The organism is Novilysobacter erysipheiresistens (assembly GCF_036663935.1).
GTDB lineage: Bacteria > Pseudomonadota > Gammaproteobacteria > Xanthomonadales > Xanthomonadaceae > Novilysobacter > Novilysobacter erysipheiresistens.
In genome coordinates, this window is record NZ_JAXGFP010000006.1 from 173,015 (window position 1) to 276,680 (window position 103,666).

At 68.1% G+C, this 103,666-nt stretch carries 96 protein-coding genes, 5 tRNA genes and 1 pseudogene (1 of these 102 only partly in view); 42 read left to right on the forward strand and 60 right to left on the reverse strand.

Going from position 1 to position 103,666, the window contains the following annotated elements:
• From SNE34_RS12240 to SNE34_RS12250, 3 genes are all read right to left on the reverse strand, one after another.
• Positions 1-761: the 5' portion of a GlxA family transcriptional regulator gene (locus SNE34_RS12240; protein ID WP_332617620.1), read on the reverse strand. The gene continues 163 nt to the left of window position 1, outside the view; only the first 761 of its 924 coding nucleotides appear in the window; the start codon lies at positions 759-761; the stop codon falls past the left edge of the window.
• Positions 762-925: 164 nt separating this feature from the next.
• Positions 926-1,015, reverse strand: a tRNA-Ser gene (locus tag SNE34_RS12245).
• 70 nt (positions 1,016-1,085) lie between these two features.
• Positions 1,086-2,060 carry a LysR family transcriptional regulator gene (locus SNE34_RS12250; RefSeq protein WP_425604530.1) on the reverse strand — a complete coding sequence of 325 codons (975 nt, stop codon included), beginning with the start codon at positions 2,058-2,060 and terminating at the stop codon, positions 1,086-1,088.
• A 117-nt stretch (positions 2,061-2,177) separates the two neighbouring features.
• Between SNE34_RS12250 and SNE34_RS12255 the strand changes: the two genes are divergently transcribed.
• Positions 2,178-2,756 (forward strand): FMN-dependent NADH-azoreductase, encoded by a 579-nt coding sequence (locus tag SNE34_RS12255; protein ID WP_332617621.1) that lies wholly within the window; start codon positions 2,178-2,180, stop codon positions 2,754-2,756.
• A gap of 217 nt (positions 2,757-2,973) precedes the next feature.
• On the opposite strand, the gene serS is transcribed toward SNE34_RS12255, so the two are convergent.
• Positions 2,974-4,254, reverse strand: a complete 1,281-nt coding sequence (gene serS / locus SNE34_RS12260) for a serine--tRNA ligase (protein WP_332617623.1) — start codon at positions 4,252-4,254, stop codon at positions 2,974-2,976.
• A gap of 257 nt (positions 4,255-4,511) precedes the next feature.
• Here serS and SNE34_RS12265 point away from each other — a divergent pair, with 257 nt between their 5' ends.
• The gene (locus SNE34_RS12265; RefSeq protein WP_332617625.1) at positions 4,512-5,054 is read left to right on the forward strand and encodes an energy transducer TonB; all 543 of its coding nucleotides are present in this window, start codon (positions 4,512-4,514) and stop codon (positions 5,052-5,054) included.
• Positions 5,055-5,146: 92 nt separating this feature from the next.
• Here SNE34_RS12265 and aroA read toward each other — a convergent pair whose 3' ends face one another.
• The 5 genes and pseudogenes from aroA to SNE34_RS12290 form a co-directional block, all read right to left on the reverse strand.
• Entirely contained in the window at positions 5,147-6,469 is a 1,323-nt protein-coding gene (gene aroA / locus SNE34_RS12270) for a 3-phosphoshikimate 1-carboxyvinyltransferase (RefSeq protein ID WP_332617627.1), read from the reverse strand.
• The gene (hisC, locus tag SNE34_RS12275; protein ID WP_332617629.1) at positions 6,466-7,650 is read right to left on the reverse strand and encodes a histidinol-phosphate transaminase; all 1,185 of its coding nucleotides are present in this window, start codon (positions 7,648-7,650) and stop codon (positions 6,466-6,468) included. The genes aroA and hisC overlap by 4 nt, the downstream gene beginning before the upstream one ends.
• Positions 7,647-8,714: pseudogene (pheA, locus tag SNE34_RS12280) on the reverse strand (prephenate dehydratase); the annotation flags it as partial. The gene hisC and the pseudogene pheA, both read right to left, overlap by 4 nt.
• A gap of 58 nt (positions 8,715-8,772) precedes the next feature.
• Complete coding sequence (gene serC / locus SNE34_RS12285; RefSeq protein ID WP_332617633.1) at positions 8,773-9,858, reverse strand: 3-phosphoserine/phosphohydroxythreonine transaminase; 1,086 nt, start codon at positions 9,856-9,858, stop codon at positions 8,773-8,775.
• 118 nt (positions 9,859-9,976) lie between these two features.
• Positions 9,977-10,777, reverse strand: coding sequence for an FHA domain-containing protein (locus SNE34_RS12290; protein WP_332617635.1), 801 nt, complete (start codon positions 10,775-10,777; stop codon positions 9,977-9,979).
• A 95-nt stretch (positions 10,778-10,872) separates the two neighbouring features.
• Between SNE34_RS12290 and SNE34_RS12295 the strand changes: the two genes are divergently transcribed.
• The 4 genes from SNE34_RS12295 to SNE34_RS12310 all read left to right on the forward strand — a co-directional run bounded on the left by SNE34_RS12295 (position 10,873) and on the right by SNE34_RS12310 (position 12,668).
• A complete protein-coding gene (locus SNE34_RS12295) occupies positions 10,873-11,148 on the forward strand; it encodes a polyhydroxyalkanoic acid system family protein (protein WP_332617637.1) in 276 nt (91 codons plus the stop codon).
• A gap of 115 nt (positions 11,149-11,263) precedes the next feature.
• Entirely contained in the window at positions 11,264-12,199 is a 936-nt protein-coding gene (locus SNE34_RS12300) for a restriction endonuclease (protein WP_332617640.1), read from the forward strand.
• Positions 12,200-12,284: 85 nt separating this feature from the next.
• Positions 12,285-12,542 (forward strand): acyl-CoA-binding protein, encoded by a 258-nt coding sequence (locus SNE34_RS12305; RefSeq protein ID WP_332617642.1) that lies wholly within the window; start codon positions 12,285-12,287, stop codon positions 12,540-12,542.
• Between the two features lie 51 nt (positions 12,543-12,593).
• Positions 12,594-12,668, forward strand: a tRNA-Val gene (locus SNE34_RS12310).
• 102 nt (positions 12,669-12,770) lie between these two features.
• Here SNE34_RS12310 and SNE34_RS12315 read toward each other — a convergent pair.
• The gene (locus SNE34_RS12315; RefSeq protein ID WP_332617644.1) at positions 12,771-14,096 is read right to left on the reverse strand and encodes a choice-of-anchor Q domain-containing protein; all 1,326 of its coding nucleotides are present in this window, start codon (positions 14,094-14,096) and stop codon (positions 12,771-12,773) included.
• 216 nt (positions 14,097-14,312) lie between these two features.
• Here SNE34_RS12315 and arsC point away from each other — a divergent pair, with 216 nt between their 5' ends.
• Positions 14,313-14,666: an arsenate reductase (glutaredoxin) gene (gene arsC / locus SNE34_RS12320; protein ID WP_332617646.1), complete on the forward strand. Its 354-nt coding sequence runs from the start codon at positions 14,313-14,315 to the stop codon at positions 14,664-14,666.
• A 27-nt stretch (positions 14,667-14,693) separates the two neighbouring features.
• Here arsC and SNE34_RS12325 read toward each other — a convergent pair whose 3' ends face one another.
• The 23 genes from SNE34_RS12325 to SNE34_RS12435 all read right to left on the reverse strand — a co-directional run bounded on the left by SNE34_RS12325 (position 14,694) and on the right by SNE34_RS12435 (position 34,803).
• Positions 14,694-16,319, reverse strand: coding sequence for an FMN-binding glutamate synthase family protein (locus tag SNE34_RS12325; RefSeq protein ID WP_332617648.1), 1,626 nt, complete (start codon positions 16,317-16,319; stop codon positions 14,694-14,696).
• Between the two features lie 78 nt (positions 16,320-16,397).
• On the reverse strand, positions 16,398-17,624 hold the full coding sequence (locus SNE34_RS12330) for a lytic murein transglycosylase (protein ID WP_332617650.1): 1,227 nt from the start codon (positions 17,622-17,624) through the stop codon (positions 16,398-16,400).
• Positions 17,625-17,670: 46 nt separating this feature from the next.
• Positions 17,671-17,757 (reverse strand) — tRNA-Leu (locus tag SNE34_RS12335).
• Positions 17,758-17,796: 39 nt separating this feature from the next.
• A tRNA-Cys gene (locus tag SNE34_RS12340) sits at positions 17,797-17,870 on the reverse strand.
• Positions 17,871-17,996: 126 nt separating this feature from the next.
• A tRNA-Gly gene (locus SNE34_RS12345) sits at positions 17,997-18,072 on the reverse strand.
• A gap of 41 nt (positions 18,073-18,113) precedes the next feature.
• A complete protein-coding gene (pgsA, locus tag SNE34_RS12350; protein WP_332617652.1) occupies positions 18,114-18,680 on the reverse strand; it encodes a CDP-diacylglycerol--glycerol-3-phosphate 3-phosphatidyltransferase in 567 nt (188 codons plus the stop codon).
• Positions 18,677-20,629, reverse strand: a complete 1,953-nt coding sequence (uvrC, locus tag SNE34_RS12355; RefSeq protein ID WP_332617654.1) for an excinuclease ABC subunit UvrC — start codon at positions 20,627-20,629, stop codon at positions 18,677-18,679. The genes pgsA and uvrC overlap by 4 nt, the downstream gene beginning before the upstream one ends.
• Positions 20,630-20,686: 57 nt before the next feature.
• Positions 20,687-21,148 (reverse strand): low molecular weight protein-tyrosine-phosphatase, encoded by a 462-nt coding sequence (locus SNE34_RS12360; RefSeq protein ID WP_332617807.1) that lies wholly within the window; start codon positions 21,146-21,148, stop codon positions 20,687-20,689.
• Positions 21,149-21,152: 4 nt separating this feature from the next.
• Entirely contained in the window at positions 21,153-21,926 is a 774-nt protein-coding gene (gene kdsB / locus SNE34_RS12365; RefSeq protein WP_332617656.1) for a 3-deoxy-manno-octulosonate cytidylyltransferase, read from the reverse strand.
• Positions 21,927-22,052: 126 nt separating this feature from the next.
• On the reverse strand, positions 22,053-23,099 hold the full coding sequence (gene lpxK, locus SNE34_RS12370) for a tetraacyldisaccharide 4'-kinase (RefSeq protein ID WP_332617657.1): 1,047 nt from the start codon (positions 23,097-23,099) through the stop codon (positions 22,053-22,055).
• A complete protein-coding gene (msbA, locus tag SNE34_RS12375) occupies positions 23,096-24,844 on the reverse strand; it encodes a lipid A export permease/ATP-binding protein MsbA (protein WP_332617659.1) in 1,749 nt (582 codons plus the stop codon). Before msbA ends, lpxK begins: the two co-directional genes overlap by 4 nt.
• The gene (locus SNE34_RS12380) at positions 24,841-25,284 is read right to left on the reverse strand and encodes an ExbD/TolR family protein (protein WP_332617661.1); all 444 of its coding nucleotides are present in this window, start codon (positions 25,282-25,284) and stop codon (positions 24,841-24,843) included. The genes msbA and SNE34_RS12380 overlap by 4 nt, the downstream gene beginning before the upstream one ends.
• Before the next feature lie 4 nt (positions 25,285-25,288).
• Positions 25,289-25,951 carry a MotA/TolQ/ExbB proton channel family protein gene (locus SNE34_RS12385; protein ID WP_332617664.1) on the reverse strand — a complete coding sequence of 221 codons (663 nt, stop codon included), beginning with the start codon at positions 25,949-25,951 and terminating at the stop codon, positions 25,289-25,291.
• A gap of 40 nt (positions 25,952-25,991) precedes the next feature.
• Complete coding sequence (locus tag SNE34_RS12390) at positions 25,992-28,325, reverse strand: DNA internalization-related competence protein ComEC/Rec2 (RefSeq protein WP_332617809.1); 2,334 nt, start codon at positions 28,323-28,325, stop codon at positions 25,992-25,994.
• A 135-nt stretch (positions 28,326-28,460) separates the two neighbouring features.
• Positions 28,461-29,168, reverse strand: coding sequence for a lipoprotein-releasing ABC transporter ATP-binding protein LolD (gene lolD / locus SNE34_RS12395; RefSeq protein ID WP_332617666.1), 708 nt, complete (start codon positions 29,166-29,168; stop codon positions 28,461-28,463).
• A 4-nt stretch (positions 29,169-29,172) separates the two neighbouring features.
• The gene (locus tag SNE34_RS12400) at positions 29,173-30,417 is read right to left on the reverse strand and encodes a lipoprotein-releasing ABC transporter permease subunit (protein WP_332617669.1); all 1,245 of its coding nucleotides are present in this window, start codon (positions 30,415-30,417) and stop codon (positions 29,173-29,175) included.
• A gap of 6 nt (positions 30,418-30,423) precedes the next feature.
• Positions 30,424-30,876 (reverse strand): hypothetical protein, encoded by a 453-nt coding sequence (locus tag SNE34_RS12405; RefSeq protein WP_332617670.1) that lies wholly within the window; start codon positions 30,874-30,876, stop codon positions 30,424-30,426.
• Entirely contained in the window at positions 30,827-31,024 is a 198-nt protein-coding gene (locus SNE34_RS12410; RefSeq protein ID WP_332617811.1) for an FAD assembly factor SdhE, read from the reverse strand. The genes SNE34_RS12405 and SNE34_RS12410 overlap by 50 nt, the downstream gene beginning before the upstream one ends.
• A 53-nt stretch (positions 31,025-31,077) precedes the next feature.
• A complete protein-coding gene (locus SNE34_RS12415; protein WP_332617672.1) occupies positions 31,078-31,863 on the reverse strand; it encodes a succinate dehydrogenase iron-sulfur subunit in 786 nt (261 codons plus the stop codon).
• A gap of 19 nt (positions 31,864-31,882) precedes the next feature.
• Positions 31,883-33,691: a succinate dehydrogenase flavoprotein subunit gene (gene sdhA / locus SNE34_RS12420; protein ID WP_332617674.1), complete on the reverse strand. Its 1,809-nt coding sequence runs from the start codon at positions 33,689-33,691 to the stop codon at positions 31,883-31,885.
• A gap of 6 nt (positions 33,692-33,697) precedes the next feature.
• Entirely contained in the window at positions 33,698-34,090 is a 393-nt protein-coding gene (sdhD, locus tag SNE34_RS12425; protein WP_332617676.1) for a succinate dehydrogenase, hydrophobic membrane anchor protein, read from the reverse strand.
• On the reverse strand, positions 34,087-34,497 hold the full coding sequence (sdhC, locus tag SNE34_RS12430) for a succinate dehydrogenase, cytochrome b556 subunit (protein WP_332617679.1): 411 nt from the start codon (positions 34,495-34,497) through the stop codon (positions 34,087-34,089). The genes sdhD and sdhC overlap by 4 nt, the downstream gene beginning before the upstream one ends.
• An 81-nt stretch (positions 34,498-34,578) precedes the next feature.
• Positions 34,579-34,803, reverse strand: a complete 225-nt coding sequence (locus tag SNE34_RS12435; RefSeq protein ID WP_332617681.1) for a DUF1674 domain-containing protein — start codon at positions 34,801-34,803, stop codon at positions 34,579-34,581.
• Here SNE34_RS12435 and ygfZ point away from each other — a divergent pair.
• Complete coding sequence (gene ygfZ, locus SNE34_RS12440) at positions 34,798-35,688, forward strand: CAF17-like 4Fe-4S cluster assembly/insertion protein YgfZ (protein ID WP_332617683.1); 891 nt, start codon at positions 34,798-34,800, stop codon at positions 35,686-35,688. The two genes, SNE34_RS12435 and ygfZ, sit on opposite strands and share 6 nt — an antisense overlap.
• A 112-nt stretch (positions 35,689-35,800) precedes the next feature.
• Here ygfZ and SNE34_RS12445 read toward each other — a convergent pair whose 3' ends face one another.
• The 4 genes from SNE34_RS12445 to SNE34_RS12460 form a co-directional block, all read right to left on the reverse strand.
• The gene (locus SNE34_RS12445; RefSeq protein WP_425604531.1) at positions 35,801-38,038 is read right to left on the reverse strand and encodes a thiamine pyrophosphate-dependent enzyme; all 2,238 of its coding nucleotides are present in this window, start codon (positions 38,036-38,038) and stop codon (positions 35,801-35,803) included.
• 141 nt (positions 38,039-38,179) lie between these two features.
• The gene (locus tag SNE34_RS12450) at positions 38,180-38,734 is read right to left on the reverse strand and encodes a GNAT family N-acetyltransferase (RefSeq protein WP_332617687.1); all 555 of its coding nucleotides are present in this window, start codon (positions 38,732-38,734) and stop codon (positions 38,180-38,182) included.
• 24 nt (positions 38,735-38,758) lie between these two features.
• Positions 38,759-39,922, reverse strand: a complete 1,164-nt coding sequence (locus SNE34_RS12455; RefSeq protein WP_332617689.1) for an acyl-CoA dehydrogenase family protein — start codon at positions 39,920-39,922, stop codon at positions 38,759-38,761.
• 148 nt (positions 39,923-40,070) lie between these two features.
• The gene (locus SNE34_RS12460; RefSeq protein ID WP_332617691.1) at positions 40,071-40,874 is read right to left on the reverse strand and encodes a glycine zipper 2TM domain-containing protein; all 804 of its coding nucleotides are present in this window, start codon (positions 40,872-40,874) and stop codon (positions 40,071-40,073) included.
• A gap of 184 nt (positions 40,875-41,058) precedes the next feature.
• Between SNE34_RS12460 and SNE34_RS12465 the strand changes: the two genes are divergently transcribed.
• Together SNE34_RS12465 and SNE34_RS12470 are read left to right on the forward strand one after the other, a co-directional pair.
• Positions 41,059-41,295 carry a DUF6116 family protein gene (locus SNE34_RS12465; RefSeq protein WP_332617693.1) on the forward strand — a complete coding sequence of 79 codons (237 nt, stop codon included), beginning with the start codon at positions 41,059-41,061 and terminating at the stop codon, positions 41,293-41,295.
• A 4-nt stretch (positions 41,296-41,299) separates the two neighbouring features.
• Positions 41,300-42,082 (forward strand): TatD family hydrolase, encoded by a 783-nt coding sequence (locus SNE34_RS12470; RefSeq protein ID WP_332617695.1) that lies wholly within the window; start codon positions 41,300-41,302, stop codon positions 42,080-42,082.
• A gap of 120 nt (positions 42,083-42,202) precedes the next feature.
• Here the strand turns inward: SNE34_RS12470 and SNE34_RS12475 are convergent, their stop codons facing one another.
• Entirely contained in the window at positions 42,203-43,021 is an 819-nt protein-coding gene (locus SNE34_RS12475; protein WP_332617697.1) for a tRNA threonylcarbamoyladenosine dehydratase, read from the reverse strand.
• Between the two features lie 104 nt (positions 43,022-43,125).
• On the opposite strand from SNE34_RS12475, the gene SNE34_RS12480 reads away from it, so the two are divergent.
• From SNE34_RS12480 to SNE34_RS12520, 9 genes are all read left to right on the forward strand, one after another.
• Positions 43,126-43,581, forward strand: a complete 456-nt coding sequence (locus tag SNE34_RS12480; protein WP_332617699.1) for a hypothetical protein — start codon at positions 43,126-43,128, stop codon at positions 43,579-43,581.
• 77 nt (positions 43,582-43,658) lie between these two features.
• A complete protein-coding gene (locus SNE34_RS12485; RefSeq protein WP_332617701.1) occupies positions 43,659-44,171 on the forward strand; it encodes a glycine zipper 2TM domain-containing protein in 513 nt (170 codons plus the stop codon).
• Between the two features lie 99 nt (positions 44,172-44,270).
• Positions 44,271-44,756, forward strand: a complete 486-nt coding sequence (locus tag SNE34_RS12490) for a DUF456 domain-containing protein (RefSeq protein WP_332617703.1) — start codon at positions 44,271-44,273, stop codon at positions 44,754-44,756.
• A 93-nt stretch (positions 44,757-44,849) separates the two neighbouring features.
• Positions 44,850-46,115 (forward strand): phospholipase D-like domain-containing protein, encoded by a 1,266-nt coding sequence (locus SNE34_RS12495; protein WP_332617705.1) that lies wholly within the window; start codon positions 44,850-44,852, stop codon positions 46,113-46,115.
• Between the two features lie 172 nt (positions 46,116-46,287).
• Complete coding sequence (locus SNE34_RS12500) at positions 46,288-46,776, forward strand: RNA polymerase sigma factor (protein ID WP_425604538.1); 489 nt, start codon at positions 46,288-46,290, stop codon at positions 46,774-46,776.
• Positions 46,776-47,300, forward strand: coding sequence for a hypothetical protein (locus SNE34_RS12505; protein WP_332617707.1), 525 nt, complete (start codon positions 46,776-46,778; stop codon positions 47,298-47,300). The genes SNE34_RS12500 and SNE34_RS12505 overlap by 1 nt, the downstream gene beginning before the upstream one ends.
• Before the next feature lie 13 nt (positions 47,301-47,313).
• Complete coding sequence (locus tag SNE34_RS12510) at positions 47,314-48,231, forward strand: DUF4097 family beta strand repeat-containing protein (protein ID WP_332617709.1); 918 nt, start codon at positions 47,314-47,316, stop codon at positions 48,229-48,231.
• Positions 48,232-48,338: 107 nt separating this feature from the next.
• Positions 48,339-49,529, forward strand: a complete 1,191-nt coding sequence (locus SNE34_RS12515) for a phospholipase A (protein ID WP_425604532.1) — start codon at positions 48,339-48,341, stop codon at positions 49,527-49,529.
• A gap of 16 nt (positions 49,530-49,545) precedes the next feature.
• Positions 49,546-50,502 carry a patatin-like phospholipase family protein gene (locus tag SNE34_RS12520; protein ID WP_332617711.1) on the forward strand — a complete coding sequence of 319 codons (957 nt, stop codon included), beginning with the start codon at positions 49,546-49,548 and terminating at the stop codon, positions 50,500-50,502.
• A 100-nt stretch (positions 50,503-50,602) separates the two neighbouring features.
• On the opposite strand, the gene SNE34_RS12525 is transcribed toward SNE34_RS12520, so the two are convergent.
• Positions 50,603-52,162, reverse strand: a complete 1,560-nt coding sequence (locus tag SNE34_RS12525; protein WP_332617713.1) for a fumarate hydratase — start codon at positions 52,160-52,162, stop codon at positions 50,603-50,605.
• Positions 52,163-52,393: 231 nt separating this feature from the next.
• On the opposite strand from SNE34_RS12525, the gene SNE34_RS12530 reads away from it, so the two are divergent.
• A complete protein-coding gene (locus tag SNE34_RS12530; protein ID WP_332617715.1) occupies positions 52,394-53,011 on the forward strand; it encodes a cation efflux transmembrane domain-containing protein in 618 nt (205 codons plus the stop codon).
• On the opposite strand, the gene SNE34_RS12535 is transcribed toward SNE34_RS12530, so the two are convergent.
• Both SNE34_RS12535 and SNE34_RS12540 read right to left on the reverse strand, forming a co-directional pair.
• Complete coding sequence (locus SNE34_RS12535) at positions 52,993-53,796, reverse strand: alpha/beta hydrolase family protein (RefSeq protein WP_332617717.1); 804 nt, start codon at positions 53,794-53,796, stop codon at positions 52,993-52,995. The two genes, SNE34_RS12530 and SNE34_RS12535, sit on opposite strands and share 19 nt — an antisense overlap.
• Positions 53,793-54,896, reverse strand: a complete 1,104-nt coding sequence (locus tag SNE34_RS12540) for a DUF3182 family protein (RefSeq protein WP_332617718.1) — start codon at positions 54,894-54,896, stop codon at positions 53,793-53,795. The genes SNE34_RS12535 and SNE34_RS12540 overlap by 4 nt, the downstream gene beginning before the upstream one ends.
• A gap of 168 nt (positions 54,897-55,064) precedes the next feature.
• On the opposite strand from SNE34_RS12540, the gene SNE34_RS12545 reads away from it, so the two are divergent.
• Positions 55,065-55,808: a BON domain-containing protein gene (locus tag SNE34_RS12545; RefSeq protein ID WP_332617720.1), complete on the forward strand. Its 744-nt coding sequence runs from the start codon at positions 55,065-55,067 to the stop codon at positions 55,806-55,808.
• Between the two features lie 137 nt (positions 55,809-55,945).
• On the opposite strand, the gene SNE34_RS12550 is transcribed toward SNE34_RS12545, so the two are convergent.
• On the reverse strand, positions 55,946-56,500 hold the full coding sequence (locus SNE34_RS12550; RefSeq protein ID WP_332617722.1) for a DUF488 domain-containing protein: 555 nt from the start codon (positions 56,498-56,500) through the stop codon (positions 55,946-55,948).
• An 81-nt stretch (positions 56,501-56,581) separates the two neighbouring features.
• On the opposite strand from SNE34_RS12550, the gene SNE34_RS12555 reads away from it, so the two are divergent.
• The 3 genes from SNE34_RS12555 to SNE34_RS12565 are packed head-to-tail and all read left to right on the forward strand — an operon-like array spanning position 56,582 to position 60,469.
• Positions 56,582-58,354 carry an ABC1 kinase family protein gene (locus SNE34_RS12555; RefSeq protein WP_332617724.1) on the forward strand — a complete coding sequence of 591 codons (1,773 nt, stop codon included), beginning with the start codon at positions 56,582-56,584 and terminating at the stop codon, positions 58,352-58,354.
• A gap of 7 nt (positions 58,355-58,361) precedes the next feature.
• A complete protein-coding gene (locus SNE34_RS12560) occupies positions 58,362-59,615 on the forward strand; it encodes an App1 family protein phosphatidate phosphatase (protein ID WP_332617726.1) in 1,254 nt (417 codons plus the stop codon).
• Positions 59,616-59,659: 44 nt separating this feature from the next.
• Positions 59,660-60,469, forward strand: coding sequence for a ferredoxin--NADP reductase (locus SNE34_RS12565; protein ID WP_332617728.1), 810 nt, complete (start codon positions 59,660-59,662; stop codon positions 60,467-60,469).
• A gap of 27 nt (positions 60,470-60,496) precedes the next feature.
• Here SNE34_RS12565 and SNE34_RS12570 read toward each other — a convergent pair whose 3' ends face one another.
• Positions 60,497-62,527, reverse strand: a complete 2,031-nt coding sequence (locus SNE34_RS12570) for a GGDEF domain-containing protein (RefSeq protein WP_332617730.1) — start codon at positions 62,525-62,527, stop codon at positions 60,497-60,499.
• 218 nt (positions 62,528-62,745) lie between these two features.
• Between SNE34_RS12570 and SNE34_RS12575 the strand changes: the two genes are divergently transcribed.
• The 4 genes from SNE34_RS12575 to SNE34_RS12590 all read left to right on the forward strand — a co-directional run bounded on the left by SNE34_RS12575 (position 62,746) and on the right by SNE34_RS12590 (position 66,490).
• Positions 62,746-65,133: a Tex family protein gene (locus tag SNE34_RS12575; RefSeq protein WP_332617732.1), complete on the forward strand. Its 2,388-nt coding sequence runs from the start codon at positions 62,746-62,748 to the stop codon at positions 65,131-65,133.
• Between the two features lie 183 nt (positions 65,134-65,316).
• Positions 65,317-65,628 (forward strand): hypothetical protein, encoded by a 312-nt coding sequence (locus SNE34_RS12580; protein ID WP_332617734.1) that lies wholly within the window; start codon positions 65,317-65,319, stop codon positions 65,626-65,628.
• Positions 65,629-65,664: 36 nt separating this feature from the next.
• Complete coding sequence (locus SNE34_RS12585; protein ID WP_332617736.1) at positions 65,665-65,988, forward strand: hypothetical protein; 324 nt, start codon at positions 65,665-65,667, stop codon at positions 65,986-65,988.
• Between the two features lie 175 nt (positions 65,989-66,163).
• The gene (locus SNE34_RS12590) at positions 66,164-66,490 is read left to right on the forward strand and encodes a hypothetical protein (protein WP_332617738.1); all 327 of its coding nucleotides are present in this window, start codon (positions 66,164-66,166) and stop codon (positions 66,488-66,490) included.
• Positions 66,491-66,583: 93 nt separating this feature from the next.
• Here the strand turns inward: SNE34_RS12590 and SNE34_RS12595 are convergent, their stop codons facing one another.
• From SNE34_RS12595 to SNE34_RS12605, 3 genes are all read right to left on the reverse strand, one after another.
• Entirely contained in the window at positions 66,584-67,066 is a 483-nt protein-coding gene (locus tag SNE34_RS12595; protein ID WP_332617740.1) for a glutathione peroxidase, read from the reverse strand.
• A gap of 17 nt (positions 67,067-67,083) precedes the next feature.
• Entirely contained in the window at positions 67,084-69,153 is a 2,070-nt protein-coding gene (locus SNE34_RS12600) for an amidohydrolase family protein (RefSeq protein ID WP_332617741.1), read from the reverse strand.
• A gap of 106 nt (positions 69,154-69,259) precedes the next feature.
• The gene (locus SNE34_RS12605) at positions 69,260-69,688 is read right to left on the reverse strand and encodes a CBS domain-containing protein (protein WP_332617743.1); all 429 of its coding nucleotides are present in this window, start codon (positions 69,686-69,688) and stop codon (positions 69,260-69,262) included.
• Positions 69,689-69,865: 177 nt separating this feature from the next.
• On the opposite strand from SNE34_RS12605, the gene SNE34_RS12610 reads away from it, so the two are divergent.
• Positions 69,866-72,103 carry a M3 family metallopeptidase gene (locus SNE34_RS12610; protein WP_332617744.1) on the forward strand — a complete coding sequence of 746 codons (2,238 nt, stop codon included), beginning with the start codon at positions 69,866-69,868 and terminating at the stop codon, positions 72,101-72,103.
• A gap of 137 nt (positions 72,104-72,240) precedes the next feature.
• On the opposite strand, the gene SNE34_RS12615 is transcribed toward SNE34_RS12610, so the two are convergent.
• The 4 genes from SNE34_RS12615 to SNE34_RS12630 all read right to left on the reverse strand — a co-directional run bounded on the left by SNE34_RS12615 (position 72,241) and on the right by SNE34_RS12630 (position 75,035).
• A complete protein-coding gene (locus SNE34_RS12615) occupies positions 72,241-73,086 on the reverse strand; it encodes a DUF3298 and DUF4163 domain-containing protein (protein ID WP_332617745.1) in 846 nt (281 codons plus the stop codon).
• A gap of 70 nt (positions 73,087-73,156) precedes the next feature.
• On the reverse strand, positions 73,157-73,870 hold the full coding sequence (locus SNE34_RS12620) for a pseudouridine synthase (RefSeq protein WP_332617747.1): 714 nt from the start codon (positions 73,868-73,870) through the stop codon (positions 73,157-73,159).
• A gap of 97 nt (positions 73,871-73,967) precedes the next feature.
• The gene (locus SNE34_RS12625; protein ID WP_332617750.1) at positions 73,968-74,249 is read right to left on the reverse strand and encodes a GNAT family N-acetyltransferase; all 282 of its coding nucleotides are present in this window, start codon (positions 74,247-74,249) and stop codon (positions 73,968-73,970) included.
• A gap of 30 nt (positions 74,250-74,279) precedes the next feature.
• Positions 74,280-75,035, reverse strand: coding sequence for a histone H1-like repetitive region-containing protein (locus tag SNE34_RS12630; RefSeq protein WP_332617752.1), 756 nt, complete (start codon positions 75,033-75,035; stop codon positions 74,280-74,282).
• A 278-nt stretch (positions 75,036-75,313) separates the two neighbouring features.
• Between SNE34_RS12630 and SNE34_RS12635 the strand changes: the two genes are divergently transcribed.
• Entirely contained in the window at positions 75,314-75,484 is a 171-nt protein-coding gene (locus SNE34_RS12635) for a hypothetical protein (RefSeq protein ID WP_332617754.1), read from the forward strand.
• 24 nt (positions 75,485-75,508) lie between these two features.
• On the opposite strand, the gene SNE34_RS12640 is transcribed toward SNE34_RS12635, so the two are convergent.
• The 3 genes from SNE34_RS12640 to SNE34_RS12650 form a co-directional block, all read right to left on the reverse strand.
• Positions 75,509-76,114, reverse strand: coding sequence for a rhomboid family intramembrane serine protease (locus SNE34_RS12640; RefSeq protein ID WP_332617756.1), 606 nt, complete (start codon positions 76,112-76,114; stop codon positions 75,509-75,511).
• 3 nt (positions 76,115-76,117) lie between these two features.
• Positions 76,118-77,716, reverse strand: a complete 1,599-nt coding sequence (locus tag SNE34_RS12645; protein WP_332617758.1) for a POT-type proton-dependent oligopeptide transporter — start codon at positions 77,714-77,716, stop codon at positions 76,118-76,120.
• Positions 77,717-77,785: 69 nt separating this feature from the next.
• A complete protein-coding gene (locus tag SNE34_RS12650) occupies positions 77,786-78,418 on the reverse strand; it encodes a glutathione S-transferase family protein (protein WP_332617759.1) in 633 nt (210 codons plus the stop codon).
• Positions 78,419-78,587: 169 nt separating this feature from the next.
• Between SNE34_RS12650 and SNE34_RS12655 the strand changes: the two genes are divergently transcribed.
• The 4 genes from SNE34_RS12655 (at position 78,588) to SNE34_RS12670 (ending at position 83,055) form a co-directional block, all read left to right on the forward strand.
• Positions 78,588-80,372 carry a M14 family metallopeptidase gene (locus tag SNE34_RS12655; protein WP_425604533.1) on the forward strand — a complete coding sequence of 595 codons (1,785 nt, stop codon included), beginning with the start codon at positions 78,588-78,590 and terminating at the stop codon, positions 80,370-80,372.
• 11 nt (positions 80,373-80,383) lie between these two features.
• Positions 80,384-81,103: an MliC family protein gene (locus tag SNE34_RS12660; RefSeq protein WP_332617762.1), complete on the forward strand. Its 720-nt coding sequence runs from the start codon at positions 80,384-80,386 to the stop codon at positions 81,101-81,103.
• A gap of 129 nt (positions 81,104-81,232) precedes the next feature.
• Complete coding sequence (ada, locus tag SNE34_RS12665) at positions 81,233-82,330, forward strand: bifunctional DNA-binding transcriptional regulator/O6-methylguanine-DNA methyltransferase Ada (RefSeq protein WP_332617764.1); 1,098 nt, start codon at positions 81,233-81,235, stop codon at positions 82,328-82,330.
• Positions 82,327-83,055, forward strand: coding sequence for a 2OG-Fe(II) oxygenase (locus SNE34_RS12670; protein ID WP_332617766.1), 729 nt, complete (start codon positions 82,327-82,329; stop codon positions 83,053-83,055). The genes ada and SNE34_RS12670 overlap by 4 nt, the downstream gene beginning before the upstream one ends.
• 45 nt (positions 83,056-83,100) lie before the next feature.
• Here SNE34_RS12670 and SNE34_RS12675 read toward each other — a convergent pair whose 3' ends face one another.
• Complete coding sequence (locus tag SNE34_RS12675; protein WP_332617768.1) at positions 83,101-85,650, reverse strand: excinuclease ABC subunit UvrA; 2,550 nt, start codon at positions 85,648-85,650, stop codon at positions 83,101-83,103.
• Between the two features lie 206 nt (positions 85,651-85,856).
• Here SNE34_RS12675 and SNE34_RS12680 point away from each other — a divergent pair, with 206 nt between their 5' ends.
• The 5 genes from SNE34_RS12680 to SNE34_RS12700 are packed head-to-tail and all read left to right on the forward strand — an operon-like array spanning position 85,857 to position 92,940.
• On the forward strand, positions 85,857-87,080 hold the full coding sequence (locus SNE34_RS12680; protein WP_332617770.1) for an efflux RND transporter periplasmic adaptor subunit: 1,224 nt from the start codon (positions 85,857-85,859) through the stop codon (positions 87,078-87,080).
• A gap of 12 nt (positions 87,081-87,092) precedes the next feature.
• Positions 87,093-90,260, forward strand: coding sequence for an efflux RND transporter permease subunit (locus SNE34_RS12685; RefSeq protein ID WP_332617771.1), 3,168 nt, complete (start codon positions 87,093-87,095; stop codon positions 90,258-90,260).
• A complete protein-coding gene (locus SNE34_RS12690) occupies positions 90,253-91,665 on the forward strand; it encodes an efflux transporter outer membrane subunit (protein WP_332617773.1) in 1,413 nt (470 codons plus the stop codon). The genes SNE34_RS12685 and SNE34_RS12690 overlap by 8 nt, the downstream gene beginning before the upstream one ends.
• Positions 91,662-92,270 carry a TetR/AcrR family transcriptional regulator gene (locus tag SNE34_RS12695; RefSeq protein WP_332617775.1) on the forward strand — a complete coding sequence of 203 codons (609 nt, stop codon included), beginning with the start codon at positions 91,662-91,664 and terminating at the stop codon, positions 92,268-92,270. The genes SNE34_RS12690 and SNE34_RS12695 overlap by 4 nt, the downstream gene beginning before the upstream one ends.
• A gap of 16 nt (positions 92,271-92,286) precedes the next feature.
• Entirely contained in the window at positions 92,287-92,940 is a 654-nt protein-coding gene (locus SNE34_RS12700; protein ID WP_332617776.1) for a TetR/AcrR family transcriptional regulator, read from the forward strand.
• Positions 92,941-92,953: 13 nt separating this feature from the next.
• Here SNE34_RS12700 and thpR read toward each other — a convergent pair whose 3' ends face one another.
• The 5 genes from thpR to SNE34_RS12725 all read right to left on the reverse strand — a co-directional run bounded on the left by thpR (position 92,954) and on the right by SNE34_RS12725 (position 98,807).
• Positions 92,954-93,532, reverse strand: a complete 579-nt coding sequence (gene thpR, locus SNE34_RS12705; protein ID WP_332617778.1) for an RNA 2',3'-cyclic phosphodiesterase — start codon at positions 93,530-93,532, stop codon at positions 92,954-92,956.
• 19 nt (positions 93,533-93,551) lie between these two features.
• Entirely contained in the window at positions 93,552-95,432 is a 1,881-nt protein-coding gene (locus SNE34_RS12710; protein ID WP_332617780.1) for an ATP-binding cassette domain-containing protein, read from the reverse strand.
• A 303-nt stretch (positions 95,433-95,735) separates the two neighbouring features.
• The gene (locus tag SNE34_RS12715) at positions 95,736-96,380 is read right to left on the reverse strand and encodes a DUF5666 domain-containing protein (RefSeq protein WP_332617782.1); all 645 of its coding nucleotides are present in this window, start codon (positions 96,378-96,380) and stop codon (positions 95,736-95,738) included.
• A 186-nt stretch (positions 96,381-96,566) separates the two neighbouring features.
• Positions 96,567-98,123: a protein adenylyltransferase SelO gene (locus SNE34_RS12720; RefSeq protein WP_332617785.1), complete on the reverse strand. Its 1,557-nt coding sequence runs from the start codon at positions 98,121-98,123 to the stop codon at positions 96,567-96,569.
• 3 nt (positions 98,124-98,126) lie between these two features.
• A complete protein-coding gene (locus SNE34_RS12725) occupies positions 98,127-98,807 on the reverse strand; it encodes a glutathione S-transferase family protein (RefSeq protein WP_332617787.1) in 681 nt (226 codons plus the stop codon).
• Between the two features lie 125 nt (positions 98,808-98,932).
• Here SNE34_RS12725 and SNE34_RS12730 point away from each other — a divergent pair, with 125 nt between their 5' ends.
• Positions 98,933-99,124, forward strand: a complete 192-nt coding sequence (locus SNE34_RS12730; RefSeq protein WP_332617789.1) for a hypothetical protein — start codon at positions 98,933-98,935, stop codon at positions 99,122-99,124.
• 150 nt (positions 99,125-99,274) lie between these two features.
• Positions 99,275-101,326 carry a DEAD/DEAH box helicase gene (locus SNE34_RS12735; protein ID WP_332617792.1) on the forward strand — a complete coding sequence of 684 codons (2,052 nt, stop codon included), beginning with the start codon at positions 99,275-99,277 and terminating at the stop codon, positions 101,324-101,326.
• Positions 101,327-101,420: 94 nt separating this feature from the next.
• Here SNE34_RS12735 and SNE34_RS12740 read toward each other — a convergent pair whose 3' ends face one another.
• The gene (locus SNE34_RS12740; protein ID WP_332617794.1) at positions 101,421-102,311 is read right to left on the reverse strand and encodes a pseudouridine synthase; all 891 of its coding nucleotides are present in this window, start codon (positions 102,309-102,311) and stop codon (positions 101,421-101,423) included.
• 106 nt (positions 102,312-102,417) lie between these two features.
• On the opposite strand from SNE34_RS12740, the gene SNE34_RS12745 reads away from it, so the two are divergent.
• A complete protein-coding gene (locus SNE34_RS12745) occupies positions 102,418-103,443 on the forward strand; it encodes a YeiH family protein (RefSeq protein ID WP_332617796.1) in 1,026 nt (341 codons plus the stop codon).
• Positions 103,444-103,666: the final 223 nt, after the last annotated feature.

A 103,666-nucleotide genomic window follows, 5' to 3' on the forward strand; every position in this document is an offset into this window, starting at 1 on the left:
TCGCGGGCGCGCCCTACCCGCAACCGTTGGATGTATTCGGTGGTGGTCATGCCGGTGGCTTTCTGGAAACGACGCAGTAACGTGCGTTCTTCCAGTCCGGCCTGCGCGGCCAAGGTCGCCACTCCGACGTCGCTGGCCTGCGTCGCCTGCAACCAGTGCTGCACCCGCAATACCGCCGCATCTCCATGAGTAAGTCGCGGCGAGAAGACGCTGTAATAGCGCTGCTCGCGGCCCGGCGGATCGACCAGCAGCATGCGCGCGGTATCGATCATCACCGTCGGGCCCAGCAGGCGATCGACCAGCAACAGGCCCAGATCGGTCCAGGCCATCAGGCCGCCGGCGCTAATCACGTCGCCATCGTCGATCACGAGCCGGTCCGCATCCACGCGCACCTGCGGAAACTGGTCCTGCAGCCGCTCGGCATGCGCCCAGTGCGTCGTCATCGGACGTCCTGCCATCAGCCCGGTCTCCGCGAGCAGGAAGGCACCCGCGCACACCGACGCGAGGACAACGCCATTGGCGTGCTGCTCGCGTAACCAGGCGGCCAGCGCCGTGGTTGGCTCGACGGTGGCTGGTTCGTCCAGGGCCGGCGGCGGGATCAGTGCGGTCAGCACGGACGAAGGGCCGGCACCGTTATCGAAAACGCGTACAGGCGGTACGTCCGGTGTGTCCTGTCGCCAGTGGGTCACCCTCAGGGAGAGCCCGGGTTGCACGGGGCACGTGGCGGCGACGCGATTGGCGACGCCAAACAGATCGGTCAAGCCAAGGACCGACGCTTGCTGCGCGCCTGGATAAAGCACCAGACCGATTTCATGTGCCGGACTATGGGCCACGTGCCGCCAAGGCCTCCAATTGTGTCTTTGCTGCTCAGGTCACCCAAGACCGAAGTTTGTAGTGCCTCGACATGGTAGTCGCCGGCCTGACATGGCGGAGAGAGTGGGATTCGAACCCACGGAAGGTTTGACCCTTCGCCGGTTTTCAAGACCGGTGCCTTAAACCGCTCGGCCATCTCTCCGTAAGCGTTGTCGCGCCGTCGCATTGCACGCGGAGCGGGCGACATTCTCGCACGCTCCGCGCGGGTGCGCTCAGCGCTCGAAGGCCTTCAGCTCGGCTTCGGTGCAGGCCTTGCCCTTGATATCGGCGCAGCCCAGGCGGGCAGACTCGACCAGCCCGGGCAGCTTCTCGGCGAGGAAATCGATGAACACCCGCACCGCCGGCAGCATGCCGCGGCGTGAGGCGAATACCGCGTGGAAGATGCCCTGCGGCAGGCGCCATTCGGGCAGCACGACCTCCAGTTCGCCCGCGCGGACGGCCTCGGCGCAGATGGTCTCCGGCAGCATGGTGATGCCGACGCCCTGGGTCGCCAGCGACATCAGCATCGGGAAGTCGAAACCGGCGACGCGCGGCTTGAGGTCTATCCGGCGCACTTCGCCGTCGGGGCCGTGCAGCTCCCAGCGCTGGCGCACTTCGTCCTCGTTCATGCTCAGGGTGACGTGCTCGCCAAGGTCGTCGGGGCTGATCGGGCGGCCCATCTTGCGCAGGTAGGACGGGCTGGCGACCAGCAGTTCCTGGATCTGGCCGAAGTTGCGCATCACCAGGCTGCCGTCGTCATCGAGCTTGCTGCGCACGCGCAGGGCGACGTCGATGCCCTCGTTGATGACGTCGACGCGGCGGTTGCTGACCTGCAGTTGCACGCGCACCTGCGGGTAGCGAGCGAGGAACTCGGGCAACAGTTTCGGCAACTGTTGCTGGGCGGTCCCGACCGGCACGCTGACCCGGATCACGCCGCGCGGCTCGGCGCTGAGGCGGTCGACCACCTCATGCGCGGCCTGCGCCTCGGCGAGCATCGACTGGGCGTGGCGGTAGACGCTGGTGCCGACATCGGTCACCGCGAACCGACGCGTCGAACGCTGCAACAAGCGCACGCCAAGGTCGGTTTCGAGTTGGGTGATGCGGCGGCTCAGGCGCGATTTGGGGATGCCCAGGGCGCGCTCGGCGGCGGCGAAACCCTGATGGTCCACCACCATTGCGAAGTAGTAGAGGTCGTTGAGGTCGTGCATCGGGATAATTCCACTAGCAGAACGTAGCGTGATATTAGACTGGGTTTATCCCAAGATCGCAACAACCTACCGTGGTTCTCGACGCGGCGCTGCCGCCCATCGCAACGAGGACCACCCATGAAACTGCTGCATATCGATTCCAGCGCGCTCGGCACCAATTCCGTCACCCGCGAACTAACCGCCGCGGTCGTGACCCGCTGGCAGGACCGCGTGCCGGGCCTGCAGGTGCAATACCGCGACCTGGATGCCAACCCGGTGCCGCACCTGACCGGTCGCTCGCTAGCCAAGGCCGACCCGGCCGAGGTGGCGGACGCCGAGCAGGTGTTGAAACAGTTCCTGGAGACCGACGTGGTGGTGATCGGGGCGCCGATGTACAACTTCGCGATCCCGTCGACGTTGAAGGCCTGGATTGATCGGGTGACGGTGGCGGGAACTACGTTCCGCTATACCGAGAACGGGCCGGAGGGCTTGGCTGGCGGGAAAAAGCTGGTGATCGCCAGCGGGCGCGGTGGCTTGCACAGCGGGGCGCCGAGCGATTTCCAGGAGCCGTTCTTGCGGTTCCTGTTCGGGTTCCTCGGGATCGAGGACGTCGAGTTCGTGCGGGCCGAGGGCGTGGCGTTGTCGCCGCAGCATCGGGCCGAGGCGATCGCGGCGGCGCGCGGGTCGATCGTGGAGCCGATTTGCGAGGCGGCGTAGAAGGGACGGAGTCGCCGTCGCCGCGTGGATGCTTTTGTGAGTCGCGAACCGTCGAATCCTTGAGGGATGTACAGGTCGCGACTTACGTCGCTCCTACAGGTGGCGCGGTCGAACACCACGACCGCGAGCGTGCGCTGCGATCGGAGAGGCTTTGGGAACCGGATCTGGTTCGCGGCTGAAGCCGCTCCTACGAAAAGCGGGGGCGGCGCGACTGGAGTTACGCGATCTTGTCGAGGCCACCCATGTAGGGGCGCAGGGCTTCCGGGATGGTGATGCTGCCGTCGGGGTTCTGGTTGTTTTCCATCACCGCGATCAGGGCGCGACCAACGGCGACGCCGGAGCCGTTGAGGGTGTGGACGAGTTCCGGCTTGCCGGTCGCGGGGTTGCGCCAGCGGGCCTGCATTCGGCGGGCCTGGAAGGCTTCGCAATTGGAGACCGAGGAGATCTCGCGGTAGGTGTCCTGGCTCGGCAGCCAGACCTCGAGGTCGAAGGTCTTGGTCGCGGCGAAGCCCATGTCGCCGCTGCACAGCAGCATGCGGCGGTACGGCAGGCCGAGTTTCTCCAGCACCACTTCGGCGCAGCGGGTCATGCGTTCGTGCTCGGCGTAGGACTCGTCGGGGCGCGCGATGGTGACCAGTTCGACCTTCTCGAACTGGTGCTGGCGGATCATGCCGCGGGTGTCGCGGCCGTAGGCGCCGGCCTCGGCGCGGAAACACATCGAATGCGCGGTCAGGCGCAGCGGCATCGCCGCGTCGTCGAGTATCTCGTCGCGGACGATGTTGGTCAGCGGCACTTCCGAAGTCGGGATCAGATAGCGCTTCGATTCGCCCACCGCGGTCGCGAACAGGTCGTCCTCGAATTTCGGCAGCTGTCCGGTGCCCTGCATGCTGTCGGCGTTGACCAGCAGCGGCACGCTGGTTTCCTCATAGCCGTGTTCGTTGGTATGCAGGTCGAGCATGAACTGGGCGAGCGCGCGGTGCAGGCGCGCCAGTTGGCCGCGCAACACGGTAAAGCGCGCGCCGCTGAGCTTGGCCGCGGTGTCGCCGTCGAGCCAGCCGTTGCGGGCGCCGAGCTCGACGTGGTCGCGGACCTCGAAATCGAACGCGCGCGGGGTGCCCCAGCGGTGCTGCTCGACGTTGTCGCTCTCGTCCTTTCCGGCCGGGACCGACTCGTGCGGCAGGTTCGGCAGGCCCAGCGCGATGGCGTCAAGTTCGGACTTGATCACGTCCAGCCGCGCCTCGCTGGCCTTCAGTTCGTCGCCGAAACCGGCGACCTCGGCCAGCAGCGGCGCGACGTCCTCGCCCTTGGCCTTGGCCTGCCCGATTGCCTTGGACCGGGTGTTGCGCAGGTTCTGCAACTCCTGGGTACGGACCTGGATCTGCTTGCGCTCGGTTTCCAGCGCGGCCAGCGCGTCGGCGTCGAGGTCGTAGCCACGCGTCTCGCGCAGTTGCACGGCGAGGTCGGCGGGCTGCTGGCGCAGCAGGTTCGGGTCAAGCATATCGGCATCGCTTTGGGTGATCTGATTGGCGATTATCGCGTGGAATCGCAATCGATGGGTGCGCGGTTGCCGAACCGTTAACAGCAGCGGGCCCCGCGCCGGGGCACAATGCGGCAACCACCGCCGTTGGTCCGCCCATGCCAAAGCCTTCGCCAGCCTCCCCTCGCCCTTCATTCAACCTGACCGCATGGCGGCCGTCCCGGCGCGCGGTGTGGTGGGTACTCGCAGCGTTCGCGCTCGGGCTAGCGTTGTTCGCCTTGATCTGGCTGGGCGATCGCAACGAGGACGATTTCTACCGCGTCGGCGATACCCCGCCCACCGCGTCGGCATCCGGCTATGAGCCGCTGCCGGCGCCGTTGCCGGCCGATGCCGACGATCGCAGCGGGCTCGAGCCGACGCAGCCGTCCGCGCAAGCCGAACCCGCGCCGTCCGAGGGTGAGTTGCCGCATCTGGTTGAAACCGCGCCGCCACTGCCGCCTCCGGCGGTACCCACCGAAGCCCCGGAACCGCCCGTCGGTGCACTAGTACAGCCGCGCCCGATCGCCGGAAGCACGCCGGCGCCGCGCTATCCCCGGCGCGCGTTGCGACGCGGCGACAGCGGCACCGTGCTGGTGCGCGCGCAGATCGGCCCGGACGGGGTGCCGACCTCGGTCGATGTTGCCCAGGGCAGCGGGTCGCGTGATCTGGACCGCGCCGCGGTCGACGCGGTGGAGCGGTGGCGGTTCCATCCGGCGACCCAGGGCGGGCAGCCGACGGTGGGAACGGTGGTGGTCCCGATTTCGTTTGAGCCGAGTCGGTAACCACGGCTTCGGGTACCGGGTTTGCAGGAGCGACGTAAGTCGCGACCCGCCGAACGCCCGGGACGATGTACAGGTCGCGACTTACTTCGCTCCTACAACGGGGCTGCGCTCAGCGTCATGCCGGCGGTTGTCGCCAACTCCTTGAAGCCCGGGAACGACGTCGCCACATTGGCGATGTCGCCAATCCGCACCTCCCCCACAGCAACCTGCGCCGCGACCGCGAAGCTCATCGCGATGCGGTGGTCGCCGTGGCTGTCGACCACGCCGCCGCCAATCGCACCGCCGCCCTCGATCAGCGCGCCATCCGGCGTCTCCTCGATTCCCACGCCAAGTGCGCGCAAGCCGGCAGCCATGGTCGCGATGCGGTCGGACTCCTTGACCCGAAGCTCGGCGGCGCCGCGCACCACGGTGCGGCCACTCGCGCAGGCGGCGGCAATGAACAACGCCGGAAACTCGTCGATCATGTCCGGCACCAGCGTTTCCGGCACCTCGATGCCGTGCAGCGCGGCATGGCGGACCACCAGGTCGGCGACCGGCTCGCCGCCGCACTCGCGGGAGTTCTCCGCGCGAATGTCAGCCCCCATCAACCGCAGCGCCTGCAGCAGACCGGTGCGGCGCGGGTTGATCCCCACCGCCTCGATGCACAGTTCCGATCCCGGTACGACGCTGGCGGCGACCAGGAAGAACGCGGCCGAGGAGAAATCCGCCGGCACGTCGATGTCGGTCGCGCGCAGCCGATGCCCACCTTGCAGGCGCACGTGGCCGGGGCCGAACTCGATCGGCCAGCCGAATGCGGCCAGCATGCGTTCGGTGTAGTCGCGGGTCGGATGCGGTTCTTGAAGAACGGTATCGCCATCGGCATACAGGCCGGCAAGCAGCAGCGCCGACTTCACCTGGGCGCTGGCGACGGGCAATGCGTACTCGATGCCCCGCAGTTGCTGTCCGCCGTGGATATGCAACGGCGGCACGCCGCCGGTACCGGTATCGATGCGCGCGCCCATCGTCGCCAGCGGTTCGGTCACGCGGCGCATCGGCCGCTTCGACAACGAGGCGTCACCGGCCAGCACGCTGTCGAACGACTGGCCGGCAAGCGCGCCCGCGAGCAGCCGCATGCCGGTGCCGGCGTTGCCGCAATCGAGCACGCAGTCGCTTCCCTGCAAGCCATGCAAACCGGCTCCGTGGACGATGCATTCGCCATGAGCTGGACGCTCGATGCGCACGCCGAGTTGCTCGAACACCCGCGCGGTCGCACGCGTGTCCTCGCCCTCGAGGAAGCCACTGATCCGGGTGACACCGTCGGCCAGTGCGCCGAGCATGACCGCGCGATGCGAGATCGACTTGTCACCCGGCACCCGCAGGCGACCGCGTAACGGCGCGCCGGCCGCGGCGATCCAGTCGCGACGTTCTCCGCTCATGCCAGCACCGCGTCGAGCGCGGCCAGCAGACGACGGTTGTCCTCGGCAGTGCCGACGGTGATCCGCAGCCAGTCCGGCAGTCCGTAGCCGCCCATGGGCCGCAGCACCACGCCGCGCTCGATCAATGCGGCCTCGATAGCCGCCGTGCGCGGGCCGAACTCGACCAGCACGAAGTTGGTCTGCGATGGCAACACCACCAGCCCGCGCGCATGCAACGCGTGGGTCAGCGCCACGCGCTGCTCGGCATTGCGCGCGCACGCCCACTGCAGGTGCTCGGTATCGCCGAGCGCGGCCTCGCAAGCCGCCAGCGCCGGACCGTTGACGTTGAAGCTCTCGCGGATGCGCTCCATCACCGCGACCAGCCCCGGCGCGCCAATCAGGTAACCGACCCGCAATCCCGCAAGTCCGTAGGCCTTGCTGAAGGTGCGGGTCAGCAGCAGGTTCGGGTGCGCCGGCAGCAGCGGCAACGCGCTGGCGGCGTCGGCATCGGCGTCGGCCATCTCGGCGTAGGCCTCGTCCATGACCACGATGACGTCCAATGGGACCCGCGCCATGAAGGCGGCCAACGGGGCTCGACCGAACCAGGTGCCGGTCGGATTGTTGGGATTGGCCAGGTAGACCAGGCGCGTGGCCGGGGTAATGGCGGCGGCTATCGCGTCGAGATCGTGGCCGAGCGGCATCGTCGACGTTCGCGGCAGGGCCTCGGCGACGCGCAGGGTCGCGCCCGAGGCCATCGTTGCCAACGCGAACGCCGCGAAGCCGTAGCGCGAGAACACCACCTCGGTCCCCGGACCGGCAAACACCTGCGCCAGTTGCATCAGCAGTTCGTGCGAGCCGTTGCCCAGCAGGATCTGCGTCGTATCGACGCCATGGGTCGCCGCGAGGGCGCGCTTGAAGTCGGCGCCCAGTGGATCGGGATAGCGATGCAGCGCGTCCAGCTGCCCAGCGACCGCTTCACACGCGGCAGGCGACGGGCCGTAGGGATTCTCGTTGGAACCCAGCTCCAACAGTTGCGCGTCGAAGCGGCGGCGCAGCGCGACCAGGTCGTGGCCAGGATCATAGGCGCGCAAGCCCCGCAGCCCGGCGGTGGCGCGGGATTCGAACCACGCTTCGTCGTAGGCGGGGCGCTCCGCGAGGGTCTCACCCTGCTCCCGCGTCGATGCCGGCGACACGGCGGTCACGTGATCGCCACCGGATACGAACCGAGCACCTTGACCTCCTGCGCGAACGCGGCGAGTTCGTCGAGTGCAGCGCGCACCGCGTCCTCTTCCACGTGACCGCCAATGTCGACGAAAAATGCGTACTGCCAGCGCCCGGTGTGGCCGGGCCGCGACTCGATCCGGTTCATGCTCAGCCCGTGCCGCGCGAACGGCGCCAGCACGTGGTGCAGCGCGCCCGGCTGGTCCTTGATGAAGATCAGCAGCGAAGTGCGGTCATTGCCCGACGGCGGGAACAGTTCACGCCCCAGCACCAGGAACCGCGTGGTGTTGTCGGGCCGATCCTCGATCGGCCCGGCCACCGCCTTGAGCCCGTAGACATTGGCTGCGCTGATGCCGGCGATCGCGGCGGCATCATCGGCACTGCGGGCGCGGCGCGCGGCCTCGGCGTTGCTGGCCAGCGGGATCTTCTCCGCGTCCGGCAGGTATTGCCGCAGCCACGCCTTGCACTGCGCGAATGACTGCGGATGCGAATAGACCCGCTCGATATCCTCGATCCGGCCGCTGCGCGACAACAGGTGCTGGTGCACGCGCAACTCGACCTCGCCGCAGATCTTGACCTGCGAGCTGAGGAACATGTCGAGGGTCGACTGGATCGTGCCCTGGGTGGAGTTCTCCACCGGGACCACGCCGAAGTCGGCCGCGCCCGACTGGACCTCGCCGAATACCTCGTCGATGGTGCCCAGCGGCAGGCCGTGGATCGAGTGGCCGAAGTGTTTGTACACCGCCTGCTGCGAATGCGTACCTTCCGGGCCAAGGAAGCCGATCTTCAGCGGCTCCTGCTGGGCCAGGCAGGCCGACATGATCTCGCGGAACAGCCGCACCAGCACCTCGTCGCCGAGCGGACCATCGTTGCGGTCGACTACCCGTCGCAGCACCTGCGCCTCGCGCTCCGGCCGGTAGTAGTCGACCGCCGCGGCGAGTTTGCCCTTGGCGCGGCCGACCTGGCCGGCGAACTGCGCGCGCTCGGCGATCAACTCCTGGATGGTTCGGTCGATGCCGTCGATGCGCTCGCGCAGGCTGGCGAGGTCGTCGGGATTGATGTTGCCTGAAGTAGCCATCGGGGTATCCGGTAGTTGCGGGCGATCAGCCATGTCGTTGCTGGAATTCGCCCATGAACGCCGCCAACGCCTGCACGCCCGCTTCCGGCATCGCGTTGTAGATCGACGCGCGCATGCCGCCCAGTGCGCGGTGGCCCTTGAGCGAGATCAAGCCGGCTTCGCGGGCCTCGTCGAGGAACACCGCGTCCAGCGCTTCGTCGTGCAGGAAGAACGGCACGTTCATCCGAGAGCGCACGGCCGCCGCGACCTCGTTGCGATAGAAGCCGCCGGAGCCGTCGATCACCGCGTACAACGCCGCCGCCTTGCGTGCATTGCGCCGGGCGAATTCGGCGACGCCGCCTTCGGCCAGCATCCATTTGAACACCAGCCCGGCCAGGTACCAGTTGTAGGTCGGCGGGGTATTGAGCATCGACTCGCCCTGCAGGTGGGCGGCGTAGTCGAGGATCGGCGCGCGTGGCTGGCCGGCGCGCTGCAGCAGCTCGCGGCGGACGATCACCACGCTGACGCCGACCGGTCCGAGGTTCTTCTGCGCGCCGGCGTAGATCATCCCGAACTTCGAGATGTCCAATGGCTCGGAGGCGATGCTGGAACTGAAGTCGGCGATCAGCGGCACGTCGCCGACCTCGGGGACGTCGCGGAACTCGACGCCGTGGATGGTCTCGTTGGCGGTGTAGTGCACGTACGCGGCATCGGCAGACAGGCGCCAGTCGTCGCGCGGCGGGATGTCGCGGAAGCCGCCGGCCTCGCCATCGGCGGCGCGATGCGCGCTGACGTAGGGCTGCACCTGCTTCAGCGCGGTCTTGCCCCAGTGGCCGGTGACCACGTAGTCGGCGACCTGCCCCGGCGCGGCGAAGTTCAGCGCGATCAGCGCCTGCTGGGTCGTGGCACCCCCGGACAGGAACAGCACGGCGTAGTCGTCGGGAATCGACAACAGGGTGCGCAGGTCGGCTTCGGCCTCGGCCGCGACCTGCATGAACTCGGGACCGCGGTGGCTCAATTCGACGATCGAGGCGCCGGCGCCGGGGAACTCCAGCAACTCGTCGCGGGCCTGCCGCAACACGGTTTCGGGCAAGGTTGCGGGGCCGGCACTGAAGTTGAACGCGCGGGACATGGGTCGCTCCGGGACCAGGACAAGACGGCCTGAACCAAGCCGGGTCCCGCAGTATGCCGCAGTGCACCACGACGCGGCGCCATGGTTTCGCCGGCAACCGTTGTGCCGGCGCGAGGCCTCAGCGGACGCCGTATACCAGGAGCAGCGTCAACGCCGCCGCCAACAACAGTGCCGCCAGCAACAGCCACGGCAGGCGACGCAATGACGACGCCACCGGCGAACGTGGCGGCGCGTCCGACGATCCGGCCTCGATCTCGGCAGCCGGCACTGCCGGAATCTCCGGCGCGGGCCCCTGCAACGGCGACTCCAGCACGAACCGGTGCTGGCTTCCGAACACCAGTTGGTCGCCCGGCTTCAACAGCGCATCGCGCACCGGATGGCCATTGACCATGGTGCCGCTGTCGGCCGACAGATCGCGCAGCAGCACACCGTCGTGGTGCGGTTCCAGCCGCGCATGACGGTCGGCGAATGTCGGCTCGTTGATCCGGATGTCGCACTCGGGCGAGCGCCCGATCTCGCGAGAGCGGTCGAGCGTGAAGCAGCGACCGTGATGCACCCCGCCCAGCCCGCGCAGGACGATCCGGCTGTCACTCGCGTCCAGGTCGGGCACGGTCGACGGCATCGGCAGCGGATCGGCGCCGACCAGGGTCAGCTCGATGCCGTCGATGTGCACGCTGTCGCCGGCGCGCAGCATCGCCATCCGCCGTACCGGCCGGCCGTTGACGTGCAATCCGGGGGCGCGGTCGCGCAGTTGCAACCACGTGCCGCGGCGGTCGATGCAGAACTGCACGAGCGCGTCGTCCGGGTGGTCGACCAGGCAGGGACGGCCGTCGGCAGCATGGCCGAGCGCGTGCACGCCCTGGCCAAGGACCAGGTCGTCACGTTCGCGGTTCGGAAATCGCAGTCTGAGGGCATCCACGCCGCGGCAATCTAGCACGGCATCGCAGCCCCGCCCACGAATTTTGCGGCGGCCGCCGCGCACCGCACAATGGGGGCCGGAACCAGGAGAACCCCATGGCCAGCATCGACATCCAGCATCCCCATTCGATGAACCCGGCACACGCGCGCCAGGCCGTGCAGGACATCGCCGACAAGCTGGCCGAGCGCTTCGGCGTGGAGTACCGGTGGAACGGCGACATCCTCGACTTCACCCGCAGCGGCATCGAAGGCCGTATCGCCCTGCTGCCCGAGCAGTTGCACGTGAGCGCGCAACTGGGCTTCCTGTTCGGCGCGATGAAGGGGCCGATCGAAGCCGAGATCCGCCGGGTGCTCGAGGAGCGTTTCTCCTGACACCCGCCCGGCGCGGCGGTGTCACGGCAGACGTGCGCCGGCTCACTTAATTGTCGCGCCCGCCCGCGTATATTCCGGGCAAATTTTTCCACCCAGTCGTGTACAGGCAGGACGCATGCTGACAGCTTCATTCGTGACGATCGCCCTTGTAGTCGCCCTCGTGGTCGGGGGCGCGCTAACCGCGTGGCTTTGGACCGCGTACTGCAAGCGGCTGGTCGCCGCCGGTGGCCTGCGCGCGCTGGCCGCGATGCGCTGGCGCGAGTTCTCCCGCTTCGTCATCGAGGCGCTGCAGGCGCAGGGTTTCGAGGCCAGCCGGATCGAACCCGATGCCCAACGCGGGCAGCAGGCCGACCTGTTGCTCAATCGCGACGACCAGACCTGGTTGTTGAGCTGCAAGCAGGGCGTCAACTACCGGATCACCGCCGGCATGGTCGACGAGATCGCGCGCGCGGTCCGCGGCAGCAACGCCAAGGGCGGCATCCTCGCGACCCTGGGCCGGGTCGAGCCGGAGGCACGCAAGCACAATCAGGGGATCGAGCTGCTGGATGGCTCCACCCTCTGGCCGCTGATCGACCCGCTGTTGCCGCCGAGCCTGCACCGCGACCTGGTCGCGCAGGCACGAGCCCATACGTTGCGGATCACCGTGCTGGCCTGGATCGGCGCGCTGGTGCTGGGCGTGGCGGTGGCCATGCTGGTTCCCGCCACCGTGGGACAGACTCCCGATCCTGCCCCGACCGCGACCCCGGTCGTGACACCGGCGCCCATCGCCGCCACCGTCGCCGAACCGGCACCCGAAACCGCGCTGGACGAAGACGGGCAACGCCTCCGCATCGAGCGCGACACGTCGATCCTGCCCGGCATCGAGCACGCATCCTGGGCGACCCGCTCGACATTGCTGGTCCAGTTGCTGCCAGACGCGACCGAAGGCCAGATCGACGCCATCTGCACCGTCCTCGAACGCAGCGAGGCCCTGCGCGCCTCGCGCGTGCAACTGCAACCGGCGGCCGGCAGCGACAAGCCGGTGCGTTTCATGCAGTGCAGGACGTTCTGACGCCACGCCGGCTTACCCGTCGATGTTGACCGGCCCATGGCCAAGTGCTGTCATGATCGCCCGCAATGCCTCCCGGGAGCCCGTCATGCCGGACCTCAAGACCGCCTTCGAACAGGCCACGCGGGACGTGCAGGACCTGTCGGAGCGCCCCGACAACGAAACCCTGTTGCGCCTGTACGCGCTCTACAAGCAGGCCACCGAAGGAGACGTCAGCGGCGACCGCCCCGGCTTCTTCGATTTCGTCGGCACCGCCAAGTACGAGGCCTGGGAAAAGCTGGCCGGCACCGGCCGCGAGGAGGCGATGCGCCGCTACGTCGAACTGGTCGACCGGTTTCGCGCCTGAAAGGCTTGCCGGCGTGCCAGCCGCCCAGTAAACTGCGCGGCCAGCGTTATCGGGCGGTTAGCTCAGCGGTAGAGCATTGCCTTCACACGGCAAGGGTCGCAGGTTCGATCCCTGCACCGCCCACCATTACAAGCCTTGACACGTAAGGCGATCAGAAGAAAAGGCCACCTCAATCGGGTGGCCTTTTTTTGTTGTACGGACGCAGGTACGGAAACATGCGGACCGGTTTCACCGCTCGTGGGCGCCGATGTCGGCCCGCACGCCGTTCACCCGGTCGAACCCGGGTCCGCGCTGGTCGAACTCCAGTCCCGCATTGTTGTTGCCCATGTCCACCGCCGGGCTGCCGGCCCACAACGCGTGGGTGCGGGTGCGCCCGCCGTTGTCGGCCAGCGGCGAGATCCGCGGGTTGGCGGAGATCGTGTCGGGTGGTAGCGGGACGTTGGACTGCGTGATCAGGTTATCGCTGCCAATGACTTCCACTCCCGTCCTGAGAATGCCCCCACAGGGGTTGCGGGCGATGATCGTGCTCTCGATGTGGAGGACGCCCCCAACTGCAACTGCGCCGCCGCAGGGGTTGGATGTCCGGCCGGCGTTGTCCACGATCGTGCTGTTGATCAGGGATTTCTCGTCTCCGTACAGGCCCAGGCCGCTGTTGCTGCTGGACAGGTTGCCCGATACCGTGGTGTTCATCACCAGTACGGAGGGTCCGGAGAGGCTCGCGACGGAACCGACCCAGGACTCGTTATCGGCGATCAGCGAACTGGTGACCGCCACGTCGCCGCCGGTGGTGCTGATAGCGCCGCCAAAGTAGGCATAATTGCCGGAGAACTCGCTGTACAGGGCATCCAGTCCGGCTTCGGCGAGGACGCCGCCCCCTTCGCCGCCCCGCGCCGTGTTGTCACTGACTCGGCTGCGGACGAGCGTGACGTGGCCGTGCGCCCAGATCCCGCCGCCGTGCGGATAGTAGCCATCATCTCTGTCATCGTTGATGGTGTTGCCGAAGACCTCGCTGTCGTACAGCGCGATGTCGTTTCCTACAATGCCACCCCCTCCATTGGGCGACCAGCCGATGTTCAGCATGGCAAAGCAATCGTGCACCCGCACGTACTCGAGTTGCAGGTCGCCGTCGGACCGGATACAGCCACCGGAGGGTTCACGGCCCACGGAGTAGCCGTTGGCGATCGACATCGCCCGCAGGCGCAACGTGCCGGTACCGAAATGCCGGAGCACGCGACTGGCATCATTGCCGTCGATCGTGAATGCGCGGGTGGGACCCAGCACGGTGAGGTCGTCCTGCCAGATCCTGATCTGGCCGCTGGTCAGTGCGAGTTGCCTGCATTCGAGCGAGCGCAGGTCGATGGTATCGCCATCGGCAGCTGCGGCTATGGCGGCGCGCAGGCTTTCGGGACCGGAGTCGTTGCAGTTACCGACGGTGATTGTGGCGGTCGGCGATGGGGTCGTCTGCGCATGGGCTGCAATCGAGGTTGCAAGGGCGAAGGGAACGGCGAAGGGAAGCGACAGGGCCAAGGAACCTCTGGAACGGAAGCGGGGCATGATGTTCTCCACGAGCCGCCGGCGGCTTGTACGCCGGCAACATAGAACCCCTGCAGGCTGGTCAACGCGGGTTCGATCCGAACACGGCCAATGGCTGGAACGCCCTACTCTAGTCGAGTACTTCCCCGCCCCATACTTCCGTCCAGTGGTGCTGATCGCCTATTGTGAAGGCGACTTCCAAGCCCGTTTCGCACTTTCCGGATCCCGCACGCAGCCATGAACGACACCCGCCTGTACCACAACCCCCGCTGCTCGAAGTCGCGGGGCACCCTCGAATTGCTGCGCGAGCGCGGCATCGAGCCGGCGGTCATCAACTACCTCGCCATCCCGCCGACCGCCGACGAACTGCGCGCCCTGCTGGCGATGCTGGGAATCACCGCACGCGAACTGCTGCGAACCGGCGAGCCCGAGTACGCCGAACTGGGGCTGGCCGACGCCGGCCAATCCGAGCACCAGTTGGTCGAGACCATGGCGACCCACCCGCGCCTGATCGAGCGTCCGATCTTCGTCCATGCCGGTCGTGCAGTCCTCGGCCGCCCACCCGAACGCGTGCTTGACCTGCTGGACTGACGGGCTCCACCACGTCACCACCCTGCCCTAGAACGACTTGCTCTCCCGCATCCGCTGCGCCCGCGCCGGCGCAGTGAACGAGTCGCTGCGCGCACTCGCCCAGAACGACTTGAACACCGCGTGGTCGGGAATGCCGGTCAGCAACTCGCCCGGCTGCAGGAAGCGGTACAGCGCCGCCAGTGAGCGCACCTCGAACGGCGACACCCGGCGCAGGATGTGTTCCGGCCCGATCTCGCGCGGGTGGCTCAGGCCGGCGGCACATAGCAGGTCGCGCAGCGCACGCACGGTGTTGTCGTGGAAGTTGTGGACCCGGGCGCCCTTGTCCACCACGTCCAGGTGCTTCCAGCGTTTCGGATCCTGCGTCGCCACTCCAGTCGGGCAATGGCCGGTGTGACAGGTCTGGGCCTGGATGCACCCTACCGCGAACATGAAGCCGCGCCCGGCGTTGCACCAATCGGCGCCCATCGCCAGGGTCCGCGCCAAATCGAACGCACTGACCACCTTGCCCGCCGCGCCGAGGCGCAGGTCGTCGCGCAGGCCGAGCCCGACCAAGGTGTTGTGGACCAGCATCAGCGCCTCGTGCATCGGCAGGCCGACATGGTCGATGAACTCCGCCGGCGCCGCGCCGGTGCCACCTTCGGCGCCGTCGACCACGATGAAGTCTGGCAGCAGCCCTGTTTCCTTCATCGCCTTGGCGATCCCGAACCACTCCCAGGGATGGCCGATCGCCAGCTTGAAGCCGGTCGGCTTGCCGCCCGACAGGCGCCGCAGTTCGGCGACGAACTCGAGCAGATGGACCGGCGTGGAGAACGCGCTGTGCTGCGGCGGCGACACGCAATCGACCCACGGCAGCACGCCGCGGGTGGCGGCGACCTCCTCGGTCACCTTCGGTGCCGGCAGCACGCCGCCGTGGCCGGGTTTCGCCCCCTGCGACAACTTGATCTCGATCAGCTTGACCTGCGGGTCGTTGGCGTTGGCGACGAAGCGCTCGGGGCTGAAGTTGCCGTGTTCATCGCGACACCCGAAGTAGCCCGAGCCGATTTCCCAGCACAGGTCGCCACCGTGTTCGCGGTGGTAGGGCGAAATCGAGCCTTCGCCGGTGTCGTGGTAAAAGCCGCCGGCCTTGGCACCCTTGTTGAGCGCGCGGATCGCATTGGCCGACAGCGAGCCCCAACTCATCGCCGAGATGTTGAACACGCTGGCCGAGTACGGTTGCGCGCTCTTCTCGCCGATCACCACGCGGAAGTCGGGGTCGCCATGCGGCGCCGGCACCATCGAGTGATTGATCCACTCGTAGTCCACCGCGTAGACGTCCTGCAGGGTGCCGAAGGGGCGCGTGTCGATGACCGATTTGGCGCGCTGGTAGACCAGTGCCCGCTGCAGCCGCGAAAACGGCACCTCGGCGGTGTCGGCCTGGATGAAGTACTGCCGCATCTCCGGACCGATCGATTCCAGTCCGTAACGGAAGTGCGCGAGGATCGGGTAATTGCTGCGCAAGGTGCTGCGCCTCTGCAGCAGGTCCCAGGTTCCCAGCGCGACCAGCGCACCGGATACCACCAGCATCCACAGCCAGCCGCGGTCCAGCCACAAGGTCATCACCGCCGATACCAGTGCCACGGCGATGCAGAGGATGTAGAGAGCGTAACGCGACATGCAGGCTCCTGATCGGTCGTTCCTGCGCCCGAGGATACCCGCCGGACAACGCCGCGACCGCCGCGACTGCGTGAACCGCTACCGCGCGGCCGGCTCCTCCGCGGTGGCCGTGGTCGGCGACCGCAGCGCACGCAGCAAGCCCTGGCTCGCGCGTCCATTTTCGACCAGCCCCAGTCGCTGCTGTTCCAGCCGGATCGCCGCCCGGCTGTTGCTGCCGATGATGCCGTCGACTTCGCCGATGTCGTGCCCGCGCTGCAGCAACAACGTTTGCAGCTCGCGCCGCTGGCGTCGCGACAGGCCGGGATCGTCGGTCGGCCACGCCTGCACCAACCCGCCCTGCCCGCGCAGGCGGTCGGACAGGTGGGCGATCGCCAACGCATAGCTTTCGGCGGCGTTGTAGGCGTAGATCGCGTCGAAGTTCTTGAACACCAGGAACGCCGGCCCATTGCGCCCGGCCGGCAGCAGCAGCGCCGAGGGCTTCGATGCCGGGTCGATCGCACGACCATCGGCATGGGCGACGCCACGCTCGACCCAGTACGACAGCGGCCGCCGCTCGGTCCGGCCGCTGACCGCCAGGTCGAAGTCCGGTGGCAATCGCACTTCGATCCCCCACGGCTCGCCACTGCGCCAACCGGCGCGATCCAGGTAGTTGGCGGTCGAGGCCAGCGCATCGGCCACGCTGTCGACGAGATCACGCCGGCCGTCGCCGTCGAAATCCACCGCGATGCGCTGGAACGTCGACGGCATGAACTGGGTCTGCCCGAACGCGCCGGCCCATGAGCCGACCAGCTTGTCGGCGGCGACGTGCCCGGCCTGGATGATCTGCAAGGTGGCGATCAGTTCGCCACGAAAGAAGTCTTGTCGCCGCCCCATGCACGACAGCGTGGTCAGCGACTGCAGCAACGGACGACTGCCGGACACCCGGCCGAAATCGCTTTCCACGCCCCACACCGCCACCACAGTCGCCGGGTCGACTCCGTACTCGGCCTGCACCCGCGCCAGTGTCGCGACGTGCCGTTGCAGCATCGCCTGGCCATCGGCGACGCGCTCGTCGTCGACCAGTCCGGCGAGGTAGTCCCAGATCGGGGTTTTGAACTCGGGCTGGGCATCAAGCAAGCGCAACACCGAGGTGTCGGGGGTAACCGTGCGCACGTGGAGGTCGAACAAGGCGGAATTCACCCCTTCGCCGGAGGCCTGTCGACCCAACCGATCGAGACACCGGTTGAATGCCGGCACGTCGTAGTCGGGCATCGCCGGCGTTTGGGACGGCGCAAGCAGGGCCAGTGCGAGCAGGGTCGAAACCATGCCCGAACCCTACCGACGCCGTTGTAGGAGCGACGTGAGTCGCGTTTGGTGCCCGGACCGGGAATCGAACCCGGATGGCCTTGCGGCCGACGGATTTTAAGTCCGTTGCGTCTACCAGTTCCGCCATCCGGGCTGGGCAAAAAAAAGCCGCGCCGAAGCGCGGTTTGAAAGTTGGAGGCCGAGGTCGGAATTGAACCGGCGTACGCGGATTTGCAGTCCGCTGCATAACCACTCTGCCACCCGGCCGGATGACGCGCCCCGCAAGCATACCGCCTGCGACGCTGGTTGCGCGAAGCAACCCTTGTAAAAAAACAAAACCCCGCGAACGGGGTTTGTTTCGAAAACCGCCCCGGCGAACCGGAGCGCGAAATCTGGAGCGGGAAACGAGACTCGAACTCGCGACCCCGACCTTGGCAAGGTCGTGCTCTACCAACTGAGCTATTCCCGCTTGGGAGCCGCCATTTTAGGCATGAAAAAAAAAACTGTCAACTACTGTTTTGCATCTTCCTTCAGGCTCGGCCATGCCGCCATCAGGTAGGCCAGCCCCGACCACAGCGTCAGCAACGCCGCGGCGGCCAGCAGCCACTCGCCGATAACGAAGATCGGCAAGCCGATGAAGTTGTCCTGGTACAGCAGGCAGGTCAGCGCGACCATCTGCACGATGGTCTTGATCTTGCCGATGCTCGCAACCTTGACCTTGGCCCGCTGGCCCAGTTCGGCCATCCATTCGCGCAGCGCCGATACCGCGATCTCGCGGCCGATGATCACCGCCGCCCACAGCGCCATCCACACGGTCGGGTGGGCCTGCACCGTCAGCATCAGCGCGATGGCCACCATGAGCTTGTCGGCGACCGGGTCGAGGAACGCGCCGAACGCCGAATACTGGTTGTAGCGCCGGGCAATCCAGCCATCAAGCCAATCGGTGAGCGAGGCGATCGCGAAGATCACCGCGGCAATCTCGTTGGTCCATCTGAACGGCAGGTAGAACACCAGCACCAGCACCGGGATCAGCAGGATCCGCAGCAGGGTGAGCATGGTCGGTACTGTCAACTTCATTCGTCGCTCCGTGTCGCGCCCGCCCGGGAACCGCCCTCAACGGTCTCCAACCCGTGCAGGGTCGCATAGATGCGCTCGGCGAGGGCGTCATTGACCCCGTCGACGCGCGAAATCTCCTCGACGCCGGCGGCCTTGAGCCCGGCGAGGCCGCCGAAGTGCCGCAGCAGGTTGCCGCGCCGGCGCGGCCCGATCCCCGGGATGTCCTCCAGCCGGCTGGTATTGCGCGCCTTCTGGCGGCGACCCCGGTGGCCGGTGATGGCGAAACGGTGGGCCTCGTCGCGCACCTGCTGGACCAACTGCAACGCTGGCGAGTCGGTGCCGGGGCGGACATTGCGGCCCGGCTGTCCGTCGATTCCGGGCAACAGCAGTTCCTCGTCGCCGGGGCGTCGCGCCGGGCCCTTGGCAACCCCGACCAAGGCGACGCCCTCGACCCCGAGCTCGTCAAGCACCGCCCTCGCCTGCGCGACCTGGCCGGCGCCACCGTCGATCAGCAGGATGTCGGGCAGCACCGCGGCGGCTTCGGCATCGCGCTTGCCGCGTGCTGTCGCGGGCGGCTCACCCGCGCCGGCCGCCTCCGCGGCGGCGGCCACCGAGCGCCGGAAGCGCCGGCTGATCGCCTGGTGCATTGCCGCGTAGTCGTCGCCCGGCTCGATACCGGTGATGTTGTATCGGCGGTACTGGCCGCGTACCGGCCCCTCGGCATCGAACACCACGCAGGAGGCCACGGTGGCCTCGCCCATTGTGTGACTGATGTCGAAGCACTCGATCCGCGCCGGCAGTCCAGCCAGCCCGAGCAGGTCGCGCAGGCCCTCGGCCCGGGCCAACTGCGCGGCGTGGCTGGTGCGCTCGCTGGCGAGGGTGATCCCGGCGTTGCGGCGGGCCATGTCGAGGTAACCGGCGCGCTCGCCGCGCACGCTGGTGCGCAGCTGGACCTTGCGCTCGCCGGCGCTGGACAGGGCCTGTTCGATCATCTCGCGATCGGGGATGTCGCGGTCGAGCACGATCTCGCGCGGCGGGTTCTGCTCGCCGTAGTACTGCGAAACGAACGCCGCCAGCACTTCTTCGGGACTCTCGCTGCCGTTGGTCTTCGGGAAGAACGCGCGGGTGCCGAGGTTGCGGCCGTCGCGGAACGCCAGCAGCATCACGCAGGCCGCGGCGCCCTGCATCGCCACCGCGAGCACGTCGAGATCGGCGGCACGCCCGTCGACGTACTGGCGTGCCTGCAGGGTCCGGATCGAAGTGACGAGGTCGCGCACGCGCGCGGCTTCCTCGAAATCGAGCCGGGCCGCCGCCGCTTCCATCGCCCGGCCAAGCTCGTCGGTCAACTCGTCGCTGCGGCCGTCCAGCAACAGCGCGGCGCGGCGCACGCTTTCGTCGTACTCGCGCGCCGGCACCAGGCCGACGCAGGGCGCGCTGCAGCGGCCAATCTGGTGCTGCAGGCACGGCCGCGAGCGGTTGCGGAACACGCTGTCCTCGCAACTGCGCAACTTGAACAGCTTGTGCATCAGGTTGAGGGTGTCGCGCACCGCGCCAACGCTGGCGTACGGCCCGAAGTAGCGCCCCGGCACCGCGCGCGGGCCGCGGTGCATCGCGATCCGCGGCCAGGTCTCGTTGGTCATCAACACGTACGGGTAGCTCTTGTCGTCGCGCAGCAGCACGTTGTAGCGCGGCTTCAGCGACTTGATCAGCTGGTTCTCGAGGATCAGCGCCTCCGCCTCGGTGCGGGTGACCGTGGTCTCCATCCGCGCCGTCTGGTTGAGCATCGTCATGATGCGCGCCGATTTCGGGGTCGCATTGAAGTAGCTCGACACGCGGTTCTTCAGCGCGCTGGCCTTGCCGACGTACAGCACAGTGTCGTCGGCCGCGATCATCCGGTAGACGCCGGGCGCGGTGCTGAGGCCGCGAGCGAAGGCCTTGCCGTCGAACTGGGCTGGAGGTTTCGCGCTCATCGGGACCAATTATGCGTCAGCGCCATCGGGACGCCGAGTCGCGACGCCGCTCCAAAGCTAGCGTAGGCGCCGGACCACACCGTCGGCGGTGCGATCGAGCAGGCCCCAGACATGCTCGAACTCGCGTGGACCGCCGGTATAGGGGTCCGGGATTTCGCCGTCCGACTCGACCCCGGCCCAGTCCAGCAGCAACGCGACCTTGGCCCGAGCGGTCGCGTCCGGCGCGAGCGTCCGCACGTCGAGCAGGTTGGCGCGGTCGGCGCACAGCAGCCAGTCGAAATGCGCGAAATCCGACGATGCAAGCTGCCGGCCGCGCAGACGGGTGATGTCCACGCCATGGTCGGCGGCGGTGGCGATCGCGCGATGGTCCGGGCAGTTGCCGACGTGCCAGTCGCCGGTGCCGACCGAGTCCAGTTCGATTCGCCCCCCCAGCCCGGCCGCCTCGATCCGCGCGCGTAGCACGCCCTCGGCCATCGGCGAACGGCAGATGTTACCGAGGCAGACCAGCAGCAGGCGCACCGGTTCAGCCATGGCTCGCCATCCGCGCTTCGGCGCGGGCTAGGTCCGCCGGCGTGTCGACCCCCGGCGGGAACGGCTCCGGCGTCAGCGCGACCGCGATGCGATGGCCGGCTTCGAGTACACGCAGCTGTTCCAGCGACTCGACTTGCTCAAGCCGACCCGGTGGCATCGCCGCGAAGCGCTGCAGGAAGCCGGCGCGGTAGCCGTAGATGCCGATGTGGCGCACCCAGTTGTGGCCCTCGGGCAAGCGGTCGCGAGCACTGGCGAAGGCGTCGCGCGGCCACGGAATCGGCGCGCGGCTGAAGTACAGCGCATCGCCGTTGCCGGCGCGGACCAGCTTGACCGCGTTGGGGTCGAGCAAGGTCTCGACGTCGGTGATCGGCGCAGCCAGGGTCGCCATCTCGGCGCCACTGGCCTGCAGCAATTCTGCCACCGCGCGGATTCCGGCGGCGGGGGCAAAGGGTTCATCGCCCTGCAGGTTGACCACGGCGGTGTCGCCGCTCCAGCCGGCGATGCGCGCGCACTCGGCGAGTCGGTCGGTGCCGGAGGCGTGATCGGGCGAGGTCATCGCCACCTGTACATCACAGCCCGCGAGCGCGTCGGCGATGCGCGGATCGTCGGCGGCGACCCAGACCTCGCGCGCACCGGCGGCAAGCGCGCGGCGGGCAACGTGCAGCACCAGTGGTTCACCGGCTAACAGGCGCAGCGGCTTGCCCGGCAGGCGCGAGGCGGCATGGCGCGCGGGGATGGCGACGACGAAGTCAGGCGATGCGGTCATGGTCGCGATTCTGACATGGCGGGTGGAACACTTCGCCACGCTTGCGCAAACTCTGTAGGAGCGGCTTCAGCCGCGATCGGACAATCGGTCGTGCGCGCCGACTCCAGATCGCGGCTGAAGCCGCTCCTACAAGGGGCTGCCGTCGATGGCTTGCAGACGATCCAGCAGCGAAATCCAGAACGCCTCGGGCAACTCGGCACGCACCGGCACGCTGTAGAACGCATCCGTGGCGAACTCCGCGCACTTGACCGCGTCCTTCTCGGTCATCAGCACCGGCAAGGGGCTGCCAAACTCGAAGTCGTCGGCGCGATAACGGTGGTGATCGGCGAAGGCATGCGGGACCACGGCGATGCCGAGCCCGCGCAACATGGCGAAGAAGCGCTCCGGATTGCCGATGCCCGCCACGGCGTGGACGCGGTGGCCGGAGAAGGTTTCCAGCGCGCGCGGGCGACCACCGGCGATCGGCATCGCACGGTCGGCGTGCAGGCGCATCGGCCATTCACCGAAGCCCGTTTCTGCGGCACCGGCGCTGCCGTTCGCCGTCGGCATGCTGGCGATGTTGATGACACGGAAATCGCACAGTGCGCCGCGCTCCGGCAGTTCGCGCAGCGGGCCGGCCGGCAGCAACTGGCCGTTGCCGTAACGGCGGCGGCCGTCGACCACCTCGATCTCGATGTCGCGTTTCAGCCGGTAATGCTGCAGGCCGTCGTCGCAGACCACGATGTCGCAGCCGGCCCCGGCCAGCGCCTTGGCAGCCGCCGCGCGGTCGCGGTCGGCACGCAGCTTGACCCCGGTGCGGCGGGCGATCAGCACCGGCTCGTCGCCGCCAACCGCCGGCGCGGTATCCGCCTCGACCCAGACGGCGGCACCGATATCGGCACGGCCGTAACCGCGGCTGGCCACGCCGGGCGTCCAGCCTTCGCTGCGCAGGCGCTCGACCAGGGCAATCGTCATCGGGGTCTTGCCGGCGCCGCCGGCGGTGATGTTGCCGACCACGATCACCGGCACGCCCGGGTGGCTGCGACGGAACCAGCCGGACTGGTACAGCCTGCGGCGAATGCCGGTCACCGCGGCATAGATCGACGCCAGCAGGCGCGATGCCAACGGCACCGGGCCGTCGCCGTACCAGTAACCGGGCTGGTGTTCGCGTCGGACACCCGGACCTGCGTTCATTGCGCCTCGCGAAATTGCATGCGGTGGAGGTGGGCGTACAGGCCACCGTGCTCCAGCAGTTCGGAATGGGTGCCGCGCTCGACGATGCGGCCCTCATCAAGCACCAGCACCTGGTCGGCATGTTCGATTGTCGACAGGCGGTGGGCAATGACCAGCGTGGTCCGGTCCGGCATCAGCCGGTTGAGCGCGTCCTGCACCAGGCGCTCCGACTCGGTATCGAGCGCGGCGGTGGCTTCGTCGAGGATCAGGATCGGCGCGTCCTTGAGCATCGCCCGGGCGATCGCGAGGCGCTGGCGCTGGCCGCCGGACAGGCGCCCGCCCTTGGTGCCGATGCTGGTGTCGGCCCCTTCGGGCAGGCGCTCGACGAACTCCATCGCGTTGGCGCCGCGGATCGCCTGGTCGAGGCCTTCGGGCGCCGCCTGTTCGAGTTCGCCGTAGGCGACGTTGGCAGCGACGGTGCCGTCGAACAGCATCACCTGTTGTCCGACCAGTGCGATCTGCCGACGCAGGTCGGCCAGCCGGTATTCACGCAGCGGATGACCGTCGAGCAGGATCTCGCCCGACTCGATCTCGTAGAAGCGCGGAATCAGCTTGATCAGGGTCGACTTGCCGCTGCCGGAGCGACCGACGATCGCGGTCACGGTGCCGGGCTCGGCGCGGAAGCTGACATCATCGAGCGCCGGTCGCGGCTGTCCTGCGTACCGTGCGCTGACTTCGCGGAACTCAAGCACACCACGGGCGCGCTCGAGCCCTCGGTTGCCGTCGTCGGCCTCGTCGTCCGCGTCGATCACGTCGAACAGCCGGTCGGCGGAGGCCACGCCTCGCTGCAACATGCCCTGCACGTTGGTCAGTTGCTTCAGCGACGGGATCATCGCCATCATCGAGATCATCAGGGTGACGAAACCGCCGGCGCTGAGCCGCCCCGCCATTGCCTCGCGGCCGGCGAAGAACAGCAGCAGCGCCAGCCCGATCGCGCCCATCAGCTGGACCATCGCCGAGGAGATGCTGCGGGTCGACTCGACCTTCAGGCTGAGCGTGAGGTGGTGGTCGGCCTGCCCGGCGTAGCGCGTCAACTCCACGCCTTGCGCGCCGTAGACCTTGACCTCCTGCTGGTTGGCCAGGGCCTGGTCTGCCGACTGCATCAGCGCCGCCCCGCTCTCCTGGATCTTGTGGCTGATCCGGCGGTAGCGCTTGCCGACCTTGTCCATGATCCAAGCCAGAGGCGGCGCCATGATCAGGATCGCGATGGTGACCTGCCAGCTGGTCCACAGCATCACCCCGAGCATCGCGATCACCTGCAGCGACTGCTGCAGCATGACCTTCATCGCGTCGATCGCGGCCTGTGCGACCTGGTCGCTGTCGGAGCCGAGCCGGACCAGCATCGACGGCACCGGTTCGCTGTCGAAACGCATCCCCGGCAGCCGCAGGTACTTGCCCAGCACCTGCACCCGCAGGTCGCGGGCGATGCTGCGGCCGGACTTGGCCATGTTGATGTCGGTGATGTAGCCGGCGATGCCGCGGGCGACGAACAACCCGACGATCGCCAGCGGCAACCACACGCTGGAGGCGGCGTCCTTGCTGATGAAGGTCTCGTCGATCACCGGCTCCATCAGCGCGGTGAATCCCGCGGCAGCCGCGGCCTCGATCAGCATGCCGACGCCGGCGACGGCGAGCAGCAGCCGGTACGGGCGGGCAAAGCGCAGCAATCGCCGGTAGACCTGCCACGGCGACACGGCTTGGGTCACGGGGCGCCACCCGGACTGGCATCGGGCGCGGTTGGCGGCGCGGTCGCGCTCATGATGCGGTTGAAGCCGAGTTGGCCGAGCGCGTCGTACACGGTAACCACCGCCTGGTACGGGGTGCGGGCGTCGGCGCGCAGCATCACCGGGCGGTCGCGTTCGCTGCCGGCGACCTCCGCGATGGTCGCCTTGAGCGAGGCGATGTCGGTGCGCAGCACTTCGCGGTCGTCGACGAAATAGCGGCCCTCGGCGTTGACCAGCACCACCAGCGGCTGTTCGGCCTCGCTCTGCTCGCCGGTTGCGCGCGGCAGCTCGAGCTGGATTACCGAGCGCGCATCGAAAGTGGCGGTGACCACGAAGAAGATGATCAGCACCAGGATGACGTCGATCATCGGAACCAGGTTGATCTCCGGCTCGTCGTCGGCGCGATGGTCGCGGATGCGCATGCGGTCAGCTCGCGCTCACCGGCGGGGCGATCCCGTGGCCGCCGGAGGCCACCTCGGCCGAAGCCGGCGCGGTCTCGATGGTGTCGAGCAACTGGATCGCCTCGTGTTCCATGTCGACGATGTATTCGGCGATGCGGCCACGGAACCAGCGGTGCGCCATCAGCGCCGGGATCGCCACGATCATGCCGGCGGCGGTGCAGATCAGCGCCTTGCCGATGCCGCCGGCGAGCTGGTTCACGTCGCCGATGCCATGGTCGAGAATGCCGAGGAACATCTGGATCATGCCGACCACGGTGCCAAACAGGCCCAGTAGCGGGCCCGCCGCGGCGATCGTGCCGAGCGAGTTGAGGTAACGCTCCATCCGGTGGACCAGGTGGCGGCCGACGTCCTCGATGCGCTCCCGGATCTGGTCGCGCGGACGGTGGCGCACGTCGAGAGCTGCGGCGAGCAAAGCGCCAAGTGGCGAAGTCGCCCGCAGCGATTCGATATGGCTGGGATCGAGCTTGCCGCCGGCGGCCCAGGTGCGGACTTCCTTGCCGAGGTTCGGGGGCATCACCGCGACGCGGCGCAACGTCCAGGCCCGCTCGACGATGATCGCCAGCGCCAGCGCCGACAACAGCAACAACGGAATCATCGGCCAACCGCCGGCCTTGACCAGTTCCAGCACGCGCAATCCTCCGGCCCCGGGGCCGTTCTGTGAAAGGAGCTCAATCCGGCCGATAGGATAGCCCAGCCGGCGCAGCGGCCGGCGCCTGCCGGGTCCGTCGGGCCGCGTCCCACAGGCGCGGGTGTGCGCGCCGTCGCGTTTCCACCGCTGGTCCGCCCGGAACCAGCCGCACGGTGAGCGCCCCGCCCTCGCTGGTCACCCGGGTCTCGGCGCCGGCGTGATGCCAGCGCGCCATGACGTCGGCCTTGGGATGGCCGAAACGGTTGCCGTGGCCGTTGGACACCAGGGCGAAGCGTGCGCCGGTGGCCACGATGAATCCGGGATCGGATGCGCTGGCGCTGCCGTGGTGGGCGACCAGCACCACTTCGGCGCGGATCGACGTGGCCGGTTCGAGCTCGGCGCGACGCACCAGGTCGCGCTCGATGACCTCGCCAATGTCGCCGGTCAGCAACGCCGTGCCGTGCGCGGTCTGGATCCGCAGCACGCAACTGGCCTCGTTGCCGAGGTATGGAAAGTACGGCGGTGGATGCAGGAAGCGGAAATCGACGCCGTCCCATTGCCAGGCGCGGCCGGCCACGCACGGGCGGGTGCCGACCAGCGGCGCGCCTTCCGGTGCGTAGGCGGCGCCGACCGGCACTGCGCGCCGAACCGCATCGAAACCGCCAGCGTGGTCGTTGTCGCCATGACTGACCACTGCTAGATCGAGTTGTCCGACCCCGAGTGCGCGCAACGCCGGCAACACCACCCGTTCGCCGGCGTCGAAACCTGCCGGCATTGCCGGCCCCATGTCGTACAGCAGGCTGTGGTGGGCCGTGCGAACCAGCACCGACAGCCCCTGGCCGACATCGAGTACCCGCAGTTCGGCCTCACCCCGTGCCGGGAGGTGGCGTGCCGGCAGCAACAGCGGCAACCACAACAACAGCGCCAGCGGCCGACCCGGAAGGCCACGCGGCAGCAACAGCCAGAACGCGCCGAGCATTGCCAACGGCATCGCGAACCAAGCCGGCTCGGCCAGCCACCACAACGCCAGGTCGCTATCAGCGAGCCACTCGAACAACGACCAACTGCGCTCGAAACACCAGGCCGCCAGTTGCCACGGCCACGCACCGAGACCGGCCCCCAGGGCCTCCAGCGCGGTGCCGAGCAACGCCAGCGGCACCACCACCAGGCTCCACCACGGCACCGCCAGCAAGTTGGCGAGCGGCCCGACCAGCGATGCTTGGCCGAACAGCACTACGCTCAACGGCAGCAAGCCCAGCGTCGCCACGCCCTGCGCCGAGACCAGGTCGCGGAGCGGCCGGCGACCGGCGCCCGGCAGGCACCACAGCAGCCACGCCACGCCAAAGAAGCTGAGCCAGAAGCCTGCACCCAGCACTGCCAACGGATCGACCAGCAGGATCGCGATGGCGGCCAGCGCGAGACTGTCGAACGTGCTGGTGCTGCGGCGGAACACCCGCAAGCCGGCGACCACCGCGATCATCAGTACCGTGCGCACGGTCGGTAGCGCGAAGCCGGCGACGGCCGCATACAGCATCGCGCCAGCAAGGCCGGCCACGGCGGCCGCCACCGGTCGCGGACAGCGTCGCCCGAGTGCCGGCCACAGCCACCAGATGCCCGCCACGACCAGAGCGAAGAAACCGGCAACCAGGCCGACATGGAAGCCGGAGATCGCAACGAGGTGGGTCAGGCCGTTGGCACGCAGCACCTGCCAGTCGGCATCGTCGAGCCCGCGGGTATCGCCCAGCGCGAGCGCGCGGATAAAGCGGGCGCCCCCGCCCTCCACGGCCCCGGCGATACGCGATGACATCGACTCGCGCCACGCATCCAGGCCCGAGGCCGGTGCGAGCAGTCGCGCGGCTTCCGGGTCCCCGACGTAGCCGCTGGCGGCGAGCCGACGCTCCAATGCGCGCTTCTCGCTGTCGAAGCCGCCCGGATTACGCAGTCCTCGCGGTGCGCGCACGCGTGCGGTCAACTGCCATTGCTGGCCGGCCAGGAGCCGGTCGCGGCCGGTCCCCGCCCCGTCGTAGTCGTCGTACCACGACAATTGCAGCAGGCGGCCGCGCAGTGGCGCCGGCTGGTCGGAAGTATCGGAAACCCGGAAGGCAAATGCAGTGCGGCGGCTCTGGTGCTCCGGCAGCTCGACCACCCGCCCCTGCACCGTGACTTCGCGCTTTTCCCAGTCCACCGGCAGTTGCAGCGACAGCGCATGGGCCGCGTGCAAACCGGCCAGGGCGAAGCCGAACGCCAGCGCGCCGATCCAGCGCACGGCACGCCCGCGCCACCAGAGCAACGCCCCAATCAGTAGCGCCGACCAGAGCCACGGCTGGGAAGCCAGCGCGGGCGACCACAGGCAAGTGGCGATCCCCGTCAGCAATGCCAACGCAACGGTTTTGCCGAACGGCGCAGCCGCTGGCCACGTGACAGTCCGCGCGCGTTCGCGGCGGACCGAATCGCCGGCATCTCCGGGCGGCGGATTGGACAACGGCATCCTTGCCGTTTCATTCATGGCTTACGCCTCGCTGGGTGGGATTTCCCGCAACTTGCCTTCGTGCAGTTCCAATACCCGGTCGAGCCGCCGCGCGAGGCGGCGGTCATGGGTAACCAGCACCAGGCTGGTGTGCTGTTCGCGGTTGAGTTCCAGCATCAACTCGAACACCGTCGCCGCGGTCTTTTCGTCGAGGTTGCCGGTCGGCTCGTCACCAAGCACGCAGGCCGGATGGTTGACCAGGGCGCGGGCGACCGCGGCGCGCTGGCGCTCGCCGCCGGACAGTTCGCCGGGCTTGTGCTCGAGCCGGTGACCGAGACCGACCGACTCCAGCAGCGCCCGCGCGCGCTTGCGCGCCTCCGGCACGTTGGTGCCATTGAGCAGCACCGGCAGCATCACGTTCTCGACCGCGGTGAACTCCGGCAGCAGGTGATGGAACTGGTAGACGAAGCCCAACGCCTTGTTGCGCAGGGCACCGCGGGCGGTATCGGACAACGCGCTCATCTTCCGGCCGGCGACGAACACCTCGCCCGCGGTCGGCGTGTCGAGGCCGCCAAGCAGGTGCAGCAAGGTGCTCTTGCCGGCGCCGGACGCGCCGAGGATCGCCACGGTCTCGCCCTTGTTGACCGCCAGGTGCAGGCCATCGAACACCGGCGTGCGCAGCTTGCCTTCGGCGTAGACCATGCCGAGGCCGTCGCAACTGATGACGGTTTCGGGGACACTCGCGTTCATCGGCTCACTCATAACGCAACGCCTCCGCCGGCGGCGTGCGCGCCGCGCGCCAGGCCGGATAGATCGTCGCGATCAGCGCCATCGTCAGCGCCACCGCGGCGATCGCGACCACGTCGCTGGTCTTGAGCTCGGTCGGAAGGCCGGTGATGTAGTAGACGTCTTCCGGCAGCAGGGTCACACCGAACACCTTCTCGATCGCGAACAGGATGTGCTTCAGGTTGAGGGTCAGCACGATGCCGCCAATCACCCCCAGCAAGGTGCCGATCACACCGATCAGGCTGCCCTGCACCACGAACACCGTCATTACCCCGCGTGGGCTGAGGCCGAGCGTGCGCAGGATCGCGATGTCGGCCTGCTTGTCGGTGACCAGCATCACCTGCGAGGACACCAGGTTGAATGCGCCCATCGCGATGATCAGCGACAGCAAGATCGCCATCAGGGTCTTCTCCATCTTCAACGCGCGGAACATGTTGGCGTTGTCGGTGGTCCAGTCGCTGACCTGATACGGCCCCCCCAGCTCGAGCGCGAGGTCGCGGGCGACGTCCCAGGCCAGGTTCATGTCGTGCAGCTTGAGGCGGATGCCGGTGACTCCCTCGCCCAGCCGCATCAGCCGCTGCATGTCGTCCATGTGGACGAAGGCCATGCTGCGGTCGTACTCGTTGTAGCCGACCTCGAACACGCCGCTGACGTTGAAGCGCTTGAGCTGCGGCACCGCGCCGACCGGGGTACTGCGGAAGTCGGCGATCGTCATCACCACGCTGTCGCCGACCCCGACGCCGAGCCAGGCCGCCAGTTCCCGGCCGAGGATGATGTTGAAGCTGCCGGGTTCGAGCGATTCCAGTTCGCCCTGCACCATCTTGTCGCCGAGTACCGACACCGTGCGCTCGTCGGCCGGGACCACGCCGCGGACGAATGCCGGCTGCTGGCGCGGGCCGTTGAGCAACGCCTCCTTCTCGACATAAGGCGCCGCACCGGCAACGCGCGCGTCGGCCAGTGCGAGATCAACCGCCTGCTGCCACTCGGTTATCGGCTCGCCATAAGCGCTGACGGTCGCGTGCGCGGCCATCTGCAACATGCGGTCGCGGATCTCGCGCTGGAAACCGGTCATCACCGCCAAGGTGGTGATCAGCGCCGCCACGCCCAGCGCGATGCCGAGGATCGAGGCCAGCGAGATGAAGGAGATAAAGCCATTGCGGCGTTTGGCGCGCAGGTAGCGCAGGCCGATGGCGACAGGGATGGGTTTGAACATAGCCTTCTATGGTGCCATCGAAGCCGGTGCGCGCGGGGATGTTTCGACCGGCGCGGCCAGCCGGAGTTCACGGCGGGCATCGGCCGTCAGGGTGTCAGGCCACCAGACCCGTCGCTGCACCCTGCCCTCGCCGTCGCGCCAGCGGGCAAACGCGAGCATTCCGCGCCACTCGATCCCGAAGCCCTCGATGCGTTCGCCGTCGACCTCGACCCGGGTGCCGGCGTCGTGGATCACGATCTCGTTCGGAGGTTTGCGCGACTCGCGATGCGCCAGCCACAGCCCGTAGCCGAGTGCGAATACCGCCAGCGGCCACGCCAACCGCGGCGCGAGGTCGGAGGTCAGCAGGGAGACATTGGCAAGCACCGCCAACACGCACAGCGCGGCGATCAACCAGCGCGACGGCCGCCACTCAACCCGGCAGGGAGCGGATGCGTTGGACCAGTGCGGCGAGTTCGGCATCGAACGGGGTCTCGTGGCCCATGAACCAGTGCCAGAGCTTATCGTCCTCGCAGTCCAGCAGCCGTAGGAAAACCCCGCGCTGCAACTCGGAATCCGCGTGCCATTCGGTGTCGAGATAGCGGCCGAACAACTGGTCCAGTTCGCGCATGCCGCGCCGGGATTTCCAGCGCAGGCGGCGCAGCTCGGCGTCGTCGGTGCCGGTCAAAGAGCCCGGCGCTCCAGCATCAGCTTCTTGGTCTCGGCGATCGCCTGCGCCGGGTTCAAGCCCTTCGGGCAGGTCCGGGTGCAGTTCATGATCGTGTGGCAGCGGTACAGCTTGAACGGATCTTCGAGGTCGTCCAGGCGCGCGCCGGTGTCCTCGTCGCGGCTGTCGACGATCCAGCGGTAGGCCTGCAGCAGGATCGCCGGGCCGAGGTAACGCTCGCCGTTCCACCAGTAGCTCGGGCAGCTGGTCGAGCAGCACGCGCACAGGATGCACTCGTACAGCCCGTCGAGCTTCTTGCGGTCGGTCGGCGACTGCAGACGCTCGCGGTCGGTCGGCGCTGGGGTCTGCGTCCGGATCCACGGCTTGATCGACGCGTACTGGGCATAGAAGTGGGTCAGGTCCGGCACCAGGTCCTTGACCACGTCCATGTGCGGCAGCGGGTAGATCGGCACGTCGGCCTTGGCGCAGTCGTCGATCGCCTTGGTGCAGGCCAGCGTGTTGGTGCCGTCGATGTTCATCGCGCACGAACCGCAGATGCCCTCGCGGCAGGAGCGGCGGAAGGTCAGGGTCGGGTCGATCTCGTTCTTGATCTTGATCAGCGCGTCCAGGACCATTGGGCCGCAGGTCGCCATGTCCACCTCGTAGGTGTCCACGCGCGGCTTCATGCCGTCGTCCGGGTTCCAGCGATAGACCTTGAAGGTGCGCGGTTGCTTCGCGCCCTGCGCGGGCCAGTGACGGCCCTGCTGGATCTGCGAGTTCTTGGGAAGGGTGAATTCGGCCACGTCTTGGACTCGCTCTTGATCAGTAAACGCGCTTCTTCGGCGGGACCACGTCGACATCCTTGCTCAACGTGTACATGTGCACCGGGCGGTAGTCGATGCGGGTGTTGCCGGCCTCGTCGACCCAGCACAGGCTGTGCTTGTGCCAGTTGGCGTCGTCGCGCTCCGGGAAGTCGTCGCGCGCGTGGGCGCCGCGCGATTCCTTGCGGTTCTCGGCGCAGACGATCGTCGCCAGCGCCTGGTCGAGCAGGTTGCGCAGCTCGCAGGTCTCGACCAGGTCGGTGTTCCAGATCAGTGACTTGTCGGTGACCTTGACGTCGGCGAACGAGGCGTGGATCTCGCGGATCTTGGCCACGCCCTCTTCCAGCGTGTCCTGGGTGCGGAACACCGCGGCGTCGGCCTGCATCGCGCGTTGCATCTTGTCGCGGATGACCGCGGTGGGGGTGCCGCCGTTGGCGTTGCGCAGCTTGTCCAGTCGCGCCAGTGCTTCGTCGCAGGCATCGGCCGGCAGGTCGGGCTGCGGCGCGTCGGACACGATCGTCTCGGCGCAACGGTTTGCTACCGCGCGGCCGAACACCACCAGGTCGAGCAGCGAATTGGAGCCCAGGCGGTTGGCGCCATGCACCGACACGCAGGCGGCCTCGCCGATCGCGTACAGGCCCGGCACCACTTCATCGGGGTTGCCGTTCTTCAGCTGCACCACTTCGCCGTGGTAGTTGGTCGGGATGCCGCCCATGTTGTAGTGCACGGTCGGGATGACCGGGATCGGCTCCTTCTCGACATCGACGTTGGCGAAGATGCGCGCCGACTCGGCGATGCCCGGCAGCTTCTCGTGGATGACCTCGGGGCCGAGGTGGGTCAGGTCGAGCAGCATGTGGTCCTTGTGCTCGCCGACGCCGCGGCCTTCGCGGATCTCCATCGTCATCGCACGGCTGACAACGTCGCGCGAGGCGAGGTCCTTGGCCGACGGCGCGTAGCGCTCCATGAAGCGCTCGCCCTGGGCGTTGCGCAGGATGCCGCCTTCGCCGCGCACGCCCTCGGTGATCAGGCAACCGGCGCCGTAGATGCCGGTCGGATGGAACTGCACGAACTCCATGTCCTGCAGCGCAATGCCGGCGCGCAGCGCCATGCCGCCACCGTCGCCGGTGCAGGTGTGGGCAGAGGTCGCCGAGAAATACGCGCGGCCGTAGCCGCCGGTCGCCAGCACCGTGCCCTGGGCGCGGAACAGGTGCAGCGTGCCCTCGGCCAGGTCCAGCGCCAGCACGCCGCGGCAGGTGCCGTCGGCGTCCATGATCAGATCGAGCGCGAAGTACTCGATGAAGAACTGCGCGTCATGCGCCAGCGACTGCTGGTACAGCGTGTGCAGGATCGCGTGACCGGTGCGGTCGGCCGCGGCGCAGGTGCGCTGCGCGGCCGGGCCTTCGCCGTACTTCGTCGTCATGCCGCCGAACGGGCGCTGGTAGATCCGCCCGTCGTCGGTGCGCGAGAACGGCACGCCCTGGTGCTCCAGCTCGATGATCGCCGGGATCGCCTCGCGGCACATGTACTCGATCGCGTCCTGGTCGCCCAGCCAGTCCGAACCCTTGATGGTGTCGTAGTAGTGGTAGCGCCAGTCGTCCTCGCCCATGTTGCCGAGCGCGGCGGCGACGCCCCCCTGGGCGGCGACGGTGTGCGAACGGGTCGGGAACACCTTGGTGACGCAGGCGGTCTTGAGCCCCTTCTGGGCGAGGCCGAAGGTGGCGCGCAGGCCGGCACCACCGGCGCCGACCACGAGCATGTCGAACTTGTGCTCGGTGATCTTGTAATCAGGGTTCTTGGATGCAGCGACCATGGTCGATCAGGCTCCCAGCGAAATACGGATGACGGCGAGCACGCTGGCAAGTCCGGCGAGAGCGCAAACGAAGATGACCGCGAGCTGCGAGACAGCCGCCAGCCACGGGGTATGGACGTAATCCTCGACGATCACCTGCATGCCGAGCTTGGCGTGCCAGAACGAGGCGACCAGGAACGCCACCAGCAGCAGCGCATTGCACGGCTGGGCAACGGTCGCGCGCACGGCGGCGTAGTCGGCACCGATCAGCCAGACCACCAGCCCGACCACGTAGATCGACAGGAACACCAGCGCGATCGCGGTGATGCGCTGGATGACGAAGTGGCCAGTACCGTCCTTGGCCGAACCCAGTCCGCGGGCGCGCTTGAGCGGCGTGCGGAGCTTGTCGGTGACCTTCATACGCCACCCCACTGGCTCATCGCCGCCATCCAGATCAGCGCGGTCAGCACAAGGCTGCCGACGACCGAGATCCAGCTGTTACGGACGAAGCTTTCGATCCGGAAACCAAGCCCCGCGTCCTGCAACAGGTGGCGGATGCCGTTGACCAGGTGGTAGGCGAGCGCCCAGCTCCAGCCGAACAGGATCAGGAAGCCGAAGCCCGACCGGGCGAAACCGCTGAACCCGGCCCACTGCTCGGGACCGGCCGCAAGCGACCACAGCGCCCAGACGATCAACAGGCTGCCGACGGTGAGGATGATGCCGGTGGCCCGGTGCAGGAGCGATGTCACCATCTGCACCTGCCAGCTGTAGACCTGCATATGGGGTGAAAGGGGTCGCGGGGACCGGGGTCGTTCGCTGTTCGCCATGCGCTGGCTGTCTCGGCTGGGCGGCCGGGGCCGCGTGGCAGGAGTGGATCTGGAAATCACTGTTGGGCTTGGGTCGGGCGGTCAGAAGTCTATGCAACGACCGTTTTTTTCCCAGTCACCGAAGCGGGTCGGATCGGGCCCGGCGCGCCCGCCAAACTCCTCGGCGACCGACGCGGTTTCGGAGCGTCGGTCGGATGGCCCCGTTTCCGTCGCCCCGCTCGGCTCGGCGGCGGTCGTGGAAGCGGGGTCGGGAGGGGTTTGGCCTATCATCACAACAACGAAGCTTAATTGCCGCCCCCCATGCATGACAAGTCGCCGGCTCCCGCCAACCCGATGTTTGCGCTATCCGGACAGCACCTGATCGCGATGGACGGACGCGATGCCGCGGCGTTCGCGCAGGCCCAGTTCATGAACGATCTCAACGGCTTGCAACCGGGCCAGTGGCACTGGAACGGCTGGCTTACGCCGAAGGGTCGTGTGCTGGCGCTGTTCGCGTTGCTGAAATGGTCGGAACAGCGCGTATGGCTGTTGGTGCCCGATGCCGACGCGATTGCGCTGGCCGAGGGGCTGAAACGGTTCCTGTTTCGCAGCAAAGTAGCGATCGAGGTGCGCGACGACCTGCAGGTGGCCGGCGCATTCGCCCCGCCCGCGACCGCGAAGGGCAACGCGTTCTCCGGTGACGAAAACAGTAGCGTGGAACTCGACATGGGCGCCGAGGGCGGGGCGCGCTGCCTGCGGATCATGCCGCGCAGGCAGCCATCGGGTGCTTGCGCCGTATTGGAGGAACCCGGCGAGATTGCCCGGTGGAAGTCATTCGATCTCGAGCACGGCCTACCCCGCCTGCCGGCGTCCCAAGTCGAGCACTGGACGCCACAGCAGCTGTCGCTGGATCGACTTCACGGTTTCAGCGTCAAGAAGGGTTGCTACCCCGGACAGGAAATCGTCGCGCGGACCCACTTCCTCGGCAAGGCGAAGCGTGGCTTGGCGTTGCTGGAAGGTGATGAACCGATGACGCCAGGGAACGAGGTGCGCAATAGCGATGCCGCGCTGGGACCGGTGATCGCCAGCGCCGATGCCGACGGCCGACATATCGCGCTTGCAGTACTGCCGCTTGAACGCGAGGCTTCCGCGTTGGTCGTCGACAGTCAGCCGGTGCGTGAGGGCGCATTGAAGGCGGGACTGGCGCGCTGAAGGACGAGGCCAGGCTCTTGTAGGAGCGACGTAAGTCGCGACTTCCCGAACCTCCGTGACGATGTACAGGTCGCGACTTGCGTCGCTCCTACCCGAAGCGCTCTGGCGATACTCAACCGGCCAGGCGATCGGCGGCGGCGACGATGTCTTCCTCGCCGGGAATCACCAGGAACGCTGCGCCGGCCAGCGGGGTGTAGGTGTCGACGCCGACCACGCGCTGGAACGGACGCGCGCCGAAGCCGCCCTCGGCGATCGCGGTGATCACGCCCTCGCCGACGCCGGCGCTGCGACGTCCTTCATCGACAATCAATATGCGCTTGGCGTTGCGCGCCTGCTCGACGATGAACCCGTCATTGAGCGGCACCAGCCAGCGCAGGTCGACCACCCTCGCCTTCCAGCCATGTTTCTGCTCGATCTGGCGCGCCGCACGCAGGCTCATCGGCACGCCGTTGCCGTAGGTGAAGATCACCAGGTCGTCGTTGCCCTCGTCGTAGACGCGTCCCTCGCCCAGCTCCATCGCCTCGCCGGGCGCCGGGAAGCCGGTCAGCCAGCCGCCGTCGCCGGCCTCGTGCAGGTCCTTGGTCATGTACAGCGCGATCGGCTCCAGCAACACCGCGACGCGTCCATCGACCTTCGCCAGCGCGGTCAACGTGCGCAGCATCGTCACCGCGTCGTCGCCGCGCGACGGGCAGCCGACGACGAGGCCCGGAATGTCGCGCAACGCGGTGATCGAGTTGTCGTTGTGGAAGTGGCCGCCAAAACCGCGCTGGTAACCAAGGCCGGCGATGCGCACCACCATCGGGTTGCGGTACTGGTCGTTGCTGAAGAACTGCAACGACGCCGCCTCGCCGCGCAACTGGTCGCAGGCGTTGTGGAAATACGCGAGGTACTGGATCTCCGGGATCGGCAGCAGGCCGACGTTGGCGAACCCCTGCGCCATGCCGAGGATCATGGTCTCGTCGAGCAGGGTGTTGAACACCCGGCGAGGGCCGAAGGCCTTCTGCAGTCCGCGGGTGACGGTGTAGACGCCGCCCTTCTGCGCCACGTCCTCGCCGAACAGCAACGTCTCCGGGTATTTGGCGAAGGTGTCGTGCAGGGCGTTGTTGATCTGGATCGCCAGATGCCTCGGCGGCTGGTTCTCCGGCAGTTTGTCGTCGCCACCAAATACCTCCAGTCGGCGCGCTGCATAGTCGGCGCGCTCGGCCTCGGCCTTCACTGCGGCCGGGGTATACGGTGCCAGCGGTGCGATCACGTCGTCGAGCTTGTCGAGCTTGGGCCGGCGGTCGGCCTCCTCGGCGGCGGCGAAACAGCGCTTGCGGGTGGCCTCGTACAGCGCCAGCACCTCGTCCTTCGACATCAGGCCCGACTGCAACGCGATCGCGGCGGAGCGCAACAGCGGGTCGCTGGCCTCGACCGCGCACAGCTCCTCGATCGAACGCCATTCGATCTCGAAGTCGGTGCCGGCGTGGCCCATGATCCGGGTCGTGCGCAGGTGCAGGAAGGTCGGGCGACGGGTCTTGCGGCAATGCTCGACCGCGCGCTGCACGTCGGCATAGCCGTTGGCCAGATCGAGGCCGTCGGCATAGAAATAATCGAGGTCCGGGCGCTGCGAGAAGTTGCGCTCGACCCAGCCGTTCGGGGTCTTGACCGAGATGCCGATGCCGTTGTCTTCGCACACGAACAGCACCGGTGCCGGCAGCTTCTGGTACGCGGTCCAGGCGGCGGCGTTGAACGCGGTCTGGGCGGTGGCGTGATTGCTCGACGCGTCACCGAACGAGCAGATCGCGATGCTGTCGTCCGGGATCGGCAGGTCGTGGCCGAGGCGGCGGCCGGTCTCGATCGCGATCGCGGTGCCGAGCGCCTTGGGGAGGTGCGATGCGATCGTCGAGGTCTGCGGCAACACCCACAACGGCTTGCTGCCCCAGACCTTGTGGCGGCCGCCGGAAATCGGGTCTTCGCTGCTGGCGGCGAAGCTCAGCGCCGAGTCCATCACCGGGTCCATCCCCGGCAGCTTGCGGAAACGCTCGGCCATGAAGCCGCCGCTGCGGTAGTGCAGGAACGCCGGATCGGTGTGGCGGGTCGCCCGGGCGACCATCGCGTTGCCCTCGTGGCCGGAGCTGCCGATCGTGTAGAAGACCTTGTTCTGGACCCGCAGCACGCGCGCCATCAGGTCGAGGTGGCGGCTGATCAGCTGCGACTCGAACAGCTCGCGGAAGCCTTGCGCGTCGAGCGCGCTGCCGTCGAGGATGGGTTCGTGTGGCGCCGGCGCCGCCTCGACATCGCCGTCCCAGTCGCGCACGAACTCGCTGAAGTTGACGTCGCATATCTCGGCGCGGTTGAGGCCCTTCATGCGCGCGGGAATTCGGTTCGGAAGTATGGACATGGTCGAATGGTGGTTTGTAGGAGCGGCTTCAGCCGCGATCCGAAAGTCGAGGGGCGACCGGAATATCCGATCGCGGCTGAAGCCGCTCCTACAGGAAGGCGGCGCCGGTCATCCGCGGGGTCGACGCGCGAACCATTGCTCGCGCGACTGCCCCCACATTTCGACCGGGTGCACGTCCAGCGGCGGTGGCAACTTGCCCGGGCCGCGAACCTGCGAACCCAGGCGCTTGGCCACCCCCTGCGAACCGGTATTGGCCGGATCGATGCAGTGGATCACGTCGCTCCAGCCCAACGTATCGAAGGCCCAGTCGATCGCCGCAGTGCAGGCTTCGGTGGCATGGCCCTTGCCGCGCGCATCCGGGTGGAAGGAATAGCCGACCTCGTTACCCGGCCAGCCATCGGGCTTCCACGGCCCGGCCTGGCCCAGCCACTGCCCGCTCGACTTGTCGATGATCGAGAACATGCCGAAACCCTGCAGCAGCCATGCACCGGGCACCTGCAGGAATCGTCGCCAGGCGTCGCCGCGGGTCAGCGGACCACCGATGAAATGCGAGCTGTCGTCCGCGAACGCCTCGGCGTAGCGGTCGAAATCCTCGATCCGCGGCACGCGCAGGATCAGTCGCTCGGTTTCGATGACCGGGCTATTGGTGATCTCAAGCTTCATTCGACACGCCCTCGGGCAGCCCGATCAAAATGCGTTGATGCCGGTCAGTTCGCGGCCCACCACCAACTGGTGCACGGTCTCGGTGCCCTCGTAGGTGATCACCGATTCCAGGTTGAGCGCATGGCGGATCGCGACGTGTTCGGTGGTGATGCCGGCGCCACCGAGCAGGTCGCGGCACTGGCGGGCGATGTCGATCGCCATCCGGCAGTTGTTCCACTTGGCCAGCGACACCTGGGTCGGCGCCATCTTGCCGGCGTCCTTCAGGCGGCCGAGCTGCACGACCAGCAACTGCGCCATCGTGATCCGGCGCGCCATGTCGGCCAGCTTCAACTGGGCGCTCTGGGTCGCCGCCACCGGGCGGTCGAACAGGATGCGTTCCTTGGAATAGTTCAGCGCCTCGTCGAGGCAGGCGACCGCCGCGCCGATCGGGCCCCAGGTGATGCCGTAGCGGGCCTGAGTCAGGCAGCCGAGTGGACCCTTGAGGCCCTTTACGTTCGGCAGGCGGTTGGCCTCCGGCACGCGCACGTTGTCGAAGAACAGCGACGAAGTCACCGAGGCGCGCAGCGACATCTTGTGCTTGATTTCCTGCGCGGCGAAGCCGGCCATGCCCTTCTCGACCACGAAGCCCTGGATGCCGTCGTCGGTCTGCGCCCAGACGATCGCGATGTCGGCGACGTTGCCGTTGGTGATCCACATCTTGGAGCCGTTGAGGACCCAGTCGCCGCCGTCCTTCCTGGCGTTGGTCTTCATGTTGGCCGGGTCGGAACCACCATGCGCCTCGGTCAGGCCGAAGCAGCCGATGACCTTGCCGGCGGCCATGTCGGGCAACCAGCGCTTCTTCTGCTCCTCCGACCCATACGCAAAGATCGGGTACATGCACAACGACGACTGCACCGAGACGAAGCTGCGGATACCGCTGTCGCCACGCTCCAGTTCCTGGCAGATCAGGCCGTAGGACACCGAGTTGAGGCCGCCGCCACCGTACTCCTCCGGCAGCGACGAACCGAGCAGGCCGAGCTCGGCGATCTCGGGGATCAACTCCTTCGGGAACCGGCCTTGGTCGAAGGCATCGCCGATGATCGGCAACACCCGTTCGTCGGTGAACCGCGCCACCGTGTCCTGCACCGCACGCTCCTCTTCGCTGAGCAGGGAACGGACGTCATACAGGTCATAGGGATGCAGGGCCATGGTCGACTCGAACGTGGGAAAACGGCCATTGTAAGGCTGTCGCGACCGCGAAGGCACGCACCCCCGCTGCCGCCCGGCCCAATCGGCCGCAACAAAAACGGGGCCGGAAGATCCGGCCCCGTTCGGGGTGTTGCCAGCGAGTCGTGGCTCAGCCGTTGGTGGTGGCGTCAACCTCGGCCGAAGCGGTCTGGGTGACCACCTCGCCGTTGATCACCGGCAGGCGCTCGCCGGGACGCTCGTCCAGGCGCACGGTCTGCTGCTGGCCCTTGTAGCTGTAGGTCACGTCGTAGCCGACCACCTGGTCCTCGCTACCCAGCGAGATGCGCTCGCCCGGCTTGCTGCCGGTACGCATGCTGCCAGTGGTGCCGTCCGGGTTGCGATAGGTCACGTTGTAGCCGACCACCTTGGTCGACTGCGAGGTGTCCGACACGGTGCGGCAATTGGTCTCGACGCGCTCGGTGACCTGGCCACCGACATGTCGCTTGTCGACCTTGTTGCCGATGTAGCCACCGGCGACGGCGCCGGCCACGGTCGCGGCCTTCTTGCCGTTGCCGCCGCCGACCTGGTTGCCCAGGGCGCCGCCAATCAGGGCGCCGACAACGGTGCCACCGATGTTGCCATCGCGCTCGGGGGCGCGATCCTGCACGACCACGTCCTCGCAGACCTGGCGCGGAGTCGAGGTGGTGCTGGTCTCGCGCACCGGATCGGTGCCGATCACCGTGGCGTAGATCTCCTGCTTTTCCTTGATCGGCTCGACACCGACCACGTCGGCAAACTCGACGCCGTCGATGCTGCCGTCGGCGGCAAGGTCGCCATCCAGGCCGGCAGCCAGGTCGGCGTTGGTGGCCAGGGCATTGTCCTGCGAGTCGCCCTGGAAGCTCTGGTACGCAGCCACTGCAACGCCGCCAACCAGCAGCGACGCCAAAGCAACCGCAATCATGTTCTTGTTCATGGAAAGCCTCCTGCGGCGGGATTGGGACCCGAAGTTCGTGTTGGGCGCATTGCACCACCGCGAACCTGAACGGGCTGACAATTTTTTAACGTTTCCTGTCGGCGGAGTAAACAAACCCACCGTGGTAGCGTGATTGACGTATCACTAATGCCCAACAGACGTCGCGTTTTTCACTGGAGCGCACATGGCCAATCCGATGCTGCTGCCGCTGCTCACCTGGGCGCGCAAGCTGCGCTACCCCACCCTGTTCAAGCTGACCGCACTGGTGTTCGCGATCAACCTGTTCGTGCCCGACATGATTCCGTTCGTCGACGAGATCCTGCTCGGCCTGGGCACCCTGCTGCTGGCGAACCTGAAGGACCGCAACGCCTCCGCGAAGGCGCCGATCGAAGGCGAGGCCCGCCGGCCGAAGCGGCGCTGAGCGCATGGATTCCGGCACCGCGCTGGTCGACAGCCACTGCCACCTCGACGCGGGCGAGTTCGATGGCGACCGCGCGGCGGTGCTGGAGCGGGCGCGCGAGGCGGGCGTGCGGCGACAGATCGTTCCGGCGATCACCGCCGAGGAGTGGCCCAAGCTGTGCGACGTCTGCGCCGCCGACAAAGGTCTGTTCCCGGCCTACGGCCTGCACCCGATGTTTCTGGCAGAACACCGCGAGGAACACCTGCAGGAACTGCGCTCGTGGTTGCAACGCGAACGTCCGGTCGCGGTCGGCGAATGCGGCCTCGATTACTTCATCGACGACCTGGACCCCGCAGAACAATCGGTCTATTTCGATGCCCAGTTGCGACTCGCACGCGAGTTCGACCTGCCGGTGATCGTGCACGCGCGGCGCGCGGTCGACGCGGTGACCGCCGCAATCCGCAAGGTCGGCGGGCTGCGCGGCGTGGTCCACAGTTTTTCCGGCAGCCGCCAGCAGGCCGAGCACTTGTGGGAGCAGGGATTCATGCTCGGGATCGGCGGCCCGGTGACCTACGGGCGCGCGCGCCGTCTGCGCGAACTGGCGGCGACGATGCCGCTGGAGTGGCTGCTGCTGGAGACCGATGCGCCGGACCAGCCCGATTCGGCGATTCGTGGCGAGCGCAACGAACCGGCGCGACTGACCGTCGTGCTGGAGACCATCGCGCAATTGCGCGGCGTCGAAACGGCAGAAGTCGGCGCCGCCACCTCCGCCAACGCCGAGCGCCTGTTCGCCCTCCCGCCTGCTTGATGTAGGAGCGACGTGAGTCGCGACCTGTACATCGCCTCCAGCGTTCGGCGGGTCGCGACTTACGTCGCTCCTACAGTGGAAGTTGTCGGCACCGGTTTCAGATCGCGGCTGAAGCCGCTCCTACAAATCCTCTGGCTTGCGCGGCTTGAGCAACAACTCCAGCGCCTTGCCGGCCATCGCAAACGCGAACGCGCCGGTGATGTGGGTGGCCGCGCCCAGTCCCGCTCCGCAATCGAGCTTCAGCGCCGCGTCGCCGCCCACCTGCGGGCGCAGGCCGCAGACGCTGCCGTCGGCCTGCGGATAGCGCACGTTCTCCAGCGAGTACACCGCCGGCACGCCGAAGTAGCGTTGCGGGCTCTTGGGGAAGTTGAACTCGCCGCGCAGCTTCTTGCGGATCAGCGCCAGCATCGCGTCGTGCTCGGTCCGCGACAGGTCGCGGATCCGCACCAGGGTCGGGTCGATCCGCCCACCGGCCGAGCCGCACACGATCAGGCGCAGCTTGCGGCGCCGGCACCAGGCGATCAGTTCGACCTTGCTGCGGAAGCTGTCGCAGGCGTCGAGCACCAGGTCGAAGCCGCGATCGAGCAACTCGGCGACGTTGCCTGCCACCAGGAAGCTCGGCACCGCCTCGACCTCGACCAGCGGGTTGATCGCGCGGCAGCGTTCCGCCATCGCCTCGACCTTGGCACGCCCGAACTGGCCTTCGTGTGCCGGCAACTGGCGGTTGCTGTTGGACACGCAGATGTCGTCGGCATCGATCAGGGTCAGGCGCCCCACCCCGCTGCGTGCCAGCGCCTCGACCACCCACGAACCAACTCCGCCCATGCCGACCACCGCCACCCGCGATGCGGCCAGGCGGGCAAGCGCGCCGCTGCCATACAGCCGGTCGATGCCGGCAAAACGCGCATGCAGTGCGGGATCGAGGGCGACGTTGTCCATGCCGCCCATTGTAAGCGGCGCCCCCGCTCAACCGGCGTCTCCACCCGAACGGCCTGGCCTCGACTGCGTGCTATGTTTCCGCCAACTTCGACGGAGGCCCGGCCATGAGCGATCCACAGTCCACCCCGCCCCACGGTGCACAGCGCCACGGCAACGGCGCGAAGTACATCGCCCTGCTGCTGCTTGGCCTGGTGATCGGCGCGATCTGCACGGTCATGGCGGTGCGCGCGATCGAGGCGCGCAAGGATCATTTCCATGGCAGCGTGATGCACGTGCAGGCATGGCACCTGGCCCAGCTGAGGGCCGGGATCGAGCAGAACCGCTGCGGCGCCACCGACAGCCTGCCGCACCTGCAGACGCTGCGGACGATGGCCAACGACCTGGAGCCGGCGTTCCCGGACCTGCGCGACGACCCGCGCTTCATCGAGCACGCCAGCCAGGCGCGCGCCACGCTCGACGCCGCGCTGGCCAACCCGCCGTCGAACTGCGAAAGCCTCGGCGCCACCGCCAAGCAGATCGGCGAGGCCTGCAAGGCCTGTCATCAGGACTTCCGCGGCTGATTGATCGGCTGTTCACGGCGCTGCGCCTAGCGTTGTCGCGTGTGGCAAGCACGCCACCCGCCACGAGGGAGATCCGCATGAACATGAACCATCGCTTCAACAATGCGTTCAACAAGCTGGCGGTCGGCGCGACTGCCGCCGGCATGCTCGCGCTGGCCGGCTGCGCGACCAGCGGCTACGGTTCGGCTGGCACCGGTTACGGCAGCGGCTACGGCACCGGCGGCTCGGCGTACGGCAGCACGTCCGCCGAATGCTACGACTGCGGCGTGATCACCAGCATCCAGCCGATCACCACCCAGGGCCGCGCTCCCAACGCCACCGGCGCCGTGCTCGGTGGCCTGGTCGGCGCCGCCGCGGGTCGCGAACTGGCCGACGACAAGAGCGAGGGCCGCCAGAACACCGCGACCGTCGCCGGTGCGGTCGCAGGCGCCGTCGCCGGCAACGCGATCCAGAACGCCAACCAGCGCAAGTACAACGTGCAGGTGCGCATGGACAACGGCCGCACGACCACGGTCACGATGGACAACGTGCGGGGCCTGCAGGTCGGGGCTTACGTACGCGTCGCCAACGGCCAGGTGATCGCCCGCTGAGCCAGGCAGCCTGGTGGACCCGAAAGCCGGCCCGCTGATGCGGGTCGGTTTTTTTTTGGCGATAGGATTGCCGCACTCCCTCTCGACGGACCTGCCACCTTGGATATCCAGACCCTGTACTACGTGCTCGCCGGCATCCTGATCCTGGTCGGCGTGGCCGGCACCGTGCTACCCGCCCTGCCGGGCTTGCCGCTGGTGTTCGGCGGCATGCTGCTGGCGGCCTGGGCCGGCGGCTTCGAGCAGGTCGGGGTGGCGATGCTGGTGCTGCTGGGCCTGCTGACGGTGCTGTCGCTCGGCATCGACTTCCTCGCCACGGCCATGGGCGCCAAGCGGGTCGGGGCGAGCCGGCTTGCGCTGGTCGGTGCGGTGGTCGGCACGGTGGTCGGCCTGTTCTTCGGCCCGATCGGGCTGCTGACCGGTCCTTTTGTCGGCGCGCTTGTCGGTGAGCTGATCCACGGCCGCGAAGTCCGCCAGGCGACCCGGGTCGGCTTCGGCACCTGGCTCGGGATCCTTGTCGGCACGGTACTGAAGATCGGCCTGGCGTTCGCGATGCTGGGGCTGTTCGCGTTCGCGTGGTTCTTCTAGGCCGGCTCCGGCTTCACGCCGCCATCGACGGCGGCCGGCGACAGTATCCCGACTGAATAGGGGACACCAATGGCCCAACGGAGCCGGAAACGCATGGCCTGGATCATCGCAGCAACCATCGCGATCACCGTATTGGTGGTCGTGTTCGCGTTCAACTTCGCCACGTCCGAGAAGCAGCTCGAGCGGGTGATCACGCACCACTACTCGCTTGGTGACCCGCAGTTTCGCCGGGAAATGTCGGTGATGATGGGCCCGTCGGTGCTGCCCGGGAACCACGTCACCGCGCTCGACAACGGCGAGGAGATCTTCCCGGCGATGCTGGAGGCGATCCGCGGCGCGCAGGTCTCGATCACCTTCGAGACCTACATCTACTGGTCCGGCGAGATCGGCGAGGAATTCACCGAGGCGCTGTCGGAGCGCGCCCGGGCCGGCATCCCGGTGCACGTCACCATCGACTGGGTCGGCAGCATCAAGATGGACCAGGCGCTGCTGGACCGGATGGAAGACGCCGGCGTCGAGCTGCAACGCTACCGTCCGCTCAAGTGGTACAACCTCGGCCGGATGAACAATCGCACCCATCGCAAGCTGCTGGTGGTGGACGGTCGTATCGGCTTCACCGGCGGTGTCGGCATCGCCGACTTGTGGCAGGGCGACGCGCAGGACCCGCAACACTGGCGCGACATGCATTTCCGGGTCGAAGGCCCGGCGGTCGCGCAGATGCAGGCGGCGTTCAACGACAACTGGATCAAGACCACCGGCGAGGTGTTGAACGGGCCGAAGTATTTCCCACCGTTGCAGCCGGCCGGGGAGATGGACGCGCACCTGTTCATCGCCTCGCCCGCCGGCGGCAGCGAAAGCATGCACCTGATGTACCTGATGGCGATCGCCGCGGCCGAGGAGTCGATCGACCTCTCGGCGTCCTACTTCGTGCCCGACCCGCTGATCGTCGGCGCGCTGCTGACCGCGCGCAAGCGTGACGTGCGGATCCGGATCCTGCTGCCGGGGCCGCACATCGACTCCGAAGCGGTGCGGTTCGCCTCGAAGGCGACCTGGGGACCGTTGCTGCGCGCCGGGGTGGAGATCCACGAGTACCAGCCCACGATGATCCACACCAAGCTGCTGGTGATCGACCAGGAGCTGGTGTCGGTCGGCTCTACCAATTTCGACATCCGCTCGTTCCGGCTCAATGACGAGGCCAGCCTCAACATCTACGACCACGAGTTCGCGGCGCAGATGACCCGGGTGTTCGAACGCGACCTGCAGCCGACCAAGCGCTACACCTACGAGACCTGGCATGACCGGCCGTGGACCGAGAAGCTCGCCGAACGCGTGCTGCTGCCGATCAAGTCGCAACTGTAGGCATCGGGACCCCCGCCCCGGTTTAAACCTTCCCGGTCCGCACGCCATCCCAGTGGCTATGCTGACCGCCGTGATCGAGCGCCCACCCCAAGCCCCGCCTGCCGAAGCCGCCGCCCCCGCTGGCGCGACCGTCGACGAGCGGGCGCTGGTGGCGGCCGCGGCGCGCGGCGAGATGGCCGCGTTCGAGGCGCTGTACCGGCGCCATGCCGGCCGGGTCCACGGCGTCATCGCCCGCCTGGTCGGCAGCCACGGCGCCCGCGCCGAGGACCTGACCCAGGAAGCTTTCGTCCGCGCCTGGCAGGCCTTGCCGGCGTTCCGTTTCGAGGCGGCGTTCTCGACCTGGCTGCACCGGCTGGCGGTCAACACCGCGCTGATGGAACTGCGCAGTCGCGGCAGCCGGCCGCAGGACGACGGTGACGCCGACGCGCTGGACACGATCGGCAGCGCTGACTCGGCCGGCCACGCGACCGCGCTGTCGCTCGACCTGGAGCGGGCCGTCGCGACCCTGCCCCCGCGCGCCCGCGCCGTGCTGGTGCTGTACGACATCGAAGGCTGGAAGCACGAGGAGATCGCCACCGAACTCGGCATGGCGGTCGGTAGTTCCAAGGCCCAACTGCATCGCGCGCGTGGATTGCTGCGCGCACGACTCGGAGAACCGTGATGGACAAACCGTTGCCCGACCACCTGCGTTGGCAGCTGCGCGAACTGCGCCGCGACCAAGCGCCCCCACGTGACCTGTGGCCGGATATTTCCGCGCGCCTTGCCACCCAAGCGTCCCGGACCTCCACCGCCCGCCAAGCCGTGTCGCGCCGCTGGGCACTGCCAGTTGCACTGGCGGCGACCCTGGCAATCGCCATCGGCGTCGTCGGCTGGCCGCAAGGTCTGGTCCACGCGCCGTCGTCGACACCTTCAATCGCGGCAGCCCCGTACGACGTCGCCCCCAGTCTGGTCCAGCGCGAAGCCGCCGGCCTGACCCGCCAATACCAGGCGGCACTCGGCGAAATCGACCGCGTGCCATCGAGCCCGGCGCCGGCGTTGCAACCGGCGTTCGACGAACTCGACCGCAGCGCGCAGCTGATCCTCGCCGCGCTCGAACGCGACCCCGACTCGCGGTTGCTGCTGCAGCAGTTGCGCCGCACCTATTCCCATCGCCTCGCGCTCGCCCAGCGCGTTGCCATCAGCTGACCGGAGCATGACCATGAACATCACCCCTCCCCTGCGCACCCTGCTCGGCGCCGGCCTGCTGCTGGCCAGCACGGCCGCGTTCGCCGCCACCCCGATCGACCAGACCCGCCCACTCGACCCCGACGGCCGGATCGAGATCGAAAACCTCAAGGGCCGCATCGAGGTCCAGGCCTGGGATCGTGCCGAGGTCCAGATCCGCGGCAGCCTCGGCAAGGGCGTGGAGAAGCTGGAGATCGCGGGCGACCGCCGGCAGCTCAGCGTGCGGGTCAAGTACCCCAACCGCGGCAACCTGGGCTTCCTGTCCAGCGACAGCACCGAGCCGACCGAACTGCTGCTGATGGTGCCGCAGCGCGCCAACCTCGCGATCGAGTCGGTCGCCGCCGACGTCGACGTCACCGGCGTGGCCCCGCGCGAGCTTTCGATCGACAGCGTCAGCGGCGACGTCATCGTGGTTGGCGCGCCCGCCGAAGCCGACATCGACAGCGTCAGCGGCGACCTGCGGCTGACCATCAACAGCAGCGACGTCGACATCGAGAGCGTCAGCGGCGACGTCGACCTGCGCGGCCGGCTTGATGGCGAGGTCTCGGTGGAAACCGTATCCGGCCAGCTCGAGGTCGGCGTCCACGAGTCCGCCGTCCGCCGGCTCGGTGCGGCCTCGGTGTCGGGCGACATCCGCATCGCCACCGCGCTGGCGTCGGGCGGTGAGATCTCGCTGGAGAGCGTCAGCGGCGACGTCGACCTGCGCCTGCCGCGCAACCTGTCGGCCAACGTGCAGGGCGAAAGCTTCAGCGGTGACATCACCGCGCCGGACGCCGAGATCGACCGTCCGCGGCATGGCCCCGGCTCGAGTTTCCGCCACCGCTATGGCAGCGGCGACGGCGAGATCTCGCTGGAGACGTTCTCCGGCGACGCGCGCCTGCAACTGGACTGAGCACCGTCGCCGGGCAATTGCGGCCCGTCGACGCTAAGCTGGCCGGACCCCCATCGGGTCCGGTTTCCGCAACCCGCGCGCGCCGGACCAGCACCGGCGAGACGCGCATGTCCAAACCCCTGCTTCCGGCCCCCGGCTCGCTGCTCGCAGTGTCCTCCCTGTTCGCGCTGGCGGCGCCGCTGATGGCCCTGCCCCTGCAGGCGCAGGAGCGGCCGCTGCCGATTGGCGAGGCCTGCACCCAGGTCGAGATCGATGCCGAACGCCTGGCCTGTTACGACGCGGCCTTCGAGCGTGCCCGGCTCGACCCCGCACGCGCCGATGCCGCGGCGAGCGAGGCGCGGCAGACCCGGGAAACGATTGCCCTGTACGAGTCGCTGGAACGCGACGCGATGCCGACGGGCGAACCAGCCCGCGCGACCGCCAACGACCTGTATAGCGCCGAGCCGGAACTGGCTTCGCTGCAGGCGCGCATCGCCAACGCCGGCAAGGGCAGCCTGCTCGACAGCCGCTGGGAACTGGCGAAGGACTCCAAGCTCGGCATCTTCAACTTCCGCGCCTACAAGCCGGTGTACCTGCTGCCTGCGTTCTGGAGCAGTTCGCCCAACGAAAATCCGTCCTCGTCCAATCCGGCGGTGCCGCCGCAGCAGCAATCGCTGGACGAGCTGGAGGCGAAGTTCCAGCTGAGCTTCAAGACCAAGGCCGTCGAGAATCTGTTCGGCGACAACGGCGACATCTGGATGGGCTACACCCAGAGCTCGCGCTGGCAGGTCTACAACGGCGAGCAGTCGCGGGCGTTCCGCGAGTCGAACTACGAACCCGAAGTGATGCTGGTGTTCCGCAACAACTACGGCCTGCCCGGTGGCTGGCGCGGCCGCATGTTCGGCGTCGGCATCAACCACCAGTCCAATGGCCGCGCCGACCCGCTGTCACGCAGCTGGAACCGGGTGGTCGTCAACATCGGCCTGGACCGCGAGAACTGGGCGCTGATGCTGCGTCCATGGTGGCGAATTTCCGATGGCAGCGAAGACGAGAACCCCGGGATCGAAAACTACGTCGGCCGTGGCGACGCCACCCTGGTCTACTCCCGCAACGGCCACGAATTCTCGATGATGGCGCGGCACTCGCTGCGCGGCGGCGAGGATTCGCGCGGGGCGGTGCAGTTCGACTGGGGCTTCCCGCTCACGCGCAACATGCGCGGCCACCTGCAGGTGTTCGACGGCTACGGCGAGAGCCTGATCGACTACAACCACCGCGCGACCCATATCGGCCTGGGCGTGTCGTTGCTGGAATGGTTCTGACAAGGAGGCGCCCACGATGCAGGCACGACGCATTCTTTCCCTCGACGGCGGCGGCATCCGTGGCCTGGTCAGTTGCATCTGGCTGGGCGGAGTCGAGGACGTGCTGGCCCAGGCCGGCAAGCCCGGGTTGCTGAAGAACTTCGACCTGGTATCGGGCAGCTCGACCGGCGCGATCATCGCCTGCGGCCTCGGCATCGGCCTGTCCCCCGGGACCATGCGCGAGCTGTACCGCGACCAGCGCCACCAGATCTTCCCCGGCATGCCCGGACGGCTATGGTCGCGCGCCGGACGTTTCCTCAGCGCCGGCCCGTCGGCGCCCAAGTACGACGCCAAGGGTCTGGAGAAGGTGCTGAAGAAGGTCTTCGGCAAGACCACCTTCGGCCAGCTCAAGGTGCCGACGCTGGTCACCAGCTACGACACGATTTCGCGCAAGCCGGTGATGTTCAAGAGCTTCAACCCGGCCCATCGCGACCTGCCGGTGTGGGAGATCTGCCGCGCCTCCAGCGCCGCGCCGACCTACTTCCCGGCCCACGGCATGAAGATTGGCGGCCGGACCCATTCGTTGATCGACGGCGGCGTGGTCGCCAACAACCCGACCGCCTGCGCGATCGCCGAGGCGATGCGCAAGGACCGCCGGGTCGACAACAGCCGCGAGCTGGTGGTGCTGTCGGTCGGCAGCGGCGAGCGCACCCGTCCGATCAGCCTGGAAGCGGCGCGCGAATGGGGCGCGCTGGAATGGGCAGTGCCGATCATCGATGTGCTGTTCGACGGCAACACCGACTCGGTCGACTACATAGCCCGGCAACTGGTCGGCGATGCGTACTTCCGCATGCAGACCGAGCTATTGGCCGGCCTGGATGACCTGGATGACGTGAGCGCGACCAACATCGCCGCGCTGGAGACGCTGGCGACGGATTACCTGCAGGCCGCCGCGACCCGCAAGAAGCTCAAAGAGCTGGTGACGCGCCTGTAGGAGCTCTTGTAGGAGCGGCTTTAGCCGCGATCGGATGCCTGATCGCTCGTCCGATTCCCGATCGTGGTTGAAGCCGCTCCTACAGAAAGCACGACGGGCCTCAGGCCACCACCACCGGAATCTTGCCGATCCGCGCCTGCCACTCGCGCGGCCCGCTCTCATGCACTGACGCACCGGCGCTGTCGACCGCCACCGTCACCGGCATGTCCTGCACGGTGAACTCGTAGATCGCCTCCATCCCGAGGTCCTCGAACGCCACCACCCGCGCGGCCTTGATCGCCTTCGACACCAGGTATGCCGCGCCGCCGACCGCCATCAGGTAGGCCGACTGGTGCTCGCGGATCGCCTCGCGCGCCACCGGGCCGCGCTCGGCCTTGCCGACCATGCCCAGCAACCCGGTCTGCGCCAGCACCTGCCCGGTGAACTTGTCCATCCGTGTAGCAGTGGTCGGGCCGGCGGGACCCACCACCTCGTCGCGTACCGGATCGACCGGGCCGACGTAATAGATGAAGCGCCCGCGCAGGTCGACCGGCAACGCCTCGCCCGCATCGAGCATCCCGACGATGCGCTTGTGCGCAGCATCGCGGCCGGTCAGCAGCTTGCCGTTGAGCAGCAGGGTCTCGCCCGGCTTCCACGACGTGACGTCTTCCCGGGTGATCGCATCCAGGTCGACGCGGCGCGCGTTCTGCGGGCTGTAGGTCAGCTTCGGCCAATCCTCCAGCGACGGCGGATCGAGCATCACCGGGCCGCTGCCGTCGAGAGTGAAGTGCGCGTGCCGCGTCGCCGCGCAATTGGGAATCAACGCCACCGGCAGGTTGGCCGCATGGGTCGGGTAATCCTTGACCTTGATGTCGAGCACCGTGGTCAGCCCGCCCAACCCCTGCGCGCCGATGCCGAGCGCGTTGACCTTCTCGTACAGCTCCAGCCGCAGCTCCTCGGCGCGGGTCGACGCGCCTCGCGCCTGCAACTCGGTGATGTCGATCGGCTCCATCAGCGATTCCTTCGCCAGCAGCATCGCCTTCTCGGCGGTGCCGCCGATGCCGATGCCGAGCATGCCCGGCGGGCACCAGCCCGCGCCCATCGTCGGGACCGTCTTCAGCACCCAGTCGACGATCGAGTCGGACGGGTTTAGCATCGCGAACTTCGACTTGGCCTCCGAGCCACCACCCTTGGCCGCGACGATCACCTCGACCTTGTCGCCCGGTACGACCTTGACGTTGACCACGCCGGGCGTGTTGTCCTTCGTGTTGACGCGCTTGCCGGCCGGGTCGGCCAGCACCGAAGCGCGCAGCTTGTTGTCCGGGTGCGCGTAGGCGCGGCGCACGCCCTCGTGGACCATGTCCTCCACGCCCATCGTCGCGTCGTCCCAGCGCACGTCCATGCCGATCTCGAGGAACACGGTGACGATGCCGGTGTCCTGGCAGATCGGCCGGTGGCCCTCGGCGCACATCCGCGAATTGATCAGTATCTGCGCGATCGCGTCCTTCGCCGCCGCCGACTCCTCGCGCTCATACGCCGCCGCGAGGCTCTTGATGTAGTCGACCGGGTGGTAGTAGCTGATGTACTGCAGCGCATCGGCGATCGACTGGATCAGGTCCTCCTGCTTGATCGATGCGGGCTGGCGGGTTGACGGGAAGGCGGAACTGGCGGGCTGGCTCACGTGATTCTTGGCTGGCGGCGGAGCGCCCATTCTACCGGCCCACGGGGCGCTGCCCGCCCCCTAGTTGGCTCCGATGTGGGAGCGACGTGAGTCGCGATCTGTACGTCGCCTCAAAGGTGCGGCGGGTCGCGACTCACGTCGCTCCTACAAACGGGGCCGACCGGAGATAGCCGAAATGCTCCGCAACGCCCTCCCCAAGTATCCTCAGCCAACGCAATCCCCTGGGAACCCATGTCCGACTCCTGCTGCAGCGGTACCGTCGACCTTCGCGCCATGCAGGCGAAGCAGCGGCGCGTGCTGATGATTGTGCTGGCGATCAACCTCGCGACTTTCGTGATGATGCTGGCGGCGTCGATCTACAGCGGTTCGTCGTCGTTGCTGTCGGGCAGCCTCGACAACCTCGGCGATGCGCTGACCTACCTGCTAAGCATCGCGGTGATCGGTGCCAGCGGCCGCGCCAAGGCGCAGGTGGCGCTGCTCAAGGGGCTGCTGATCTTCGGCGCGGCGGTGGCGGTGGCGGTGCAGATCGGCTGGCGGCTGGGCCATCCGGAAGTGCCGGTGTTCGAGGCGATTGGCATCGCGGGGCTAGCCAACCTGGCGCTCAACGGGATCTGCCTGTGGCTGCTGACGCCGTACCGGCACGGCGACATCAACCTGGCGTCGGCGTGGGAGTGCTCGCGCAACGACGTGTTCGAGGGGCTGGCGGTGTTGCTGGCGGCCGCGGGCGTGTGGTGGTTCGGCGCGGGCTGGCCGGACCTGGTGGTCGCGGGCGCGCTGTTGCTGCTGTTCGTGGGATCGGCGTGGCGGGTACTGCGGTGGGCGTGGCGGAGCTATCGCGCGGAGCCGTGAACCGAGGTCGCCTGCTTGTGCCGCTCGACCTGCGAGGCGGCGTCACCGGCGCGGGCACCGACGATCATCTCGGTCAGCCATTTCACCAGCACGGCGTTGTAGTCGCTCTGGAAAACCTTCTCGGTCAGGCCGTGGTCGGCGCCTGACAGCTTGCGCGCGGTCAGCGAGCGTGGCCGCTGGAAGGCGGCGACGAAATTCTCGATCACCTGGCGCGGGACGACCTCATCGTTTTCGGCTTCGACCACCAGCGCGTCGCCGCGGAACTCGGCGGCGGCGCCCAGCGCGCGATTGTCGCGCCAGTGGATGCGGCTGCGGCGATAGGCGTCGAGGTCGCTCTCCTCGTGCAGCTGCCGTTTGGGCAACTCCCAGCCCTCGTCGGGGTACAGCGCGGGCGAGCGCAGGGCCAGCCAGCGTACGTCGCGATGGGTGGTGAGGATCGAGGCGAGGTAGCCGCCGTAGCTGATGCCGACCACCGCGATCGCGCCGGGGTCGACGTTGGGTTCGGCGGCGAGCCAGTCGTAGGCCGCGCACAGGTCGGCGAGGTTCTGTTCGCGGTTGACGGTCTCCCACTGCCGGGCGTTGCGCTCGTGGCCGCGCAGGTCGAAGGTCAGGCACACCGCGCCGAGGCCGGCGACCTCGCGCGCGCGGCTGAGGTCGTGTTCCTGGCAGCCGCCCCAGCCATGCACGAACAGCACGCCGGGGAACTGCGTGGTCGGCGACAGCACGGTGCCTTCCAGTTGCTGCTGCCCGATCGGGATCTCGACGGTATCCAGGCGGATGCTCATGCGGTGTGGCGCTCCGTGACGAGGCTGTACTTGCAGAGCATGCCGACCTCGCCGTCATCGCCGCGATAGTGTTCGGTAGCGCCGGGCGGCGATGGCGCGTCGGAGTAGCGTTCGTTGCAGGACGCGCGCACCGATCGCAGCGCAGGCTCCCGCACGAATGCCTCCAGCGCGGCGATCTCGGCGGGGCTGGCGCCCCCGATCCGCCACGACTGTTCGAGCACGCCGCAATGCCGGGTGCCGTCGCCATTGGTGCCGGCGACGACGTCGTAGTTGCGGCGCGAGGCGAAGAACCCCGGATACGCGCGGCTGACGGCGTCGTCGTAGCGCATCGCGTACTCGATGGCGAGCCGCTCCGCGGGCGACAGGTCCTGCGCCAGCAGCGCGTCGAAGCCGCCGCGGACGACGTGCAGGTCGGAACCGCCGTAGACCTCCGCGCCACGGTGGTCGGTGGTGGTGTGCTGGGTGCCGTGGTACGCCAGCGACCACTCGCCGACGGTCAGGCGTCCGATGCTATAGGTCACCGGCGCGTCGAGGTTCAGTTCGACCACGACGCCGTGGCGATGCACGTCGCCGGGGTCGATCGCGGCGATGGCGCCATCGAGCTGGTCGACGTCATCGGCAGTGCTCTGGCCGCTGCCGCCAATGCCGTTTGCGAGCTTGAGCCGTACCGACCCGCGCCGCAGCAGCCGGCGACCGGCCTCGCGCACGTCGTCCGGCGCAAACGCCGAATAGCCCGGCAGCACGGCATCGCCCATGAGACGCCACAGCTCGCGTGACCAGCCGTCGGGCACCCGCGCGTCCGGTCCGATGACCGGATGGGTGATGGTCTTGGTGGCCATGAAAGCATGTGGCACGACGCCACCGAACAGGTCGCGGTCGTCACGGATGCCGAGGGAATCGGCGGTCTGCGCCAGCAAGGTGTCGGCGGGGATGAAGTAGCACGCGCCGGCGGGCGGCGAGGCACAAGCGTCGTGTTCGCCGCCGAGCCGGTGTCCCAACAACGTGGCCAGTCGCCGGCCCAGCGCCAGCCGGGTCAGCGCGGTGTGGTCGCTCGCGCCGATGGATCCGGGTGCAGGCAGCAGATACAACGTTTCGGACACGGCGTGGTCTCCTGGGCCGAGCCAGCAGAGCATCGCGACGGTTAGCCACCCGTGAGCCGGGCGCCATGGATGGATTGGCGTTCAGCATTCGCAACCGCCACACACGTCATTGCCGCCGCGCTAACGTTTTGGTCGCTAGCGTTTGACCTCCCGTCTGGGAGAACCCCGATGACCCGTGGCAAAGACAGCGGCCCGCGCCGCGACCCGCATTTCGACCCGAGCCAACGCGATTACCGCAACCTGCCGTCGGCGACCAATCGCCAATGGGGCGAAGCGTCGAAAGGCAGCGAGGCCCACTCGTATGGCTACGAGGGCCAGGGCGGCTGGGGCGATTTCACCCAAGGGGGCTACGGCGAGGATCAGGGCCGGTTCGCGCAGAGCGGTCACGGTCGCGGTGGATCCGATTACGTCGGCGACGCGCGTTCCTCGGCCGGACCGAGTTACCGCGGGCGTGGGCCGCGCAACTACACGCGTTCCGACGACCGCATCGTCGACGACCTGATCGACCGGATGACCGAACACCACGAGCTCGATGCGACCCAGATCCTGGTGATGGTCGAGGGCGGCGTGGTCACCCTCACCGGCGAAGTGCCGGAGCGGCGCATGAAGCATCTGGCGGAGGACATCGCCGACGAGGTGACTGGCGTGCGCGATATCGAAAACCGTATCCGGGTGGACCAGGGCGTGTCGTCGTTCGGGCCGCCCGGCCAGGCGGTGCGCAGTGGCGAGAACCAGGTCGGGAGCGCGTTTTCCAGCTCCGGGCGGATCCGCGATCCGCTGTCGGAGGAGTCGGTACGCGTCGGCCGCGCGGGTACGGAGTCGGAGGCGCCGGAGCGGCACCAGGCGAACATCGATGCGGGGCCGTCGGGTGGGCGCGGCAAGGGCGAAAGCTGGCGCAGCGGCAGGAAATAGGCTGACGGCGGGCTCGCTCTTCGTAGGAGCGGCGCGGGCGGACGATTATCCGATCGCGGCTGAAGCCGCTCCTACAAGAGCCCGGGGATCCGGATGCAACGTAGGCACCAGCGACCGAGTATCCGTGGAATCGCAGGTCAGAACAGATCGGCCTGCGGGGGCTTGGGCGCCGAGTAGTCCAGCTCGCCATCGACGATGCGCGCGGCGGAGGTGTACGGGTGCGGCTCGCTGCGGCCGGGTGCGGTGAGGTGGATCACTTCCCAGCCGTCGGCCTTGAAGCGGTCGGCGATCAACCCGCGGTGGCACTGCCACCACAACGCTTCGGCGCACATCATCGCGACCCGCTGCTCGCTCGCCAGCGACGCCAGCCGCTTGCATGCGGCCTGCCACGCCTCGGTCTCCATGTAGTCGGCGTAGCCGCGGAAGCTGGCGTTGCGCCAGGCGGTGTTGCGGGTGTCGGGGTCGGGCTTGCGGCGGCCGCCGAGGTCGGGCATTGGGACATAGCGGCAACCGGCCTCGGGCAGCGTACGGGCCATCGTCTCGCCGGAAAACTGCGGGTTGCGCCGCGAACCGGCGAACCGCCGCACGTCGACCAGCACCTCGATGCCGGCATCGGCCAGCATCCCGGTGAACACCGGCCATTCGCGGGTGGAGTGGCCAATGGTCCATAGCGTCGGCTGCGCAGCGCTCATGAGACACATCATCGCCGGTCGCCGGTGAAGCGGCGTTGACGCGCCCCCGGCTAGGCTGCAATCGCCCCCGTGGAGAACGAGATGAACCAGCGCGCGGTTACAGACACGCCAGACACGCCCGTCCTCGACGCCCGTCGCCCCGAGCCGGAGCCCTACGCGCCGGAGAGCGGCCTGGCGCGGACCGCGAAGATCCTGCGGTTCCTGCTGAAGTACCGCAACGCCGGCGTCTTCACCGGGCTCGACCTCGACGCGGCCACCGCCGAACACGACATCCCACCGCAGACCGAAGGCCGGCCGGAGCAGTTCGTCAGCGACCTGGAGGCGCTCGGCCCGACCTTCGTCAAGATCGGCCAGGCGCTGTCGACCCGCCCCGACATGGTGCCGCCGGAGTACCTGGCCGCGCTGGAGCGGATGCAGGACGACGTCTCGCCGGTGGAGTTCCCGGTGATCCGGCAGGCGGTGGAGGACGCGCTCGGGGTGCGCCTCAACAAGGCCTATGCCAGCTTCGACGAAACCCCACTGGGTTGCGCCTCGCTGGCCCAGGTGCACCGGGCGACCCTGCGCGACGGCCGCGCGGTCGCGGTCAAGGTGCAGCGGCCGCACGCGGTCGAGCAGATCCGCGCCGACCTCGACGCGCTCGCCTCGATCGCCGGGCGGATCGACCACTCCACCCGCCTCGGCCGGCGCATGCGTTTCGGCGACTGGGTCCACGAGTTCCGCAAGACCCTGATGGCCGAACTGGACTATCGCACCGAGGCGGAGAACCTCGACCGTTTCGCCCGCCATTTCCGCAGCTATCCGGAACTGACGGTGCCTGCACCGGTGTGGGACCTGACCCGCACCCGCGTGTTGACGATGGACCTGGTCACCGGCACCAAGGTCACCGACATCAGCGGCATGCGCCGGGCCGAGGAGCCGCTGGAAGACCTGGCCGAAGCACTGATGCGCGGCTACCTCGACCAGACCTTTGTCTACGGCGAGATCCACGCCGATCCGCACCCCGGCAACCTGCTGGTGACCCCCGACGGCCGGCTGGCGATCTTCGACCTCGGCATGGTCGCCCACGTGCCGCCGCGCCAGCGCGACCACCTGCTGAAGCTGCTGTTCGCGGCGGTCGACGGCCGCGGCGAGGAGGTCGCCGGCGAGGCCATCGCGATGGGCACCCGGCTGGAGGACTTCGACGAGGAGCGTTACATGCGCGAGATCGGCCAGTTGGTCTCGCGCTACGCGGCGCACCAGTCCGGCGGTGGCGGGCACGGGCACGGACATACGATGTCGGAGGGCCGGCTGGTGCTCGACCTGACCCGCATCGCCACCGCCTGCGGCCTGCGCACGCCGCCCGAACTCAGCCTGCTGGGCAAGACCCTGCTGAGCCTGGAGGCGGTCTGCCACGCGCTCGACCCCGAACTGGACGTCAAGCGCATCGTCGAGCAGCACCTCGACCACGTGATGCGCGAACGGCTGCGCAAGTCGCTGTCGCCATCCAACCTGGCCGGCGAGATGATCGAGCTGCACGGCCTGCTGCGCGACGCGCCGCGCAAGCTGACCGACGTGCTGTCGCTGCTCGCCGACAACCGGATGCAGGTGCGCATCTGCGGCTTCGAGGACTCGCAGATACTGGAGGCGCTGCAGAAGATCGCCAACCGGGTCGCGGCCGGCGTGGTCACCGCCGCGCTGATCCTCGCCTCGGCGCTGATGATGCGGGTCGACACCGCCGGACCGACGTTGCTGGGTTACCCGGCGATCGCGCTGGTGCTGTTCCTGATCGGGGCGGCGCTGGGCATCGCGATCGTACTCAGCGCGCTGTTCAGCGACCGCCGCGCCAAGCCCCACGAGGAACGCGCGCCGCGCTAGGAGCCCCATGCATCGAACGTCCGCGCCCAAGCGTTGGCCCTCCTCCGTCCGTGATCGCCTGGAGCACCTTGCGATCGACGCCGACGACCACCTGGACGCGGCCTGGCGGCGGCTGGATACACGATTGGGGTTCGGGCTGCCACGACACCTGGCGGCCTATCGCGGCTACGCCGACGAGCGCGGCGCCGAGTTGTTCGGCCGCGTGCTCGCCGAGAAGCCGCGCGGCGGCCCCGGCGAGGACGACCGCTGGTGGGACAACCTGCTCAACACCTACCGCCGGTTCGAGAGCGACGAGGTGCCTGGCATTTCCCTGAAGGCGCGCTTCCGCGGCGCGGAGGTCGACGCGATCAGCGACCACGAGGGCTACTACACCGCGGCGATCGCCCTGGAGCCATCGACCGGCGCCGCCGCGCCCACCGACGCCCTGTGGGAGAACGCCACGGTCACCCTTGCCGACGGCACCCTGGCCACCGCCCAGCCGGTGATGCAGGTCCGCGCCGACGCCGGCATCGGGATCATCTCCGACATCGACGACACCGTCCTGCAGAGTTCGGTCACCGACTGGAAGACCGCCGCACAACTGACCTTCCTGCACAACGCCCGCACCCGCAAACCGCTCGATGGCGTGGCCCGGCTCTACCAGGCGCTGCAGGAGGGCGCCGATGGCAGCGGCCGCCATCCGATCTTCTATGTGTCGTCTTCGCCGTGGAACCTCTACGACCTGCTGGAGGACTTCATGGAGCTCAACGCGATCCCGTTCGGACCGATCTTCCTGCGCGACCTCGGCACCGACACCGGCAAGTTCATCAAGACCGAAGGCCACGGCCACAAGCTCGATCGCGCACGGACGCTGATCCAGCGCTTCCCGACCCTGCGCTGGGTGCTGCTGGGCGACTCCGGCCAGGCCGACGCCGAGTTGTACGCGGAGGCCGCGCGCGAATTCGGCGGCCGCATCGCGGCGATCTACATCCGCGACGTCGACCCCGTCGCCGACTCGCCACTGGACCTCAAGGTCGACGGCTTCATCGAAAAGGTCGCCGGCACCTCGGTGCCGATGCTGCGCAGCCGCGACAGCCTCGCCATCGCCAAGCACGCCGCCGGCCTGGGTCTGATCGACCCCGCCCGCTTGCCGGAGATCACCGCCGAGGTCCAGCGCGACCGCGCCCGCCCCACCCTCGGCGAAGCCGCCGTGTCCGAAGCCGGGCACGACGTCCTGGACCAGGCGAAACGGCAGCTAGGCGCCGCAAAGCCCCGGCAGTGACGCTCGGCTAAAATGGCGGGCTCCCACGCCTTGCCCTTTCCCGCATGTCCTCTGCCTTCGGCACCGAAACCGTGCTCGACGTCCGTCACTGGACCGACGACTACTTCAGCTTCACCACCACCCGCGACGACGGCTTCCGTTTCGACAACGGCCAGTTCGTGATGATAGGGCTGGAGGTCGGGCAGCCCGACGGCGGCACCAAGCCGCTGCTGCGCGCATACTCGATTGCCAGCGCCAACTGGGAGGAGCAGCTGGAGTTCTTCAGCATCAAGGTGCCCGACGGCCCGCTGACCTCGCGGCTGAAGGACATCAAGCCCGGCGACCGGGTGCTGATCGGCCGCAAGCCGACCGGCACCCTGCTGATCCACGACCTGCACCCGGGCCGCAACCTGTACCTGCTCGGCACCGGCACCGGTTTTGCGCCGTGGCTGTCGATCATCAAGGACCCGGAGACCTACGAGCGCTTCGAGCGGGTGATCCTGTGCCAGGGCGTGCGCCATGCGCAGGACCTGGCCTACCGCGACTACATCGTCAACGAACTGCCGCGCCACGAGCTGCTCGGCGAGGTGATAGGCGAGAAGTTGCGCTACTTCCCGGCGGTGACCCGCGAGGACTTCCGCCACGAAGGCCGCGACCACCGCGGGCGCATGACCGACATGATGGCGACGGGCCAGATGATGGAACACCTCGGGCTGGAGCCGCTGGACCCCGCGCACGACCGCGCGATGATCTGCGGCAGCCCGCAGATGCTGGCCGACTTCCGCGCGTTGCTCGACGGCCGCGGCTTCAGCGCGGCGCCGCGGATCGGCACGCCGGGGCAGTACGTGTTCGAGCGTGCGTTCGTCGAGAAATAGTCGTGCCGTCGTAAGGCGCGGCTATCGTCACGCCACGTCCAGCGCCACTGGACGCGATGGCCCGGGCAGCATCAACAGCGACACCCGGCCCGACGCCTCGGCCGTCGCCAGGTCATCGCTGATCGCATCAAGCACCTCGCCTTCGCGCACCGCGGTCACGCACACCGCCCGGTTGCGGCCGCGCTGCTTGGCCAGGTACATCGCCGCGTCGGCCAGCTGCAATGCGTCTTCCCAGCGTTTTTCCCGGTTCACCGGAAACGCCACGCAACCGGCGGACACGGTCACGTCGATGGCCGCGTTCCCCGCCCGCACCGGCTCGCTGCCGATCGTCCTCAGTATTCGCGGGGCGAGCACGGCCAGGCCGGCAACGGAGGCACCGGGAAGCACCAGCACGAACTCCTCCCCGCCCCAGCGCACGACCGCATCCCGGTCCCGCACCAGCCCCTGCAAGCGCCGCGCGACTTCAACCAGGACGAGATCGCCCGCCACATGGCCGCGGGTGTCGTTGATCGCCTTGAAGTGGTCGATGTCGAGCAGGACCAGGCCGACGCACTCCTCGCCGTCGTCCTCGCCGTCGAACGCGCCCCTGCCCGCCGCGATCCCGTGTTGCGCCATCAGGGCCTGGAAATGACGGCGATTGAATACTCCGGTGAGCGGGTCGTGCGCGGACTGTTCGGCCAGGTTGGCGTTGGCCGCCTTCAGCCGCCGGTTGGCGTGGCGCGCCTTGACCAGCCGCCGCAGGACCGGGAACGCCGCCAGCAGCAATGCCACCACCATCGCGACCCATAGCCGCTGCTGCCAGGTCCGTGCGCGGACCTCGGCTTCCTTCAAGCGGTTCTCCGCCTCCAGCCGCTCGATCTCGCGGTTCCTGCGTTCGGCCGCGTACTTCTCCTGCAGCTCCATCACCGCACGCTCGCGCTCCTGCCGGGTGATCTCCCGATTGAGCGCGGCGACCTGCTGGGTCGCGTCCAGCGCTTCGCGGTAGCGGCCGGCTTTCTCGAGCACCAGCACCAGTTCGTGGGTGATGCCGACCACGTAACCCTTGTGGCCGATCCGTCCGGCCATGTCGATCGAGGCGTTGAGCTTGTCGATTCCTTCCTGGACCCGGCCGAGCCGGCTCAGGGCGATGCCTTCGTTCGCGGTGGCGACGGTCAGTCCGCGCTGGTCGTCGACGGTTCGTGCCAGCGCGGTCGCACGGCTGGCGTGGTCCAGCGCGGCAACGTTGTTGCCCTGGTTGAGGTAGTAGTCGGCCAAGTTGGAGCGGCTGGTGACTTCGATCCCTGCCAGACCGGGATCGCCGGCCGCAATCTGCAGGGCCGCGGCCAGTGCCTTGTATTGCTGGTCGCGCTGGCCGGTCAAGGCATGGATGTGGCCTTGGTTGAGCAGCAGATACCCCAGCGCTTCGTCGAAGCCCACCCGTTTGGCGATCACTACTCCTTCGGCGGCGATCGCCCCGGCGCGCTCGACGTGGCCCAGGTCGGCGTTCAGGCCAACCAGCACGATCATCAACTGCAGGCGGTCGGCCGTGTTCCCCCGCTTCTCGGCCAACGCCACCGCCGGCACCGCGTGCTCGACCGCGGCCGCGAGGTTGCTGTCGGAGTCTTCGAGCCGAGCCATGAAGAGCCCGAGTTTCACCTGCAGGCCCTGATCCGCCGGGTCCACCAGCGGACGCAGTTCGGCAACGTGGCCGCGGGCGGCTTCGATATGGCCCTTGGCCAATGCCAGTTGCCCGCGCGCGAGCAAGGCCTGGACCCGGCACGGTTGGCAATTCTCGAGGTCGGCCATCGCCTGCAGCTTGGCCTGCGAAGCCAGCGCCACCGTCGAGTCGCCGGCAACGGACGACAGCCGTGCCAGCGCCCCGTGATAGCGGCGCCGCAGGTCCAGTGGTGCGTTGTCGGTGGGCACGTCGCTGGCGGATTGCAACTGCTCGATCGCCGCCGGCAACGAGTGGTAGCCGTGCACGCGCTGGTGCTCGAGGATCTCGTCGACCCGCGCCGGCGCCGCCAGGGCCAGCGATGGCAGCAATGCCAGCAACACGATGAGGGCGGACCGGTACATGTCACGGATAACGGCCAATGGCGTGCAAGGTTGAGCCGATCCCGCACGCGCGGATGCGGCTAGTGATCGCAATCACCAAATTGACCTGCGCGCCAGATCCACCCGCGCATTCCCCGACCTGCCTGCGCTCACGGGTAGCTGTCAACGGGTTTCCCGACCGCATCCGCATCGCCACAATCGGTTGTTCGCTGCACCGTCCCTCATCAGGTAAACCCGCAATGCCCGAATCCGCCCCGAAAGTTGCCGCCGCCCTCGCCGAGAAGATCGCCCGCACCATCGCCGAGGAAATCGGCGCCAGGCCCGAGCAGGCCCGCGCCGCGATCGGCCTGCTCGATGAGGGCGCGACGGTGCCGTTCATCGCGCGCTACCGCAAGGAAGTCACCGGTGGCCTCGACGACACCCAGTTGCGCGACCTGGAGTCCCGCCTGACCTACCTGCGCGAGCTGGAGGACCGCCGCGCCGCGGTGCTGGCGAGCATCGACGAGCAAGGCAAGCTGAGCGACGAGCTGCGCGCCGACATCGAGGCCGCCGACAGCAAGGCGCGGCTGGAAGACCTGTACCTGCCGTACAAGGTCAAGCGCCGGACCAAGGCGCAAATCGCCCGCGAGGCCGGGCTGGAACCGCTGGCCGACGGCCTGCTGGCCGACCCGACGCAGGTGCCGGAGGCGTTCGCCGCTGGCTTCGTCGACGCCGACAAGGGCGTGGCCGATGCCAAGGCCGCGCTGGAAGGCGCCCGCGCGATCTTGATGGAGCGCTGGGGCGAGGATGCGAAGCTGGTTGGCGAGTTGCGCGAGTGGCTGCAGGACGTCGGCCGGATCCGCGCCCGCGTCGCCGAGGGCAAGGAGATCGAGGGCGCCAAGTACCGCGACTACTTCGACCACGCCGAACCGCTGGCCAGGATTCCGTCGCACCGCTTGCTCGCGCTGTTCCGCGCGCGCCGCGAGGAGATCGTGTTCCTCGACCTGGAGCCCGGCACCGATGCCGAGGCCGGCCATGCGCAAGCCGCCGGCCGGGTCGCCCACCATGCCGGCATCCAGGACCGGGGCCGACCTGCCGACACCTGGCTGCTCAATGCGTGTCGGCTGGCGTGGAAGGCCAAGCTGCATCTGCACCTGCTGCTGGACCTGTTCGGCCAGGCCCGCGAGAAGGCCGAGGCCGAGGCGATCGCGGTGTTCGGCGACAACCTCAAGGACCTGCTGCTGGCCGCGCCCGCCGGGCCGAAGGCGGTGCTCGGGCTCGATCCGGGCCTGCGCACCGGGGTCAAGGTCGCGGTGGTCGACCGCACCGGCAAGCTGGTCGCCACCGACACGATCTTCCCGCACCAGCCTCGCAACCAGTGGGATGGCTCCCTGCATGTGTTGCGCAAGCTGTGCGAGAAGCACGCGGTGGAGCTGATTGCGATCGGCAATGGCACCGCCAGCCGCGAGACCGACAAGCTCGCCGGCGACCTGATCAAGCTCGCGCACGAGTTGAAGATGCAGAAGATCGTGGTCAGCGAGGCCGGCGCCTCGGTGTACTCGGCGTCGGAATTCGCCGCAAGCGAGTTCCCCGACCTCGACGTGTCGCTGCGCGGCGCGGTGTCGATCGCCCGCCGCCTGCAGGACCCGCTGGCCGAACTGGTCAAGATCGAGCCCAAGGCGATCGGCGTCGGCCAGTACCAGCACGACGTCGACGGCTTCCGGCTGGCGCGCGCGCTCGACGCCCGGGTCGAGGACTGCGTCAACGCGGTCGGCGTTGACGTCAACACCGCCTCCGCCGCCTTGCTCACCCGCGTGTCCGGACTGTCGACCACGGTCGCCGACAACATCGTGGTCTATCGCGACGCCAACGGCGCCTTCAAGAGCCGCAAGGAACTGCTGAAAGTGCCGCGCCTCGGCGACAAGACCTTCGAGCAGTGCGCCGGCTTCCTGCGCATCGCCGGCGGCGAGCACCCGCTGGACGCCTCCTCGGTGCATCCCGAGGCCTACCCGGTGGTCGAGCGGATCGTGCGCGACTGCGGCCGCGAGGTGCGCCAGCTGATCGGCGATGCCGGCTTCCTGCGCGGCATCCGGCCGGAGCAGTACACCGACGACAAGTTCGGCGTACCGACCATCCGCGACATCCTCAAGGAGCTGGAGAAGCCCGGCCGCGATCCGCGCCCCGAGTTCAAGGCCGCGCGCTTCGCCGACGGCGTCGAGGAACTGAAGGACCTGCAGGTCGGGATGATCCTGGAAGGCGTGGTCAGCAACGTCGCCGCGTTCGGCGCGTTCGTCGACATCGGCGTTCACCAGGACGGCCTGGTCCACATCTCGGCGCTGGCCGACCGCTACGTCAAGGACCCGCGCGACGTGGTCAAGGCCGGCGACGTGGTGAAAGTGAAGGTGCTGGAGGTCGACATCCCGCGCAAGCGGATCGCCCTGACCTGCCGGCTGAACGACAGCGCGTCTGCGCCGCGGCCGGCCACAGATCGTGACACGGCCCGGCGCGATTCGGGTCGACGCGAGGCGCGCCCGGTGCAGGACGGAACCCGCAACAGGCCCGTGCGCGGGAACGACGGATCGACCGCGGCGGCGCCCGCCAACAACGCCTTGGCCCAGGCGTTTGCGCGGGCAAAAGGCAACGGCTGAAGGCCCGGAATTTTTCAGGCCCGATATTGGCGCTTAACCGCCCCGGCATTCAGTAACCGCCAAATCATTTGAATTCAGCCCCGTGAGCGCCTAGATTTGAGACAGCATCCGTGATACGCGAAGGTGTGCCAGACAGCGCGTCGCCTCGGTGGCGGAATTCAAAACCAATCGGGACATTGCAAAATGAAGACGATGATAATGATGGCCGGAATGCTCGTGGCCGTCGCGGGCTGCGCAACGACGGACCCGGGCGATCAGGCCGCGGCGCCCGCAGCAGTTGCACCGACGTCAGCCAGTACACCTGCGGTCGCGAGCGACGCGACGGCAGCGAAAAACACCGGTGACGTTCGTTGCAAGCACATGCCGGTTCTTGGCAGTCGAGTGGGCCAGAAGGTGTGCCGCACCGAGGAAGAATGGGCCGCCCTCGAGAAACAGGCGAAAGAGATCATGAGCGACCTCGAAGCCAACCCGCTGGGCCGACAGGAAGGCGGCTGAGCCCAAACGCCCGGAGCCCGGGCAAGGTGTTTCCAGATGAAGATCAAAGCACTCATGGCCGGCGCGCTCGTGTTTGCCACCGGCAACCTGATGGCACAGGTGCAGCCCTCGGCAGACACCGCCAAACCCGAGGCGACTCCGGTAACGGGCGAGGCCAAGGACCCGGACAAGATCCGCTGCGAACGCATGTCCGTCACCGGCAGCCGCCTTGGTGGCAAGGTCTGTCATACCGAAGCGGAGTGGGCCCTGATCGACAAACGTGCCGATGAGCTCATGCACGACATCGAGCGGGTCCCGGTGGGGTTTATCGAAGGCTCACGCCCCTCCCGCACTTCGGGCAGTCTTGCCGACGGCCTCTGAAGAACCGGCAACCCGGTTTGAGCGGACAAAAGGGGCGCCGGATCACTGCGAGTCATGGCTTTCCAGCCAGTTGAAGTGCGGTATCGTGTTATTCGGACCTGTCATCGATTCGCCAGAATACTGACTTGCCCCACGTGCTTGAGTTTGTCGTTAACCCAATCCAAGGAATGCAAAATTGAAAATGACGATGATGTTGGCCGGGACGCTCATGGCCATCGCCGGCTGCGCGACGACGGGTCCGGCCCAGCCTGCGGCCGACACCGCGGCATCCAGCCTGACCACTGCATCCAACGCACCAGCCGTCGCAAGCGAAGCAATGGGCACCAGTGACCGCGACAACGTCCGCTGCGAGCGCTCGAAAGTCACCGGCAGTCGTCTCGGTGCAAAGGAATGCCATACCGAGGAGGAGTGGGTCGCGATTGAAAAACAACGCGAAAAGGTCGGCAAGGAGATCGTGAAGGACATCAACAGACAAGGTGCCTTCCAGGGACGGGCCCAATAACACGAAGGTGCCAGGCGACCTTGGAGGAGCGGACTCCGCAGGACATGCCTGCGGAGGGCGCCCGCAACTCCCACCAGTCCCTGTCCGTTGGAATCACACCAGCGCCGCCTCAATGTCGGACGCCAGCGATTCGGGCGCGTCCTTCGGCGCATAGCGTTTGAGGACGCAGCCGTCGCGGCCGACCAGGAACTTGGTGAAGTTCCACTTGATCGCGTCGATGCCGAGGATGCCGCCCTTCTCGTCCTTCAGCCATTTCCACAGCGGATGGGCGTCGTCGCCATTGACCTCGACCTTCGCGAACATCGGAAAGCCGACGTCGTAACGCAGGGCGCAGAACTGCTTGATCTCGGCCTCGTCGCCCGGCTCCTGGTGGCCGAACTGGTCGCACGGGAACCCCAGCACCACCAGTCCGCGCGGGCCGTACTGGCGCGACAGGTTTTCCAGCCCCGCGTACTGCGGGGTGAAGCCGCACTTCGAGGCGACATTGACGATCAGCAGCAGCTTGCCGCGGAATTCGTCCAGCGCCCGCGGCTGGCCATCGATGTCGATGGCGGAGAAATCGTACACAGTGGTCATCGGCGAATCCTCCGCGGTCAGCGACCGGCAGCGCCTAGCCTGACCGGCTGGGCGAACGGCTCGATCCCGAGCGCCGCGTGGATCTCGCTCGGGTAATAGGCGGTGTCGCCCTTGAGCACCAGCGCGACCTTGCGGATGTCGGAGATGTTCGCCGTCGGCTCGCCATCGACCAGGATCAGGTCGGCCCGCTTGCCCACCTCGATCGACCCGCGGTCCTCGCGCACGCGCGATGCGGCCGCGGCGTTCCAGGTCGCGGTCTGCAAGGCCTCCCCCGGGGTCATGCCGGCCTGCACGTAGAGCTCCAGCTCACGCTGCAGGGTGAAGCCGGGCATCTCGTCGGTACCGGCGATGATCGGCACGCCGGCCTCGTGCATCAGCCCGACGAACTCGACCAGCTTGGCGAACGAGCGGTCATACAATGCGGCGGTGGCGTCGTCGGGGATGTCCATCTCGGCCGCGCGGCGGTTGCGCTGGATGTCCGGCGGCAGGTGGTCGGCGACATCGGCGACGATCGGCGACATTTCACCGGCGCGCTGGTGCAGGAACTCGAACGTGGCCAAGGTCGGGTCGACTACGACCTTCTCGCGCACCAGCAGGTCGATGAAGTCCTGCACCCGCGGGGAGTCGAAATCCAGCCCGGCGGTCTCGTCGGCCACCAGGTAGAACCGCGCGAGTGTGCGGGTGTCGGTGTCCGGGGTGACGAAGAAGTTCAGCAGTATCTGGTTGATGTGCTGCAGCTCGTCGAAGCCCTGCTCCACCACCTCGTCGGCGCGCATGAACGCCGGCACGTGGCCGCTGACCCGCAAGCCCTTTTCATGGGCGTAGGCGACCGTCTCGCGTAGCAGCTCCTTCGGGAACGAGTTGTAGATCTTGACCTGCGGGTAGTCGTGCGCGGCGTACCAGTCGACCGCTTCCCTGGCCTCGTCCATGGTGTCGACGACGAAACCGTTGCGCGCGGAGAACTTGCTTTCGCCTTCGATGAAACCGGCGGCCACCACCCGCGGCGACAACAGCTCGCCCGCCTCGATCTGCGCCATCAATTGCTGCAGGGTGGCGTTGTCGTTGCCCATGTCGCGCACCGTGGTGATGCCGGTCGCGAGGTGCAGGCCACCGTCCCAGCGGCCGACATGGACATGGCTGTCGAACAGGCCCGGCAGCAGCACCCTGCCCGCGGCGTCGACAACCTGGTCGGCATCGACCGCTTCCGCGCCGGCGACCGTGACGGAAACGATCCGGCCATTCTCCACCAGCACGTCGCTGGCCCCGCCGAGGGTGGCGTTCTCGCTGTCGAACACCCGCGCATCGCGGATCAGCAGGCGGCCCGATACCGGGTGGGTCAGGTCCTGCTGCAGCGCGACCAGGGCTTCGCCCTCGGCCTGCTTCTGTTGCGCTTCCAGCGCATCGGCATTGGCCTGCCAACCGTCCTCGATCAGTTGCAGGTAGCCGGGATAGATGTAGGCGAACAGCCGTGGGTCATCGCCGGTGGTCGCCCAAGCGAACGTCGGCACCAGGCCGATGCCGGTCAGGGTGACCAGTTGCACGGTGCGGGTCTCGTCGCCGTGGCTCACCTGCGCCTCGGCGATCTTGCGCATGGTCAACGTGCCGCCCGGGATCAACGGCAGCGTGTGGTCAGGTCGCTTGGAGAGCGCGCCGACCGCCACCGAGAACCCGGCCGGGGTGCCGCCCAGCGGCACGTACTGGGCGGTGCCGCTGATGGTCTTCTCGCCCTCGTCGGACGTCGACTTCCATTCCACCCGGTCGCCGTCACGGCTGAACGATTCCTCGACCGGCGCGCCGAAGGTGGAGCTGCCGCTGACCTGGTAGGTCTGGAAGGTGCCGTCGTCGGCGAGGGTGAAACGCTCCTGCAACTCCGGCCCGCGGCCGTTGTCCTTGAAGATGAACTCGACCTCGGTCACGCCGTCGTCGCGATGGGTCACCACCTGCTGGCCGGCCTGCGTGCCACCATCCACCAACGCCACGTAGCGGATGGTTTCCGCCGCGGATGCGGCGATCGATACCAGCCCCAGGCCGGCGCCAAGACACAGGCTGGCCCACACGTTCCTGCCCGGGTTCATGCGTGGGTTCATGCGAATTTTCCTGATGGCCTGCCGGCGCGGCAGCGGGATGCCGAGCATACGCCTGCACTGGCGCCCACGGATGTGGCGTCCTCACCATCGCCGAGCAGCGGCAGACTCAGTGGGTGGTCGGTACCGAAACGTGCTTGACCACCTCGGCGGTCTTCTCGTCGCGACCGGTCCGGGCGATGTCGGCCTGGGCGACGATGCCGCACACTGCTCCGGAATCGTCGACCACCACCACCCGGCGGATCTGGTCGCGCTCCATCGCCTCGCAGCAATCGGCCAGCGAGCCATTCTCCGGCACCGTGGTGACCGGGGTGGTCATGCAGTCGGAGGCACGGGCCGAGGTCGTCTCGCGCCCTTCGGCGACCATCCGAACGGCGATGTCGCGGTCGGTAACCACGCCTACCGGCTTGCCGGCCTCGACCACGGGGATCTGGCCGCAATCGTTCTCCAGCATCATCCGCGCGACTTCGGTCAACGGCGTGTCGCCCTTGCAGCAAGCGGGATTGGCGGTCATCACGGAAGTCAACGGGGTATCCATGCGAGAGGCTCCGGGGGAATTCGGGAACCGCCAAACTGCGCCGCGGCGGGTTGCGACGACGTGAAATCGGTGGACGTTCCCGCTTTGGCGGCTCCGGGGGCACCGTGGCTTTCGTCATGGTCCGACGGCCCGCCCGTGCGTTAGGCTTCGGGTTCCCTATTCACCAGGTTCCTGCCGATGAAGCACCCCCTTGCCCTGGCGCTCGCCGTGGCGCTGACCACCAGCCTGGGCGCCTGCGCCCAGACCGATGCCACCCCCCAAAGCGACACCGCCGTGAACGCCGAGACCAGCAACCCGTTCTTTACCGAAAGCCAGCTGCCGCTGCATTACCCGCGCTTCGACCAGATCGAGGACAGCCATTTCGGTCCCGCCTTCGATCGCGGCATGGCCGAGCACCTGAAGGAAATCGAGACGATCGCCTCCAATCCGGAAGCGCCCACCTTCGAGAACACCATCATCGCGCTGGAGAAGTCCGGCGACATCCTGTCGCGCACCGCCTCGGTGTTCTTCGCCCTGGTCGGCGCCGACACCAACGACGCGCGCAAGGCGCTGCAGGCCGAGTACGCGCCCAAGCTGTCGGCGCACAGCGATGCGATCTCGTTGAACCCCGAGTTGTTCGCGCGCATCCAGAAGCTCTACGACAGCCGTGAGAGCCTCGGCCTCGATCCCGAGGGCGTGCGCCTGATCGAGCGTTACCACACCGATTTCGTCCGCGCCGGCGCCAAGCTGTCCGACGCCGACAAGACCCGCCTGAAGGAAATCAACACCGAGCTGGCGACCCTGGGCACCAAGTTCAGCCAGAACGTGTTGGCCGAGGTCAACGACTCGGCGATCGTGGTCGACGACGTCGCCATGCTCAAGGGCTTGTCCGAGCAGGCGATCACCGCCGCCGCCGAAGCCGCCAAGAGCCGCGGCATGGAAGGCAAGTGGGTGATCGCGCTGCAGAACACCACCGGCCAGCCGCCGAACACCTACCTAGAGAACCGCGAGCTGCGCGAGCGCATCCACAAGGCCTCCGTGGCCCGTGGCAGCCGCGGCAACGAGTGGGACAACACCGGCATCGTTTCCGACGTGGTCAAGCTGCGCGTCGAGAAGGCGAAGATGCTCGGTTACCCGACCTACGCCGCCTACGTGCTGGCCGATGAAACGGCGCAGACGCCGGAAGCGGTCAACGACATGCTCGGCAAGCTCGCCCCGGCCGCGGTCGCCAACGCCAAGGCCGAGGCCGCCAAGCTGCAGGCGATGATCGACAAGGAGCAGGCCGCCAAGGGCGAGCCGAGCTTCGAACTGCAGCCGTGGGACTGGGCCTACTACGCCGAGAAGGTCCGCCAGGCCGAGTACAACTTCGACGAGAACCAGCTCAAGCCGTACTTCGAGATGAAGAACGTGCTCGAAAACGGCGTGTTCTACGCCGCCAACCAGCTGTACGGTCTGAGCTTCAAGCAGCGCACCGACCTGCCGGTCTACCACGAGGACGTCACCGTCTACGACGTGTTCGACAAGGACGGCACCCAGCAGGCGATCTTCATCTTCGATCCCTACCAGCGCGAGTCCAAGCGTGGCGGTGCGTGGATGAACTCCTACGTCGACCAGTCCGAACTGACCGGCAACCTGCCGGTGGTGGCCAACCACCTCAACATACCGGAGCCGGCCGAGGGCAAGCCGACGCTGATGACCTGGGACGAGGTCACCACGATGTTCCACGAGTTCGGCCATGCCCTGCACGGCCTGTTCTCGGACGTGAAGTACCCGTACTTCTCGGGCACCAGCGTGCCGCGCGACTTCGTCGAGTTCCCGTCGCAGGTCAACGAGATGTGGTCCGACTGGCCGTCGGTGCTGGCCAACTACGCCAAGCATTACCAGACCGGCGAGCCGATGCCGCAGGAACTGCTGGACAAGGTGCTGGCCAGCTCCAAGTTCAACCAGGGCTTCGCCACCACCGAGTACCTCGGCGCGGCGATGCTCGACCAGAGCTGGCACCAGCTGAGCGCGGACGAGGTTCCGTCGGCCGACCAGGTGATGGACTTCGAGGCCAAGGCGCTGGCCGCCAACGGCACCGACTTCGCACCCGTGCCGCCGCGCTACAAGACCCCGTACTTCAGCCACATCATGGGTGGCTACGCGGCCGGCTACTACGCCTACATCTGGTCGGAGGTGCTGGACGCCAACACCGTGGCCTGGATCAAGGCCAACGGCGGCCTGACCCGCGAGAACGGCGACCACTTCCGCGAGGCACTGCTTTCGCAGGGTGGCAGCAAGGACGCGCTGCAGCTGTTCCGCGACTTCACCGGCCACGAGCCGCGGATCGAGCCGCTGCTCGAGCGTCGCGGCCTGAACGCTCCGGTGTCGGACGACGCCGAGGTGCCCGACGCGCCGACCGCGCCGGGTCCGGAAGCGCCGAAGCCGAACAACTGATCGGTCTGCAATGACGAAACCCGCCCGGAGCAATCCGGGCGGGTTTTTTGTTGTCTGATGCATTTTGTAGGAGCGGCTTCAGCCGCGATCTGGAGCCGTGCGCCCGCGCCGATTTCAGATCGCGGCTGAAGCCGCTCCTACAGTCCCCCGGCGAACAAACCCCGGTACTCGGGCGCGACATGCGGCAGCAGCACCGACGCCGGTACCTCGACCGTCTGAGTGCCGTCCGAGTACGGGCCGACCTGGTACGGGGCGAACACGAACCGCAGTCCGGTCACCCGCCCCCCGGGTCCGCCCACCGGTTCGAACTCGGAATAGTTTTCAGGGTCGGCCACCGTGCCCTCTTCGATCATCCGGCTGGCGCCCCTGACCACCTCGGCGCGTTCGGCCGGGGCCAGGTCGTCGGCGTCGATACGTTGCGACAACGCCGTGTACAACTGCTCGCGCACATGGTTGGCGATGGCCTGCCAGCCCGCCTCCTGCGGCACCAGCGCCTCCGCGGTAAGCCGCCGATCCTCCCGGGGCAACCAGACGAAACGCGCCAGCAACGGGTTGCCGTGGGCGCCGCCGGTATAGCTGCTGCCATCGGCCGCGTAGGCAACCAGGTCCGGGCTGTCGAACACCTCGGTGAAGGTCAGCGACAAGTCGTACATCGTCGATCCTTCACTGCCCTCGCCGGTCGGCTGCCGTTGCCGGCGGGCCTCCACCGCCCGCATCAGGTCCGCTCGTGCGGCTTCGGCGTAGCGCTTCATTTCCGCGGCCAGCGCCGGGTAACGGGCGGCCGACTGTGGGTAGCTGATGCCGATGACGTAGTCCGGGGTCGTCTCCATCACGTCGACGAGTTCGACTCCGGCAGCCGGCTCGGCGGCGGCTGGCGACGTGGCCGCCTGCTCCGGCACGGCGGTAGATGATTCCCGATCGCACGCCGCGAGCGCGACCAGCATCATCAGGGTCAACGCACACTTCCTGTGCGACGGTTTCATAGGGCTTCCCCGCATGGTTCGGGGCGACCTTATCGCCACCGACGTGATGCCCGGATGCAGGCTCGGCGCGCTACCAGTCGGTGCGTTGCGGCAGCAGGCCGCGCAATTCGGCGTCGGTCAGGTTTCGCCACTGGCCGATCTTGAGCCGTCCGAGCTTGACGTTGCCGATCCGCACCCGCACCAGCTGCTTGACCCGGAACTTGAAGTACGCCGCCATCAACCGGATCTGCCGGTTCAAGCCCTGCACCAGCACGATGCGGAAGCCGAAACGGCCGAGCTTGCCGGTCTTGCACGGCAGCGTGGTCTGGCCGTGGATCGGCACGCCCTTGGCCATTGCCCGCAGGAACTCCGGAGTGACCTCGTGGTTGACCGCGACCAGGTATTCCTTTTCCAGCTTGTTCTCGGCGCGCAGGATCTCGTTGACGATGTCGCCGTTGCTGGTCAGCAGGATCAGGCCCTCGGAGTCCTTGTCGAGCCGACCGATCGGGAACACCCGGCGCTCGTGGCCGACGAAGTCGACGATGTTGTCCTTGACCGCCGATTCGGTGGTGCAGACCACGCCCACCGGCTTGTTCAGCGCGATGTAGACGTGCTGCTTCTGGCCCTTGGCGGCCGTGCGGACGCGCAGGGCCTGGCCGTCGACCTTGACCACATCGCCCTCGCCCACCTCCGAGCCGACCCGGCCGCGCATGTCGTTGATGGTGACCCGGCCTTCGGCGATCAGGCGGTCGGCTTCGCGGCGCGAGCAGAACCCGCTTTCGCTGATGTGTTTGTTGAGGCGCATGGACGGGCGGCCGGCTCTGGGGGCGCACAGGCTGGCACAAGCGCCCCGCGTTGGCGAGCGCGGGGCGGGCCGGCGGCGGCGCGACCGGCGCCTCCGCTCAGGCCAGCAGCTGGTTGAACTCCGGATGCCGTTCGGCCCACGCGGCGGCATACGGGCACGTGGGGCGGACATTCAAGCCGTCGGCACGGGCCTGTTCGAATGCCGCCAGGGTCAACTGGCTGGCGATGCCGCGGCCACCGACCTGGTCCGGCACGACGACGTGGGTGATGTCCATGACGCCGCCGTCGATGCGGTACTCCAGCTCGGCCTCGTGGCCCTCGACGGTGGTGGTGAAGCGGCGGCGGTCGGGCTGGTGGCGAATATCGGGCGGCGTAGTCATCGGGTGTCCTCAATGGGCTTGGTGGCAGGGTCAGCGGCTGTCGCGCTTGCCCTGGTTGTGGCGGTCATGGGTGCTGATGCTGCCCTGGATGCCCTGCATCCGGCTTTCGGCCGCGTGCAGCTCCTCGGCCTTGGCCGCGGCGCTGGCGGACTGGAAACCCGCATTCGGCTGGTGTCCGTGTTCCGGGTCCAGCGCCTGCCACGGTTGCGGCGTCCGGTCATTTTCCTGCTTGGCGGCAAGCAGCTCGCGGGTGTTCGCCAGAGCCTGGGCCGGGGTGATCTTGCGGGGTTTCGCGGCGGATTTGCGCGCGGTCTTGCGGGGTGTGCTCTTGCGGGCGGCGGCCTTGCTCGCGGTTGGCTTGGCGGCGGCCTGCTTGGTCACGGCGCTCTTTTTCGCGACCGATTTCCTGGTTGTCTTCTTCGCGACCGCTTTCTTAGCCGGCGCTTTCCGCACGGTGGACTTGCTGGCGGTCTTCTTGCTGGCGACCTTCTTGCTGGTGGCCGTCTTCGTCCCGTTGGCTGCCTTCCTGGCGGCTACCTTCTTGCCGGTCGCCTTCTTGCTGGCCACCTTTTTGCTCGCTGCCTTTTTGGCAGTCGCCTTTCTGGATACGGTCTTCCGGGTTGCGGCCTTCTTCGCAGCCGTCTTCTTCGTCGCGGTCTTGCTGGCCGCCTTCTTGGCCACCTTCTTCGTTGCGGCCTTCCGGGCCGTCGCCTTCTTCGCTGTCTTCCTGGTTGCCTTCTTCGCGGCCGCCTTGGTCGCGGTCTTGCGGGCTGGGGTCGTGGCCATGCAGTCCTCCATCGGGTCATCGAGGGACGCGCCGGCTTGGGTCGGATGCGCGCCGTCAGGTCACGCCATCGCGTGACACGGTTTCGATATCACGCATCGCATTTACGCGGGGTGAGCATCGACGACCGGCGGCGGCGTCGGAGCGTCCGCGGCGAAGTGTGACGCAGCAGGTCATTTGCACCGACCCGAATCTGCCCGCTCTCCTCTGGTGGCCCGGCATGGCACGGAATCTGCGTTTACTTCAGTGCGCTTGTTCCGGCACGAACCAGGAGATCGTCATGAGCGACTTGCACTCCCCCAGCGACGCCGACAGCGACGACGCTCTCGTCGCCCTCCTGTACGAACTGGCCCGCGGCGACGACAGCGGCGAGCTCGCCCGCATCGATGCGATGGTCTACGAACGGCTGCTGCAGGTCTACGGTGACGACGACCGGGACTCGGCCGCCTGAGGCGTCAACCGAGCGACGGAGCCCTCAGCCAAACGAGGGATTCATCAGCCGCTGCAGGAAGTGACCTGCGATCCGCGGCTCCATCAGCAGCATGAACAACACACCGTAGATCGCGCCGGACAGGTGCGCGTTGTGGTTGGTGTTGTCACCGCCCTGGCGGTCCATCCAGATCGAGTAGCCGACGAAGAACGCGCCGTAGACGATCGCCGGCACCGGCAGGAAAAACACGAAGATCAGCGACCATGGCTGCACCAGGATGAAGGCGAACAGCACCGCCGACACCGCGCCCGAGGCGCCGAGGCTGCGATAGCGGCTGTCATGCCGGTGGCGCAGGTAGGTCGGCAGGATCGCGATGACTATCGCCGACAGGTAGAACAGCAGGAAGCCGATCGGCCCGATCATCGATCCGATCACCTGCTCGGCGATCCGGCCGAAGAAGAACAACGTGATCATGTTGAACAGCAGGTGCTGCCAGTCGGCATGGATGAAGCCGTGGGTCAGCAGGCGGTCGTACTGCTTCTGGCGGTCGATCGCCGGTGGCCACAGGATCAGTCGGTCCAGCAGGCGTGGGCGGCTGAAGGCCAGCCACGAGACCAGCACGGTTACGGCGATGAGGATCAGGGTCAGCATCGGTCAGGCGGTCCTGTAGTGGTCTTGCATCGGGTAGTGCCGGGCGTAGGCGGCGAACGCGAGCGCCGCCAGGAACGCAAAGCCGGCAAAGAAGAACATCAGGAAGGCGTTCTCGGTCAGCCCGGTGGCCGCGATCTGGCCGGTCACCGCGTCGTTGCGGACGGCCGCGTTGGTCAGCAACACCCACAGGTTTCCGTATGACACCGACAGCAGCCAGAAGCTCATGATCGTACCCTTCATCGACGGCGGCGCCTGGCTGTAGGCGAACTCCAGTCCGGTCGCCGACACCAGCACTTCGCCCATCGTCAGCAGCGCGTAAGGCAACACCTGCCAAGTGATCGACACGACATCACCGCCGTCCATCCACAGTTGCAACATGCCGGCCGCGACCCAGGCCAGCGCCGAGAACGCGATGCCCGCGCCCATGCGGCGCAGGGTGGTGACTTCCACCCCCATCCGTCGCAGGGTCGGGTACAGCACCAGGTTGTTGAACGGGATCAGCAGCATCACCAGCATCGGGTTCAACGCCTGCATCTGCGCGGCCGAGAACCATTCCGGCTTGGCCATCTCCTGCCCCTGCAGCACCCAGGTCGAGGCCTTCTGGTCGAACAGCGACCAGAACGGCGTCACCAGCGCGAACACGATGAGGATGCGCAGCACCGCCCGCGCGCCGTTGACCGCTTCATCGGCATGGACGCTGCGAGCGCGATCCAGCTGCAACGAGGCGCCGACGCCGACGCCGGTGATCAGGAACCCCAACGCCACCAGCACCGCGATGACGCCGTTGGCGGCCGCCGCCGACGCGGACTCGGCCGAGCCGATCACCCAGAACAGCGACAGCAGTGCCATCGCCGCCAGTACCGCGCCGATGCCGGCGACGACCAGTCCCGGTCGACCCTGCCCCGGCGCCCGCGCGAAAAGTGCGGTGCGCAATACCCGCAGGAACGAATCGGGGTTGGGCGGCGACGGTGGCACGTGCACGTACTTGTTGCGGCCCGACCAGAAGATCACCGTGGCGACGAACATCAGCGCGCCCGGGATGCCGAAGGCGATGCTCGGCCCCAGCTCGCGCAGGAATATCGGCATCAGCAGGGACGCGAAGAACGAGCCGAAGTTGATGATCCAGTAGAAGGCGTCGTAGACCACCTTGGCCAGATGCTTGTTGCTGCGGTCGAACTGGTCGCCGACGAACGCCGACACCAGCGGCTTGATTCCGCCCGAGCCCAGCGCGATAAGGAACAGGCCGGTATAGAAGCCGCTGCGACTCTCCTCGAACAGCGCCAGGCAGGCATGGCCGGCGCAGTACACCAGCGACAGCCAGAACACGGTGTTGTACTTGCCGAAGAAGCGGTCGGAGATCCAGCCGCCCAACAGCGGGAAGAAGTACACGCCGATGACGAAGATGTGGAAAACATCCTTCGCCGCGCCGGCGCGCATCTCCTCCGGCAGGTAGGCCAGCAGCACGCTGCTGACCAGGAACGGCACCAGGATGTTGCGCATCCCGTAGAAGCTGAAGCGCTCGCAGCCCTCGTTGCCGATGATGTAGGGGATCTGGCGCGGCAACTTGCCCGCGGGGGCCATGGCATCGGCGGCTGTCGTCATCTATCGCGTTCCTGGGACCAAAGCCGCAAGCCTAACCGAAGCCCACGGCACGCGCGGCAGGATCCGCCGTCAGCCCCACTCGCTCAAGGCTTCGCGCTCGTACAGGGCCTGGAACGACGGCCTCGCCTTCATCCGCTGCGCGTGCGCGGCCAGGTGCGGCCAGGTCGTCGGCGGCTGCCGGGTCTTGCGCGCCCAGCGCATCAGCATGGTCAGGTAGAAGTCGACCGCGCTGACCTGCTCGCCGAGCAGGTACGGACCGTGCGCGGCCAGGTGCGTGTCGATCCGCTCCCAAGCCGCTTCCAGCCGCGACTGCACTGCCGCCAGCGACGCCTCGGTGTTGTCTTCGCCTGCGGCCTCGGCCGGATACCACCACTGGCGCAGCGCCGGTTGCACCATGTTGGCCAGGTGGAACATCCACTGGTAGTAGGCGCGACGCCGCGGGTCGCCGATCGCCGGGGCGAAGCCGGCCTCGGCATGGGTGTCGGCCAGGTGCATCAGGATCGCCGCGGCCTCGGACATCGGCTCGCCGTCGATCACCAGTGTCGGCACCACGCCGCTCGGGTTGAGGGCGAGGTACTCCGGCGACTTCTGTTCGCGGGTGGAGAAATCGAGCAGGCGCAACTGCGGTTCGTGTCGCAGCTCGATCAGCAACCAGTGGACCGCCATGCTGGCGGCGCCGGGCGAATAGTAGAGCGTGTACATGGGCGGCTCCCTGGGCGGACCGGCGCAGTCTAAGCGCAAGCCGCGCGGCGATGGTGGTACACATCATCCCGGCGGTGACCGCAGTTGCCGCGGCAGTGAGTGACCTTGGTCCCGGGCCGTCGCCACGATGCGGCGTTACCATCGGCGGATTCCCCGACGAGGCCTGCCGATGACCCGCACCCGCCAACTGCGTCCCGCCCTGCTGTCCACGTTGCTACTGGCCGCGATGCTGCCTGCATTCGCGCAGGACGCGCCGCTGACCACCGTGTCCGAGCGCAGCGGCTTCACCGAGACCGGCCGCTACACCGAAGTGATCGAGCTGTGCGACGCGTTCGCGGCGCGCTACCCGGACGCGGTGCGTTGCCAGACCTTCGGCACCTCGCCCGAAGGCCGGGCGATGAAGGTGCTGGTGGTGTCGCAGACCGGTGCGTTCACGCCCGAGGCGGCGCGCGAACAAGGCCTGCCGGTGACATTGATGCAGGGCGGTATCCACGCCGGCGAAATCGACGGCAAGGACGCCGGTTTCCTGGCCCTGCGCGAGTTGCTCGAAGGCGAGATCGCGCCGGACGTGCTGCAGCAGCAGGTGTTCCTGTTCGTGCCGGTGTTCAATGTCGACGGCCACGAGCGCTTTGGCGCCTGGAACCGCCCCAACCAGCGCGGCCCCGAGCAGATGGGCTGGCGCACCACCGCGCAGAACTACAACCTCAACCGCGGTTACGTGAAAGCCGACGCGCCGGAGATGCAGGCGATGCTCGGACTGATCAACCAGTGGGATCCGCTGGCCTACGTCGACCTGCACGTCACCAACGGCGCCAAGTTCCGCCACGACATCTCGATCCAGGTCGAGCCGGTCAACAGCGGCGACAAGGCGCTGCGCAATGCCGGTACCGCACTGCGTGACGCCACCATCGACTACCTCGCCGATCACGGCGCGCTGCCACTGCCGTTCTATCCCTCGTTCGTGCAGGGCGACAACCCGGCATCGGGGTTCCGCGACGGCGTCGCCACGCCGCGGTTCTCGCACGGCTACGTGCCGCTGCGGAACCGTCTTGGCATGCTGGTGGAAACCCATTCGTGGAAGGAATACCCGCACCGGGTGAAGACCACCCACGACGCGATCATCGCGGTGCTGCAGCAGGTCGCCGAACATGGCGAGCAGTGGCAGGACATCGCCAAGGCCGCCGATGCCCGCGCCGCCAAACTCGGCGGCGACGAGGTCGCGTTGACCTTCGAGGCCAGCGACAAGTGCCACCCGATCGAGTTCAAGGGCTACGCCTACACCCGCACGCCGTCCGAGGTATCCGGCGCGACCATGACCCGCTACGACGAGACCCAGCCGGAAATCTGGACCGTGCCGCTGTGCGACGACGTCCAGCCGGCGCTGGTGATCGAGGCGCCGAAGGCCGGCTACCTGGTGCCGGCCGCGCATGCTGACTGGGTCAGCGAGCGACTGGATCGCCATGACCTCGAGTACCGGCGTGTCGACCGGGCGATGGAGGATGCGAAGGTCGAGACCTTCCGCGCGGAATCGACCAGGTTCGGCGAGTCCTCCTATGAAGGCCATCAGCGGCTGGAACTGGAAGGCCAGTGGAAGCCCGACTCGCGCGATGTCGCCGCCGGGGCGTTGTTCGTGCCTATCGCCCAGCCGGACGCGCGGCTGGTGATGCACATCCTGGAGCCCAAGGCGCCCGATTCGCTGGCAGCCTGGGGCGAGTTCAACAACGCCTTCGAGCGCAAGGAGTACATGGAGGACTACGTCGCCGAGGAGGTCGCCCGCGAAATGCTGGAGAAGGATCCGCAGCTGAAGGCCGCGTTCGAGAAGCGCCTGCGCGAGGACGCCGAATTCGCCGCCGATCCGCGCGCCCGGCTGGACTTCTTCTACCGCCGCCACTCCTCGTGGGACGACCGCTACAACCTCTATCCGGTGATGCGGACCGACCGCACCCCACGCTGAAGGAGCCCGCGATGATCCTGCCTGCCGCCACACCACGCCTGACATTGCTGCTGTCGCTGGCGATCGTCCTCGTCGCGGGTGCCTGCCAGCCCAAAGCCGGCCATGACGATCCGGTGCCCGCCGCAACGCCTGCGCGCGCGGACGCCACCGCAACCACCGCCACCTTCCATTGGCAATGCGGCGAAGTCGGCGTCGCGTCGACCTACAACGACGACGCCCGGCGCGTCATCCTCGCCTTCTCCGGCCGCGAACTGGAACTGCCGATCGCCGTGTCCGCCTCCGGTGCGCGCTATGCCGACACCGCCGGCAACGAGTTCTGGACCAAGGGCGACAGCGGCACCCTGACCCTCGCCGCCGAAGCCGGCAGCGAAACCGCCAAGCGTGAATGCGCTCGCTCCGAACGGCCTTCGCCGTGGTTCCAGGCCGCCGAACGCGGCGTCGGGTTCCGCGCCGGTGGCGGCGAGCCGGGATGGCATGTCGAGGTCGACCGCGGCGAGGCTCCGGAGCTGCGGGCGACGCTCGATTACGGCGAGCGCGAGATCGAGGTCGCCCGGACCGAGGCGAGTGCAACCAACTACACCGGTGCGACCGCCGACGGCACCACGGTGGTCCTGTCCATCGACCGTACGCGCTGCCAGGACGGCATGAGCGGCGAGTGGTTCGAGGCCGGCGCCACGCTCGAGGTCGGCGACCGGAGCTACAACGGTTGCGGGGCGTTCCTGTTCGAGTAAGCCGTGGCGAGGCATGGTCGAATCCGGCACCCCGAATTCAATCGCAAGCAACGGATATCGACCATCGCGCGGCGTCCCTACATTGATCCTCAAGGGTTGGCCCCGGCCACCACGCCACGAGGAACGGACATGAACGCCATTGCCAGCAACCACGCCATCCGCGCCGATCCGGCGACCGTACAGGCCGTCGAATCGGACCCGCGCTGGGCCAGAATCGTCGCGCGCGACACCGAGGCCGACGGACGCTTCTACTACTCGGTCAGGACCACCGGGGTGTACTGCCGGCCGTCCTGCGGCGCCCGCCGTGCGCGGCCGGAGAACGTCGCCTTCCACGCCACCATCGCCGACGCCGAGCGCGCCGGGTTCCGCCCGTGCAAGCGCTGCAAGCCCGACCAGCCGTCGCTGCAGGACATGCACGCCGCCACGGTCGCTGATGCCTGCCGCTTCATCGAGGCGTCGGAACAGGCGCCAAGCCTGGACGCGCTGGCCAACCGGGCCGGACTGAGCCCGTACCACTTCCATCGCGTGTTCAAGGCGATCACCGGGGTCACACCGAAGGCCTATGCCACTGCCCATCGCAGCCGACGCGTGCGGGCCGAGTTGGCGCGCAGCGGCAGCGTGACCGATGCGATCTTCGACGCCGGCTACAACTCCAACGCGCGCTTCTACGAGAAGGCCGGCGAGGTCCTCGGCATGACGCCGGGCCGCTATCGCCGGGGTGGCGCCGATGCCCGGATCGTCTTCGCGATCGGCCAGTGCTCGCTCGGCGCGATCCTGGTCGCGCGGAGCGACCGAGGCATCTGCGCGATCAGCCTCGGCGAGGACCCGGACGCGTTGGCGCGCGAGCTGCAGGACCGTTTCCCGAATGCCGACCTGGTCGGTGGCGATGCCGAGTTCGAGCGACTGGTCGCCCTCATCGTCGGCTTCGTCGAGGCACCGCAACTCGGTCTCGACCTGCCGCTCGACGTGCGCGGCACCGCGTTCCAGCAACGCGTGTGGCAGGCGCTGCGGACGATCCCCGCCGGCAGCACCGCCAGTTACAGCGAGATCGCCCAACGCATCGGCTCGCCGACCTCGGTCCGCGCGGTGGCCGCGGCCTGCGCCGCCAATACCCTAGCCGTCGCGATCCCCTGCCACCGCGTGGTCCGCAATGATGGTGCGCTGTCGGGCTATCGCTGGGGCGTGGAGCGCAAGCGCACGCTGCTCGATCGCGAGGCGCGGGCATGAACGCGCAACTGCAGGCGACACCGGATATTCCAGACGTGCAGTCGCTCGACTGGTCTCGGATCGCCGAAGACCTCGACGCCCGCGGCAACGCCGTCGTCCCCGCGCTGTTGTCGGCGGCGCAATGCGACGGGCTGGCGGATCTGTATCCGCGCGATGCGCTGTTCCGCAGTCGCGTCGTGATGGGTCGCCACGGCTTCGGCCGCGGCGAATACAAGTACTTCGCCTACCCGTTGCCGGACCTCGTAGCCGGGCTGCGCGAGGCGGTCTATCCGCAATTGGTGCCGATCGCCAACCGTTGGAACGAGGCGATGGGCATCGACATCCGCTATCCCGATCGCCACGCCGAGTTCATCGAGCGCTGCCACCGCGCCGGCCAGCAACGCCCAACCCCGCTGCTGCTGCAGTACGGCGCCGACGACTACAACTGCCTGCACCAGGACCTCTACGGCGAGCACGTGTTCCCGCTGCAGGTCGCGGTGCTGTTGTCGCAACCCGGCCGCGACTTCGAGGGCGGCGAATTCGTGCTGACCGAGCAACGCCCGCGGATGCAATCGCGGCCGGAGGTGGTGTCGCTACAACAGGGCGACGCCGTGGTCTTCGCGGTCCACCAGCGGCCGGTGCGGGGAACCCGCGGCAGCTATCGGGTCAACTTGCGCCACGGTGTCAGCCGGATCCGTCGTGGGCACCGGCACACGTTGGGCGTGATCTTCCATGACGCCGCCTAGTGCCTCGGGCCGCCGTTGTCGCGAACGCAGCTGCCCGGCCCCGACTCAAGCCGCCGGACCCAGCTCAGCGGCCAGATAACGCGCGGTGCGGCTGCGCTTCGATTTGACGATCGTTTCCGGCGTGCCCTGCGCGACCACCTGCCCGCCCTCGTCGCCCGCACCCGGGCCGATGTCGATGATCCAGTCGCCCGCGGCCGCCACGCGCATGTCGTGCTCGACCACGATCACGCTGTTGCCTGCCTGGACCAGGCCATCAAGCTGACGCATCAGCAGGTCGACGTCGGCCGGATGCAGGCCGGTGGTCGGTTCGTCGAGGATGTAGAGCGTGCCGCTGCGCTGCACCCGCTGCAGTTCGGTCGCGAGCTTGATCCGCTGCGCCTCGCCGCCCGACAGCTCGGTCGCCGGCTGGCCCAGGCGCAGGTAGCCGAGGCCGACTTCGCGCAAAGCCGCCAGCGGACGCGCGACCTGCGCGTCCTCGGCGAAAAAGTCGGCCGCGGCGTCGGCGGTCATGCCCAGCACGTCGGCGATCGTGCGCTCGCGATAGCGAATCTCCAGCGTCTTCGCGTTGTAGCGCGCGCCGTGGCAGACCGGACACGGCGCGTAAACGCTCGGCATGAACAGCAATTCGACGCTGACAAAACCCTCGCCCTCGCAGTTGTCGCAGCGGCCCTTGGCGACGTTGAACGAGAAGCGGCCGGCGTCGTAGCGCCGCTTGCGCGCTTCCGGCGTGGCGGCGAACAACTTGCGTACGTGATCGAACAGACCGGTGTAGGTCGCCAGGTTGGAACGCGGGGTGCGGCCGATCGGCTTCTGGTCGACCCGCACCAGCCGGCGCACGCGCTCCAGACCCTCGACGATGCGTCCATCCGTGGTCGATCCGGCACGCTCCGGCTCGGCGCTATCCGGCAGGTCGCCGTCGTCCGGCTCGACTGGCGGATCCTGGCCGAGGTGCTCGCCAAGCAGTTCGACCAGCACCTGGCTGACCAAGCTCGACTTGCCGGAACCGGACACGCCGGTGACGACGGTGAACACGCCCAGCGGGAACGCGACGTCGATGCCGTCGAGGTTGTTGCGGCGCACGCCTTCGAGCTTCAGCCAGCCATCGGCTTCGCGCGGCGTGCACGGCGGCAGCGGGCTGCGGTCGAACAGATAACGCGCGGTCGGCGACGCCGCGACGTTCGCCAGCCCGGCCGGCGCGCCGCTGTAGAGCACCTGCCCACCCTGCTCGCCCGCCGCCGGGCCGAGCTCGACCAGCCAGTCGGCGCGGCGGATCACGTCGGTTTCGTGCTCGACCACGAACAGCGAGTTGCCGGCGCCCTTGAGTTGCTCCAGCGCGACCAGCAGCGCCTCGGTATCGGCCGGATGCAGGCCGGCGGACGGCTCGTCGAGCACGTAGACCACGCCGAACAGGTTGGAGCGGATCTGCGTCGCCAGCCGCAGGCGCTGCAGTTCGCCGGGCGACAAGGTCGGGGTGCTGCGTTCCAGCGACAGGTAGCCCAGGCCGAGCCCGGTGATGATGTCGATCCGCGCCAGCAGGTCCTGCGCGATCCGCTGGGCGACCAGTGTCTGCTCGGGGTGCGAGTCATCACCGGCAGGTGCGCCGGCCGCGACCGGCCGCAGCAACCCGGCCAACTGCTTCAACGGCAACCGCGAAACCTCGCCGATGTCGAGCCCGGCAAACGTCACCGCCAGCGCCTCGCGCCGCAAGCGCTTGCCGTCGCACAACGGGCATTGCGTGCCGACCATGTACTGCGCGATGCGCTTCTTGATCAGCGCGCTCTGGGTATTGGCGAAGGTGTGCAGCACGTAGCGCTCGGCGCTGGTGAACGTGCCCTTGTAGCTTGGGTTGTCGCCGCGCTCCACCGCCGCGCGGGTCTGCGCCGGGGTCAGGTCGCGGTAGACCGGCACCACCGGCTGCTCGTCGGTGAACAGGATCCAGTCGCGCTGCTCCCGTGGCAGCTCGCGCCACGGGATGTCGATGTCGTAGCCGAGCGTGACCAGGATGTCGCGCTGGTTCTGCCCGTGCCAGGCCGGTGGCCACGCGGCGACCGCGCGTTCGCGGATGGTCAGCGAGTCGTCGGGCACCATCGAGCGCTCGGTGACCTCGAAGATGCTGCCCAGCCCGTGGCATTGCGGGCACGCGCCCTGCGGCGTGTTCGGCGAAAAACCATCGGCGTAGATGATCGACTGACCCGGCGGATAGCAGCCGGCGCGCGAGTACAGCATCCGCAGCGAATTGGAGACCGTGGTGACGCTGCCGACCGAGGACCGCGTGGTCGACGCGCCGCGTTGCTGTTGCAGGGCGACCGCCGGCGGCAGGCCCTCGATCGCGTCGACGTCGGGAACGCCGGCCTGATCGATCAGCCGGCGCGCATACGGCGCCACCGAGTCGAGGTAGCGCCGCTGCGCCTCGGCGTACAGGGTGCCGAACGCCAGCGACGACTTGCCCGAGCCCGACACCCCGGTGAACACCACCAGCGCCTCGCGCGGGATGTCGACATCGACGTCCTTGAGGTTGTGCTCGCGCGCGCCGCGGACCTGCACGAAGCGGCCACGGTCGTGGGGCGTGGTTTGCGGGGTGCGGCGGTCCGGCATGACGGGTCAGAGGATCAGGGGGTCGCCATGGTGGACCATGAACAGCCCCCCGGGCGAGAGCGCCCGTCTCCCGGGAGCCGCTAAACCCCCGTATTGCCGACTTTGGCGGGACGCTCCGTTGCTTTGACATAAAAAGAATGATTGTTCATTCTTTCGCGTCTGAACTGGTCCGTCCAGCCAATCCCATCCCCATCCGAGCCCTCCACATGTCCAAGACCCCTCGCCTGGTCCGCCGCTTCCGCGTGCTCGTCCTGCCGCTGGCCCTCTCCGTCGCCCTCGCCGCCTGCGGTGGCGACGAGGCCGCGCAACAGATGCCGCCCGCGCCGGTGACCGTGGTCACCCTGCAGACCCAGCCGGTGACGCTGACCCGTGAACTGCCCGGCCGCACCGCGCCGTTCCTGGTCGCGGAAGTCCGCCCGCAGGTGAACGGCATCGTCGAGCGCCAACTGTTCGATGAAGGCGGCCTGGTCGAGGCCGGACAGGCGCTCTACCAGCTGGAGGACGCCGCCTACCAGGCCGACGCCAGCAGCGCCAAGGCCGCCCTCGCCCGCGCCGAGGCGACCCTGAAGTCCGCCCAGCTGACCGCCCGCCGCTCCGCCGAGCTGGCCAAGATCGACGCGATCAGCAAGCAGGACAACGAGAACGCCATCGCCGCGCTGCGCCAAGCCGAGGCCGACGTCGGCGTCGCCCGCGCCGCGCTGCAGGGCCGCAGCGTCACCCTCGACTATGCCCGCATCAGCGCGCCGATCAGCGGCCGGATCGGCAAGTCGTCGGTCACCCGCGGCGCGCTGGTCACCGCCAACCAAGCGACGCCGCTGGCGACCATCCAGCAGACCGACCCGATGTACGTCGACCTGACCCAGTCCAGCAGCGAACTGCTGGCGCTGCGCAGGAACGTCGCCGCCGGCACCGCCGAGCAGGCCGACCTGCCGGTGCGGATCCTGCTGGAGGACGGCACCGAATACGCACACGACGGCAAGCTGGCGTTCTCCGAGATCACCGTCGACCCGTCCACCGGCAGCTACCTGCTGCGGGTCGAGGTGCCGAACCCGGACCACCTGTTGCTGCCCGGCATGTACGTGCGCGCGGTGGTGGGCTCCGCCGTCCGCCAGGACGGGTTGCTGGTCCCGCAGAAGGGCATCACCCGCGATCCCAAGGGCAACGCCACCGCGATGGTGGTCGGCAAGGACGGCAAGGTCGAGCCGCGCGCGGTCGAGGTCAGCCGCACCATCGGCGACCAGTGGCTGGTCGAGGACGGCCTGGCCGCCGGCGACAAGGTGATCGTGGAGGGCCTGCAGAAGATCCAGCCGGGCGCGCCGGTGCAGGCGACCGAGGCCGGCACTGAAGCGACCCCCGATGCAGCCGAGCCTGCCGCTGCCGCGCCCGCCGACACCGCTGTCGACACCGACGCCAACGCGTCGAAGCAATAACGGACCCCCGACATGGCACGTTTCTTCATCGACCGACCGATCTTCGCGTGGGTCATCGCGATCATCATCATGCTCGCCGGCGCACTGGCGATCTTCACCTTGCCGATCTCGATGTATCCGACCATCGCGCCGCCGACGGTCGCGATCAACGCGGTGTATCCAGGCGCGTCCGCCAAGGCCGTGCAGGACTCGGTGACCCAGATCATCGAGCAGAACATGAAGGGCCTCGACGGCCTGCTGTACTTCTCTTCCACCAGTGAAGGCAACGGCCGCGCCGCGATCACCCTGACCTTCGCCAACGGCACCGACCCCGACACCGCGCAGGTGCAGGTGCAGAACAAGCTGCAGTCGGCGATGCCGCTGCTGCCGCAGGAAGTGCAGCGGCAGGGCGTCAACGTCAGCAAGTCCGCCAGCGGCTTCCTGCAGGTTATCGGCTTCGTGTCCGAGGACGGCAGCATGGCCAAGGACGACATCTCCGACTATGTTGGCGCCAACCTGGTCGACCCGCTCAGCCGGGTCCCGGGCGTCGGCAACCTGCAGGTGTTCGGCGCCAAGTACGCGATGCGGATCTGGCTCGACCCCAACAAGCTCGACACCTACCGCCTCACCCCTGGCGACATCACCGCCGCGATCCAGGCCCAGAACGCGCAGGTCGCGGTCGGCGCGCTGGGTGCGGCACCGTCGATCGAAGGCCAGCAGATCAACGCCTCGATCACCGCGCAGTCGCGCCTGCAGACGCCCGAACAGTTCCGCGACATCGTCGTGCGGGCCAATCCGGATGGCTCGGTGCTCAAGCTCGGCGACGTCGCCCGGGTCGAGATGGGCGCGGAGAACTACGAGTTCATCACCCGCTACAACGGCCAACCCGCCACCGGCATCGCGATCTCGCTGGCGACCGGCGCCAACGCGCTGGACACCGCCGCCGGGGTCAAGGCGACCCTCGACGAGATGGCGCCGTTCTTCCCGCCGGGGCTGAAGGCGGTGCTGCCGTTCGACACCACCCCGTTCGTGCAGGTCTCGATCAAGGGCGTGATCGTGACCCTGCTCGAGGCGATCGTGCTGGTGTTCCTGGTGATGTACCTGTTCCTGCAGAACTTCCGCGCGACGCTGATCCCGACGATCGCGGTCCCGGTGGTGCTGCTGGGGACGTTCGGCGTGCTCGCCGCGCTGGGCTTCTCGATCAACATGCTGACGATGTTCGCGATGGTGCTGGCGATCGGCCTGCTGGTCGACGACGCCATCGTGGTGGTCGAGAACGTCGAACGCATCATGACCGAGGAAGGCCTGTCCCCGCTCGAGGCCACCCGCAAGTCGATGGACCAGATCACCGGCGCGCTGGTCGGCATCGGGCTGGTGCTGTCGGCGGTGTTCGTGCCGATGGCGTTCATGACCGGCTCGACCGGTGTCATCTACCGGCAGTTCTCGGCGACGATCGTCTCGGCGATGGCGCTGTCGGTGCTGGTCGCGATCGTGCTGACCCCGGCACTGTGCGCGACCATGCTCAAGCCGCTGAAGAAGGGCGAGCACCACGACAGCGGCAAGGGCCGGCTGGCGCGCTTCTTCCACTGGTTCAACCAGAAGTTCGACGACGGCAGCAGCAAGTACCGGCGCGGCGTGCGCGGCATGATCGGCCGGCCGAAGCGCTCCATGGCCATTTTCGGCGCGCTGGTGGTGGTGATGGGCGTGATGTTCTTCCGCCTGCCCAGCTCGTTCCTGCCGGCCGAGGACCAGGGCGTACTGTTCGCCCAGGTGCTGGCGCCGGTCGGGGCCACCCAGGAACGCACGATGGAGTCGATCAAGAAGGTCGAGGACTACTTCCTGGAGCAGGAAAAAGACGTCGTCGAATCGGTCTTCAGCGTGCAGGGCTTCAGCTTCGGCGGCTCCGGCCAGAACAACGGCATGGCGTTCGTCAAGCTGCACGACTGGAGCGAGCGCGAGTCGGAGGAGCAAAGCGTTGGCGCGCTTGCCGGCCGCGCGATGGCAGGGTTGAGCCAGATCAAGGACGCGCTGGCGTTCGCGTTCGCGCCGCCGGCGATGCCGGAACTGGGCACCGCGGCCGGTTTCACCTTCTACCTGACCGACAACGCCGGCCTCGGCCACGAGGCGCTGCTGGCGGCGCGCAACCAGTTCCTCGGCGCCGCGGCGCAGAACGAGATGCTGGCCAACGTGCGTCCCAACGGCCAGGAGGACACGCCGCAGTTCAAGCTCGACATCGATACCGAGAAGGCCAGCGCGCTGGGCCTGTCGATCGCCGCGATCAACTCGACGCTGACGGCGGCCTGGGGCGGGCAGTACATCGACGACTTCATCGACCGCGGCCGGGTCAAGCGGGTGATGCTGCAGGCCGATGCGCCGTTTCGGATGGTGCCGGAGGACTTCAACCTGTGGTCGGTACGCAACGATCAGGGCGAGATGGTGCCGTTCAGCGCGTTCGCCAGCTCGCACTGGGAGTACGGCCCGGTCCGGCTGGAGCGCTACAACGGCGTGCCGGCGATGCAGATCCAGGGCGAGAGCGCCGCTGACGTGAGTTCGGGCGACGCGATGCTCGAGGTCGAGCGGATGGTGTCGGAGCTGCCGACCGGCATCGGCATCGAATGGACCGGCTTGTCCTACCAGGAGCGTCAGGCCGGCGCGCAGACACCGCTGCTGTACACGCTGTCGCTGCTGATCGTGTTCCTGTGCCTGGCCGCGCTGTACGAAAGCTGGACGATTCCGACCGCAGTGCTGATGGTGGCGCCGCTGGGCATCCTCGGCGCGGTGCTGGCCAACAGCCTGCGCGGCATGGAACGCGACGTCTATTTCCAGGTCGCGATGCTGACCACGGTCGGTCTTACCAGCAAGAACGCGATCATGATCATCGCCTTCGCCAAGGACTACATGGCCGAGGGCATGGAGCTGGTGCAGGCGACCATGCAGGCCGTACGCGACCGCCTGCGGCCGATCCTGATGACCTCGCTCGCGTTCGGCATGGGCGTGCTGCCGCTGGCGATCGCGTCCGGTGCCGGTTCCGGCGCGCAGCGCGCGATCGGCACAGGAGTGCTCGGCGGCATGATCGCCGGCGCCCTGCTCGGCCTGTTCTTCATCCCGTTGTTCTTCGTGGTCGTGCAGCGCCTGTTCGGCAAGCGCGAAGCGACCGCACCGGCCCTCGATGCGCCGGCAGGAGGTTCCACCCATGACTAAGCCACTGATGACCTCGCTGGCGCTGGCGACAATCCTGTTCGTCGCTGGTTGCGCCACCCTGCAACCGCCGGTGCCCGAAGCCGTGCCGTCGATCCCGGCCGAATGGCCGCTGCCGGCAACAACCCTGCCTGCTGCGCCCGATGGCGCCACCGCGCGCGCCGCCGACATCGGCTGGCGCGACTTCTTCGCCGACCCGCGGCTGGACCAGCTGGTCGAGCAGGCGCTCGACAACAACCGCGACCTGCGGGTGGCGATGCTCAATGTCGAACGCGCCCGCGCGCAGTACCGGATCCAGCGAGCCGACCGCCTGCCGTCGCTCGGCGCCGAAGCCAGCATGACCCGCAGCGGCGGCGACAATCTGGATGTCTCGGAGAGCTACACGGCCAGCGCCGGTATAGCCGGCTTCGAGCTGGACCTGTTCGGGCGCGTCCACAACCTGAGCCAAGCCGCGCTGCAGCAGTACCTCGCGACCGAGGAGGCACGCACCAGCGCGCAACTGGCGCTGATCGCCGAGGTCGCCAACACCTGGCTGACGCTGGCCGCCGATCGCGAGCTGCTGTCGATCGCGCGCGACACCCTGGCCAGCCACGAAGCCTCGTTCACGCTGACCGAGCAACGCCACGCGCTCGGCGCGGTGTCCGGGCTGGACGTCAGCCAGGCCCGCACCGTGGTCGAGACCGCGCGCTCGGACGTGGCCCGTTTCGAGGGCCAGGTCGCGCAGGATCGCAACGCACTGGCGTTGCTGGTCGGTGGCGAGGTCGAGCCGTCGCTGCTGCCGGACGCGTTCACCCCCGAGGTCAGCGGCCTGACCGCCCTGCCCGCCGGGCTGCCGTCGGAAGTGCTGCTGCGCCGGCCCGACGTGCTCGCCGCCGAGCACCAGCTGCGCGCCGCCACCGCCAACATCGGCGCCGCCCGCGCGGCGTTCTTCCCGTCGATCACCCTCACCGGCAGCATCGGCAGCACCAGCGACGAGCTGTCGGGGCTGTTCAACGGTGGCAACGGCGTCTGGAGCTTTATCCCGCGGGTCAACATCCCGATCTTCCAGGGCGGCCGCCTGAGCGCGGCACTGGGGATGGCCACCGCCGACCGCGACATCGCCCTGGCGCAATACGAGAAAGCGATCCAGTCCGGCTTCCGCGAGGTGTCCGACGCCCTAGTGCTGTCGCGCACGCTGGCCGAGCAACGCGCCGCGCAGGAGGCTCTGGTCGCCGCGGCGACCCGCGCACACGAACTGTCGCAAGCGCGCTACGACGCCGGCCAGGACAGCTATCTGGTGCTGCTGGACGCCCAGCGCACCCTGTACGCCGCGCGCCAGTCGCTGGTGGCCACCCAACTGGCCGAACAAGCCAACCGGGTTACCTTGTACAAGGTACTGGGCGGAGGCTGGAACGAGACAGGAACATGAGCACGAAGCAGGAATCGACCAAGGCGCAGGAGCGCGCCGAAATGCAGCGCCACCGCATCCTCGACGCGGCTCAGCAATGCTTCATCGCGCACGGCTTCCACGCCGCCAGCATGGCCAGCATCGCCGACACCGCGGGCATGAGCGCCGGGCTGATCTACCGTTACTTCGAAAACAAGAACGCGATCGTCCTGGCGATCGTCGACCGTCAGCTGCAGTTGCTGCGCGAAAACATTCGGCTCAACCGCCGGGTCGACCTGGCGGCCGAATGGACGCAGAACTATGGCCGCTCGTGCGCCGCCGAGGCCAAGGGCATGAACGCGGCACTACTGTTGGAGATGTCCGCTGAGGCCACCCGCGACCCGCAGATCGCGGCCGCGCTGGACCACTACGACACCACCCTCCGCGCCGCCCTGGTCGACTGGCTGACCGGCGACCCGCAAGCCGGCGGCCACGGCCTGCCCGCCGCCATCGCGCCCTACCGCGCGCTGCTGCTGCAATGCCTGTTCGAAGGCCTGAAGCTGCGCGAGACCCGCGAGCCAGACCTCGACCGTGCCCTGCTGTCGTCGGCATTGCACGAGTTCATTCCGATGCTGTTGAAGCCCTAGCCGGAGGACCCGCGCAGTGAAGCCGGACCAGCCGCCACGCATCTCCGGGGACGTCCGACGGGGCCGCCCCAGCGACCCCGGCAAACACGACGCCATCCTCGACAATGCCCGCCGCATGTTCACCCGGCTTGGCTTCGACCGCACCAGCATGGACGAACTCGCCCAGCACGCCGGCGTTTCCAAGGCGACGATCTACAACCACTTCGACAGCAAGGAGGCTTTGTTCGACGCCACCTTCGAACGGCTGCTGCAGGCGTTGCCGCCCCCCGCCGAACTGATCGGCGGGCCGCAGGGAGAGTTGTCCGAGCGCCTGCACGCGATCGGCTGCGCGCTCTACCGGCTCGCGACCAGCCCGTTGATGGTCGACATCCAGCGCATGCTGATCCTCGCCCACGACACCCGGTCGTCCGGCGAACGCTCGTTCTGGCAGCAGTCCATCGCCCCGTACCAGCATGCGTTCTCGGAGTTGCTGCGCGCGCAGGCCGGCGGCGACCAACTCGCCATCGACGACTTCGAACGCGCGACCTCTCAGTTCTTCAGTCTCGCCGCCAGCGAACCCTTCATCCGCCTGCTGATGGGCGATAGCGGTGAGCCCGAAAAGGCCACCGCGCATGTCGATGCCGCGGTACGGGCGTTCCTGCGTGCGTATGCGGGTCGTGGCCGCGACTGATCGGTCTGCGCAATCACCGCAACGGCCAGCGGCCGACTTCGGTGTAGGCGTTACGCGCGCCCAGTTCGCTGTGGATCAGCACGAAAGAATCGACCGGCCAGTCCAGCGGCGGGATCGGAGTCACCGGCAGCGGCTGGCGCGCGTCGCGCAGGATGGTCACGTGCGGCACCAGCGCCTTGTCCGATCGCACCCGGACGCCGGCCCGGGCCAGCGCGACACCGAGCGAATCCCAGAGTTGCCGCAGACCTTCGGGCCGAGTTTCGCAACCCAACCACCACGGGATCGAACGGTTGCGGAAGCTGCCGGCGCGGTCGATCACCAGCTCGAATGGCGCGAGCTTTACCGACGCCGCGGCGGCCCTGGCCTGCTCGACCAGCGACGGCGGCAGTTCCGCGTAGTCGCCGAGGAACTGCAGGGTCAGGTGGTAGCGATGCGGACCGATCCGGCGCCCGCCGGCGTCGTGCTGCTGCAACAGTTGCGAGGTCGCCTCGCCGATGCCCTGGCGAAGTTCGTCGCCCGGCCACAGGGCGAAGAACAGCCGATGGATGCTGCTGGCGGGTGCGGCGAATCCTGCGAGGTCGGGCTGCTGCATCGGCGCTGTCCGTGACGCGCTATTCCAGCTCGGACCAGCGCGCGTAGGCGCGGTCCAGCTCCGCCTGCACCTCGGCCATCGCGGCGTTGTGCGCGGCGATACCGTCCGCACCGCGCTGGTAGAACGCCGGATCGTTCATCTCGGCCGTCATCGCCGCGACCTTGGCCTCCAGCTCCTCGATCCGCTGCGGCAACTGCTCCAGCTCGCGCGCCTCCTTGTAGCTGAGCTTGCGCTTCGGGGTCGACGGCGTGGTGACCGCGGCGGCGAGCGGCGATACCGGCATTGACGCCGACTTGGTCGAGGCCGGCGCGGTGAACTCGACCCGCCGCTGGCGCAACCAGTCGCTGTAGCCACCGACGTATTCGCCGACGCGGCCGTTGCCCTCCATCACCAGGGTTGAAGTCACCACGTTGTCGAGGAAGTCGCGGTCATGGCTGACCAGCAGCAGCGTGCCGGGGTAGTCGCCAAGCAGCTCTTCCAGCAATTCCAGGGTTTCGACGTCGAGGTCGTTGGTCGGCTCGTCCATCACCAGCAGGTTGGATGGCTGCGCGAACAGCTTGGCCAGCAGCAGCCGGTTGCGCTCGCCGCCCGACAGCCGGGTGATCGGCGCGCGGGCGCGCTCGGGGGTGAACAGGAAATCCTGCAGGTACCCGATCACGTGCTTCTGCTTGCCGCCGACCTCGACGAACTCGCGACCTTCCGACACATTTTCCAGCGCGCTCCAATCCTCGCGCAAGGTCGCGCGGTACTGGTCGAAATAGGCGACCTGCAGGTTGCTGCCGAGTTTCACTTCGCCGGACGTCGGCGCCAGTTCGCCGAGCAGGGTCTTGAGCAGCGTGGTCTTGCCGCTGCCGTTGGGGCCGATCAGGCCGATCCGGTCGCCGCGGAAGACAATCGTCGAGACATCGTCGAGCAGCGGCTTGCCGCCGTAGTCGAACGACACGTGCTTGGCCTCGATCACCTTCTTGCCCGAGTTCTCGGCCTGGGCGAACTCCATCTTGACGTTGCCGGTCAGGTCGCGGCGTTGCGAGCGCTCGTTGCGCATCGCCTTGAGCCGGCGCACGCGGCCCTCGTCGCGGGTGCGGCGGGCCTTGATGCCCTGGCGGATCCAGATCTCCTCCTGCGCCAACATCTTGTCGAAGCGCGCATTCTCCTGCGCCTCGGCGTTCAATCGCTCCTCGCGGCGGCGCTCGTAGTTGGCCCAGTCGCCGGGCCAGCTGGTCAGCTGGCCGCGGTCGATTTCGACGATCCGCGTCGCCAGCGCGCGCAGGAACCGCCGGTCATGGGTGACGAAGATCAGCGCGCCCTGCCACGACTTGAGGAAGCCTTCGAGCCAGTCGATCGACTCGATGTCGAGGTGGTTGGTCGGCTCGTCGAGCAGCAGCAGGTCCGGCGCGGACACCAGCGCGCGGGCCAGCAGCACGCGGCGCTTCATGCCGCCGGACAGGCCAGAGAACGGCGCATCGCCGTCGAGGCCGAGCTTGTCGAGGGTCTCGACAACGCGCTGGTCCGCGCTCCAGCCCTGGGCGGCGTCGATCTTGGCCTGCACCGCCGACATCGCATCGGCATCGAACTCGTCGGCGTGGCTGAGGTGGTGGAACTCGGCAAGCCATTTGCCGAGTTCGCCCATGCCGTCCGCGACGACGTCGAACACGTCGCCGTCGGCACCGGCCGGGACTTCCTGCTCAAGCCGGGCGATCCGCGCCCCGCCCTCGCGGCGGATCTCGCCGTCATCGGCGTGGATGTCGCCCGACAGCAGCTTCAAAAGGGTGGACTTGCCGGCGCCGTTGCGACCGATCAGGGCGACACGCTCGCCCGGTTCGACCGAAAAATCGACGCTTTCAAGCAGCAGGGGGCCGCCGACGCTGTAGTCGACGCTGTTCAGGGTAATCAGGGGCATCCGCCCATTCTACGTGGCCGGCGCTCCAATCACCGGCGGCGAGCGCATACTCCGGCCACGCCCGCGGCGTTCGCTGGCCACAGACAAGGGTAAGGCGCATGAGCAAGGGTATGGACCAAAAGAAAAACGAGAAGAAGAAGCCGGCCAAGTCCATGAAGGAAAAGAAGGCCGAGAAGCGCGACAAGAAGGCCGGCAAGGCGTTCGCCCCGACCTGAGGCGCCTTGGAACCGGCCTGCATGGCTGTTGTAGGAGCGGCTTCAGCCGCGATCCGGCAATCATCCGCCCGCGCCGTCCCCGGCGGGATCAGTACTCCCGGACGCTGCGTTCGACCCGTATCCGCTCGGCCAGCCGATCGTCACCCCAAGGCCGAGCCTGGATGCTCACCACGTCGCCCGGTTCCAGTTGTTCCGGGCGGACCCGCCGGCCGCGGTACTCGACTACGGTGCGATGGTCGTAGCGGACCTGCTCTCGCCGCCCGCTGTAGCCGCCGCGGGTGATGCCGATGACCTGCGCCCGCGGGTCGACGAAGCTGACCGCGCCGCGCAAATCGCCGCCGCCGTAATAGCCGCCGTCGCGAACGTTGTGCACGACCTCGATCTGCCGCGCCCACAGCTCGCCGTTCGAGCGCACCACGTCGACGCTGATGCCATCGCCGCGCTCCAGCCCGGCGACCGCCTGCTGCCGGCCCTGGTAGAACAGCCGGGTATTGCGGTCGAAGCGCAGCGCGACGCGCGAGCCGCGGTTGCCGTAGCGGTTGTCGGTGCTCAGCATGATCCGGCCGTAGCGCGGGTCGATATCTTCCACCGTGCCGGACACGCGCTGGTTGCCGTAGCCGGTGGCGCAGCCGGCCAGCAGCAGCGCCGCGAAGGCCAGCGCGATCCAGCGCAGCGATGTGCGCGATGCGAAGGCATGCAGGATGCGGGACGAGGCGAGCCGGTTCGGGGTCATGGGATGCTCCGGGGAGTGCGGTGAAAACCACCTTCGTCCCTGCTGGGTGAACAGGCGGTTTATCGAGTCATCACTGCCTTAACGAAGCCGGACTCGCTGTAGGAGCGACGTGAGTCGCGACCCGCCGAACGTTGGAGACGATGTACAGGTCGCGACTCACGTCGCTCCTACATCGGTTCCGCGCTTTCAGGAACTGCACGACAGCATCGAGCATCCCGCCTTGTGCCGCGCCCAGTCCGGCCGCTTGCGCGCGAACGCTTCCCGCCCCGGCTGCTCGTCGTACGGCCGGCGCATGACATCCAGCAACTCCATCACGCAATCCGCATCGCCCTGCCCGGCCCGGTCGATCGCCTGCTGGGTGAGATAGTTGCGCAGCACGTAACGCGGGTTGGCAGCGTCCATGCGCTGGCGACGCGCGGCGGCGTCGAGCGAGTCATCGCGCAGGCGCACGGCGTAACGCCCCAGCCAGTCGTCGAGCGTGGGAACCGCGGCCTCGTGCTTGTCCTCGTCATAGAACGCCTCGGCAAACAGATCGCGCGACGGCGCCGCCGGATCGACCTCCGCCAAGGCGCGGAAAAACAACGTCATGTCGACCTCGGCATCGCGCAGCAAGTCCTGCAGCGATTGCATCAGCTCGACATCGTCGTCGCGGCATTCGGCCAACCCGAGCTTGCGCGCGGTGTTGTCGCGATCGACCGCGGTGTAGGTGTCGATGAATCGCTGCAACCCCGCCTGCAGCGGTTCGACGCCGTCGAACAATGGCGACAGCGCGCCGGCGAGGCGACCCAGGTTCCAGTACGCCACCGCCGGTTGCTGGCCGAAGCGGTAGCGGCGGTTCTGGCGGTCAGTGGTGTTGGGCGTCCAGTCGGGGTCGTAGTTATCGATCCAGCCGTACGGGCCGTAATCGATAGTCAGCCCGAGGATCGACATGTTGTCGGTGTTCATCACCCCGTGGACGAAGCCGACCCGCATCCAGTGGCCGATCATCACCGCGGTGCGCGCGCAAACTTCGCCGAACCACGCCGCGACCAGCACCTCGCCGTCGCCGCGCAGGTGCGGAAAATCGCGGCGGATGCAGAAGTCGACCAGTTGCTTCAGCAAGGCGGTATTGCCACGCGACGCCGGCAGCTCGAAGTTGCCGAAACGCAGGAACGACGGCGCCATCCGGCACACGATCGCGCCGGGCTCGGGCCGCGCGTTGCCGTCGTAGAACATGTCGCGCACGACCTGCTCGCCGGTGCCGACCAGGCTCAATGCGCGCGTCGTCGGGATGCCCAGGTGGTGCATTGCCTCGCTGCACAGGAACTCGCGGATCGACGAGCGCAGCACCGCGCGACCGTCGGCGGTACGCGAATACGGGGTTGGCCCGGCGCCCTTGAGTTGCAGCTCCCAGCGCTCGCCGGCGGCATTGACGGCCTCGCCGAGGGTGATCGCGCGGCCGTCGCCGAGCTGTCCGGCCCAGTGACCGAACTGATGGCCGCCGTAGTTGGCCGCGAACGGCTGCATCCCCGGCAACAACTCGTTGCCGCCGAATACCCTGGCGAACCGTGGCGAAGCGACATCGTCCGCATCCAGCCCCAATTGCGCCGCCATTTCGGCCGACCACGCCAACAGCTCAGGGTTCGGCACCGGCGTCGGTTCCACCGCCGACCACAGCGCGCCCTCGACCTGCCGCACCCGCGGCCCGGCTTCCGGGTCGCCCGGCAATTCGCGCACGAACGCGTTGTCGAAATCGAATTTCATCGGCTATTGCAACGGCTCCAGCGCACCACCCCGCTCCACCGCGCGCTGGTAGCCCGGTCGCTCGCGGATGCGCTGCAGGAAGCGCTGCAGGTTCGGATAGCCGCCGGCGCCGCTGCGCGCGGTGGCCGCCTCGACCGGGAAACTCATCTGGATATCGGCGGCGCTGAAGCGCTCGCCGGCAAACCACGGGTGCTTTCCCAACTCGGCCTCGATGTAGTCCATGTGCAGCTTGATCTGCGGCCGCACGAACGCCTTCAACGTCTTGTCGGCGATCCCGCGGGCAATGGGCTTGGCGAAGAACGGCATCGGCGCCTGCCTGATCCGCGAGAACACCAGGCTCAGCAACAGCGGCGGCATCAGCGAGCCTTCGGCGTAGTGCAGCCACTGGCGGTAGCGCAGGCGCTCAGGATCGTCCGCCGGACCCGGCGGCGGCGACAGGCGATGGGCCTGGTCGTGCTTCTCGGCCAGGTATTCGATGATCGCGCCGGATTCGGCCAGCACCAGGCCCTCCTCCTCCAGCACCGGCGACTTGCCCAGCGGATGCACCTGCCGCAGCTCCGGCGGCGCCAGCATCGTCGCCGGGTCGCGTCGGTACCGCACCACCTCGTATTGCAGCCCCAGCTCCTCCAGCAGCCACAGCACACGCTGGGAACGCGAGTTTTCGAGATGGTGGACCTTGATCATGTAGCGCGCTCGATGCCTGGAATCCTGCCATCGTAAACACTCCGGGCTTCGCCGCCGGTGAGCGTCGCCGGTGAAATAACGCCGCATGGCCTAGACTGGTCGCAATCAAATAGCAGGAGCCGCCCATGGCAAAGCCGAATTACTCGTTCGAAAAGCGCCAGCGCGAGATCGCCAAGAAGAAGAAGAAGGAAGAAAAGCTGGCCAAGAAGCAGAGCTCCAGGCCTGACTCCGACGCCGGCGAATCCAGCGCGCCCGACGAGGCGGCTACGACCCCGACCGACACCGGCAGCGGCAGCGGCAGCGGCACGGTGCAGTAGCACGCCACGCAGCGGGTCGCCCGCCGACTCGCACCGCCGGGTCGGCCCGGCAGCAGGTCCGTGATCGTCCCAAATCACGCAGGCAAGCGCTCTCCCGGCTAAACTATGCGGTCTTCCCGACCGGCCCCGCCGGCGCCAACGAGACCTGCGATGAGCGCCGAGACGCCCGCTTCACCCCAATCCCCCGACGCCCCGTCGATCAAGTTCACCGATCTGGCCCTGCCCGAGCCGTTGCTGCGGGCGCTGGCCGATGTCGGCTACGAGTCGCCCTCGCCGATCCAGGCGGCGACCATCCCGCCGCTGCTGGCCGGCCGCGACATGATCGGCCAGGCCCAGACCGGCACCGGCAAGACCGCCGCGTTCGCGCTGCCGATCCTCGCGCAGATCGATCCGGCACAACGCAAGCCGCAGGCGCTGGTGCTCGCGCCGACCCGCGAGCTGGCGATCCAGGTCGCCGAGGCGTTCCAGAAATACGCCACCCACCTGCCCGGTTTCCACGTGCTGCCAATCTACGGCGGCCAGAGCTACTACCCGCAGTTGCAGGCGCTCAAGCGTGGCGTGCAGGTGGTGGTCGGCACCCCCGGGCGCGTCATCGACCATCTGGATCGCGGATCGCTGGACCTGTCCGAACTGCGCTGCCTGGTACTCGACGAAGCCGACGAGATGCTGCGGATGGGCTTCATCGACGATGTCGAGGCGGTGCTCAAGAAAACCCCGGAGACCCGCCAGGTCGCGCTGTTCTCGGCGACCATGCCGCAGCAGATCAGGCGCATCGCCCAGACCTACCTGAAGGAGCCGGTCGAGGTCGCGATCAAGAACAAGACCAGCACTGCCGCCAACATCCGCCAGCGCTACTGGGCGGTCAGCGGGGTGCAGAAGCTCGACGCGCTGACCCGGATCCTCGAGGCCGAGCCGTTCGACGCGATGATCGTGTTCGCCCGCACCAAGCTCGGCACCGACGAGCTGGCCGGCAAGCTCGCCGCGCGCGGCATCTCGGCGGCGGCGATCAACGGCGACGTGCAGCAGGCGCAGCGCGAGAAGACCATCCAGCAGCTCAAGGACGGCCGGATCGACGTGCTGGTGGCGACCGACGTCGCCGCGCGCGGGCTCGACGTCGACCGCATCAGCCACGTGCTGAACTACGACATCCCCTACGACACCGAGAGCTACGTCCACCGCATCGGCCGCACCGGCCGCGCAGGGCGCAAGGGCGAGGCGATCCTGTTCGTCGCCCCGCGCGAGCGCGGCATGCTGCGCGCGATCGAGCGCGCGACCCGGCAGCCGATCGAGCAGATGGAGCTGCCCTCCATCGAGACCGTCAACGAGCAGCGCGTGTCGAAGTTCCTCGGCCGCATCGGCGATGCGCTGCAGGGCGACGACCTCAGCCTGTTCCGCGACCTGGTCGAACGCTACGAGCGCGAACAGAACGTGCCCGCGGTGGAGATCGCCGCGGCGCTGGCCAAGCTGGTGCAGGGCGACAACCCGCTGCTGCTGGCGGCGCCGGCACGGCCGTCGTTCAACAAGTACGAGCGCGAAACCGGACCGCGCGATGCTGGCCATCGCGGCCAGCCGCCGCGCCCGCCGCGGCAGCAACGTCCGGACCGCGACGCTCCGCCCGCGCGCGAACCGCGCAGCTTCGACGAACGCCACGCGACCCCGCGCCATGCCGACCGGCAATTCACCCCGCCGGTGCACACCCCGTCCGCGCCGCCGGCCCCACGCGGCCACAACGCCGCCGAGTCGATGTTCGAGGACGAGGCGCCGCAGCGCCGCGCCCCCGAGCGCAAGCCGCCGCGCAGCGACGCGCCGCCCGCCGGCGACGTCGGGATGGAGACCTTCCGCATCGAGGTCGGCCACAGCCACGGCGTGCAGCCGGGCAACATCGTCGGCGCGATCGCCAACGAGGCCGACCTGGAAAGCCGCTACATCGGCCGCATCGACATCCGCGACGACTACAGCCTGGTCGACCTGCCCGAAGGCATGCCGCGCGAGCTGATGGAGCACCTCAAGCGCGTCTACGTCGCCGGCCAGCCGCTGCGCATCCGCCATGCCGAAGCCGGCGACACCGCCGGTGGCCGCAGCGGCCCGCGCGCCAACGTCGCCGCCCGCGCGCCCGGCCCCGGTCCACGCGGCCCACGCCCGCCGCACGCCGGCAAGAAGCCCCACGGCAGCGGCCCGCGCAAACCATTCAAACCGCGCTAACCCGCCAAACGCCGCTCCCCCTGTAGGAGCGGCTTTAGCCGCGAACCAGAGCCGGCACGAGCGACCAACTCCCGGATCGCGGCTAAAGCCGCTCCTACAAAGGATCGGCCAGAAGACCGGTCACCAGCCGCCGCTCGCTCTCGAACTCCCGCAGCTCCCCACTCAACGGATCGACAAACCGCAGCGACCGCGCCAACAGCTGCAGCGGCCGCCCGTAATCCTCCACGCCCTGCTCCCGCAGCACCGGATAAAACGGGTCACCGACGATCGGCGCCCCCAGCGCCGCCATGTGCACCCGCAGCTGGTGCTTCTTTCCCGTCACCGGTTGCAGCCCGTAGCGCCACAGCACCTCCCCACGCTCGATCACCTCGATCCGGCTCTCGCTGTTGGCCTCCCCCTCGACCTCCACCATCCGGAAGAACGGCTCGCCCCGCACCAGCCGGCTGCGCCGCACCCACGGAAACTCCAACCCTGGCAGCGGCGCCGCCACCGCCTCGTAGCGCTTCTCGATCCGCCCCTCGCGAAACAGCGCCTGGTACCGCGCCCGCGATTCCGGATTGGCCGAAAACATCACCAGCCCCGCGGTGCCGCGATCGATCCGGTGCAACGGCACCAGCGCGGAATTGCCGAGCCGCGCCACCAACCGCGCCAGCACCGTCTCGTCGACAAAACCGCCGGCCGGCGTCACCGGCAGGAAGTGCGGCTTGTCGACCACCACCAAGTGCTCGTCGACGTGCAGCACCGACATCTCGAACGGGACGACCGACTCGTCGCGGACCTCGCGGAAGTAGCGGATTTCCATCCCCACCCGATAGGTCGCATCGGCGGCGACTGGCTCACCGCGGGCGTCGAGCACGCGCCCGCGGGCGAACCGGTCCAGCCAGGTCGTCCGGTCGATCGCCGGGAACCGCGCGCACAGTCCATCGAGCAGCGTCGTCCACGCACCCGGTGGCAACTGCAGGCGACTCCAGGGTGTGGATTTCATCGCAATCACGCCTTTCGATATTACCGTTGGGCATTTTCAAATATCCTTGGGTTATCTGCACCCGAACGCCTGCGCGAAATTCGCCGTCTTCCGGCTATTGCACCTGATGCCCGCCACCTCCGACACCGTCGACATCACCGATACGTATTCCTCCCTCTGGCCTGGCCTGCTGCTGTCGGCGGGCATCGCCAGCGTCGCCTTCGGTCTCGGACAGTGGCTGCCGCTGGTGGGCGGCCCGGTGTTCGGCATCGTGCTGGGCGTGGTCGTGCGCAACCTGATGGCGCCGCCCGCGGCCTGCCAGCCGGGCATCCGCTTCGCCGGCAAGCAGATCCTGCAGTGGTCGATCGTCGCCCTCGGCCTCGGCCTGAGCCTGACCCAGGTCGCGCGGACCGGGATGGACTCGCTCGCCGTGACCCTGGTGAGCGTGGCCGCCGCCTTCGTGGCAGCGTTGCTGCTTGGCCGCCTGCTCGGCATCCCGCCCAGACTGAAGGTACTGATCGGCGCCGGCACCGCGATCTGCGGCGGTTCGGCGATCGCCGCGGTGACCCCGATCATCAAGGCCGACGAACACGAGACCGCGTTCGCGATCTCCACCATCTTCCTGTTCAACCTGGTCGCGGTGCTGGTGTTCCCCGCGCTCGGCCACCTGATGGGCATGAGCCCGGAAGGCTTCGGACTGTGGGCCGGCACCGCGATCAACGACACCTCGTCGGTGGTCGCCGCCGGCTACGCCTACGGGCAGGAAGCCGGCGACCACGCCACCATCGTCAAGCTGACCCGCGCCACGTTGATCATCCCGATGTGCCTGGTGATGGCCGCGATCGAAGCATGGCGGCACAAGAAGCACGGCGGCGGCGATTTCAGCCTGTGGCGCGTGGTGCCGTGGTTCATCCTGTGGTTCGTGGTCGCCTCGGCGGTGAGCACCGCCGGACTGATCCCCGACGGGTGGCAGCCGGCGATTCGGCTCGGCGCCAAGTTGCTGATCATCGTTGCGTTGACCGCGATCGGATTGTCGGCGGACCTGCGGCGGATGGCGGCGACCGGTTTCCGGCCGATCGCGCTGGGGCTGGGGGTGTGGGCTGCGGTGGCGCTGTCGAGCTTGGCGGTGCAGTACGCGACGGGACAAGTGTAAAAACTGCGAATTTACGGTGATAACTGATAACACGGCGTTCCTGCGGTATTTCGCGTGCCGCCTGCGGTGCTCCGCGCTGGCGAGGGCTGCAAGGCATTGAATTGCTGTAAGGTTCTACGGAGGCTCGGGGAAATCTTGCCGATTGTTATCTATTAGCGCCCCAAGTTTTGAAGTTACAAGGCGTTAGCTTGCAATGACAGATCAGTTGCCACTCGCCAGTAAA

Excerpts from the sequence above, each read along its gene's own strand:
- SNE34_RS12610 (WP_332617744.1), top strand. The coding sequence starts at position 69,866 with ATGAAGCACCCCCTTGCCCTGGCGCTCGCCGTGGCGCTGACCACCAGC.
- SNE34_RS12500 (WP_425604538.1), top strand. The coding sequence starts at position 46,288 with ATGGCCGCGTTCGAGGCGCTGTACCGGCGCCATGCCGGCCGGGTCCAC.
- SNE34_RS12660 (WP_332617762.1), top strand. The coding sequence starts at position 80,384 with ATGATCCTGCCTGCCGCCACACCACGCCTGACATTGCTGCTGTCGCTG.
- SNE34_RS12510 (WP_332617709.1), top strand. The coding sequence starts at position 47,314 with ATGAACATCACCCCTCCCCTGCGCACCCTGCTCGGCGCCGGCCTGCTG.
- SNE34_RS12680 (WP_332617770.1), top strand. The coding sequence starts at position 85,857 with ATGTCCAAGACCCCTCGCCTGGTCCGCCGCTTCCGCGTGCTCGTCCTG.
- SNE34_RS12600 (WP_332617741.1), bottom strand. The coding sequence starts at position 69,153 with ATGAACCCACGCATGAACCCGGGCAGGAACGTGTGGGCCAGCCTGTGT.
- lpxK (WP_332617657.1), bottom strand. The coding sequence starts at position 23,099 with ATGAACGCAGGTCCGGGTGTCCGACGCGAACACCAGCCCGGTTACTGG.
- ada (WP_332617764.1), top strand. The coding sequence starts at position 81,233 with ATGAACGCCATTGCCAGCAACCACGCCATCCGCGCCGATCCGGCGACC.
- ygfZ (WP_332617683.1), top strand. The coding sequence starts at position 34,798 with ATGCATGACAAGTCGCCGGCTCCCGCCAACCCGATGTTTGCGCTATCC.
- SNE34_RS12520 (WP_332617711.1), top strand. The coding sequence starts at position 49,546 with ATGCAGGCACGACGCATTCTTTCCCTCGACGGCGGCGGCATCCGTGGC.
- SNE34_RS12495 (WP_332617705.1), top strand. The coding sequence starts at position 44,850 with ATGGCCTGGATCATCGCAGCAACCATCGCGATCACCGTATTGGTGGTC.
- sdhD (WP_332617676.1), bottom strand. The coding sequence starts at position 34,090 with ATGAAGGTCACCGACAAGCTCCGCACGCCGCTCAAGCGCGCCCGCGGA.
- SNE34_RS12515 (WP_425604532.1), top strand. The coding sequence starts at position 48,339 with ATGTCCAAACCCCTGCTTCCGGCCCCCGGCTCGCTGCTCGCAGTGTCC.
- SNE34_RS12400 (WP_332617669.1), bottom strand. The coding sequence starts at position 30,417 with ATGTTCAAACCCATCCCTGTCGCCATCGGCCTGCGCTACCTGCGCGCC.
- SNE34_RS12530 (WP_332617715.1), top strand. The coding sequence starts at position 52,394 with ATGTCCGACTCCTGCTGCAGCGGTACCGTCGACCTTCGCGCCATGCAG.
- SNE34_RS12380 (WP_332617661.1), bottom strand. The coding sequence starts at position 25,284 with ATGCGCATCCGCGACCATCGCGCCGACGACGAGCCGGAGATCAACCTG.
- SNE34_RS12635 (WP_332617754.1), top strand. The coding sequence starts at position 75,314 with ATGAGCGACTTGCACTCCCCCAGCGACGCCGACAGCGACGACGCTCTC.
- thpR (WP_332617778.1), bottom strand. The coding sequence starts at position 93,532 with ATGCAGCAGCCCGACCTCGCAGGATTCGCCGCACCCGCCAGCAGCATC.
- SNE34_RS12575 (WP_332617732.1), top strand. The coding sequence starts at position 62,746 with ATGCCCGAATCCGCCCCGAAAGTTGCCGCCGCCCTCGCCGAGAAGATC.
- SNE34_RS12625 (WP_332617750.1), bottom strand. The coding sequence starts at position 74,249 with ATGACTACGCCGCCCGATATTCGCCACCAGCCCGACCGCCGCCGCTTC.
- arsC (WP_332617646.1), top strand. The coding sequence starts at position 14,313 with ATGAACGACACCCGCCTGTACCACAACCCCCGCTGCTCGAAGTCGCGG.
- SNE34_RS12715 (WP_332617782.1), bottom strand. The coding sequence starts at position 96,380 with ATGACCCCGAACCGGCTCGCCTCGTCCCGCATCCTGCATGCCTTCGCA.
- SNE34_RS12480 (WP_332617699.1), top strand. The coding sequence starts at position 43,126 with ATGAGCGATCCACAGTCCACCCCGCCCCACGGTGCACAGCGCCACGGC.
- SNE34_RS12735 (WP_332617792.1), top strand. The coding sequence starts at position 99,275 with ATGAGCGCCGAGACGCCCGCTTCACCCCAATCCCCCGACGCCCCGTCG.
- SNE34_RS12545 (WP_332617720.1), top strand. The coding sequence starts at position 55,065 with ATGACCCGTGGCAAAGACAGCGGCCCGCGCCGCGACCCGCATTTCGAC.
- SNE34_RS12620 (WP_332617747.1), bottom strand. The coding sequence starts at position 73,870 with ATGCGCCTCAACAAACACATCAGCGAAAGCGGGTTCTGCTCGCGCCGC.
- SNE34_RS12570 (WP_332617730.1), bottom strand. The coding sequence starts at position 62,527 with ATGTACCGGTCCGCCCTCATCGTGTTGCTGGCATTGCTGCCATCGCTG.
- SNE34_RS12550 (WP_332617722.1), bottom strand. The coding sequence starts at position 56,500 with ATGAGCGCTGCGCAGCCGACGCTATGGACCATTGGCCACTCCACCCGC.
- SNE34_RS12485 (WP_332617701.1), top strand. The coding sequence starts at position 43,659 with ATGAACATGAACCATCGCTTCAACAATGCGTTCAACAAGCTGGCGGTC.
- SNE34_RS12595 (WP_332617740.1), bottom strand. The coding sequence starts at position 67,066 with ATGACCACTGTGTACGATTTCTCCGCCATCGACATCGATGGCCAGCCG.
- sdhA (WP_332617674.1), bottom strand. The coding sequence starts at position 33,691 with ATGGTCGCTGCATCCAAGAACCCTGATTACAAGATCACCGAGCACAAG.
- SNE34_RS12465 (WP_332617693.1), top strand. The coding sequence starts at position 41,059 with ATGGCCAATCCGATGCTGCTGCCGCTGCTCACCTGGGCGCGCAAGCTG.
- SNE34_RS12460 (WP_332617691.1), bottom strand. The coding sequence starts at position 40,874 with ATGAACAAGAACATGATTGCGGTTGCTTTGGCGTCGCTGCTGGTTGGC.
- SNE34_RS12675 (WP_332617768.1), bottom strand. The coding sequence starts at position 85,650 with ATGCCGGACCGCCGCACCCCGCAAACCACGCCCCACGACCGTGGCCGC.
- SNE34_RS12725 (WP_332617787.1), bottom strand. The coding sequence starts at position 98,807 with ATGATCAAGGTCCACCATCTCGAAAACTCGCGTTCCCAGCGTGTGCTG.
- sdhC (WP_332617679.1), bottom strand. The coding sequence starts at position 34,497 with ATGGCGAACAGCGAACGACCCCGGTCCCCGCGACCCCTTTCACCCCAT.
- SNE34_RS12330 (WP_332617650.1), bottom strand. The coding sequence starts at position 17,624 with ATGGTTTCGACCCTGCTCGCACTGGCCCTGCTTGCGCCGTCCCAAACG.
- SNE34_RS12650 (WP_332617759.1), bottom strand. The coding sequence starts at position 78,418 with ATGTACACGCTCTACTATTCGCCCGGCGCCGCCAGCATGGCGGTCCAC.
- SNE34_RS12255 (WP_332617621.1), top strand. The coding sequence starts at position 2,178 with ATGAAACTGCTGCATATCGATTCCAGCGCGCTCGGCACCAATTCCGTC.
- SNE34_RS12475 (WP_332617697.1), bottom strand. The coding sequence starts at position 43,021 with ATGGACAACGTCGCCCTCGATCCCGCACTGCATGCGCGTTTTGCCGGC.
- SNE34_RS12730 (WP_332617789.1), top strand. The coding sequence starts at position 98,933 with ATGGCAAAGCCGAATTACTCGTTCGAAAAGCGCCAGCGCGAGATCGCC.
- SNE34_RS12455 (WP_332617689.1), bottom strand. The coding sequence starts at position 39,922 with ATGGCCCTGCATCCCTATGACCTGTATGACGTCCGTTCCCTGCTCAGC.
- SNE34_RS12505 (WP_332617707.1), top strand. The coding sequence starts at position 46,776 with ATGGACAAACCGTTGCCCGACCACCTGCGTTGGCAGCTGCGCGAACTG.
- SNE34_RS12585 (WP_332617736.1), top strand. The coding sequence starts at position 65,665 with ATGAAGATCAAAGCACTCATGGCCGGCGCGCTCGTGTTTGCCACCGGC.
- SNE34_RS12605 (WP_332617743.1), bottom strand. The coding sequence starts at position 69,688 with ATGGATACCCCGTTGACTTCCGTGATGACCGCCAATCCCGCTTGCTGC.
- SNE34_RS12630 (WP_332617752.1), bottom strand. The coding sequence starts at position 75,035 with ATGGCCACGACCCCAGCCCGCAAGACCGCGACCAAGGCGGCCGCGAAG.
- SNE34_RS12690 (WP_332617773.1), top strand. The coding sequence starts at position 90,253 with ATGACTAAGCCACTGATGACCTCGCTGGCGCTGGCGACAATCCTGTTC.
- serS (WP_332617623.1), bottom strand. The coding sequence starts at position 4,254 with ATGCTTGACCCGAACCTGCTGCGCCAGCAGCCCGCCGACCTCGCCGTG.
- SNE34_RS12305 (WP_332617642.1), top strand. The coding sequence starts at position 12,285 with ATGCCGGACCTCAAGACCGCCTTCGAACAGGCCACGCGGGACGTGCAG.
- SNE34_RS12565 (WP_332617728.1), top strand. The coding sequence starts at position 59,660 with ATGTCCTCTGCCTTCGGCACCGAAACCGTGCTCGACGTCCGTCACTGG.
- SNE34_RS12640 (WP_332617756.1), bottom strand. The coding sequence starts at position 76,114 with ATGCTGACCCTGATCCTCATCGCCGTAACCGTGCTGGTCTCGTGGCTG.
- serC (WP_332617633.1), bottom strand. The coding sequence starts at position 9,858 with ATGTCCCGCGCGTTCAACTTCAGTGCCGGCCCCGCAACCTTGCCCGAA.
- SNE34_RS12435 (WP_332617681.1), bottom strand. The coding sequence starts at position 34,803 with ATGCATGGGGGGCGGCAATTAAGCTTCGTTGTTGTGATGATAGGCCAA.
- SNE34_RS12720 (WP_332617785.1), bottom strand. The coding sequence starts at position 98,123 with ATGAAATTCGATTTCGACAACGCGTTCGTGCGCGAATTGCCGGGCGAC.
- SNE34_RS12655 (WP_425604533.1), top strand. The coding sequence starts at position 78,588 with ATGACCCGCACCCGCCAACTGCGTCCCGCCCTGCTGTCCACGTTGCTA.
- SNE34_RS12710 (WP_332617780.1), bottom strand. The coding sequence starts at position 95,432 with ATGCCCCTGATTACCCTGAACAGCGTCGACTACAGCGTCGGCGGCCCC.
- SNE34_RS12560 (WP_332617726.1), top strand. The coding sequence starts at position 58,362 with ATGCATCGAACGTCCGCGCCCAAGCGTTGGCCCTCCTCCGTCCGTGAT.
- SNE34_RS12445 (WP_425604531.1), bottom strand. The coding sequence starts at position 38,038 with ATGAAGGGCCTCAACCGCGCCGAGATATGCGACGTCAACTTCAGCGAG.
- SNE34_RS12325 (WP_332617648.1), bottom strand. The coding sequence starts at position 16,319 with ATGTCGCGTTACGCTCTCTACATCCTCTGCATCGCCGTGGCACTGGTA.
- SNE34_RS12250 (WP_425604530.1), bottom strand. The coding sequence starts at position 2,060 with ATGCACGACCTCAACGACCTCTACTACTTCGCAATGGTGGTGGACCAT.
- SNE34_RS12450 (WP_332617687.1), bottom strand. The coding sequence starts at position 38,734 with ATGAAGCTTGAGATCACCAATAGCCCGGTCATCGAAACCGAGCGACTG.
- pgsA (WP_332617652.1), bottom strand. The coding sequence starts at position 18,680 with ATGAAGTTGACAGTACCGACCATGCTCACCCTGCTGCGGATCCTGCTG.
- SNE34_RS12405 (WP_332617670.1), bottom strand. The coding sequence starts at position 30,876 with ATGCCGAACTCGCCGCACTGGTCCAACGCATCCGCTCCCTGCCGGGTT.
- lolD (WP_332617666.1), bottom strand. The coding sequence starts at position 29,168 with ATGAACGCGAGTGTCCCCGAAACCGTCATCAGTTGCGACGGCCTCGGC.
- SNE34_RS12695 (WP_332617775.1), top strand. The coding sequence starts at position 91,662 with ATGAGCACGAAGCAGGAATCGACCAAGGCGCAGGAGCGCGCCGAAATG.
- SNE34_RS12615 (WP_332617745.1), bottom strand. The coding sequence starts at position 73,086 with ATGAAACCGTCGCACAGGAAGTGTGCGTTGACCCTGATGATGCTGGTC.
- SNE34_RS12555 (WP_332617724.1), top strand. The coding sequence starts at position 56,582 with ATGAACCAGCGCGCGGTTACAGACACGCCAGACACGCCCGTCCTCGAC.
- SNE34_RS12580 (WP_332617734.1), top strand. The coding sequence starts at position 65,317 with ATGAAGACGATGATAATGATGGCCGGAATGCTCGTGGCCGTCGCGGGC.
- SNE34_RS12315 (WP_332617644.1), bottom strand. The coding sequence starts at position 14,096 with ATGCCCCGCTTCCGTTCCAGAGGTTCCTTGGCCCTGTCGCTTCCCTTC.
- uvrC (WP_332617654.1), bottom strand. The coding sequence starts at position 20,629 with ATGAGCGCGAAACCTCCAGCCCAGTTCGACGGCAAGGCCTTCGCTCGC.
- SNE34_RS12745 (WP_332617796.1), top strand. The coding sequence starts at position 102,418 with ATGCCCGCCACCTCCGACACCGTCGACATCACCGATACGTATTCCTCC.
- SNE34_RS12740 (WP_332617794.1), bottom strand. The coding sequence starts at position 102,311 with ATGAAATCCACACCCTGGAGTCGCCTGCAGTTGCCACCGGGTGCGTGG.
- SNE34_RS12645 (WP_332617758.1), bottom strand. The coding sequence starts at position 77,716 with ATGACGACAGCCGCCGATGCCATGGCCCCCGCGGGCAAGTTGCCGCGC.
- kdsB (WP_332617656.1), bottom strand. The coding sequence starts at position 21,926 with ATGACCGCATCGCCTGACTTCGTCGTCGCCATCCCCGCGCGCCATGCC.
- SNE34_RS12410 (WP_332617811.1), bottom strand. The coding sequence starts at position 31,024 with ATGCGCGAACTGGACCAGTTGTTCGGCCGCTATCTCGACACCGAATGG.
- SNE34_RS12295 (WP_332617637.1), top strand. The coding sequence starts at position 10,873 with ATGGCCAGCATCGACATCCAGCATCCCCATTCGATGAACCCGGCACAC.
- aroA (WP_332617627.1), bottom strand. The coding sequence starts at position 6,469 with ATGAGCGGAGAACGTCGCGACTGGATCGCCGCGGCCGGCGCGCCGTTA.
- SNE34_RS12470 (WP_332617695.1), top strand. The coding sequence starts at position 41,300 with ATGGATTCCGGCACCGCGCTGGTCGACAGCCACTGCCACCTCGACGCG.
- SNE34_RS12670 (WP_332617766.1), top strand. The coding sequence starts at position 82,327 with ATGAACGCGCAACTGCAGGCGACACCGGATATTCCAGACGTGCAGTCG.
- SNE34_RS12300 (WP_332617640.1), top strand. The coding sequence starts at position 11,264 with ATGCTGACAGCTTCATTCGTGACGATCGCCCTTGTAGTCGCCCTCGTG.
- SNE34_RS12535 (WP_332617717.1), bottom strand. The coding sequence starts at position 53,796 with ATGAGCATCCGCCTGGATACCGTCGAGATCCCGATCGGGCAGCAGCAA.
- SNE34_RS12685 (WP_332617771.1), top strand. The coding sequence starts at position 87,093 with ATGGCACGTTTCTTCATCGACCGACCGATCTTCGCGTGGGTCATCGCG.